Genomic DNA, 115,343 nt, shown 5'->3' on the forward strand with positions numbered 1-115,343 from the left:
GTTGGGCTTGTGGGCTGTTGTGAGGAGGAGCGCTTGTGCAGGCTGTGAGTGCTGATGCGTTGGCTGGTTGTTTTGTGAATGCGACGCGTCGTGAGGCGGCCGCGGCTGTCCCGCCGTTTCCTTTGGCTGAGTATCACTGGGAGACGATGGAGTTTTTGGGGTGGCGGGATCAGAAGGACCGCACGCGTGCTTATCTTGTTCTTGAGGTGGACGGGGTTTTGCGTGGTGCTGTGTTGCGTCCGACGCACACTCCTGGCGTGCATGGCGTGTGTGCTTTGTGTCGTGATGTGACTGAGTTGGCTGGGGTTCGGATGTTTTCGGCTCGTCGGGCTGGGGATGCTGGGCGTTCTGGTAATTCGGTTGCGACGTTGATCCATGAGGATTTCCGGTGTTCTGAGTATGCGCGGCGTCTACCGACCCCGATGGAGGGTGCGCTTGACCCTGAATTGTTTAGTTCTCAGCGGGTTGAGGCTTTGCGGAAGCGTTCCACCGGCTTCATGCGCCGGGTGATCGGTTAGCGCTGTGGGCGGGTTTGTCAGCGCGGTAGCTGGTTCGGTTAGCCGCGTTCTCCGTTGTCGTGGCGTTCCATCGCGGAGCGGGTTGCCGCCATGCAGACGCCGGGTGCGTAGCCTTTTCGCTGTAGGTGGCTCACGATGCGGCGCATGACTTTTTCGCGTTCTTTGCGGTCTGGTCCGTAGCGGTCTGGTGGTAGGTCGCTGTAACCGAGTCGTTTGAGCGCGAGGTTTTCTGCTTGGGCTCGGAGGTCGTCTCCGTCGAGTTGTTCGAGAGCCGCGGCGATGTGTTCTTCCGCGATGCCTTTGCGGCGTAGCTCTTGGGCTAGGCGTGCTGATGCGTAGCCTTTCGACCGGTTCCGGGATTCGACCCACGCTTGTGCGAAGGCTTCATCGTCGATGAGTCCCACTTCTTCGAAGCGGTCCATGACGTGGGTGATGGCTTCGGCGGGGAGTTCTTTTCCACGCAGGTTTTCTTCGATTTCGTGCCGCGATCGGGCGCGTGTTGAAAGCAACCTCAACGCTGTTTCGCGGCACAGGCGCTCGGCTTGTTCTGTAGTTAGTTCCGGCGTCGGTTCGGGAGTCTCAGATTCAGCATCTTCGTTGCCAGATGCCGCGTTGCGGGGTGCCGCATTCGTTTCATCATGGCGGCCGGCCGTTTCGCTAGATGTTTCCCGGCTTTGGCTTTCTTCGATGAGTTCGAGGATGTCTTCGGGCAACTCGCCGAGCATCCACTCTGGGACCTCGGCGTCCGTATTGAGCCATTCAGGTACTGGAGCGTCAGCAGCGGAAGCGTCGGATACTTGAGCATGCGTATTACCGCTCTCGTTTTCGTCGCTCTGTGTTCGACCGAATGCGGGCGCCGCGGCGCCTGTGAGCGGTTGGTGTTCGCGTTCGCGACGTTGTTCACGAAGCGCTTTGAGTTGGCGTTGCAGCTGCTGGATCGATGCCGGTTTGGTTTTGCGTTTCGAGCCTCGCCCTGGCTTCTTCGTGTCAGATGGCTTTGCAGGCGCGTTATCGCTTGAGGGTTGGTTGAGTGAGCTTGCCGGCACCAGTCCCAAGAGGTCTTGGAGGCGCTGGCGCTCGGCAAGCTTTTCGTCACTCAGTCCGGCAGGATTCTCTCCTGAGTTCCCGGACGTGTCCGGGATGGGGCTCATGCTTCAGGGACAGCCTGCAGGTTGGCGTCGTTCTCGTTACCCGCTTCCGGGTCCTCGTCGATGCCCAGCTTGATGCGGATCTGACGCTCAAGCTCATCGGCGAGGTCCGGGTTGTCCTTCAGGAAGCGACGCGCATTTTCCTTACCCTGACCGAGCTGATCGCCATCGTACGTATACCAAGCACCAGACTTCTTGACCAGGCCGTTCTCGACACCCATGTCGATCAGACCACCTTCACGTGAGATGCCTTCGCCGTAGAGGATGTCGAACTCTGCCTGCTTGAACGGAGGCGCCATCTTGTTCTTCACGATCTTGGCGCGGGTACGGTTACCCACCGGGTTAGCGCCGTCCTTGAGGGTCTCGATACGGCGTACATCAACGCGGACCGAAGCATAGAACTTCAGGGCCTTACCACCTGTGGTGGTTTCAGGGGACCCGAAGAAGACACCGATCTTTTCACGCAGCTGGTTAATGAAGATCGCGGTCGTCTTGGTCTGTGCGAGGCGACCGGTGATCTTACGCAAAGCCTGGGACATCAGACGCGCCTGCAGACCAACGTGAGAGTCACCCATTTCACCTTCGATTTCCGCACGCGGAACGAGTGCTGCAACCGAGTCGATCACGACGATGTCGATCGTGCCGGAAGACACAAGCATGTCCATGATCTCGAGCGCCTGCTCACCCGTGTCCGGCTGCGCAACCAAGAGCGCATCCGTGTCTACACCAATCTTGGCGGCGTACACCGGATCAAGCGCGTGCTCGGCGTCGATGAACGCCGCGATACCGCCGTTGCGCTGCGCGTTAGCGACAGCGTGAAGTGCAACGGTCGTCTTACCCGAGGATTCCGGGCCGTAAATCTCAACGACGCGGCCACGCGGCAAACCACCGATGCCCAACGCCGCATCGAGCGCAATCGAGCTAGTAGAGATCGTCTCAATAGGCGCCTTAGTTTCATCACCAAGGCGCATCACGGCACCCTTGCCGAACTGACGGTCAATCTGCGCGAGGGCCTGATTCAGTGCCTTCTCACGATCCTGTGCTGCCATCTTTAGTCCTCTCGGATCTATAACGTTGCCTGCCGAATCCATCCGCCAGCCAACTGTGTGCTTGGGAAGCTCAAAGCGTGTGCTTGGGAAGCTAGTTATACGTTGTGTAACTGTTTTTAGCGTAGGACGGGGGTCTGACAGTTTGCTCCGGAACAACCCAAACTGTGCATAACTTCCGCCCGCAGTACGACTGTGGATACCGTGAACCAGAATAACCGATTTCGAACACACATTCGAATAATGGCTCGCGTGTCCCAAAAACTTCGCCTGGCACACGGGCGCTTCAGGACCATCAACCCGCACTGTGACGAACACACCTGTCAACGGGCCATGAGAAAATCCGGATATGCGTTTGAGCGATTTCCAACGGATGATCACAGAAGAGTTCGGCGAAGCCGCCGGAGAACACCTCATGCTCACGATGGCACTGACCGAATGCGACGGCCTCACTGCAACTGAAGCTCTCGATGCCGGCTTCGAGCCAAAAACTGTGTGGCTCGCTTTGTGCCGCGCAAAGGACGTACCGGAATCACGATGGCTCGGCCGCGACCTCCCGCTACGCGACACCCCGTGGAATGGCTAGCGACGTGGAACGGCTAGCACTCCGGCGCGGCCGAAACCTTCGATATCTAGAAAACGACTGAGGGCGGATCCACACGAGATCCGCCCTCAGTCGTCAATATAAGTTTTATTAGACCGCAGCACCTTTACGCCGAGGCCTCTTTAGGCAGATGCAACGGTACCGAAGTCTTCCGGCAGAGAATCTGGAACAGACACGCCACCGTGTTCGTAGAACTCGGCAGGGATCGTATCTGGGACGGAGCTGCCGTCAATCAGGCCCTCCATGAGGGCGATACGCTGCGTCACTTCACGCAGAACAACAGCGAGCGGAACCTCAAGGGCCGCTGCGATCGATGCCAGAAGCTCGCTCGATGCTTCCTTCTGGCCGCGCTCTACCTCAGACAAGTAGCCGAGGGAAACTCGCGCCAAGTGCGACACCTCGCGAAGAGTACGGCCCTGTTGCTGACGGATCTGACGAAGAACCTCGCCAATCTCCTGTCGCAACACAACAGGACGGCGAATGGCTTCAGCCTTCTTCGCAGAATTGTCTTCCACGCCCGCCCAGCGGGTGATTCCGTTTACTTGGGTGGGCTGTCGGTTCATGGAAATCTCGCTTCTCCTTGCGAATTGCGTATCTTCAATCATGCAAACCGTTCACGCGATGGGCTGTGCCTTCAAAAGCATCTGCCTTCACAGCATGTGCCTTCACATGAACTGTTCGAAAGAAGATCGGACATTAAGCGTAACCAGGATCATCCCGCGTTTGTTCCCGAAGCGCTCAATCATCAGGAAGTTTTCAGGAATCCGCGAGGATCTGTTCACCAAGCGCCACCACCGCGTCCACCGTGGCTTGCCGCACTTCAGCCCGGCTGCCAGCCAGCTGCAACAGCTCATGTCCCCGCGCACGCACCTGAGTCCCGGCCTTGTCGAAAACAGCCCAACCGATATATGCCGTGCCCGCCGGATGCCCGCCGTGCGGTTCAGGCCCAGCCACGCCAGTCGTCGACACCCCGATCCGCGCCCCGCACGCCCGCGCGGCACCGATCGCCATCTGCTCCGCTACCTCCGGATGCACCGGCCCATGACGCTCCAAAAGACCCGCGTCCACGCCCAAAACGTCACGCTTGACGCTCATCTGATACGCCACGATCCCGCCCTGCAGAACAGCGGAAGCACCAGGGACATCGGCGATGTGGCTCGCAACCATCCCGGCAGTTAGCGACTCACCCGTGGCGATAGTCAGCCCCGCGCGCTCGAGCCCGCGCACCAGCGGCGTTGCGTCCCGCATCGTCGTCACCTTCCTCGCTGATCGGAGCTCACGCTCAGGCTCTACCGCTCCCTGTTCCTGTACAGCGTCACAGCCTGCCGCACGTAATCGATCGCGGACCACAACGTCAACGCAGCCGCAATCAGCATGACCACAAAACCGGCCCACCACACGCCGTGCACAAAATGAGCGGTCGGTAGCAGCAAGATAAACGTGCCGAGCATCTGCGCGACCGTCTTGATCTTGCCGCCCGGGCTCGCGGCGATCACGCCGTATTTGATGACCCAGAACCGCATCACGGTCACGCCGATTTCACGCACGAGGATGATCGCGGTGATCCACCACGTCAGGTCGCCCAGAACGCTCAGGCTAATCAGCGACACCGCCATGAGCAGCTTGTCCGCGATCGGATCGGCGATCTTCCCGAAGTCCGTCACGAGGTTCAGGCCACGGGCAAGCGCGCCATCGAGCCAGTCGGTGATCGTCGCAAGCACAAAGACCACGACCGCCCACCAACGCCACGCGCCGTACTCCGCGGCGTCCAGAACGATGAACACCACGAACACCGGGATCAGCAGGATCCGCATCCCAGTGAGGATGTTCGCGATGTTCCAGCTCGAAACCTGCTTTGGTTCCGCGCTCGCCCCGGTTACCGTCCTGTCAGCGACCATGCGTCTTCGGACTCCTCGTCGTCATCGTCGTGCCACGTGTCTTCAGCGTAACCGGAGCTGGGGCCGGCAACGGAACCGGAAACAGCGCCCGATGCGGTGCTCTCCCCCGCCTCGGATGCATCGGTTGGCTGGTGGTTATAGGTGGCTTCGTCGGCTAGCGCTTGCTGCTGGGCGTCCGGGGTTTCCGGTGCAGGGGTTCCGTTGATCGCGGCGATGACCTGCGGCAGGTCTTCCGGCTTGACCAGCACATCGCGGGCCTTCGAACCTTCGGATGGGCCGACCACGCCGCGGGATTCCATGAGGTCCATGAGGCGGCCCGCTTTCGCGAAGCCGATGCGCAGCTTGCGCTGCAACATCGAGGTTGAGCCGAACTGGGAGGTCACCACGAGCTCGACTGCGCGCAGCAGGTCTTCGAGGTCGTCGCCGATGTCGGCGTCGATTTCACGCTGCGGCGCATCCGGAACAACGTCGTCGCGGTAGTGCGCGGTGAGCTGTCCCTTGACGTGCTCAACGACGCGGTGGATCTCTGATTCGGTGACCCACGCACCCTGAACGCGGATCGGCTTGGACTTACCCATCGGCAAGAACAGAGCGTCACCCTGGCCGAGCAGCTTCTCTGCACCCGGCTGGTCCAGGACCACGCGGGAGTCGGTAACGGACGAGGTCGCGAAGGCCATGCGCGAAGGCACGTTGGCCTTGATGAGGCCCGTCACGACATCGACGGATGGGCGCTGGGTAGCCAGCACGAGGTGGATACCAGCGGCGCGCGCGAGCTGCGTAATGCGGACGATCGAATCTTCAACATCGCGCGGCGCAACCATCATGAGGTCCGCGAGCTCGTCGACAATCACCAGCAGGTATGGGTACGGCTTGATGACCCGCTTGGATCCCGGTGGCGGCGTCACCTTGCCGGCACGCACCGCCTTATTGAAGTCATCGACGTGCTTGAACCCGAAGTTCGCGAGGTCGTCGTAGCGGGTGTCCATTTCCTTCACAACCCACTGCAGTGCCTCGGCGGCCTTCTTAGGGTTCGTGATGATCGGGGTGATCAGGTGTGGAACGCCTTCGTACGCGGTCAGCTCAACGCGCTTAGGGTCAACCAACACAAGCCGCACATCGTCCGGGGTTGCCCGCATGAGCAGGGACACGATGAGCGAGTTGATGAACGAGGACTTACCCGCACCGGTCGCACCAGCAACCAGCATGTGCGGCATCTTCGCCATGTTCGCAACAACGAATCCGCCTTCAACGTCTTTACCGACGCCCATAACCATCGGGTGGTCGGTGCGGCGTGCAGCGTTGGAACGCAGAACGTCACCGAGGGAGACAACTTCCTTGTCGGTGTTCGGGATCTCGATGCCGATCGCGGACTTACCCGGGATCGGCGAAAGGATGCGCACATCGGAGGACGCAACCGCGTAAGAGATGTTCTTCGCAAGGTTCGTGACGCGCTCAACCTTGGTGCCGGGCGCGAGCTCGATCTCGTAGCGGGTCACCGTTGGGCCACGCGAGAAGCCGGTGACTTCCGCATCGACCTTGAATTCGCGCAGGGTCTCCTGCAACGCGGCAACGACCTTGTCGTTGGCTTCTGAGCGTTCCTTGGCCGGCGGGCCAGGTGGCAGGTATTCGCTCGGCGGGAGTGTGTAGGTGACGTCGCCTGAGAGCTCGAGCTGTTCGCTTCGCTGCGGGAGTGGCTCTGGCATGGGCCGCTCAGGTTTCGCGGTCGGCGCTACTCCAGAACCTGCTACTCCAGCGCCCGATGCTGCACCGGCTTCCGCTGCATCCTCACCGTTGGCGAGGGCGCTGGTCATGTCGATGGCCTGCGTATGCGCGTCAGGTTCGCCACGGTTGATGACCGTGGTTGCGTCAAAATCAGTGGTTGCGTCGAGGTCAGTGGTTGCGTTGGCGTCCTCATCATCCGATGGGGTTCCGGCGCCTCCGTGTTCGTCGACGTTGTAGACCCCGGCTTCGCGCATGAGTTTTTCGCGGCGTTTTTCTTCGCGGGTCGGGCGGCGAACGCCGGGCGGCGGGGTGGCTTCCTCTGGTGCCGCATCGCTTGCGTCAGCGGAGCTGTGGCCGTGGATGTCATCGTCGATGACAGGGCTCTCATAGGCCTCACTCGAACCAGCCGGTTCCAGCATCTCTTCGTCAGTTTCGGCGTCTTTGTTGCGCCCGAACAGCGACTTGCGAGCCTTCTTAGCCTTCGGCTTGTTGCTCTTCTCTTTTTCGCGGCGTTCGGAGTCGTAGAGGTACGACTGATCGTGACCATCGCGGTCGCCGCTGATGTCGCCTTCTTCAGGCTCTTCCTTCCCGACCATCAGCAGCCGGTAGAGGCTTACCAAACGTTCCGGAACCTTCGTGACCGGGGTGCCCGTGATGATGAGCAGCGACAAGATACCCACGAGGCACAGCACGATGATCGCGCCGCCTTCCGTGAGCAACGCGGCGAGTGGTTCGCCAGCAAACCAGCCGACCCATCCCCCGCTAGCCAACAGGTCTTTGAACGGGCCATCAAGCGGTGGGCGTCCCGTCGCAACGTGCGCGATGCCGGCTCCGGTGATCAGGGCGAGGACGAATCCGATGCTGATGCGGCCGTTGACGGCATGGTCAGTGGGTCGGCGGAACAGACGCACCGCCGAAATAAACAGAACGACCGGCAACGCTACCGCCATGACGCCGAAAAGACCGCCAACAGCGGAATGCGTGAACGTACCGAATACCGGAACCGAACGCAGGCCCCACCATTCAACGAGCGCAACGATCAGCGCGATGACGAGCCATGTGAGGGCCTTGCCGTCACGCCGTGTTCCTGGCTCCAACTTCACCGGTGTCCCGAGTTGTCGGACACCAGCGCCAATGATCCCGCCGAGGCTCGACCAGGCGCGTTGGATGGCACGGAGTGGTGCAGGAATCTCGCTGGATTCCTGGATCAGTTCCGTGGATTCTGTGTTGCCGGAGCGCTTGCTTCCACTTTTTGAAGACGCGGAAGAACGCTGCGATCCGGGGGAAGTACGGCTCGCCATAGGTTCCAGGATACGCCGCGAGCCCGTTGAGACCGGCAACCAACACTGTTACCGGCCCCAACGGGCTCGCAAACATTAATGCGTGTTCGGGCGCTTATGCCACCCTCTAGCCGCGGCTAGACCTCGACAACCACCGGAACGATCATCGGGCGGCGGCGCAGCTTGCGGCCAACCCACGAGCCGATCACGCGGCGCACAACCTGCTGAAGCTGGTGCTGGGTGTGGTCTGGCTTATCGCGCATCGCTTCTTCGAGTGCGGATGCGATCTTCGGCTTGATGACTTCGAACGTTTTCGCGGTTTCGGCGACACCACGCACCACGATGTCTGGGCCCTGGATGATGCGCTGAGTCTTGCGGTCAACCACGGTGATGACGGAGACGAAACCTTCTTTAGACAGGACCATGCGGTCTTTGAGGTCGTCTTCGGTGACCATACCCACGTGGCTTCCGTCCACGTAGACATAGTTGACGTCGAGCTGGCCCACGATGCTCGGGACACCCTCGGTGATGTCCACGACGGTTCCGTTGTTGGCAAGCAACAGGTTCTCTACAGGCACACCGGTCGCGTGAGCGAGCTTCGCGTTCGCAAGCTGGTGCTTCGGCTCGCCGTGGACAGGCATGACGTGGCGCGGCTGAACGACGTTGTAGACCGTGAGCAGCTCGCCTGCGTATGCGTGGCCGGAGACGTGAACGTTGGCGTTGCCCTTGTGGATCACGTTGATCCCGCGGTACTGCAGGGCGTTCATGAGCCGGAATCCCGAGGTCTCGTTACCTGGAATCAGAGACGACGCGAGGATCACCGTGTCGCCGGAGTCCAGCGAAATCTTGTGGTCGCCGCTGGCCATGCGGGACAGCGCGGCCATCGGCTCGCCCTGGGAACCTGTGCACATCAGCACGATCTGGTGGTCTGGGATCTTGTCGACGTTCTTGAAGTCGACGAGCATCCCCTCAGGGATGTCAAGGTAGCCCAGCTTGGAGGCGATCGTCATGTTACGCACCATCGAACGGCCCACGAGGCAGATCTTGCGGCCGGCTTTCGCGGCCGCGTTGACGACCTGCTGCACGCGGTGGACGTGCGATGCGAAGGACGCCACGATCACACGCTGTTCAGCCTTGGCGATGGCGTCGTCCAGAACAGGCTGGATGTTGCGTTCCGTTGGGGTGTGGCCCGGGACTTCGGCGTTTGTCGAGTCAGGGACCATCAGGTCCACGCCTTCTTCGCCCCAACGGCCGAAGGCACGCAGGTCGGTCACGCGGCCATCGAGCGGGAGCGGATCCATCTTGAAGTCGCCGGTCTGGAACACGTTGCCAGCCTTGGTGCGCACCAGAACTGCCATCGAGTCCGGGATCGAGTGGTTCACGGCCGCGAACTCGACCTCAAATGGCCCGAGCTGTTCAACATCGCCTTCGCGAACCTGCAACGTGAACGGCTTGATCCGGTGCTCCTGCAGTTTCGCCTCAACGAGCGCGAGCGTGAGCTGCGATGCAACGAGCGGGATGTCCTGCTTGAGGCGCAACAGGTATGGCACGGCACCGATGTGGTCTTCGTGGCCGTGCGTGATGACCACGGCGACAACGTCGTCGAGGCGGTCCTCGATGTGGGACATATCCGGAAGGATCAGGTCCACGCCTGGCTGTTCTTCTTCGGGGAAGAGCACGCCACAGTCAACGATGAGCAGCTTGCCGTCCATTTCGTAGACGGTCATGTTGCGGCCCACTTCGCCTACGCCGCCGAGCGGGTAGACGCGAAGTGTTCCGTTGGCTAGTTGTGGCGGTGCTGATACCCGCCGGTCGACGTCGAACGCGATGGTCGGTGTTTCAGTCATCCTTGTGGTGCGCCTTTCTATAGATGTAGGCCGCCCTCCGCGAGGTCTGCGAGTACGGGGGCGAGCTCAGCGTCCGTCGGCTCCACGAGTGGGAGGCGAACGTGAGCGGTCGGCAGGACACCCTGCCGCTGAAGAATTGTTTTCGACGCCACGGCTCCTTGGAGGTGGCTCATGACGGCACGCTGGAGCGGGTCGATGTCCGCGTGGGCTTTGCGGGCGGTTGCGAGGTCGCCGTTGGCTACCGCGTCGATCATGGTGCGGTATTGCGGCGCGGCGATGTGCGCGGTGACGGATACGAGGCCGATCGCGCCGATCGCGAGCAGCGGGAGGGTCAGGCCGTCTTCACCGGAGTAGATGTCGAGGTCGGTTTGCGCGATGACCTTGGTGGTTTCCATGAGGTCGCCCTTGGCGTCCTTAAGGGCCACGATGTTGGGGTGCTTGGACAGGGCAACGATCGTTTCGGTCTCGATCGGCTTCACGGAGCGACCTGGGATGTCGTAGAGCATCACGGGCAGGTCGACGGCGTCGGCGATCGCCTCGAAGTGGGCTTGGATGCCGGCTTGGGATGGCTTGTTGTAGTACGGGGTTACGAGCAGCAGGCCGTCGACGCCCGCTTCTTTCGCCATGCGGGAGAGGTTGATCGAGTGGCGGGTGTCGTTGGTTCCGCTACCTGCCACAACGGCTGCGCGGTCCCCTACTTCCTCGACGACCGCTTTGAACATTGCGACGTTTTCTTCGTCGGTCAGCGTTGAGGTCTCGCCGGTGGTTCCGGTCACGACCAGGCCGTCACAGCCGTCGTCAACGAGCTTTCGTGCCAGGGCGCGCGCAGCGTCGAGGTCAAGCTCACCGGCGGCGGTGAACGGGGTCACCATTGCGGTCAGCAGTGTTCCGAAGCGTGGACGATCAGTGTGTAGTGCCATGGTTCCCAGGTTACCTGCCTGTTCCGTTTCGAGCTTGTTTGCGAAGCGATATGGCGGTTCTCATGGAATCGCGGGCTCGCCGGCGGTCACCTGCCGCGTCGTACGCGAGGGCGAGCCGGTGCCAGGACTGCCATTTTTCCGGGTGTTCTTCGGCTTCTGCAGCGTATTTTTTGAAGTCTTCGTCGGCTGCTTCTTTGACGATGCGTCCCGACGGCATACGTGGGAGGTCATCGTGCGGTAGCAGACCTTGTTCTTCGAGTTCTTTAGCCATGGCTTCGGTGGTTGCGCCGAACGTGATTTCGCGGATCAGGATCCACACGCCGATGAGCGGAACCACAAGGATCGCGGCACCCAGCCCGATCGCGATGGGCTGGCCGGTCTGCCACAACCTCAGCACGGAACCGAAGAACGCGATGAGATAGATGACGTAGACGGCCAGGATGATGCCGGTGAAAATTTTTGCTTTCATGCTGAGCTAGCGCTTCCTTGTGTGCCGCGGACTATCTAGGCCCCGAACTATTTAGGCCCCGAGGTCGAGGTAGCCTTCGAGCCCGTGGGTCAGGCCGGGGCGTTGCGCGACGGTGCGCAGGCCGAGCAGGACTCCGGACATGAAGGAGACGCGGTCGAAGGAGTCGTGGCGGATGGTCAGCATTTCGCCAACCGAACCGAGCAGAACTTCTTGATGCGCGACGAGCCCGCGGAGGCGGACCGCATGCACGTTGACGCCGTCGATCACGGCGCCGCGTGAGCCGTCCGGGTCGGTTTCGGTTGCGTCAGGGCTCGGCGCTGTTCCGGCCTCAGCGCGCGCTTCGGCGATCATGCGCGCGGTGCGGTCGGCGGTTCCTGAAGGCGCATCGACCTTGTCCGGGTGATGCATCTCGATGACTTCGACCGATTCGAAGTACGGTGCCGCCTGTGCCGCGAACTGCGCGGCGAGCACGGCTCCGAGCGCGAAGTTCGGCGCGATCAGAACACCAACATCGGGCTTGGCTTCAAGCTGTTCACGCACCGAGGCGAGGCGCTCCTCGTCCCAGCCGGTCGCGCCTACTACAGCGTGGATGCCGTGCTCGATAGCGAACGCGACGTTGTCCGCCGTGGCCGACGGGACGGAGAGGTCCACCATGTGAGTAGCCCCCGCATCGACCATTGCTTCGAGCGAGTCACCTCGCCCGATCTGCGCGACCACCTCCATGTCTTCCGCATTGCCGACGGCAGAGACGGCTTGAGATCCCATGCGTCCGCGCGCGCCGATGATCGCGACGCGGATGGGCGGGGTGGTCTGCGGGTTAGTCACGGTGTGCTGCTCCAGTGTGTTGGTTTAGGCAGTGTGTTCTTTAAGCGGGGCGTGGTGGTCTAGACCGTTACGCTGCGGTCGAATGCGTCGATCGAGAAGTCGTCACGCAGGATGCGTTCAGCCCAAGCTTTAGCCGAGTGCAGCGAGTGGTCCTTGAAGTTACCGCACGAGATTTCCGTGGTGCCTGGCACGTCGTCCCATTCGACGGTGTCGCGGATCGCTTCAAGCGCTGACTTGAGCGCGCGAGCGACGTCTTCGTTGCTTGGGGTTCCCCACGTGATGAGGTGGAATCCGGTACGGCAACCGAACGGTGAGCAGTCGATGATGCCGTCGAGGCGGGTACGCAGAAGGCCCGCAAGAAGGTGCTCGATGGTGTGCAGGCCCGCGGTGTCGATGGCCTCTTCATTAGGTTGCAGCAGGCGCAGGTCAAAGTTGGAGATGGTTCCGTTGCCGTCCGGGCCATGTTCGACCGCGATCAAGCGAACGTAGGGGGCCTTGACTGCGGTGTGGTCGAGCTCGAAACTTTCGACGTTAGCCATGTTCTTTTCAGCCACGATTCCTCCTGAAACGGGTATACGCCCGCGGCGTTGAACCCCTAATGCGTTGATGTGCCCTTAACGTTACCGGTTGGCGTTGCCGCGAGGCCCGGCGCCGTAACCTTTATTCGCCGATGTAGGCCTTAGGCGCGAGGATCACCGCGGTGCGGGGCTGGGCGGCCAAGCGCGCGGCAAGCGCCTTGATGTCGTCGCGGGTTACGGCACGCAGTTTCTCGAGGGTTTCTTCGAGGGTCACATAGTGGCCGGTCATGAGCTCAGCGCCTGCGAGGCGAGACATGCGTGGACCGTGGTCTTCGCCTGTCAAGACGGACTGTCCGGCGAGCGACCCGACGGCCCAGTCGAGTTCGTCTTCGGTGATGCCTTGAGCCGCGATGAGGTCGAATTGCTCCCCCAGGACCTCGAGTGTGGTTTCGGCGTCCTCGGGCGCGCATCCGGCGTAGAGGGAGAAGAACCCGGTGTCCGAATAGCCGGCGGTCATCGCGAATGTCGAGTACGCGAGTCCGCGGCGTTCGCGTACTTCCTGGAAGAGTCGCGAGGACATTCCGCCGCCCAGAACAGTCGAGAGGATCGAGAGCGCAAAGCGGTTCTCCGAATCCGTTGGCAGGCCTGGAACACCCAGGAACACTTGGGCTTGCTCGATGTCTTTGTAGATGCGGAATACGCCGGCCTGGGAGCCCGGCATCGCGCGCAACTCCTCGACAGGCTCCGGAATACCGTCTGGGGTCCCGAGAGCCTGCGCATCCATCGTGACACCGTACGTCGCGGTCCGCCGAGGCATCGGGGTCCGTTCCGTATCCAAGTCCCAACCGCCGGCCTTAAGCGCCTCCGTGGCCATCCGGACCACATCGTCGTGGTCTACAGCGCCAGCGGCCGTGATGACCAGCGTTTCCGGGGCGTAGTACTTGTCGTAGTGGTCGCGGAACTCTTCGACCTTGAGTTCGCGGATCTCGGCGCGTGTGCCACCCACCGGGCGGGCCAGAGGATGCTCACCGAAGATGAGGCGAGAGAACTGTTCGTGAGCCATCGAGAGCGGATCGTCCGCGTCCATCGCGAGCTCATCGAGGATCACGCCGCGTTCCCGCTCGGCTTCCTCGTGATCGAGCAGCGGCTGGGTCACCATGTCAGAGATGACCTCGATCGCCATCGGCAAATCCTCACCCAAAACGCGGGCGTGATAGCACGTGGTTTCCTTGGTGGTCGCGGCGTTCGCTTCCCCACCCACGCGATCAAACGCGAGCGAGATGTCGAGAGCGGAACGCGTCGGGGTTCCCTTGAACAGCAAGTGCTCCAAGAAGTGCGTTGAACCGTACTGGCCCTCCGCCTCATCCCGGGAGCCGACTCCAACCCAGAAACCCACCGATGCCGAAAGCGCGGCCGGCATGTGTTCCGTCAAGATCCTCACACCCGACGGCAAAACAGTGCGGCGGACGATCGAACCGTCCTCATCCTGACGCAGCGTCTGCTCAAGACGCTCCGGGGACGGCACCAACGGCAAATCAATGGGCACAACGAATCCTTTCTCGATGGGTCGCGCGACGCAGTGAGTACGCGATGCAGCGGGCACGATGCAGTGGGTACGCGGCTCAGTGCGCTCGCGGTTGTCAGTGGCCCTTGAACGCTTCCGCGAGCCACCATGCACCCGAGTCCGATGCGATCTTCGCATCGATCACGAGCGGCGTGTCCGGATTGCTCGCAACCCATTCTCGCACTGCCTCGAGGTCCTCAACGGTACGCACCGTGACGCCTTCGGCTCCGAAGCCGCGCGCGATGGCCGCGATATCGGTTTCGGGGAACGTCACCGTGGACATGTCCGGCTCGGAACCGTCCGCATTGAAGTGGTGAATTTCGGCACCGTAGGCGGCGTCGTTATAGACGATGCACACGAGTGGCAAGCGGAGCCGCACCGCGGTTTCAAGCTCCGCGATCGCCATGTGGAATCCGCCGTCCCCGGTTCCGAGCACCGGCATCCGATCTGGCCGCGCGAGCGCCGCCCCGATCGCCGTGCCGAGCCCGAGCCCAATCGCTTGGAACGCCTGCGTGAAACAGAACCCGTCAGCATCCGGAACGTCCAGGAACTGGCTCGGATACCCCATGAAGTTACCCGAATCGATGCTCACGATGCGTTCCGCGGGCAGAATCGAATTGAGCTCGATGGTCAGCCTGCGCGGGTCGATGCGCGCTTCCGAACCGCTCGCAGCGGAAAGATCAGCGCCGGTAGACAGATCACTGTAAGGCTCGCTCGCCCACGCGCTGCGGGCGGCGATGAGCTCGCGATTGGCCTCGGTGCGGTAACCGATGCGCGGCTCCGGCTGGCTCGCGCGGATGTGCTCCAGGACGTCGGCGGCGGTTTCCGCGGTATCGCCCAGCACACCGAGGTCGATAGGTCGATTGCGCCCAAGCGCGGCGTCCTCAACATCAACCTGCACCACGCGCGCGTCCGGGCCGATCAGCGTTCCGTGCCGCATCGTCCACATGTTCATCGCGCACCCGAAGCCCACGATCAGGTCCGCATTGCTGATGAGCTCGGCCGTGACCGGGGACGAGAACCCTCCCGAGATCCCAAGGTTGAAGTCCTCGCCGTTGAAGAGGCCCTTAACAACCGCCGATGTGGCCACCAGCGCGCCTGTATGTTCAGCCAACCGCGCGATCGCATCGCCTGCGTGCTTCGCGCCGCGACCTGCAATAAACACGGGACGCTGCGCTCCAGAAATCAGGTCGGAGAGAGCCGCCACGCTCCTCCTCGAAGGCCGGATCGGCTCCGCGTCATTCACGGTCGCCACAGCACCCGCAACCGCAGGCTGAACCTGAACATCCAACGGAAGATTCAGCACCACCGTCCGGCGTTCGTTGACGGCCGTGCGGTAGGCGCGCGCCACATCGGCGGCCGCGGTCTTGGCGGAATGCACCCGCTCCGAGACAGCATACACCGATTCGGCCAAAGCATCCTGATCCATCGCGAAGTTCGACCCCACGGCGCTCGCCGTGGACTCGCCCGTGAGAACAATCATCGGGGTGCGGGACTTAGCGGCCTCGCCGATGCCGGTGGTCGCGTTCGTGAGCCCACAGCCCTGGTGCACGCTCAGCACCGAAACCTTGCCGGAGACCCGCGAATACGCATCCGCCATGTTCGCGGCCCCGCCTTCGTGCCGGCTAGCCGTGAACGGGACACCGTGTGCCTTCAAGGCGTTGGTCACCACGAAATTACCGCTACCGACCACACCGAATGCGTGCCCAACACCCAGCTCAGCCAGCAGTGCCCCGACCTGTGCCGCGACGTTCATAACCACTTCTCTATTATTCAGTGCTTCGAGATGTCAACCTTACTTCTCTACAAACGCGTAGACGCGGCACGGGGAACCCGTTCCGCCCACGATAGGCAGCGGGGCCACGGAAATCATGGCGCCCGTCGTCGGCAGCTTCGCTAGGTTCTTGAGGGACGTGATCCCGTACTTATCCGCGCCCAGAAGGTAGTAGTGCACCGGGAACGGAGGGTCCTGTTCCCCACCGCGGCCCGCATCGATGCCGACGGTCTCAACGCCCATACCCGAAATCGGCAGCTCATCTGCCATGTAGCGGGCGCACTTAACCGTGAACCCCGGGGTGTGGGAACCGGTTTCGTCCGCGTTGAGGAACGATTCCTCGCTGTGATCGTACTGATCCCAGCCGGTGCGGAACAGCAGCCACGAGCCTTCGGGGAAGGCGCCGTGGCGTTCCTGCCACGCCTTCAGGTGCTCGACGTCGACCAAGAAGTCAGGATCAGCCTCTACCTCAGCGGTGAAGTCCAAGACCACCGCAGGGCCCACGAGCCGCGGAAGTTCGATCTCCGAAACATCCTTGCCGTCGCGGCCGCTAATCCAGTGGACCGGGGCATCCAAGTGGGTTCCGATGTGTTCACCCGTGCGGATGTTGTGGTGCTTCCAGAACGGGCCCGGCTCGTCGTAGGCCGAAACCTGCTCGAGGCTGAAATCATCCAGGTTCGGGAACGGGTCAGGCAACGTCAACGTAGGCGTCTCAGACGACAGCGGCGCCGTGAGATCCACCATCTCAACCGAACCCGAAGACACCCCTGCCATAAAAGCTTCTACCGCAGACATGCGTCCTCCATAAGCGATCACACCATCATGTTTCACTAACAATGCTTACTATCGTGATCTACGCCTCACTCGCAACCCAAACGAATGACATCTCATGACGCGGGTGCACGATGTGCTCGCATCACGCACAGGGCCCCGGAACCTTTGTGAGGTTCCGGGGCCCTGACGCGAATGAGCGAATCAGCTCAAGCGATCACGCGAGATTATTCGGCGTCGCCTTCGCCTTCTTCCTCGTCAACGACTGGCGCGAGCGAGAGCTTGCCGCGGTCGTCGACCTTGGTGATCTCAACCTGGAGCTTCTGACCCACACCAACAACGTCCTCGACGTCGTTGACGCGCTGGCCGCCGTTGAGCTTACGCAGCTCAGAGATGTGCAGCAGGCCGTCCTTGCCCGGGGTCAGCGAGATGAACGCACCAAACGAGGTCAGCTTGACGACGGTACCGAGGTAACGCTCGCCAACCTCGGGGATCTGTGGGTTAGCCATCGCGTTGATCGTTGCGCGTGCCGCCTCAGCTGCAGCGCCGTCGGTAGCGCCGATCAGAACCGTGCCGTCGTCCTCGATCGAGATCTCAGCGCCGGTGTCTTCCTGGATCTGGTTGATCATCTTGCCCTTAGGGCCAATGACCTCACCGATCTTGTCCACTGGGATCTTCAGGGAGATGATGCGTGGAGCGTATGGCGACATCTCGTCTGGCGAGTCGATTGCGGAGTCCATGACATCCAGGATGTGGACGCGGGCTTCGTGAGCCTGCTTGAGCGCGGCGGCGAGCACGGATGCTGGGATGCCGTCGAGCTTGGTGTCCAGCTGGATCGCGGTAATGAAGTCGCGGGTACCGGCAACCTTGAAGTCCATGTCACCCATCGCGTCTTCAGCGCCGAGGATGTCGGTCAGGGCTGCGTAGCGGGTCTCGCCGTCAACCGTGTCGGTGACCAGACCCATCGCGATACCTGCAACAGGAGCCTTGAGCGGAACACCAGCGTTGTACATCGACAGGGTCGATGCGCAGACCGAACCCATCGAGGTCGAACCGTTGGATCCGAGCGCCTCGGAAACCTGGCGGATCGCGTAAGGGAACTCTTCACGCGAAGGCAGAACCGGAACGAGCGCACGCTCTGCGAGGGCACCGTGGCCGATCTCGCGGCGCTTCGGCGAGCCAACGCGGCCCGTCTCGCCCGTGGAGAACGGTGGGAAGTTGTAGTGGTGCATGTAGCGCTTCGCCTTCTCAGGGGCGAGCGAGTCGATCTGCTGCTCCATCTTGAGCATGTTGAGCGTCGTGACACCCATGATCTGGGTTTCGCCGCGCTCAAAGATCGCGGAACCGTGAACGCGAGGCAGAACCTCAACCTCGGCGAGCAGCTGACGGATGTCCGTCAGGCCGCGGCCGTCGATGCGGACCTGGTCCTTGAGGATGCGCTGGCGCACGATGTGCTTGGTGACTGCGCCGTACGCCTTGGAGATCTCGGAGGCGCGCTCCTCGAACGCCTTGCCTTCGCCCGCGAGCTCTTCAAGGACTTCTTCCTTGAGTGCGTCGTCGGCGTTCTGGCGTTCCTGCTTGTCAGCGATCTGGTAGATGTCAGCAAGCTTCGCGGATGCGAGCTTCTCAACTGCCTCGTATGCGTCGTCCTCGAAATCGAGGAAGATTGGGAACTCGCGAGCAGGCTTAGCGGCGCGGGATGCGAGGTCTGCCTGAGCCTCAACGAGGGCGCGGATGAACGGCTTAGCTGCCTCGAGGCCCTCAGCAACAACGGTCTCGGTCGGTGCGGTCACGCCGCGGCCGTGGATGAGGTCCCATGCGTGGTCGGTAGCGCCAGCTTCAACCATCATGATCGCGACGTCATCGCCAGCAACGCGGCCGGCAACAACCATGTTGAACACGGCGTCATCGAGCTGGCTCTTGGTTGGGAAAGCAACCCACTGTGCGCCTTCACCGTCGTCGATGAGGGCGATGCGGACGCCGCCGATCGGGCCAGAGAACGGCAGACCGGAGAGCTGGGTCGACATCGAGGACGCGTTGATAGCAACCACGTCGTAGTAGTCCTCTGGGTTGATCGAAGTCACCATGACCACGATCTGGACCTCGTTACGCAGGCCCTTCACGAAGGATGGGCGCAGCGGGCGGTCCATGAGGCGGCACGCGAGGATCGCCTCGGTCGATGGGCGGCCTTCGCGGCGGAAGAACGAGCCCGGGATCTTACCCGCGGCATACATGCGCTCTTCGACGTCAACCGTGAGCGGGAAGAAGTCGAAGCCTTCGCGCGGGTGCTTGCCGGCGGTGGTCGCCGAAAGCATCGAGGTGTCGTCATCGAGGAACACCATCGCCGAACCCGCAGCCTGCTTGGCTACGTGGCCGGTTTCGAAACGGATGGTGCGCTTACCGAAACGGCCGTTGTCAATCACGGCCTCTGAGTACTGAATATCAGTAGCTTCCACTAAGTTTTCTCCTAAGAATGCACGTCAACAACGAAACGCGTTTTCGCGGTTGGTGCTCGATCGAGGCCATCGGTACTGCTATCTGGTCGTCCTCTTGAGGACGAACATCTGTTTGTGCTGCACCGCGGGCCACTACCGAGGACCACACGCGAACGTCTTGGGCGTCAACGTTCTTGACTATGTATTGGATTAGATATTGATGTTTGAACTTCTGATGTGTTAACGCCCCGGAAGGGTTTCCGGGGCGTTAACACGTGAGACATTATCGGCGCAGACCGAGGCGCTCGATCAGCGAACGGTAACGCTCAATGTCTACAGACTTGAGGTAGCCAAGCATGCGGCGGCGGCGACCAACCAGAGCCATGAGGCCACGGCGGGTATGGTGGTCGTGCTTGTGATGCTTGAGGTGCTCAGTCAGGTCAGAGATACGGCGGGACATCACAGCGATCTGAACCTCAGGGGAACCGGTGTCGCCCTCGTGGATCGCGTATTCCTTGATGATCTCCTGCTTTACGGCCTGGTCAAGAGCCATGTGTTTACTCCTTGAGAGTGTGCCGCGTACAGTGAACCCGCGCGGGATCGCACTCAGCTCGTGTTGCTGGGCCATCGTCGCCGGGGATGGTAGCCACCGCGGACTGCAGCTAACACCATCTGTAAGTCTATCAAGACAATCAAGAGCCCGCGACGAGCACACAGCCTCGATGCACACAGCGCCGATGTGCTCAATGCACACAGCGCCGATGCGCTCAATACATACAGCGCCGATGCGCGTTCACCTCACACGCGCATGCTGCGTACCGCAAGGGTTCGGTATGGGATGTCGATGCGCTCGCCCGGCTTATGCCCCAGATGTTCGTGCAGGTACCAGCGCAAGTTACTTTCCACGCGCTCCCGGGTTTTCTGGTTGGAACGTAGCCAATATGCCCTCGTGCGGGTCAGTTCGAAAACCTGCTCGACGCTGAGTTCTTGGGTCCAGTGGTCTTCCCGGACCTCTTCGATGCGCCACAAAGGTCCAGCTTGGGCCGCGACCTCGGCGTCCCGATGCACGTCCCCCGCGTGCATGATGCGCGCCAAACGGTGTACCCACGGAACCTGCACGTCCAGCTGATTCCACACAAGACCCAACACAGGGCTTGCGGATCCAGTCGTCAAGCGGGCCGCTTCCGCCCCCGCCGCAATAGGATCAACCCAGTGCCATGCCTGCGCGGCAACCACCGCATCGGCTGCTGGGCTTGCATCGACGTCAGCACCGGCATCGGCGTTGGCTCCGGCATCCAGACCGATCGATTCCAGTCCGGTCAACTCCCCTGTGCCAACCAGGGCCTGCTCGACGCTCGGGACTTGCTCGCGTAGTACCTCGAGCATCGAGGCCGACGGATCAACAGCCACAACCCGGTGCCCTGCCGCAACCAAGTCGCGCGTGAACAAGCCCGTCCCCGCGCCGACCTCAACCACGCTACGACCAGGCTCAGAACCCAGCAGCCAGCTCACGCACCAGTCAGGATAGCTCGGCCTTACCGCATCGTAATCTGCGCCCGAGCCAGCCCACGCGGAACCGATCTGCGAACGCTGAGCAGCACCAAGATTCGGCCCGCTCTGCGGAAGATTCGGAACCCGAGTCATGCTGCCGTCAGGCATCGGCACACGATCCGTCAAACCACAACCGCCATCAGCCGGCGGCTACCTTGACGACGTCGGGACGAGCGTCAGCATCCCCACGCAGAATCTCGCGAGCCCGTTCAACGTCCACGTGCATCTGCTCGATCAACGCTTCCGGGCCGCGGTACGTCACAGTCGGGCGCAAGTGATCCACGAACTCGAGCACAACCTTCTGGTCGTACAGGTTGAACTCCTCGATCTGCTCACCCTCCGGCCGGTCCATCACAAAAGCCTCAGCCACGCGCACCACGCCGTCAAACGTCGGGTTCGTGCCAATCGATATCGCAGACGGCCACCACACGCCCGCCTCATCGATCAACCAGCCCGCATACACGCCGTCCGCCGGCATCAAACCGGTCGCGTCATCCGACAAGTTCGCGGTCGGGAAACCCAGCTCACGGCCGCGCGCAAAACCATGCACCACGGTCCCGTACATGCGGTGGTTACGCCCCAAAACCTCAGCCGCGGACTTCACGTCGCCAACCTGGAGAGCCTCACGCACCCACGTCGAGGACCAGCGCCGCTGCTCCCCCACGTCCGAAAGCGTGACGACCTCGAAGCCGAACTTTTCACCGAGCTCACGCAAGACGTTGATGTCGCCCGCGTTATCAAGCCCAAAACGCACATCCTCGCCCACGACCACAGCGCGAGCATGCAACACATCAACGACGTAATTCTTGATGAACTCTTCAGGGGTCTGCTGCGCGAATTCCCACGTGTAATTCAAGCGCAAAACCGCGTCAATCCCGGCCTCCGCGCAGTGAGTATCCTTGATCTCATCAGCCATGATCGGAACCGGCGCAAACGCAGGCCTATGCACCGTGGCCGGATGCGGGCTGAACGTCATGACAACACCCATGCACGGCTCATCCGCCGCCGAAGCGAGCTTCACAACGCGATCCAGCAAAGCCATGTGGCCGCGGTGAACACCATCGAAATTACCGATCGTCACCACCGAACACGTCAACGACTCCGGAACCTCGGCAGGATCCGTCCAAATATGCACAAAGACTCCTCGCGTGCTGAAGATCGATTACGCCCGGCGCTATTCTCTCACGAACAAGCTAGCCGCCGATGCGGGGCGCAGTTACGCGGCACTCTTGGCTGTGCTGCAGAGCTACCTACGCCGCTGCCTTGCTAGGGCGGTGGGCCCACAGCCACAAGAAACCGATGATCGGCAGAACAAACGGTACATAACCGTAGCCTTGGCCGAAGTGGCTCCACACGCTCGCTTTAGGGAACAGTTCTGGCGAGGCGTAGGACAGTATCGAAACCACAACCACACCCACGAACTCCGCGATGACCGCCGCGAACGCTACGCGCCAGGCCTTGATGCCCGGCATCGCTAGCGCGACCGTCGCCACAATATAGATCACGGCCGCGAGAGCCGAAAGCGTGAACGCAACCGGTGCAACCGAGAATTCAGTGGAGATCTGATACGCCGAACGCGCGAAAGCCGACAACGCAAACACGCCATACACCGCAACCAAAATGCGGCCCAGACCCTTGTTCTTCGTCTGCACTGGGTTGCTCTGTTGCGCTGTATCCGTCACGTGATTATCCATTCCACTCATCAATTCCTAGCCGGCGAAAAAGCCCTGCCCGTGCCATACCTGTTGCATCCGCACCAACATCACCAAAACGGTGAAACCGGCAGCGGCCATCACGGTGTTAGACCACCGGGACTTGTCGCCGATCGCCCACCACGCAGCCAGCGGGACCAGCAACAACGCGGTTGCGAGGTATCCCCAGAACTCCCATGCGGCGCCTATCAGCGGCTGCGAGCCCGCATGCCGAATCGCCGCCTGAACGCCATACACGACCAGGTACAGCTCAACCAGGACAAGGCTCAGAATCGACGAGTCCGCGGGAAACGTGCGCATGACCGTCATCGCTATACCAACGACCATAGAGATAACGCACACCACAACACCTGCGATCGCGAAGCCATCCATCAACACGGCTACTGATTTCTCCCCCGAAACAACTTTGAAACTAGAACAGCTATTGAGAACGGCTCGCGGCCTACCGTGGGGCGAACACCAAAGCCGGTTTCGCCATCGAATGCGTTCCTTGAACCTTGTTTTCAATCAACGCAATCAGCTCGCCAGCCGGGTCGATCGCCGCCGTCACGTCCGCAGACTCCGACGGCGTGATACGACGGCCGTGCCCCAGCTCGAAGGCTTCCTCGTCGCTCACCTCACGCACCGGGAACAGCCGGCGCGCGGCATCAGCCAACGACAGCACGCTGAACTGCTCCCCCAGCTGCTCCAATGTACGGGCATGACCCAAATTGAAACCGCCCACACGCGTGCGTCGCAACGCCGTCAAATGACCGCCCACACCGAGAGCCTCGCCCAAGTCCCGAGCCAAAGCGCGCACATACGTGCCCGAGGAACAATCGACCATGACGTCGACGTCCATCGTGGTGCCGTCATCGGCACGGCGAACATCCAAAACATCGAAACGGTTCACCGTGACCGAGCGGGCTTCCAACTGGACGTCCTCGCCGTCACGCACCCGCTGATACGCGCGCTTACCGTCCACCTTGATCGCAGACACCGCAGACGGAACCTGCTGAATCTCGCCCGTCAACCCGGCAACCGCATCGTCAAGCTGTGGGCGTGTCACCGCCGCAACATAACGACGCTCAAGGATCTCGCCCTCAGCGTCCTCGGTTGTTGTGGTTTGGCCCAAGCGGATCGTCGCCGCGTAGGTCTTCGATTCGCCCACAATGTAGGTCAAGAGCCGGGTAGCTCGTCCCACGCCAGCAACCAGGACGCCGGTCGCCATCGGATCCAGCGTCCCCGCATGCCCCACCTTGCGGGTGCCAGCAAGGCGCCGCAAACGGCCCACCACATCGTGGCTCGTCATACCCGCGGGCTTATCAACAACAACCAGACCAGGGGTCGGTTCAGACTGCGCTTTCGACATACAGCGCTTAAGCCTCTTCTTCCGCTTCCTTATACGGATCAGCGTCGCCCGCGTACTCGGCACCCGCAGCAAGCTCGGCGACCTCCGCGTCCTTCTGCCGCGCTGCACGCAACAAATCCTCGACGTGCGAGGCGTTCATCGGAACCTCATCCGGAACGAACTCAAGCGTTGGGGTCAACCGCGTCGTCAACTGCGAACCCAACTCCTTGCGCAAGCGCCCACGGTTCGTTTCGAACAGCTCAGCGACGTAAGCCTTCTGCTCATCGTCACCGAAAACCGTGTAGTAGGCGGTCGCGTTCTGAAGATCATTCGTCACGCGCGCATCCGTGACCGTGACGGACTCCATCGCATCGTCACGAACCACCTTCGTGAGAGCCTGCGCCATGACAACCTTGATGCGCTGAGCCAACTTAGCTGCACGAGGCGAACCAGTCATGATGTGCTCCTCTCCCGCGCACCACGATTCTGATGTGCGCTATCAACAATAATTTCGCTCCCTCTATCCTATCGGTGCTTGCGTAGTCTTCCTGCAACGCGAAAGCCCGCGGCGGGCAAGCGCACATATGCGCTCAACCCGCCGCGGGCTTTCGTTAGCGTTCACCGCCTGTGGAGCGGTTCATCACGCTAGGTTCATCTCACTCGATTCATCGCATTAGACGCGTGGCTTCTCCTGAAGCTCCCACGTCTCGATGATGTCGCCTTCCTTGATGTCGTTGAAGCTACCCAGGCCGATACCACATTCGTAGCCCTCACGGACCTCGGTGGCGTCGTCCTTGAAGCGACGCAGCGACTCGATCTTGAGGTTGTCGTTGACGACCTTGCCGTCACGCACCAAGCGAGCGTTCGCGTTACGGCGGATGAGGCCGTTACGAACGATCGAACCGGCGATGTTACCGAACTTCGAGGAGCGGAAGACCTCGCGGATCTCCGCGGATCCGAGCTCGACTTCCTCGTACTCAGGCTTGAGCATGCCCTTGAGTGCGTTCTCGATATCCTCGATCGCCTGGTAGATGACCGAGTAGAAGCGCATGTCGACGCCCTCTTCATCGGCGTACTCAGCAACGCGTTCCGCAGGGCGGACGTTGAAGCCGATGATGATCGCGTTGTCGACCGTTGCCAGGTTCACGTCGTTCTGGGTGATAGCGCCCACACCACGGTGGATAACACGCAGCTGAACCTCGTCGCCCACATCGATCTTGAGCAGCGAATCCTCGAGTGCTTCAACAGCACCCGAGACGTCACCCTTGAGGATGAGGTTGAGGGTATCGATCTTGCCTTCAGCGACAGCGTCGTCGAAGTTCTCGAGCGTAATGCGCTTGCGGCGCTTAGCGAGCATCGCGTTGCGGTCCGCGGCTTCGCGGCGCTCAGCGATCTGACGTGCCGTGCGCTCGTCCGGAGTCACGATGAACGTGTCACCTGCGCGTGGAACGTTCGAAAGACCCAGAACCTGGACCGCACGCGATGGCAATGCGACGTCGAGGCTTCGCCGTTCTCGTCGAACATCGCACGAACGCGACCATGCGCCTTGCCCGCAACGATCGTGTCACCGACCGCGAGCGTACCGGACTGAACCAGGACGGTCGTGACCGCACCGCGGCCCTTGTCGAGGTTCGCTTCGATCGCGATACCGCGAGCGTCCTTGTCCGGGTTAGCGCGCAGCTCAAGTGCTGCGTCCGCGGTCAGCAGGATCGCATCCAACAGGTCGTGGATACCCATGTCCTGCTTAGCGGAGATCGGCACGAACATCGTGTCGCCGCCGTAGTCCTCAGGAACCAGACCGTACTCGGCGAGCTGACCCTTGACCTTCTCAGGGTTAGCTTCCGGCTTATCGATCTTGTTGACTGCAACCACGATCGGCACATCTGCTGCCTGTGCGTGGTTGAGCGCTTCAACCGTCTGCGGCATGACGCCGTCGTCAGCTGCAACAACCAGGACCGCGATGTCGGTGACCTTGGCACCGCGGGCACGCATCGCCGTAAAGGCCTCGTGACCAGGGGTGTCAATGAAGGTCAAGAGGCGTTCCTCTTCACCGTTGTCACCTTCGTGCATCGTGGAGATCTGGTATGCACCGATGTGCTGGGTAATGCCGCCGGCTTCGCCTTCGATCACGTTGGAGCGACGGATCGCATCCAGCGTGCGGGTCTTACCGTGGTCGACGTGACCCATGATGGTCACCACTGGTGGGCGTGGCTCGAGCATGTCATCGGTCTCGGCCTCTTCTTCGGCCTCGAGGTCGATGTCGAAGGACTCGAACAGTTCACGCTCTTCGTCCTCAGGCGAGACGACCTGGACCTTGTAGCCCAGCTCTTCACCGAGGATCTCGAACGTCGATTCGTCGAGCGACTGGTTAGCCGTAGCCATCTCACCGAGGTGGAACAGCACGGTCACGAGTGCCGCTGGATCTGCCTTGATGCGCTCAGCGAAGTCCGCCAGAGTTGCACCGCGGCGCAGACGCACCACAGTTTCGCCATCGCCACGTGGAACAACCACGCCGCCAATGACTGGTGCGCCTTGCTGCTCCATCTCCTGGCGCTTTGCGCGCTTCGACTTACGGTTACGACCACGACGTGGACCACCGCGGCCGAATGCGCCCGCTGCGTTACCGCGACCGCCACCACGGCCACCGCGGAAGCCTCCGCCGCCGCCACCGGAGCGACCGCCACCTGGGCGTCCGCCACCGCCGCCGCGGCCGCCTGGGCCCGGTTGGTTGACGTTGAGGTCGAGCTTCTTAGGCATCATGTTCGGGTTAGGGCGTGGACCGCCTCCACCCGGAGTTGCGCCGCGTGGTGGGCGTGGTGCGCCCGGACGTGGGCCGCCTGCACCCGTTGCGCCCTGGCGCTGGCCACCGCGGCCACCGCCGCCTTCGCCGCGCATACCCTGCTGGCTTGCGAACGGGTTGTTGCCCGGGCGTGGAGCGCCACCGCGCTGGCCGCCTGGGCGTGGGCCTGGGCGTGCGCCACCGCGTGGTGGACGTGGGCCGGCGTCGTTGCCGCGGCCCTGAGACGGGGTGCTGAACGGGTTGTTGCCCGGACGTGGACCTGGCTTCGGGCCAGGCTTCGGTGCTGCCGCGCCTGGGGTCGGCTTAGGTGCTGCCGGTGCCTTCTTTGCGGCTGGCTTAGCGTCCGATGCTGGCTTAGCTGCAGGCTTCTCCGTTGCCTTTGCGGCAGGCTTAGGGCCTGGCTTCGGGCCAGGCTTGGCAGGCTTAGCTGCGGTGTCTGCCTTCTTAGCGGTTGCCGGCTTAGCGGCTGGCTTAGGCGTGGTTTCAGCTGGCTTAGCTGGAGCCGCTGGTGCCGGATCGGAGGTACGGGTGCCAGCACCCTGAACCTGTGCCGTCTTGACCTTAGGCTGTTCCGGCTGAGCGGAATCGGCGCCTGCTGCGCTTGGGAATGCTTCACGCAAGCGTTTGACGACCGGCGGCTCGATCGTGGAGGAAGCTGAGCGGACAAACTCGCCCATCTCCTCAAGTTTTGCCATGGCTTCCTTGGATGGAATGCCGAGCTCTTTAGCGAGCTCATGTACGCGGACCTTCTTGGCCACAATTCTCCTAGTCTGGTCCGCGTATCCTTCTGCGCTGACGCGCATCAGCTAGTGAAAGCGTTGCACGTTTCGCGTAAGACCACGGACCGTAGATTTCGTGGTGTGCGCTCCGCCAAGCGGAACGCACGCTGATTTCCGAGCCTGAGGTTTTTCATCTCTGGCCCATCACCGTTGCGTGTTCATCGGGTTGCCACTCTTCTTAACCCGCTTTCTGGTCGGTCATGGTTGAGCCCTGGACACGGGTTGTGCCCAGGTTGATGACGGCAAGCAGTTCCTCTTCGTCTACAACGACCTGAGCCCTGAAGGCTCGGTTCGCCGCGTTGCGAGAGACTGCCCGCCGTACACACTCGGGGTCGCGATGCACCCAAGCACCGCGTCCCGTTTTACGGCGTTGCGGATCCGGAACCACTCTCGTGCTTCCGGACTCTTGCGCTAGCCGTAAAAGAACGGCTTGGTCATCGGTTTGCCGGCAGCCGATGCAGGTGCGGATGGGGCCGCGTGAAGAACCGTTGTTCACCACGAGCTCCCATCGTGAGGCCTGTATTCGGGCGCGCCAGGCTAAACGTCTGACCCCTCTAGTCTACAGCGCTTTGACGAGCAGGCGAGACAACATCGATGCGCCAGCCCGTGAGTTTGGCCGCAAGACGGGCGTTTTGGCCCTCCTTGCCGATCGCCAAAGAGAGCTGATCGTCCGGGACGACCGCGCGGACGTGGTGGAGGTCTTCGTTGAGAACTTCAACCGAGAGGACCTTGGCGGGAGAGAGCGCGTGGGCCACGAACTGTGCAGGGTCTGGATCCCACGTGATGATGTCGATCTTCTCGTCGTTGAGCTCGCTCATCACTGCGCGTACGCGGGAACCCATTTCCCCGATGCATGCGCCCTTGGCGTTGAGACCCTCAACGCGAGCGCGTACCGCGAGCTTGGTGCGGTGGCCGGCTTCGCGAGCGATCGAGACGATCTCGACCGACTTCTCCTGGATCTCCGGGACCTCAAGTTCGAAGAGCTTGTGCACGAGCTGCGGGTGGGTACGCGAAACCGTGATCGATGGGCCTTTAGGGCCGCGGTGCACATCGGTTACGTACACACGCAGGCGACGGCCGTGGCTGTAGTCCTCGCCCGGAACCTGCTCTGGTGGCGGCAAAACAGCCTCGAGGGTTCCGAGGTCGACCTGGATCATGCGCGGATCGCGGCCCTGCTGGATCACGCCGGAGAGGATCTCGCCTTGTTTGTCGCGGAACGTGCCCAGAACGGCTTCGTCTTCGGCGTCGCGCAAGCGCTGGAAGATCACTTGGCGGGCCGTGGCAGCGGCGACGCGACCGAAGTCTGCCGGGGTGTCGTCGAACTCACCGATGCGCTGGTTGTTCTCGTCGACCTCTGGCGCCCAAATGGTGGCGACGCCGGTCTTGCGGTCAAGCTCAGCGCGAGCCCCGCGGATCGCTCCAGGTTCCTTGTCGTATGCGAGGACAAGCGCGTGTTCGATTGCGTTGATAAGCCTATCCAGTGGGATGTCGCGGTCTTTTTCAAGCTGACGCAACGCCGTCATATCGATATGCATTCTTAGGCCTCCTCGCCCGTTAGACCTGGCTCTGCAGCTTCTTCGGCAGCTTGTGCTGCCGCCAACCGTGCCGCCGCGGTGGCTTCGATGTCTACCTTTGCGCGACGAATGTCAGCATACTCGCGACGCACAGGGTCAAGCACCTTATCTTTCATGCCCTTCTTCGGGGCTGGCTTGATCGGCGCAATAACGATGCCGGCGTCATCGGCTTCCAGAACGGTTCCGGTGAAGTCTTCATTTTCGCCGACAACGCGGATGACGCGCCCCACGTTGCGCTGAAAGTGACGTGGCTGTGTGAGCGGTCGCGTAGCGCCCGGAGAGGAAACCTCAAGCTCGTAGGCACCAGAGGAAGCCAGCAAGCCCTCGTCCAGAACCTCGCCTACCTGCTGCGAAACCTCGGCCAGAACATCGAGCTCAACCGCATCCGTTCCGGTTGGGAGGTCAACGATGATCTGCAGGGTTGGCGTGTCCCCACCTTTGACGGTCACGTCTTCAACGATCAGGCCAGCCTGGCTCACCACAGGCTCGATGGCCTCTGTGATGGCTTGCGGTGACCATGGCGAACCCTCGTGGGTCGACACGTTGTGGGCTGACATGCTTTCCTCTCGTCGCGCTGTGCCTGTACGGTTTGTGCGTTGCCTGTACAGATCTACACTACCCGCATGGGACTATAGCGGTATGCGTTCAATTCAGAATTCTGCGGCTCGCGCCGCCAGCCGCCCTTATGGCAGGGCATCACACCCGGGTGTTCGGCTCGCTCGCGCCTTTGTGTCGGTTCTGATGGTGAGCGCATGCTGGCTGGGCGTCACGACCACGACTTCGGGCTATTCTGCGAATGCCCGCCCTGGTGATGCGGTCGCTTATAAGTCCGTTATGCGCACTGAGGAGAACCCCGTGTATTCCGCGCGGGTCTTGGTTGCGTATGTTGAGAAAGCTCACAGCGGCGAGGACGTCACGAAGGCCGCGCGGAGCGCATATGAACTGTTTAGCGGCGCGAAAGCGTGGGGCGGCCCGGTTTCTAACCGTGAGATGCGGCAGATCGAAGAACTCGTCGCGTCACGCAAAGCGAGCGGTCAGGCTAATGCGAAACGTGCGTCTGTGTTTTCGGGTGAGCTCATGCGGCTGGCGCTGCGCCCGCCCAAAGACACTCCACTGAACCGCGGCGATGTGGACCGGTTGATCGCGGCGTCGATTGCGTTATATGCGGCTTCCCAGAAGGCCGGCGCCCCGCCGGTGGATAACGATGCGGTAGCAGTGGTCAAGAAAGCTGCAGCTTCCGCTAAGGTCACTGACCCGGTTGCGGCTTTGGAGAAGGTCGTTGCGAAAGCACAGCCAACGGAAGCGGACCGTGCGGCCGAACTGTGGGATCGCGCTGGCGATACGTCGGCCAAGATCACCGAAGCCGCGCGCATCATCACCTACCGGACCCCAACGACCGCGAATCAACAGTGGTTCGAAGCGTCCCGCGATCTCACCTTAGGCCTCGGGAAAGCGTCCGGGCATCCGTATGCCGCCACGACCATCGGGCCCCGCGATAAGTACCTCGCTGCAGGACCAGAAAAGCTCGTTGCCGCGAAGGCATCACTAGCACAGCCGCTGCAGCGGCTCGCGCCGCACTACGAAGGTAAGGCGCGCATCGTGCTGGTCGCTTTGGCGTTCCAGCTTGCGGGGCATACGCGCTAAACGAACTGGCGCACCGTGTCGGCACCGACGCTCACGATGAGCGCGGTCACCACAACCAGGAACACGATCCGCACAAAACGCGAGCCGGCCGAAACCGCCATGCGCGAACCGATATAGCCCCCGAACATGTTCGCGATGCCCAGAGCAATCCCGAGCGGCCACACAACGTGGCCGGCAGGAATGAAGAAGCACAAAGCACCGAAGTTGGTGGCCCAGTTAGCGATCTTCGCGCGCGCCGAACCGTCGAGGAACGAATAACCCAAAATCCCGACCAACGCGATCACGAGGAAGGACCCCGTGCCCGGGCCGAGCACGCCATCGTAAAAACCGATCGCGGCGCCGATAGCCCACGCACGGCCGTGATGCTTCATGCTCGCGTGCTTCAAAACCGTGGCCGAGCCCATGTTCTTCTTGGCGAGCGTGAAAATGAAAACCACGATGAGCGCCAACAGGATGATCGGTTTGAACACTTCGGTAGGTAGCACCGAGGCGACCACTGCCCCACCGACCGAGGCTAACCCGGCGGTCACAGCCAGGCCGAGACTCGTCGCAAGATCCGGCCGCACCCGCCGGCCATACGTGATCGCCGAGGTCGTGGTCCCGAAAATCGAGCCGACCTTATTCGTCGCCAAAGCCTGGACCGGGCTCAAACCCGGAATCAGCAACACGACCGGCAACTGAATCAACCCGCCGCCACCGACCACCGAATCGACCCACCCCGCAAGGAAACCGGCTCCCAAAACCAACAGAATCAAGCCGATATTGAGCGCGCCAGTGTCCGTCAGGATGTAGTCCATCCCACAATGGTAAACCCGTGACACACGTGTGGCCCGCCGGCACTGTCTCGCTGACAATGCCTGCGGGCCACACGCGTCAAGTGAACTTAGCGGGCCGCTAGCTGCGCGACGTGTTCAACCACCGCATCGAGCGCAATGTTCTCAGCCTCGCCGGTGGCGCGGTCCTTGACCTCGACCACGCCATCGGCCACGCCTCGGCCGACAACAACCGTGGTCGGGATGCCGATCAGCTCAGCGTCACGGAACTTGACACCCGCGGAAACCTTCGCGCGGTCATCAAGCATGACGTCCAGGCCGGCCTCATCGAGCTTGCCTGCGATGTCCTCGGCCGTCTCCGTGAGCTCATCGCCCTTACCGGCGATGATCACCACGACATCGGCCGGAGCAACGGCGCGCGGCCACACAAGGCCCTTGTCATCATGGTGGGCCTCAGCGATAGCGGCTACAGCGCGGGTCACGCCAACGCCGTACGAGCCCATCGTGACAACCTGCGCCTTGCCGTTCGGGTCCAGAACCTTCAGGTCAAGCGCCTCAGCGTAACGGCGGCCCAGCTGGAAGATGTGGCCCATCTCGATACCGCGGGTCGTCTTCAGTGGACCAGAGCCATCAGGTGCCGGATCGCCGTCTTCGACCACAACAGCCTCAAGCACGCCGTCCCAGCCGAAGTCACGGCCAGCAACCAAGCCGAATACATGGTGGTCGCGGAGGTTCGCGCCGGTGATCCAGCTCGAGCCTTCAACAACGCGAGGGTCAACGAAGAACGGAACACCCGAACGCGCCTCGCGGCCCAAGACGGCCTCGTCCTTCGACAAACCAGGGCCGATGTAGCCCTTGACGAGCTCCGGGTGACGCTCAAGGTCTTCATCCGTGGCGACCTCAACCTGGGATTCACCGGCGATGCCCATGAGCTCGCCGATCGTCGCTTCGATGCGCTTGAGATCAGCCTGGCGGTTGCCTGGCACGCCCACCACGGCAAGCTCGCGGTCGCCGTTCGGCGTCACAACGACAAGCGCAACGCACTTGAGCGTGTCCGCGGAAGTCCACGGGGTGTCCTTCGGGTGGTTCTCGTTCGCTGCGTCAACGAGCGTTTCGATGGTCTCGCTGTTCGGGGTCAGCTCAACGTGGGCGGCTGGAGCGTTGGTGTAGTCGATCGGGTCCAGCGGCGGCGTCGTCACGGCCTCAACGTTGGCGGCGTAACCGCCCGGAGACACCACGAACGTGTCCTCGCCCACTTCGGTTGGGTGCAGGAACTCTTCCGACTTCGAGCCACCCATCGCACCCGCCATCGCGAACACAGGGCGGATTTCGAGGCTCAAACGCTCGAAAATCTTGAGATATGCCGCGCGGTGAGCCGCATATGCCTCGTCGAGGCCCTCCTCATCGAGGTTGAAGGAGTAGGAGTCCTTCATGATGAATTCGCGGCCGCGCAACAGGCCAGCGCGCGGGCGGGCTTCGTCGCGGTACTTGGTCTGGATCTGGTACAGGTACACCGGCAGATCCTTATACGAGGAGTACATGTCCTTCACCAGGAGGGTGAACATTTCCTCGTGCGTTGGCGCGAGCAGGTAGTCGGCCTTGCGGCGGTCCTGCAGGCGGAAGATGTTGTCGCCGTATTCTTCCCAACGGCCCGTCGCCTCGTACGGTTCCTTGGGCAGCAGTGCCGGGAAGTGGACTTCTTGCGCGCCGATCGCGTTCATCTCTTCGCGCACAATGTTCTCGACCTTGTTCAGGACCTTGAGGCCCAGCGGCAGCCACGAGTAGATGCCCGGCGCTGCGCGGCGGATGTAGCCCGCGCGGACCAGCAGCTTGTGGCTCGCGAGCTCAGCTTCAGCTGGGTCGTCGCGCAGCGTGCGGAGGAAGAACGTTGAAAGGCGTGTTACCACAGGGCCTCCCCTTTCAAGGGTGTATAGGCGTGTGCAGAGTGAATCGGCAATAAGGATGCGTTGACCGGTTGAATCCGGGCACGGCTCGTGTCCAGTGTAGTCTGCGCGAGCAAACCAGCGGGACAGGCAACGCACGGTGGCTCACGGCGCAGGTTGATCTAGCGGTGCAGGTAGCTAGCGGCGCACGATGGTCACAGCAGGATGGTCGCGAACGTCCCGGTGGTCTGGAAGCCGACTTTTTCGTAGAGGGCTCGGGCCGCGTGGTTGTAGTCGTTGACGTACAGGGTCGTGACCGGTGCCCACGGTTGGGCTAGCTCGACGACGGCGGCCATGCGGCTTGCCGAAAGCCCTAGCCCACGCTGGTCTGGATGCATCCATACACCCTGGATTTGCGTCGCTTCCCGCGTCACGATGCCGAGTTCTGCTTTGAACCTCACCGTTGTTCCTGCGGCTCCTGGCTCCAGCATCGTGTGCCCGCACGCGAGCAACTGTTTGACGCGGGCGCGGTACGAAGCCTCGCCAACATCGAGCGGTGAATAACCAAGTTCTTCGGTGAACATCGCTACGGATGCCGGCCAGAACGCGTCGAAATCACTCACGTAGCCTTGCCGAACAAGCCCCGAAGGTTCGATGGAGGGAGGGCCTTCGAGCGACATGAACGGCTGGGTCAGCCGCACGCTGCGCGGAGGAAACCCGGGGCTCGTCTTGATAACGCTCCAGATCCCTTCGACCCCGGCCTTCGGGCCGAAGATCGAGGCGTAGCGTTTCCGGCTGGTCAGGATCCGCCGCCCGAACGCTTCGCCGTGTTCCCGCGCCTCATCGCCTTGATCACTTGTGACAGGAACCACGTTCGCGCCTACCCAGCACGCCGCAACCAGCGTTCCCGCATCGTCGAAGCGGCCGAGGATGCGCGCGCCAGGCAACACATCGATCTTGCCGTCCACAACATCGAGCTGTTGCTGAACAAAAGCGTGCTGCAGCGGGTTCCGCGCGATCAACGCGAGTAGCGCCGGGGCGTCCGCGTTGGTCAACGTGCGGACGCTCGGGTCCGGTGAGCGCAGATCAGCCACACGGGCTCCCGCCCGGTTCACGATCTGCCGAATCACCATGGACTAATAGCTGCGCGCAGTGAACTGGGCTAGTGCACGGACACCGACGGCGATGCGCCCTCGGTTTCGTCAGCACCCATTTCTTCCGCGATGCGGTGGGCTTCCTCGAGCAGGGTCTCCACGATCTGGTCTTCAGGAACCGTGCGGATGACCTCGCCTTTGACGAAGATCTGGCCCTTACCGTTACCGGAAGCGACACCAAGGTCTGCTTCGCGAGCCTCACCTGGACCGTTGACGACGCAACCCATGACAGCGACGCGCAGCGGAACCTTGAAGTCTTTGAGGCCTTCCGTCACGTTGTTCGCAAGTTCGTACACGTCGACCTGGGCGCGGCCGCACGATGGGCAGGACACGATCTCAAGCTGGCGTGGGCGCAGGTTGAGCGACTGCAGGATCTGCTCGCCGACCTTGATCTCCTCAACAGGAGGTGCCGAAAGAGAAACGCGGATCGTGTCGCCGATGCCCTGGCTCAGCAAAGCACCGAATGCGGTCGCGGACTTGATGGTTCCCTGGAACGCAGGGCCGGCCTCGGTCACGCCCAAATGCAGTGGCCAGTCGCCCTTCTGGGCGAGCAACTCGTAGGCGCGAATCATCACGACCGGGTCGGAGTGCTTGACGGAGATACCGAAATCGTAGAAATCGTTCTCTTCGAAAAGCTCCGCTTCCATCAGCGCAGACTCCACGAGAGCCTCAGGGGTGGCCTTGCCGTACTTCTCAAGCAGGCGCTTATCCAGCGAACCGGCGTTGATACCGATGCGGATCGGCGTCCCGTACTGCTTCGCGGCAGCGGAAATCTCAGCGACCTGGTCATCGAACTTACGGATGTTGCCCGGGTTCACACGAACAGCGCCGCAGCCCGCTTCAATGGCGGCAAATACGTACTTTGGCTGGAAGTGAATATCAGCGATCACAGGGATCGTGGACTGCTGAGCGATAACCTTCAGCGCATCGGCGTCCTTGTCAGTTGGGCACGCGACACGCACAATGTCACAGCCAGCGGCCGTGAGCTCAGCGATCTGCTGCAGCGTCGCGCCGATATCGTGCGTCTTCGTCGTCGTCATCGACTGCACCGTGATCGGGTGATCCGACCCCATACCAACGTTTCCAACCATCATCTGACGGGTCTTTCGACGCGGCGCCAACGTCAATGGTGGCGGTGCAGGCATTCCCAAATTAACCGATGACACGAGGTGTCCTCCAAGAACTCATACGTGATGGACGGATCCACTACCGAACCCGTTCAAGCCCAGGGTATACCCGCGCTCGCACGGCCAGCAGCGCATCGTTCTGCCGTTGCCTTCTATCTTCCCATGCTTGGCGGTGGTTCTCCTGGATCGCTACAGCAACGAAACCGGTTTCACCAGATCCGCATAGATCAAAATCACAGCCATCACGAGCAACAAACCGGCAACAACATACGTGACCGGCAGCATCTTCGACAGATCCACCGGACCCGGGTCTGGCCGTTTGAACAGCTTGTTGAACGCCTTTCGAACCTTCTCCCACAGCGCGCCCACGACGTGGCCACCATCCAGCGGGAGCAGCGGGATCAAATTGAACACGAACAACGCGACGTTCAACGAACCCATCAAGCTCACATAGCTCGCGATCTTGTCCTTGAGGCTCACCTGATCCAAGGACGTGATCTCGCCCGCGATGCGCCCCACGCCCACCACAGACATCGGGCCATTCGGATCGCGTTCAGCCGGGCTAAATGCGGCCTGCGCCACACCAACAACCTTCTGCGGAAGCTGCGTCACGATACCCGAAACAGCTTTGACGTTCTCCCACACAAAACCCGGAACCTCAGTGACAGACTGCTGACGGATCTCGGCGGTGGAACCGATCCCCGCGAAGCCCACCGACTGGGTCTTAGCGGTGCCGTCTGGATTCTTCTCGACCATCCCCAGCGGCGAGACCACCGGGCGGGCCGTCTCAACCGGAACCAGCGTCGTCGTCTCTTCGACGCCATCGCGCACGTAACCGATGCGGATCTCTTGCCCCGGGCTGGCCTTAATACGGTCCGTGAGAACCGACCAATCGGTGTCCGAAAGCTTCACACCGTCAACCGATGTGATCACGTCCCCCGGCTTCAAACCCGCCGCATACGCCGGGCCCGCCGGAGCATCCTCCGGGCACTTCTGGGCATCGCCTGCGGGGCGTGCGTTCTCGTCGTCAACCGACTGAATGCACTGATACACCTCAGAAACTTTGGTGGTTGGCGTCGCGATCCCGAACCCCATGAGCACAATCCCGAAAAACACGAACGCCAAAATGAGGTTCATGAACGGGCCACCCAACATGATGATGATCCGCTTATACACGGGCAAGTTCAGGAACAGACGCTTCTCATCGCCGGGCTGCAGCGTCTCCGACTCGGCCTTCTTAGCCTCATCCGAAAGCTGCTGAAAAATACCGGTCCGCGTAGGCCTCTGTTTGCCGTCCTGATGCGGCGGATACATACCGATCATCGTGATGTAGCCACCCAACGGCAAAAGCTTGATGCCGTACTCCGTCTCCCCCTTGCGGAAAGAGAGCAACGTAGGCCCGAAACCCACCATGTAGCGCGGCACACGCAAACCGAACGCCTTAGCCGGCACCAAATGCCCAACCTCATGCAACGCAATCGAGATACCGATACCCACCAGCATCACTAGCGCGCCAATCACATACGCGAGAACCTGATCCATCACAATCCCAACCGGTACAACCTAAACCGCGTCACGCCCACAGCTTGCGGGCCGCATCTCGAGCCCATGCCTCAGCGGCCAAAACACCTTCAACGCTACGGCCATATTCCGCGGCATTCGCGTCCGCATCGTAAGCCTCAACCACCTGGGCGACGACCTCCACGATTCTACGGAAACCAATCACGCCATCGTGAAACGCGTCCACAGCTTCCTCATTCGCCGCGTTATACACAGCCATATGGGTAGGCGAGGTCTCCTGGGCCTTCTTCGCGAGCTCGACCGCCGGGAAAGCGTCGTTATCAAGCGGGAAAAACTCCCACGTATGCGCCTGCGTCCAATCCACCGGAGGGCACGCACCCGGCAAGCGGTCAGGCCAGTTCAGGCCCAACGCGATTGGCAAACCCATGTCCGGCGGCGAGGCCTGCGCGATCGTGGAACCATCCACGAACTCAACCATCGAATGCACCACCGACTGCGGATGCACAACCGGAACAATCCTGTCCAGGGCAACATCGAACAGCAGGTGCGCCTCAATCACCTCAAGCGCCTTATTCACCAACGTCGCCGAATTCGTGGTGACCACGCGCCCCATGTCCCACGTAGGGTGAGCCAACGCCTGCTCCGGCGTCACATCCTCCAGCTGCTCCGCGCTCCAGCCGCGGAACGGACCGCCCGATGCGGTGATAATGAGCCGCTCAACCTCACTCCGCGCTCCTGAACGCAACGCCTGTGCGATCGCCGAATGCTCCGAATCCACCGGAACAATCTGCCCCGGAGCCGCGGCCTCCATGACCAACCGGCCGCCAGCAACCAACGACTCCTTATTAGCTAGCGCCACCACAGAACCGACCTCAATAGCGGCCAACGTCGGCCGCAAGCCACGCGACCCCGTGACCCCATTGAGCACCACATCGACATCCGGCAAACCAGCGCACACACGCGCCGCATCCTCACCGACTATCAGCTCAGGCGTGTACTCATCGAGTCCCGCAGCATCGACCTCAACGAAACCTACGCCCGCGAGCTCAAGCCCGCCATCGCGCGCCGCCGTCTCCTTAGCCCCCGCGAGATGCAACAAGAAGCCACCACGCACATCGTCAGCGCTCATCCCCTCAGCGCCAACCAAACCCACCACATCCGGCCGGAACGCCACCGCCTGAGCAGCCAACTCACGCACCTGCTGCCCCGCAGAAAGAGCCCGGACCACAAACCGATCCGCCGCACGCACCATCTGCGCCAAAGCCTGAGTACCAATCGACCCCGTCGAACCCACAACCACAACAGACCGAGCCACAACAAGCCCCCTCAACAACACAACAAAAGCAAAGCGCAGCGGCGCCCCTGCTAGTCTCCCACGATTAAACGCTCCATCGAGCACCCCCACCCTCCCCCGGTAAACATTTACCCAAATCCCAGGTACACCACATCTGGCCTAAAATGGGTAACCTGTACACACCGACATAAAAGCTACCCGGAGGAAACATGCGCCTGCGCCCAGTTGAACCTGCGGACCTCGAGCACTTCTTCGCTCACCAGCAGGACCCGGATGCCAACATCATGGCAGCATTCAGCGCCCGCAACCCCAGCGACCGCAGCGTCTTCGACTACCACTGGGGCCGCATGCTCCGCGACCCGAGGATCGAGGTGCGCACCATCGAACACGACGGTGAAGTAGCGGGCTCGATCGTCATGGCTTTCCACGACGACTACGCGGAACTTTCCTTCTGGACCGCCAAAGAATTCTGGAACCAGGGCGTCACCACCGCCGCCGTCGAAGCGATGCTGGAGGAGTTCCCGCAACGTCCTGTGCGTGCATCCGTGGTCTCCGACAACGTTGGAACCCACAAAATCCTCGAAGGCCGCGGCTTCAAGCAGATCGGCCAAACACAAGACTTCTCCAACGCGCGCGAAGAAATCGTCTCCGAAGACCACTTCGAGCTCAGCTGACGCAGCAGCTGAGCTGCTTAAACGCTGAGGGCCCGGCACTCCACAGTGCCGGGCCCTCAGCGTTTATGTCGTATTAGCGGTTCAGCATTGCCGCGTTAGTCGATCGCGGCCATGAGTTCGATCGTGCGATCCAAAAACGCGTCGACTTGGTTCTCTTCGTAGCCTTCCGCGCCCTCTGCGCGGCCAAACACTGCTCGACGCACCTCGTCAACACTCAGCGGGACGTCTTCTTCGAAGTACTGGATCAGGCGGTCACACAGCGCATCGACGTCCGCGACGTTATAAGACGGAACGTTCTTCTTCGAAGGGCGGCGGAAACGCTCACCTGGCTCACGATGCAGACGCGCACGCAGAACCATCGCAACCTGAGAAATGTTCTCGAGCCACCGGTCATGCCCCTCGGCCTCAATCAGTGCGTTCCGCTCACGGGCAGCGAACACATCCTCGAGCCGATCCAGAGCGGCATCGACTTCGCGCGGCTCATAGCCGCCCCGCACCGGGTCGAACGTCGCACGGCGGACAACGGAGCTCGTAACGACGTCCTTGTTGAGGTTGCGCGACTCGTACGTCTTGCGGGCGCGCGCCAAGAAATCCTCAACCTGCCCCGTGTCGTAACCAAAGGCGTCGTCCGCCACCCGGGTAAACAACGTGCCAGCCATGTCGGCGTTATCCGTGTGAGGCACCGTCGCGCTCCTTCGCTAGAGGTGTGTGCATGTGAGAGTTTATCTGAGTTTCAGCCCAGCGGTATCAGCTAAACGGTTTCAGCCCAGCGCTTCAGCGAGCATGACCACTGCATACCCAAAAGGCATCGCAAACAACAAAGAATCCAGACGATCCATCATGCCGCCGTGGCCTGGCAACAAGTTAGACATGTCTTTGACCCCGAGCGCCCGCTTGACCATCGACTCCGCGAAATCACCCAACGTCGCACAAATGACGGTGGCGACAGCCAAAACCAGGCCGAGCCACCACGGGATCCGCAAGACCCAAAGGCACAGCGCAATCCCGACCAAGGACGCGCCCAGCACAGAGCCTGCGAACCCTTCCCAAGACTTCTTAGGGCTGATGCGGGCGGCCATCGGATGCTTGCCGAGCGTGGCCCCGACGATGTAGCCGAACGTGTCGTTAGAAACGACGAGCAGAACGACCGTGAGCAACGCGGACGCGCCGCGTTCACTTTGGAAGATCAGGAACGCGAACGACGCGAGAAGCGGAACCCACCCAACCACGAGGAGGCTCAGCCCAATCGACTGCGGCCCGTGGGACCTGCCCTCCAGCATGTTCCAGAGGACCACCAACAAGAGGCACGCTGTGAGACCAAGCGACAACGCAACAGGGCCGTAAAGTCCCGCAAGCAAAGGCAAAGCGAGGCTCGTAATGAGCAGAGGCGCGAGTGGGATCGGGATACCCGTTCGCGCCTTGAGCGCACGCGAGACTTCCCACGAACCGATACCCGCGACCAAGCACCCAAGCGCGATCAGCAGGTACGGAAAAACGAAAAGCCCCAGTCCAAGCGCGGCCAAGAGGCCCGCGCCAACACCGATTGCCGCAGGAAGGTTACGTCCCGCTTTCGATTGTTTCGGCTCTGGCGATGCAGCGGAACCCGCTGTAATGGTCTGTTCCGCGGCGACAGGCTCCGCCGTGACCGTCGATGCGGCTACGGGTTCCGCAGTGACAGTCGCCGCGGCGGCAGTCGATGCGGTGCCAGTCGATGAGGTGGAGTCAGGGTTCCCGGTAGTGGCCGCGCGAGCCGCTGCGCGTTCGGCTTCGCGACGGGCACGCCGGCTCCCGGGTGCCGCTGGACGTCCCGAGGCACGCGATGGCGCATCGACGTCAGTCGACGCCACGCGGCGTGCCTTCGTTTCATCAGCAGACACCGATGAGTCCAGCCCCTCGACAGGGCTGGACTCATTCCGGGAACCAGACGGATGTGGCATTAGACTTCGAGAAGCTCGGCTTCCTTGTTCTTGGTCATCTCGTCAATCTGGTCGCCGAACTGGCGAACCAACTGGTTGAGCTCGTTTTCGCCACGCTTGACGTCGTCCTCACCGACGCCGCCGTCTTCCTCGAGTTCCTTGAGCATGTCGTTGCCCTTACGGCGGTGGTTACGCAGAGCGACCTTGTGCTCTTCAGCCTTCGTACGTACGAGCTTGACGTATTCGTTGCGGCGTTCCTCAGTCAGCTCAGGCATGGTGATGCGGATCTGGCGGCCATCGTTGGATGGGTTAGCGCCGATCTCCGAGTCCGAGAGCGCCTTCTCGATCGCGCGGATCGAGGACGCATCGTACGGGTTGATGAGGATGGTGCGTGCATCTGGAACCTGGAAGGAAGCCAGCTGCTGAAGCGGGGTGAAGGAGCCGTAGTATTCGACCATCACTTTCGCGTACAAGCCCGGGTTTGCGCGGCCGGTACGAACAGTTGCGAAGTCTTCTTGCGCTGCTTCGATCGTACGTTCCATTGCGGAGCGAGTTTCGCTCAGCACTTCCTGGATCATCGGAACTCCTTCGGGGTTCTATCTACACCGTCTGTGTGCACCACAGGTTGTGTTCACCAAAGGTGCATCCTGTCTTATATCTTAGGCTACTCGCCGGCGGCACCGAGCCTCACGTCTACCCTGTTTGGCTTGTAGCGTGACGGCGGCCGATGCGGCACTTAGCCTACGGTGACGTGGGTGCCTTCCGCGGTGCCTCGGATCGCCGCGGCGACGTTACCTTCGCCTTCCATGCCGAAGACGAACATGTCGAGGCCGTTGTCCTTGCACATCGTCATCGCGGTCTGATCCATGACGCGGATGTTGCCGGCGAGGGCTTCGCTGTAGGTCAGTGTGTCGAACTTTTTGGCGTCAGGGTTGGTCTTAGGGTCGGCGGTGTAGACCCCGTCAACGCCCGACTTGGCCATGAGGACCTGGTCTGCGTGGACTTCGAGCGCACGCTGAGCGGCAACCGTGTCAGTCGAGAAGTATGGGAGGCCGGCGCCCGCACCGAAAATCACGACGCGGTCCTTCTGCATGTGGCGGATCGCGCGGCGTGGGATGTATTCCTCTGCGACCTGCGACATCGAGATCGCGGACTGGACGCGGGTTTCAACGCCGGTTTGCTCGAGGAAGTCCTGGAGCGCGAGGCAGTTCATCACAGTGCCGAGCATGCCCATGTAATCGGCGCGGGAGCGGTCCATGCCTGATTCAGCGAGTTCGGCGCCGCGGAAGAAGTTACCGCCACCCACGACGATCGCGGTTTCCACCTCGCCCACGGTTGAAGCGATCTGTTCGGCGATGCGTCGTACTGTTGCTGGATCCACACCCAGTTTGCCGCCACCGAAAACCTCTCCTGAGAGCTTCAACAGGACTCGACGGCGCTGCTTGATTGGGGTGTTCGACATCGGGGCTCCTCTGGGCTTTGAAGGTATGTAGGCAATCGAACTTTATTTTCGCATACGCGGAGCGAGGCTGTGCGAGGCGTGCCGGTTGCGTCAGTCACGCGTGGTTCATCGGCACGTTGGCGTCCGATGCGGTAGTTGCCTTAAACGTGCGTGCCCGCACTCTGTTTATTAAACGCGCGTGTTATTAAACGCGCGTGCCCGCACTCTGGTATGAGTGCGGGCACGCGTTGCGCTATTGGAGCGTAACGCTCCTCTGAGGCGTGTTAGGCGCCTACGCGGAAGCGTGCGAAGGCGACAGCCTTGACGCCAGCAGCGTCCAGAACCTGCTGGATGGACTGCTTGGTGTCCTTAGCGAATGGCTGGTCGACCAGGACCTTCTCCTTGAAGAAGCCGGTCATGCGGCCTTCGATGATCTTCGGCAGAGCCTGCTCTGGCTTGCCCTCGGCGCGTGCGGTCTCCTCAGCGATGCGGCGCTCTTCAGCAACCAGATCCTCTGGGACGTCCTCACGGGTGAGGTAGACAGGAGCCATAGCTGCTGCGTGAACAGCAACGTCGTGAGCTGCGGTCTCTGCGGCTTCGCCGGTGCCGTCTACTGCGAAGAGAACGCCGACCTGAGCTGGCAGGTCCTGCGAGGTCTTGTGCAGGTAGGCCTTGACGAGAGCGCCCTCAACCTTTTCGAGGCGGCGGAGCTGGATCTTCTCGCCCAGAACACCGGAGAGCTCTTCGATTTCCTCAGCAACGGTGTTGTCGCCGATCTTTGCTGCGAGCAGAGCGTCAACGTCAGCGACGTTGTTAGCTACTGCAGCTTCGAGAGCCTTGTTTGCGAGCTCAACGAACTTCTCGTTCTTAGCAACGAAGTCGGTCTCTGCGTTGAGTTCGAGCATGTAGCCTGCACCGTCAACAACCGTTGCGGCAACGAGGCCTTCAGCGGTTGCACGGCCTTCACGCTTCGAGGCCTTGTTGAGGCCCTTCACGCGAATGATCTCGAGGGCCTTGGCGGTGTCGCCGTCAGCCTCGTCGAGAGCCTTCTTGACATCCATCATGCCGGCGCCGGTGCGCTCACGCAGTTCCTTGATGTCTGCGGTGGTGTAGTTCGCCATTCGAGTTATCCCCGTTCGTAGGAAGTTGTGATGGACGGAAAATTACTTGGACTCGGTAGCCGCCTGGCCACCGTTTTCTTCAGCCTTCTCAGCTGGAGCTTCCTCTGCCTTCTCGGAGGCGTTCTCACCTTCGAGGAGTTCGCGCTCCCACTCAGCCATTGGCTCTTCAGCTTCGCCCTTGTTGCCGCCCTGACGAGCCATGAGGCCCTCAGCAACAGCGTCAGCAACAACGCGGGTCAGCAGGGAGACGGAGCGGATGGCGTCGTCGTTACCTGGGATTGGGTACTGAACCTCGTCTGGGTCGCAGTTGGTGTCGAGGATCGCGACAACTGGGATGCCCAGCTTGGTTGCCTCGTCAACGGCGAGGTGTTCCTTCTTGGTGTCAACAACCCACAGCATGGATGGGGTGCGGTTCATGTTGCGGATACCGCCGAGGTTTGCGCGAAGCTTGGTGAGTTCGCGCTCAAGGAGGAGGAGTTCCTTCTTGGTGTACTTCGAACCTGCTACGTCGTCGAAGTCGATCTCTTCGAGTTCCTTCATGCGGTTAACACGTTTGGAAACGGTAGCGAAGTTGGTGAGCATGCCGCCCAACCAGCGGTGGTTGACGTATGGCATGTTGACGCGCTGAGCCTGCTCAGCGATGGCTTCCTGGGCCTGCTTCTTGGTGCCGACGAACAGGATCGTGCCACCGTGGGCGACGGTCTGCTTGATGAAGTCGTATGCGCGGTCGATGTAGGACAGCGACTGCTGCAGGTCAATGATGTAGATGCCGTTGCGCTCTGTCATGATGAAGCGGCGCATCTTTGGGTTCCAGCGGCGGGTCTGGTGGCCGAAGTGGACACCGGAATCGAGCAACTGGCGCATGGTCACGACGGACATTGCGTTCTCCTTGTACGGGCACGGTGGCCCTGTTGTATTTGACGGTTATTGGCCAGGCATTGCGCCGGCCCCTAGTGAAAACGCACCGTTTGGTCGCTTCATCCGTTTCCAACATCGCACCAAGCCTGGACAGGTTTGGCTGTTGTTGGACCGTGGGATGGGCGTGCATGCCTGTGATGCGCATCGATGATGATGTATATCGGCGACATGCAGCGTCTTCACGCGAAGTCAGTTTCGGGCACACGAGATCGCACGCACAAAACTGCTATTCCAAGTCTACATCATGTTTTGGGGCTCTTCAGAGTTGAGTGTGGGGTGAGGCATCCAGCCCGCCAGTGATCATCAACATGCGGAGTCGGATATCGGTCGACGCATGGCATACTGAGCGAATGCTTTCGGTTGCTACGCTTTTCGCCTTTGGAGTTGCGGTGACTCCGCTTGTGATCACTCCGGGCGCAAGCTTTACGTTGGTGAGTTCACGAGGGCTGGTGGGGGACAGGCGTGGTGCTTGGGCTGTGATCGTGGGGACGGCTGCCGGAATCATCAGCCATGGTGTGCTTGCGGGGCTGGGACTCGCCGGGGTGGTGGTGCGCTCCGCGGAGTTGTATCAGGTTCTGCGGCTGGTTGGCGCGATGTATCTGATCGGCCTTGGTGCGTGGCTGGTGTGGCGCTCGCGGCTCAGCCGCGCCCCGGCGGAGAGAGAGCATGCCCGAAGCGACTCCAAATCCGTTGCGCAGGAGATAGGGCAGGCGTACTTGGCGAACGTGCTCAACGTGAAGGCGGCCACCGTGTACCTCACGCTGGCGCCACAGTTCGTGCCGATGGACCTGATCGGAGTGACTTCGATGCTGATGCTCGCTCTGGTCCATGTCTGCGTGATGGCCGTCTGGCTTGGGCTCTGGTCAACGGGGCTCGCGAAGCTGTCCAGCGCCTTCAGCGTAGCGTCCTGGAAGCGGTGGATTGACGTCGGAGGCGGGACGATTCTCATTGTTCTTGGCATCCGTACAGCTGCCGCGCGCGGGGAGGTGTAGTAGGCCAAGGCGTTGTCGACGATGGTGCGAAGGCATCAAGCCGAGGTTTCTCGCCGCAGGTGGTGTGGGGCAAACGGTAGTCGAAGTGGTGCCTCCAGACCCTGATCGATTCTCTGCGGTCGGTCTCGAAAGCGTACGGGCGGCGTCGTGAAGGCATTCATCGGCACGTAGCCGCCGGTGCGTTCGATCCTCCCGCTATGGAGGGGCATGTGGATCTTGGTGGGAGCACCCCTCGTTCACGCCCGGGAAGCGCGCGGTGGCCGCTGTCGCGGAACTGCTCCGCCTCGCTGTTGATGCTGTTCAGCCGGCGCGGGGTCCTACTATCAGTCTTCCGATGAGTGTTGCAGTCTCTCGGACGCAAGCCGCGCATAGACGAGGGTGTCGGTCCACTCGCCCTTACTGAACCAGTCCTGGATGTGATGCGCTTCGAGCCGGAGTCCGACGCGGCGAGCGAGTGCTGCGGAAGCGCTGTTGCGGGCATCCATCTGCGCAGTGATGCGGTGGAGCCTGTAGTGGTCGAACCCGAGGGCAAGCACTGCCCGGACGGCTTCGCTGGCGAAGCCGTGCCCGCCGTATGACGGGTCGAGAACCCACCCGATCTCGGCCTGGCGGTGCTCGGGGTCGGTGAGTCACAGTGCCACGTCGCCGATCGGGACGCCGTGATGCTCGATGACAGGCCCTCCGCAACCTCCTCTCGGATCATCCGCCGTACGGACTCGGGGATGTAGGTGGGCTCTGGCAGGTGGCCGAAGCGCCGCACGGCCTCATCCCTGGTGCCTGCTGCATACGCTTCCGCGTCCAGCTCGGAGAGCTGGCGCAGACGAGTGTTCTCACAGGTGATCGGGAGGAGGGAGACATCCAGCATGCACCTAAGCTAACAGGGATCGGATAACTGGCTCTTCAGAGTTGAGTGTGGGGTGAGGCATCCAGCCCGCCAGTGATCAACAGCATGCGGAGTCGGTAGTGCTCGAAGTTTCTGAAGCCGCGAGCGATGCGACGACCGAGCTCGATGAGCCCGTTGATGGCCTCGGTGCCGCCGTTGCTGGCACCGTCGGTGTCGAAGTACGCCAGGAACGCTGTCCTCCACCGGCGCAGCGTCTTTCCCAGCCTCGCGATCTCCGGGATCGGGCAGGACGGCAACGAGTTGATGAGCTTCTCGGCCAGACGCCGACCCTGGGCAGGGGTGGGCTGGTGGAACACGTCACGGACGTCTTGGGCGCACATGTAGGCGACCTCGACCGCGACGTGATCGGGGTGGGCTGCGAACGCTGTTTCCAGGCGGGTCTGCTGGCGGGCGGTGAGGCGTTCCTGCCCGGCCCGGAGGATGTGACGGATGCCGTGGAGCGGGTCGCCCGTACGGCCTCTGTGGCCGAGGGTCTCCTGCTGGACCCGACGGCGCGCGTCATCGACGGCGCTGGTGGCGAGCTTGACGATGTGGAACGCATCCAGCACGCAGGTGGCGTCCTCGAGCTGGTCATCGATCGCGTTCTTGTAGCCCTGGAACGGGTCGAGTGTGGCGATCTCGACCTGCTTGCGGAACCCTTCGCCGCATTCGTCGAGCCAGTCCCGGTAGGCGTTGCCGGATCGGCCGGGGACGAGGTCGAGCAGCCTGGCGGTGGGGTGGGGTCCGTGAGTCAGGTCCACCATCCCGGTGAGCTCCTTCGGACCGCGCCGTCTTGGGTTGCGGTGGTGCCAGACATGCTCGTCCACGCCCAGGATCTGCACGCCCTCGAAGCGGGATGGGTCGTTCGCGGCCGCGATCAGGACTGGTCGGATCTGGGACCAGAGGGTGTTCCAGGTCGTGCCGAGCTGGCGGGCCAGGCCCTGGATCGTCGCCCCCTCACGGCGGAGTTGTCCGATTGCCCAGCGGATCGCGCGCGTGCTCAGCAGCCCTCGCGCAGCGCAGACGTTGGGGTTCTGCTCGACGAAGGTGGCGACGTCGCAGAGGGGCTCGCGGCAGATCCAGCGGCGTTTGCGCCACCGGATCCTCACCGGCCTGCCTGCCCAGGGCGCGTCGATCATCGAGGTCACGATCCGGCCATGCCCTGTGGCGATGACTCCACAGCCGGGGCATCCGGCGACGGGATCGCAGGACTCCACCTCGAGTACCAGGCTCGTGGGGTCTTTCAGTACTGCGGTCAGATGGAGGTTGGGGAAGTCGAGGAGGAGATCGCATCGGCAGCAGCGGTTGAGCGTGTCGGAGCAGGCGCACGTAGAGTTGGGCATCGTCGAGGTCCTTGGTGTGAGCAGAGGTTAGAGTCCGCTCATCATCGGGGACCTCGACGTCTACCCCCTAGCACCCGTGCCCGATCGGCGTGCCCACACTCAACTCTGAAGAGCCTGTTTTGGCTTGCGTTTTCCACCGATCCACAGGCTCTTTTGCGTCGGCTGTCTATCCACAATTTCGCTCGCCGCCGCCCTTCCCCATCGATCCTGCAGTGGACTGTGAACCATGAAAACTCACACCCCCTCCCCTGCTCGCAACCGCTTTTCGACTATCGCGCCCCTCCCCGGCACCGGCCTACCTCGCACCGTTTTGCTATGCATGCTTGCACTGATTTGTACGGTAGCTCTCACGGCGGCGAAACCGGTTCCGCCGGTCGGCCGTGAACCCACGGGCTCTGAATCATGGGAAGACGTAGGGATGTTGCGTGGGTTCGAAGCCCCTGAGCATGTGTGGAGTGCTGGAAGCCGCGGGGTCCAGTTGAACGCCGCGGCGGGTGATGCGGTGGTTGCACCCGCCGACGGCGTGGTCAGCTTCGTAGGGAAAGTTGCTGGCCGGCCGGTGGTTGCGATCCAGTTGCCTTCAGGCTGGCGTACAACCGTTGAACCTGTTGACGCATCGGTTAGCAAGGGCGACCACGTTACTGCCGGCGAGCGCATCGGCACTGTTGCGACGGGTGGCCCGTGTGATCAGCGATGCGTTCACTGGGGCTTAAAAACAGGTAGCGGGGCCAACGTCTTATACAAGGACCCTCGAACGCTGTTGTCTGAACAGCCTTCGGTCTTATGGCCGGATGCTGACACCCCGCCAGGATCCGGGTCTTAATGGTCTAGACGTTAGCCCCGCTACTGTTGAGCGAGTTCACTTTGCCGCGAATTCACTCACTTAGCTTGCGATACGTGGGTGCGCTTTCTCCCAGGTCTTCTCGAAGATCAGCTCGTCGCCGTTATACGCGAGCACGTGCGAGTACGTGTAGATGTTCTCGGCATCGCAGCGCATGCGGGTTGTCGCGACGACCTTGGTATCCCAGTCCATGTCTGGTCGGCGCATCCCGACTGTCCACACCGATTCGGTGCGGGCAGACAACGGGTCATCCTTGTTGATCCAGTAGGTCTCGACGGTGTCTTCGTCGTAGTGCAGACCATCCGGATACACGCGGGTGCCACCGTAGGCGGGGTCGACTTGCAACACCGTCTCGTTGGCCACGACGTCCTGCGAAATCAGGCGTTCCGGGCGAGCCGTTCCAGCGGCACCAGCCTCACCGGCTTCTGGATACTTCACATCCAACGGAACCAGGCGAACCGGATCATCGAAACGCACCGAAGCGTCCAGCGCAGCACGCTCACCCGCATCGTCGCCATCAGTCGAATCACGCATAGGCAACACGAGCACACTCGCAGCAGGATCGAGGCTGAATCCCTCGCCGCCCGGCTGAGGCCAAACCCACGGCCAGTAAGCGCTCGAGATCGCAACACGCAACACGTGCCCGGCAGGGATGCGGTAGCCGACGCCCGTGATCGGGACTTCGACGTCAACCCACTCGCCCACCGGCATCGCGACAGCTTTGTCGCGGCCTTCGCGGGCGCTGAAGTTCAGGTTGCCGCGCGTCACCAGGGTCGAAGAACCGTCCTCGGCGACGTCGTTGATGCGCACATACACTTGCCCGCGCTCCGTCGGCGACTTGACCCGTAGCTTGACCGAAGCGTTGCCGAGAATGTCGATGTCCTCAACCACAGGGAAATCGAACACCACAGACTTACCGTCATCGCTTCGCTGGTCCACGGGGAGATCAGCCGCGTTGCCGTACGGGAAGTAACGGCCCGCATCGGCACCCACATCCTGAGGCGAGGCCACGCGGACTTCTACCGTGCCGTCGCTAGTGGTGGTCTGCGCCGCGACCGGCGCAACGTGCGCGCCGTCCAAGCTCAGCTCGGTTGGCTTGATGTGCGGGCTCGGCCACTGATTCTCAGCAACCCAACGGCCCGGCATCTTCTCGTATGCCGAGCGCGGCGGAACCGAATCCGTGATCCACCCGCGGAACAGTGGCGTATCCATCGCCCCGTTGTCCTCACCTTTGAGCCAGTGATCCCACCAGCGCAGGGTCTCACCCAAGAAGTCGATGTGCGGGCCAGGGCGCAGGTCACGATCCGGATACTGGTGGGCCCACGGACCTACGATGCCGCGAACATTCTTGCCGAGCGCAGAAAGGTGCTCGGTCAAACGCAGAACGGTGTCGCGGTACGGGTCATACCAGCCGCCCACCGCCATGACCGCAGCATCCAAAGAGCTGTAGTCCTCGCACACCGAGCCGTGCTTCCAGTAGTCATCGCGCACCTGGTGCGCAACCCACGTGTCGATGAACGGCTCGATGTTCTCTAGACGGTACTTCCACTGATCGAGCCACTTCTCGCCCCACACGCGCTTATCAACCGGGCGGGACTCGAACGCGAGCATCGTCCCAGCCCACGCGTGCATGTCGATCCCGAGCATCGAGCCACCGAAATAGTGGACGTCATTGTCGTAGCGGTCATCGGTCGAGCAGACCGTGACGATCGCCTTCAACGCCTCTGGCTTATAGCTCGCCAGCTGAAGCGAGTTGAACCCGCCCCAGCTGATGCCAAACATACCGACCTTGCCGGTGCACCAGTCCTGCTTGGCGATCCACTCGATCACCTCGAGCCCGTCATCGTGTTCTTGCTGATCGTATTCGTCCCCAGGAACGCCTTCACTGCTTCCGTGACCACGAATATCTACGCGGATGGATGCGTAACCGTGGCCTGCATAGAAAGGGTGGCGTTCGTGGTCGCGCGGCGCTGTCCAGTCACCGTGGCGGTATGGAAGGTACTCAAGGATCGCTGGAACCGGCTCATCTGTGACCGGCATCCAAGCCTTCATCCACAGCCGGGTGCCGTCGCTGAGCGGAATCCAGTCTTCAATAATCTTGACGTCGAACGGAAGGTCTTCAGGTTTTAGCATGTCCATTCCTTTCGTTACAGGTAAGTCTTCACGCGGCTGTCTAAGCAGCTTGCGCAACTGCCTAGGCAACAGCCTTAATGCGGCGAGTCATCCACGGGCTCACAAGAATCAAGAACACACCGTAGGCAACAATCAGGCCGCCCTGAATACCGAAGTACGCGACGGCATTAGAGAACTCGTCGAAGTCGAACAGTTTCACGATCTGCGCCTGCAGGCCCTGAACCAGGGCCATCGCAGCGAACCACACCGCCATCGTCTGGCTAGCGAACGCACGTGGAGCCAACTTGGTGGTTGCGCTCATACCGGAGGTCTGGAGGATCAGGTCACCCAGACCCAGGAAGATGTAGCAGCCGATGAGCCAAGCGCTAGCCAGCAACCCCATCGCCGGGGTCACTGCCGCACCCATCGCAACGGTCAGGAACGCGAGACCACCGAGGATCGTACCGATGCCGACCTTGGTGGCCACGGACGGCTGGCGGCGACCCATCTTGACCCACAGCCACGCCAGAACAGGGCCCATGATGATCTCAACGATCGCGGTCAGCGAGATGTACCACGTGGACGGGTATTCGAAACCGAACGCGTTGTTATTGGTCTTGTTGAGCGCCAGGAAGTTCAGCGTGTTACCGGTCTGGAAGTATGTGAGGTTATAGGCGATCAGTGCGATCAGCAGCAGCACGTATGGGCCTAGGTTGCCGCGTTCAGCCTTGGTAACTCGCTTGGAGAAGTACATCCACAGCAAGAAAGCGACCGGAACGATCATCGTCACGACCGTGACCGCGTTGACCACGTTGTCGAGGCCCGAGGTCGAGCGGGTTCCGAAGAAAATACCGACGGCAACCACAGCCACCGCAGCAACGACGATGATCCAGAAGTTCGCATCCGGCTTGAATGCGGCACGCACCAGAACCTCGCGACGCTTACCGCCGAGGTTGCGCCCCATCGCGATGTACAGGATGAGGCCGATGACCATGCCGACCGCCGCGGATGCGAAACCGAGGTGCCAATTGATGTTCTGGCCCAACCAGCCTGCAACGAGCGGGCCAAGGAACGCACCGATGTTGATACCGGCGTAGTAGATCGCGAAGCCGGAGTCGCGGCGTGCATCGCCCTTGCCGTACAGCTCGCCAACTTGGGTCGCGACGTTCGGCTTGAGCAGGCCTGTGCCGAGGATGATGAGTCCCAGGCCAGTCCATGTGGTCACTTCGGCCGGCAGACCCATGCAGATGTGGCCTGCGGCGATGATGATCGCGCCCCACAGTGTGGCTCGCCCTGTTCCTACGATGCGGTCCGCAACCCATGCGCCAGCGATACCCAGCAAATAGACCAGGGCACCGTAGGCCGCCACGATCGACGATGCGGTGGACTGTTCGTAGCCGAGACCTCCGTTGGCGATCGCATCAGCGAAGTACAGCGCGAGAATCGCTTGGAAGCCAAGATAAGAGAAGCGCTCCCAGATCTCGAGGTTGAAGAGCGCGAAGAGACCCATGGGGTGCCCCATGAAACGGCGGTCCTGGTGGACTTTCTGATCGTGTTCGCTAGCCTGGGCGAGTTTCTCGCGAGGGATCCGGTCCTCGGCAATCTGCACGCCGTCGACCAGGACCTCGCCGGGCGCGCCTTCTACCGGGATCGGGTCCAGACTGAACTCTGATTCTGCCTGACTCTGTTGTTCGTCTCTGTTCATTTCACACCTCTCATACACGACGCATTGCCAGTGTCATTCAAACCTTGCAGTCGCTATAGGTTGTGCTAGTTCGTTATCAACGCTAGCCCCCATCCCAATCGAGGTACAGAACGTTTCCGAGGCCTACTCGTTTCTTTCCAACACGCCATAAAACGTCAAAAAATCTTTAATAATCTCGCTGGAATAACAAAAACCGCTCGATCTCGCGGAACTCACCCTCACACATAGCCAATTCTCAGTCTCTTTTATCTTAGAACCTAGACACATGAGGGTTTTTAGATGAACAGAAGCGGAACAAAACGCATCCGAAAGATTTAGTACTTACTCGTGAGTAATTTGTGACCCCTCTCACGCATATGGTGTTTCCTGTTTCAATCTTTCGATCGTCTCGACGAGACACACAGTTCAAGGAGACACACCATGTCCCGCAAAACAACACTGCGCACCACCACCGCAGCCGCAATCGGAGCATCCGCTCTCCTGCTGAGCGGCTTGAGCCTTGCACCTGCAAACGCGGCCACCGACATTCACGAATACCCAGAAACCCCGGCTTTCAACGCGAACCTGCCGATCGTCAAGACCACGCACAAGTCGGACCACCTCAAGGCCAACGTCCTGAACCCTCGCCCAGTCTGCAACGCGAGCGAAGACCGCCGCACCACGGTCTACAAGGTCACCGACTCGTTCCTGCCAGTCGGCACGGTCTCCACGACCAACAACACCAAGAATCCAATCCCGCTGACCCAGAACACTTCGAAGTCGCAGTCGATCAGCCTCGAAGTCAACGGCTCCAAGTCGCAGTCCATGGACGTGAACCTGGGCGGCAGCCAGAGCCAAGACAAGACCACGACCAACGCAGGCATCGCGTTCTCCCTGGCTAAGACCATCGGCGGCTCGGCTTCCTACTCGCTGTCCTGGCAGGTCGGCCAGACCATCGGCCCATACGACGTTCCAGCCGGCTACACCGGCGACGCAACCTACGGCTTCCGCGCCATCACGATGACCGGCACCCAGCAGTTCTGCCTCGCAAACGGCACGTGGTCCACCCCAACCGCATGGACCGCATTCGCGCCAATCAAGAACGAGGTGCGCGTCAAGCTCTACAACAACGCTGCAGACTCCGACCAGAGCGGCAAGCCAGGCGCCGGCGACCGCCCAGTCAACAAGGAAATCGAGGCCGACCTCGAGCCGAAGCTGCCGATCAACCCTAAGCCAGCTGAGCCAGCAAAGCTGGACCTCGAGCCAAAGCTGACCGTTTCTGACGCTAAGGCTGTAGGCTTCGCAGGTTCGGTTGCCCTCAAGATCAAGAACGCTGGCACCGAGCGCTACTACTCGGAGTCCCCATCGGTCACCTACCGCGTAGATGTCAAGACCGAAGACGGCCCGAAGGGTGTTGACCGCCTCATCACCACGACCCAGTACAAGGGTGCTCACGTGCGTGATCTCGGCTTCAACACCAAGACCTCGACCCGCTCCTTCCTGGTAACCCTGTCCAACCCGATCAAGGCTGGCGAGCAGCAGCACGTCGCTACCTTCAGCTTCGGCGACGGCAAGACCTCGGAAGGCCGCCTCAAGAACAGCATCGAGGTGACCCAGATCAAGGGCGCTAAGGGCGACAAGTCCACCTGGAACGACCAGGGCGTCAGCTCCAAGAAGATCACCCTCAACGACGGCGGTAAGCCAGCTAAGTCGAAGGGCATCTTCTAAAGCGAAGATATAAAGCCTTGAAGAACTAAGGCATAGCGTTCGATGGCGTCGGATCTCACATGAGGTTCCGGCGCCATCGGCGTAGAATAAGGGGTATGTCGGTTCAGAAAATTGTGTTGTTCTACGTATTCGCTCCGCTCGCAGACCCTGAGGCTGTGCGTTTGTGGCAGTACACGCTGGCTGAAAGCTGCAATCTTAAAGGGCGCGTGATCATTTCGAAGGATGGGATCAACGCGACCCTCGGTGGCGACATCAAGGATGTCAAGCGCTATGTGAAGAACACGCGTTCCTATGAGCCGTTCCGCACTGCGGACATCAAGTGGTCGGATGGCCTGGGCGATGATTTCCCGCGCCTTTCGGTCAAGGTGCGACCTGAGCTGGTGACGTTCACGACCCCGAATGAGGTCCATGTCGATGCGAACGGCGTTGTGGGCGGTGGCGAACGCCTTAAGCCTGCGCAGCTTCATGAGCTCATGGATGCGCGCGGTGAGGATGTTGTTTTCTTTGACGGCCGTAACGCGATGGAGGCCGAGATCGGCCGTTTCCGTAACGCCGTGATCCCAAACACCGACACGACCCGCGATTTCATCGAAGAAATCGAGTCCGGCAAGTATGACGACCTCAAAGATAAGCCGGTCGTGACGTATTGCACGGGTGGTGTGCGGTGCGAGGTTCTCACGGTGCTCATGAAGAACCGTGGTTTCCAGGAGGTTTATCAGCTGGATGGCGGGATTGTCCGCTACGGCGAGGCCTACGGGAACGACGGCTATTGGGATGGCTCGCTGTATGTGTTCGATAAGCGCATGCACATGGAGTTCGGTGCGGGCGCCGAGAGCCTTGGTTCGTGCATCGAGTGCGGTGAGCGTACCCCGAAGTTTGTGAACTGCGTGCACCCTTCGTGCCGTTCGCAGTTCTTGCGTTGCGAGGATTGCACTGCGGCTGGCAAGCATCCTGAATGCCCGGAATGCATGGAGCAGTCTGCGCTAGCTAACAGCTAGAATGCGTAGTTTTTAGATAACGATGGCGGAGTCGCCTTGTGGTGACTCCGCCATCGTTGTCATTGGGCTTCTTGGCAAGCGGTTGAGGTCCGCGTGTTGGCCGGCTAGTTTCCCGATTCACCCTCTTGGTCTGGGACGTGTACGAAGAATTGTGAGGAGATCGCGAGTAGTTCGCGCATGAGTTCGTATTGGCCGCCGTGCATGTTCCAGATTTCGTCTTCACCTGCGGCTTCTGGCCGTTCGTAGATCGACGAGGTGGCGTTGACGTCGGCTAGCCATCCGTTGTCGTAGTAGTCCATGAGCGGTTTCATGGTTTCGCTGAACATCTTGATGGCTTCGAGCCCCTCCAGCGCTTTCTCATGGGCCGCGCGGGCTTCGTTGAGGTTGTCTTGGGCTACGTTGAGCCGTTCGAGGCTCGCCTGTTGCTCTGGCGTGTAATCAGTCATGTTTTCAGTGTGGCACAGGCTGAGCCCGACGGGTACGGCGTATCGATATGAAGATTCGTAGGGCGTGCGGGGCTTGAACCCGCGACCCAAGGATTATGAGTCCTTTGCTCTAACCAACTGAGCTAACGCCCCATAGTTGCTTCAGATGTCGGCAACTACGACTGTTAAGCCTAACCGACCCGTCCACAGTGCGTGAAAATACACCCCATGCCAGCGACACACTTATCTAACGCAACACTTTCAAGTGACTTTTGGGCTTGAGTCACTAAACAAACCGCACTCTATAGCGCCTATGGCATGACTTAGATGAAGTTAGCTCACAGTTCCATTCCGCGAGACGTTTTCAAGAAAGTGAAGCATTTACTTCAAATTTGTGGTGAACTAATAAAACCTACGTTTTGAGATTCCGCTCACACTCCAGGGAGGGGCCATCATGTCGAAAGTACCTGCCGCAGACGCAACGCTGCGTATCCTCTCGTATTTGGCGGCCCAGCCGCGACCTACCGCCGCGAGCCACATCGGCCGCGCGCTGGAGATTCCCCGCTCGAGTCTCTACGACATTCTGCAGGCGCTCATCGCCCGCGGCTACGTGATTCACCACGCTGAAGACCGCGCCTACGGACTCGGCCCTTCCGCTCACGAGCTATCCTCCGGCTACAACCGTCACGCACCAATGGCCCGCCTGGGCCGTCGCGTGGTAGAAGGGCTCGTTGACAAGGTCGGAGAATCCGGGCACCTTTCCATCTTGCGTGGGCACGAGATTGTTTATCTGGTTGAGGCTCGCGCACAGAACCGAACAAGCCTCATCACCGATGTTGGCGTCCGCCTCGATGCGTTGCGCACCGCAAGCGGCCGAGCAATCCTCGCTCACATGCCGAGCCAGCAGATCAACGCCCTCTACCGTTTAGGCCCTGAGCGCACGCGCGCAGCAGTCGCGATCAGGAAGACGCGAGAGCTCGGGTACGGCTGGGAAGACGGCCAAGTCACCCCTGAATTCTGTTCAGTTGCAGTCCCGGTGCTTGACTCCTCGAACTGGCCTATCGCCGCCATGGCGTTGACCTGGAAACGCGGTAAGGCCCCAGTAGACCAGCTCGCGCTCAACCGTCGCCTCGAGCTCTTGCGTGAAGCGGCCTCGACGTTGCAGCGCCGACTAGGCATCCTTGCCCCATCCATCGCGCACCAGCCGAACGACGTCATTGAAAACGAACTTGTGACCCCCGAGGCCACCCCTACCGCCGCCAAGTCAGCTGACCATTCGGTCAGCGCGAACGTTCGCGCCCGCATCTAAGCCACCGGTCATTCACCCCTCCCGAACACAGCCACATCCGCACTTTGTCCGAGATCTCGGATTCGCTTCGCGTGATCACGCGGTTTTTGATGCAGTGTGACGTGTTTCATGATGAGCTATCTCCAGGTCACTAAAACAACTGCACACTAGCCCTCAAGCCGCGCAGTCAGTAGCGAAGGAGATCATCATGAGCTTTGCCCACATCACCTCCCCCGGCCACGAACCACGTGAAGTTCGTGCGCCTCGCGGAACCGAGCTCAACGCCCGTTCGTGGCAGACCGAAGCACCCCTGCGAATGCTCATGAACAACCTCGACCCCGAGGTTGCAGAGCGCCCCGACGACCTCGTCGTATACGGAGGCACCGGCCGCGCGGCACGCTCGTGGGAAGCATTCGACGCCATCGTCGATTCCCTCAAGGACCTCGCCGAAGACGAGACGCTGCTGGTTCAGTCCGGCAAGCCTGTCGGCATCATCCGCACCAACGTGTGGGCCCCGCGCGTGTTGATCGCTAACTCGAACCTGGTGGGCGACTGGGCTAACTGGCCTGAATTCCGCAAGCTCGAAGACGAAGGCCTCATGATGTACGGCCAGATGACCGCGGGTTCGTGGATCTACATCGCAACCCAGGGCATCTTGCAGGGCACGTTCGAGACGTTCGCCGCGGTTGCCAAGAAGCGTTTCAACGGAACTCTCAAAGGCACCATCACGCTGACCGCCGGTTGCGGCGGGATGGGCGGTGCGCAGCCGCTCGCCGTGACGCTCAACGGTGGCGTCGCTCTCGTGGTCGATGTAGACCGCACCCGCTTGGAGCGTCGCCGTTCCAAGCGCTACCTGGATGAGATCGCAGACGACCTGGAGGCGGCAGTCGCACGCGCGCAGCAGGCAGCTGAGGCTGGCGAGGCGGTGTCGATTGGTATTGAAGGCAACGCCGCGGCTTTATTCCCTGAGCTGTTGCGCCGCCACAAGGCTGGCGAGCTCACAATCGACGTCGTTACCGACCAGACCTCGGCGCACGATCCGCTCTCGTACCTCCCTGCAGAGATCGCGCTCGAGGATTGGGACCGCGAGGCAGAGGCTGATCCGGTTGGCTTCACTAAGAAGTCCCGCGAATCCATGGCCGCCCACGTCGAGGCGATGGTGGGTTTCCAAGACGCCGGCGCTGAGGTTTTCGATTACGGCAACAGCATCCGCGATGAGGCACGCCACGCGGGCTTCGAGCGCGCGTTCGACTTCCCTGGCTTCGTCCCCGCCTACATTCGCCCGCTGTTCTGCGAAGGCTTGGGTCCGTTCCGCTGGGTTGCTCTTTCGGGCGACCCTGAGGACATCCGCGTAACCGATGAGGCACTCAAGGAACTGTTCCCTGAAAACGAGCACCTGCATCGTTGGCTGGACGCCGCCGCTGAGCACGTCGAGTTCGAAGGTCTTCCTGCCCGCATCTGCTGGCTCGGCTACGGCGAGCGCCACCAGGCTGGCCTCTTGTTCAACCGCCTCGTTGCCGAGGGCAAGGTCAAGGCCCCGATTGTGATTGGCCGCGACCACCTCGACTCGGGTTCCGTGGCCTCGCCATACCGTGAGACCGAGTCGATGCTGGACGGTTCGGATGCGATCGCTGACTGGCCTCTGCTCAACGCGCTCACGGCGACCAGCTCGGGCGCGACGTGGGTTTCGTTGCACCACGGTGGCGGCGTGGGCATGGGTCGTTCGATCCACGCGGGCCAGGTGGGTGTCGCTGACGGCACCGACCTCGCCGCCGCTAAGCTGACCGCTCTGTTGACCAATGACCCTGCGATGGGCGTGTTCCGCCACGTCGACGCCGGCTATTCGCGCGCTGTTGAGGTTGCGGATGAGCGCGGCGTGCGCGTTCCAATGAAGCCGCGCGTTCGCGACTAGTCTGAATAACTGGCCGAAACATCACTGGCCAATACATCGCTGCCATTCCATCCAGGAGTGTTTGGCACGAGTTTTGGAGAGGAGCGCTCATGACCTCGACCCTGTACACCTCGATCGGTGAGCTGTGGTCCTTTGATCCTGAGCACGGCGCCGTGGATTCTGCGAAGCTCGCTACCGCGGCTGAGGCCGGCGTCGTGACTGATGCCGCGTTGGTTGTTGAGGATGGCGTGGTCGCTTGGTCCGGCCCCGCGTCTGCCGCCCCAGACGCCGATGCGCGGGTTGATCTCGCAGGTTCCGTCGTGGTTCCAGGGTGGGTTGATTCCCACTCCCACATGGTTTTCGACGGCGACCGTTCGGCTGAGTTTGAGGCGCGGATGGCCGGCCAGTCCTATGCGGCCGGCGGTATCGCGGTCACGACTGAGGCGACGCGCGCGGCGTCGGAAGCGAAGCTGGACGCGTTGGTTGCCGAGCGTGTTGCACAGGCCGCGGCGTTGGGTACGACAACGCTGGAGACCAAGACGGGCTACGGGCTGGACGTGGAGTCTGAGGCGCTCGCGGCGCGGGTTGCCGCCCGGCACGTCGAGGAAGTCACGTTCCTAGGTGCCCACCTGGTTCCGCCCGAGTACGAGCATGACCGCGAAGCCTATGTTGACCTCGTATGCGGCCCGATGTTGGATGCGGTTGCCGAGCATGTCGCGTGGATCGATGTGTTCTGTGAACAGGGTGCGTTCACGGTCGAGGAATCGATGCGGGTCTTGAAGGCCGGGCAGGAACGCGGGCTCGGTTTGCGTGTTCACGGCAACCAGATTGGGCACACGGGCGGAGCCGCGATGGCGGTCGAGCTCGGGGCCGCGAGTGTTGATCACGTGAACTTCATGAGCGCAGAAGACATCGAGATGCTCGCCGCCTCCGACACCGTCGCGACGATCCTCCCGGCGTGTGATCTTTCGACGCGCGCCCCGCTCGCTCCAGCGCGCGAGCTCCTGGATGCGGGCGCGACGGTTGCGATCGCATCCAATCTCAACCCTGGCACGTCCTACACGTCATCGGTTCCGTTCTGCATCACCACTGCGGTGTTGCAGCAACACATGACCTTGGCCGAGGCCATCCGAGCCGCAACGCTAGGTGGGGCGGCAGCGTTACGTCGCACCGACGTCGGGCATTTGCGCCGCGGGGCACCTGCCAACTTCGCTGTCGTGGACGCCCCCGCCGCGATCCACCTCGCGTACCGCCCAGGCATGGTGGGGATCCGCGCAACCGTCAAGAACGGCGAGCTGATCGCCGGTTCGTTCGAGTAATTATTCTTCCGGTCACCTCGTGGCCCACGTATTGATTTTTCATGAAGGAGCACTCAGTGTCCCTAGACCAGAAAAAACTAGAACAGAAACTAGACCAGAAACTAGCGCAGAATCCAGGAAACTCCGCTGCACGTTCGACCGTGGTGTTGAACCCGAAGGGTGTCAGCGCCGAGGACGTTGTGGCGGTCGCCCGCTACGGAGCCACGGTTGAGCTGGGCCCGGAAGTTTTCGAGACCGTCAACGCAGTGCGCCAGCACGTTGAGGACCTCGCGGCATCCACGACCCCTGTGTACGGCGTGTCCACGGGTTTCGGCGCGCTCGCTGACACCTCGATCCCCCAGGAACGCCGCACCCTGCTGCAGTCGAGCCTGATCCGCTCCCACGCCGCCGGAACCGGGCCTGAGGTTGAGAGGGAAGTAATCCGCGCGCTGATGTTCTTGCGGGCGCGCACGCTCGCTACTGGCCGCACGGGTGTGCGTTTCGTGGTGCTTGAGAACCTCGTGAAGCTGCTCAACGCTGGCATCACGCCGGTTGTTCACGAATACGGTTCGCTGGGCTGCTCCGGCGACCTCGCGCCGCTCGCCCACTGCGCAATCGTTCTGCTCGGCGAAGGCCGCGCCCGCGATGCTGAAGGCGTTGAGCGTCCTGTTCCTGAGCTACTTGCCGAGGCCGGCATTGAGCCGCTTGATCTTGCGGAGAAGGAGGGCCTGGCCCTCATCAACGGAACCGACGGCATGCTCGGCATGTTGCTCATGGCTCTGGATGACCTGCGTGACCTCGTCGATGTTGCCGACCTGACCACCGCGCTGTCGATCCAGGGCTTGCGTGGTCGTGACACCGTGTTCGCGCCTCAGCTCCACGAGCCGCTCCGCCCGCACCCGGGCCAGGCGCGTTCGGCGGCCAACGTGTACCGCTGGCTCAAGGACTCCCCGATCGTCGCCGATGTCATGAACGAAGGTTCCCGCGTTCAGGACGCATACTCGTTGCGTTGCCACCCGCAGGTTGCCGGTGCAGTGCGCGACACGATCTCGCACGCCGAGGTGGTTGCTGAGCGCGAGCTCGCTTCCGCGATCGACAACCCTGTTGTTCTGGAAGATGGCACGGTTACTTCGAACGGTAACTTCCACGGTGCGCCGGTTGCTTACGTTCTGGACTTCCTCGCGATCGCTGCCGCCGACCTCGCTTCGATCTCGGAGCGCCGTAGCGACCGCATGCTCGATAAGTCCCGTAGCTTCGGTCTCCCGCCGTTCCTCGCGGATGATCCGGGCGTGGATTCCGGTTTCATGATCGCCCAGTACACCCAGGCTGGCCTGGTTGCGGAGATGAAGCGCCTCGCTTCCCCGGCCTCGGTCGACTCGATTCCGTCCTCCGCGATGCAGGAAGACCACGTATCACTCGGCTGGCACGCGGCCCGCAAGCTCCGCACCTCGATTGATGCTCTGCGTCGTGTGCTCGCTATCGAGCTCATGACCGCGGCCCGCGCGATCGACCTGCGCGCTCCGCTCAAGGCATCCCCAGCCACGGCGGAGGTCCTCGAAGCGTTCCGCGAGACCGTCCCAGGCCCAGGACCGGACCGTTTCCTCGCCCCAGATATCGAGGCCGCAGTCCAGTTCGTTGCCGCACACCCGTGGAGCAATCACCGCGAGCAGGACTAACGCTGCACACCGCTCAGCAGGCACAATAGCGCTGGCTAGATGACGATGCCGGGGTCACCTCAGAAGGTGACCCCGGCATCGTTGTGTGAAGTGTGAGGCGCGAGCTGCAACTGAACTAGCCCCGCTCAGCTGGCAGTAGTGAGCTTTAGAGGTAATCGTGGACGTCGGCGCCGCGATAGAGCGCCTCGAACGTCTTGATGGTTTTCTCTTCGCCGTGCTTGAGCGCCATCTGGTGGCCAGCCTCCCCCATCGCCTTGCGTTCAGCCGGCGAAAGATCGAGGATGCTTGCGAGCTTCTCCGCGAGGTCCTGGTCATCGCCCGGGGTAAACAGGTGGCCGTTGACGCCCTCGTCCACGAGGTGCGGCAGTGCGAGCGCGTTCGCGAGCACCACCGGGCGGGAAGCCGAAAGCGCTTCAAGCGTCACGAGCGACTGGAGCTCCGCTGTGCCCGGTTGGCAGAAGACGTCGGCGCACAGGTATTCCTGGCGCAAGGTTTCGTCGTCCACAAAGCCGAGGAAGTGCACGCGGTCCTCAATGCCCAGCTCAGCGGCGAGCGCCTCGAGCTTAGGCCGTTGCTCGCCTTCGCCCACAATCCGCACGTGCGGGCGTGGATGCTGATTCAAACGAGCGATCGCACGCAGCAGGACGTCGATGTTCTTCTCTACCGCGAGGCGGCCAACGAATAACACCGTCTGGTAGTCGCGCTGCGGCAGCGTTTCGTTCTCGCGCATCTCATAGTGTGCGGAGTTGATCCCGTTCGAGAGAGGCAAGACGTCTGTGAGGCCAGCGTTCTCGCGCATCGCGCGTGCTGCAAGCGGGGTCGGTGTGGTGACCACGGCGGCCTTACCCATGATCTTGCCCATGTCGCGCCACGAGTTGCGAGAAACGATGTTGAGGAACCACTGCGGGAACGGGAGGAACGGTTCAAGGTTCTCCGGAATGAAGTGGTTGGTTGCGATCAAACGGATGCCACGCTTGGTCGCTTGCTTCTGAGCGGCGTGTCCGATCATGTAGTGGCACTGGATGTGCACGACGTCTGGCTTGATTTCGTCCATGACGCGCCCCGCAACCTTGTTCGCGGAGTACGGGGTTACAAGCCGGTATGTTTCGTGCGTCGGCGCCTTGTGGGATGTGACGCGGTGAACGGTAGCCTCTGGCCGATGCTCAACGAAGGATGGGCCACGGTCGTTACGTACCGCGAGGATGTGGACTTCGTGGCCGCGCTTGGTCAGGTTGGTTGCCAAGCGGTAGCAGAACACGGCCGCGCCGTTGACGTCGGGCGGGTAGGTATCGCAAGCGATAAGGATTCGCAGTGGCGTTTCCTGTGTCACCAACGCATACTCCAGTTATCTCGACGTCATAGTTACAGTTTCAAGAGTCTACCGAACCTCGGTGCGTTCGGGTGCCACTGAATCGGGGTGGTGCCGTGAAAGTTGCAACACGCCGATGATCGCGATCACTCCCGCGGCGATCATCCCGCAGGCCGTGTACCACGGAAGCCCTGGCGCTAGCTCGCCAAGGATGATGACACCGATCAGCACGCCGACCATCGGGTCGATCACCGTAAGCCCCGCAACCACAAGCTCTGGCGGCCCGGAAGCGTACGCGTGCTGGTTGAAGTATTGACCCATGATGCCCACGATCACGATCGCGACCATCGCGCCCCAAGGGACCTGCTCCCACCAGATAGCTTCCGGGTCCCAATTCAGGAACGTCACCGCGATGGTGCGCACCAGGACAGCGGTGAAACCGAAAAGGATACCCGCGCCGACGATATAGAAGATCGCACCGCCTTTGCGGCGGCGATGCACGAGCGCGAGGACGCCGAGGATGATGCCGCTGATGCCGAGCAGGATGATGATCATAACCCGCTGATTACCGGTCACGAAGGTTTCGTGGGTCGCCTTGATCGCGAGGAGCACGAAGCCGATCGCGCCGATGGTGCACACCGCGATGGCCCTCCACGTTGCGCCGTTGATGCGTATCTTGCGGTCCCACGAGTGATGATGGTCGTCAAAACGAGCGCGACAGCCCCGAGCGGCTGGACGACCGTGAGCGGTGCCAAGGACAGCGCAACGATGTTGAGGATCACGCCGGTGATCATCAGGACGAGACCAAAAAGCCACGTCCGGTTCTTGAGCATCTGGACGATCTGCTTGCCGCTCACCTCACGGCCGTGTGCGTTACGCACGGCAGCGGCCTGACGCTGAGTACCCAGCGCCAGGAACGCGGCCGACACAAAGGCCGCTGTGACAGCTATCCAGACCATGTTATGCACCGTAGACGCGCGCTGGCAGGCCGGTGTTCCCGACCTGCCAGCGCGTCAATGTATTGTTCAAAACTCGAATACCAGCTGAACTCGATTACACGCTAGATGTGCGTCAGCTTCGTCTAGTTCTGCTTCGCTGCCTTGGTAGCCTTCTTGGCTTTCTTCTTCTTGTGCTTCTTGGAGATGCCCAAGATCACGAGCAACGCGGTAGCGATACCGGCAGCGGCACCAAGGATTGGCATGACCTTCTCGCCAGCTGCGCGGTTAGCCTCATAGGAGTCGCTACCCGTGCTGACCAGACCGGTGCGCTGAGCAACCGAACCCACGCGAGCCTTGACATCCGACTGACGGCCCAAGGTGTCACGCAAGTGTGCCAAGTGCTCACGGCGGCGGGACAAGCGACGCTTCAGCTCGCCCTCAGAAGGCTTCTCCTGGTACGTCTGCGAGTGGTCTTCGCGCGAGTTCGGGTTGGTCTGCTTCTTGGAAGCATCCTTCTTGCGCTTCTTCTCTTCAGCCTTTTCCTTCTGCTTCTGTTCGTATTCAGCGATGCTGAAGGCAGTACCTTGCGAAAGCGCACCCATGTCATAACGCAAGCGAGTCACGGCGTTCTTCGGGATTTCAATCGCTTCAGGAACGACGTTCTTAGCGCGTGTGGCGCCCACGGCCACGAAAATCAGGGCCAGAATCAGGAACAACGCAGCGACGAGCAACGCGGACAACCACAGCGGCATCACGGTTGCCAAACCAGCGATCGCGGCAACAACCAGAGCGATCACCAGCAAGCCCAGAAGGCCCAGGCCAGCAGCGAGCAACGCAACAGCCACACCCAAGGAAACACCCTTGGACTGAAGCTGACGCAACGTCAGCTGAACTTCGTCATTAATCTGCTTAGGGGCCAAACGCATCATCACAGATGCGGTCTGACGCAGGTTCTGCGGTTGAGGCAACTGCTCCTGCTGTGTCATGAAATCCGGTCTCCTAGCACACTCGGAACAAACCGGGTGCGAATCGCTTGTGGTTTCTAGAACAAAACTATCACCGTTTACTCAGAAACATGAGTTTCAGATCCCAGCTTCCACACAGCTGAGCATCAACTCACACCGCACGGGGCTACCGCCCGTTCGCGTGGTACAGCTCGTACGCTTCCTCGCACGCCTTCCACAAAGCTTGAGCGGAACGCTCCCACGAGTATTCAGCGGCACGTTCCCTGCTCACGGAACTGCGCGCCGCGAACTCATCCGCATCCTCAAGCGAGCGAACAGCGGACGCGAAGCCCGCGTCGTCTTCCGCGTCGACAAACAGCGCGGCATCCCCGCCGATCTCACGGAAAATCGGGGTGTCCGCACACACCACTGGAGTGCCCAGGCCCATCGCCTCGACCAACGGAATGCCGAAGCCTTCAGCCTTCGATAGCGTGACAGAAGCGCGCGCACGCCGCAGCAGCCGCGCGTACTCCTCCTCGCTCACACCATCGTGGAAAACAACCGAGGCACCATCCGGGATCAGAGCCTCAAGCTCACGACGGCGGTCCGGCCGGATCTTGGACAGCAGGCGCAGCGTGTACCCCGGCAGATGCGCCATGCTCCGGATCAGAGTCTCGACGTTCTTATACTCCATGAACGAACCCATGTACACGAGCTCATTCGCGGCCCCCTCGGCCGCATCCCGCGGCTCACCCAACGGGGCCGAGGCATTAGAAACGATGCGGATAGGTCTCTTTGTAAGGCGGTGTTCACGCATGAGCGAGCGGGTCGTCCCCGAAACCGTAGCCACAACATCGGCGCGGTTCAGCAGAAACCGCTGCGGCCAATACGCCTTATGGAACAGCCGCCACAACAACCGCACCGGAGCCGGCAAGAAACCCGGCGGAGTAGGGTGCTGATAATAAATCAAGTCATGCAACGTCAGCACGAGCGGGAACCGACGCCCCAGCGAACCCATCGTCTGCATCGGGCTGAACACAACATCCGGGCGCAAGCGGTTGACCCGCAACGCCGTCAACGGCTCCAGCGGGGAGGTCGGCGAATTGATCTTGACGTACGGAACCGCCGGCAACATCGGCAACTGAGCCTCATCAGAAATCAGCATCCGCACATCATGGTGCGGCGCCAACGCCTCGATCAGGGACGCCGTGAAACGTGAAATACCGTCGTGATGATCGGTGCGCGTATACCGCGCATCAACAACCAAGTGCACGAACCCACTCCTCCGCAAGCCAACGCCGGAAAGCGATCCCGAAAAAGCAACTCAAAAAGAAAAAGCTCCGGAACCATTTTAGTTCCGGAGCTTTTGCATCAGCTCCCCCGACTGGATTCGAACCAGTAACCGCTCGATTAACAGTCGAGTGCTCTGCCGTTGAGCTACGAGGGATCGACAACAGAAGAAGACTCTACCAGGCGTTTACCTGGATGGCAAAACGGATGCTTTCTGTTGTGGCGAAGGTCATCTTTCGCGGTGAATTCGCCTGGTACTGCACGGTCACAGCGCCCTTTTGAAACTTCACAACGCTTCTGATTGATAGCGGCGCCGCTGCATCTCAAGCTCCATAAGCTTCCGATGCAACTGCTCAACCCGCTCAGGGTCATCCGAGCCCACACGTTGCAGCTCGGCCGCGTAATCAGCTTTCTGCCGGTTGATCTGCATCGCGAGCAAACGGTTCACGATCCCCTTGCAATAACGGCGCAGTTCATCCTCGTTCGAGGCTGGCAAAGGAGCAACAGCCATCTGCGAAACCAACGCAGCCAAAGGTTCCGGGACCTGCTCACGAATCGTCTCAACCCACACCGCAGTCGAAACCTGCATGGTCGCGGCAACAACAATCGCGTCCTTGATCGCGGCGTGCGCCGGCGTCAGGAACTGCGTCTCAAAGAACTGCGCCCACGCATCGGCATCAATCAGATGCGGATTCTGAATCACAACCTCGAGCGCATCCCACTCGATCTTGGTTGCAGGATCCGTCAGGTTTACGCCGGCAGGAATCACCGGCCCCGCGGCTTCACCCGAAAAACCATGCACCGGAGCGTTCGCCGACGAGCGGCCAGCACCCTGGCCTTGGCCATACTGGCCCTGACCATACTGACCAGCGCGTCCGGGCTGACCTCCCCGGCCGGACTGAGCGACGGCGCGCCGGACTTCCCCGACCTCCATACCGAGCCAGCCAGCTACCTCGCGGATATACGCCGGGCGCATCGCGGAATCCCGCATCGACGCGATGATCGGCGCCGCAGCACGCATCGCCGCAACCCGACCCTCGACCGTTTCCAGATTGTGTTGCTTCAATTCGGCCTTGAGCGCGAACTCAAACAACGGCGTCTTGTGATTCAACACGTCACGCAACGCTTCATCCCCGCGCTTCTGACGCACATCGCACGGATCCATGCCGTCCGGACCCACCGCAATAAATGTCTGCGCGACAAAGCGCTGATCCTCACGAAACGCACGCAACGCGGCCTTCTGACCAGCTTCGTCGCCATCGAACGTGAAGATGACCTCGCCCCCGGATCCGAAGTCCGAAAGCAAGCGCCGCGCAACCTTGATGTGGTCGGCACCGAACGCGGTACCGCATGTTGCGACCGCGGTAGTGATCCCCGCCAGGTGGCACGCCATGACGTCTGTGTAGCCCTCAACCACCACGAGCTGCTTCTTCTTAGCGATCTCGCGGCGCGCCAGATCCACGCCGTACAGAACCTGCGACTTCTTATAGATCGCGGTCTCCGGAGTGTTCAGGTACTTAGGCCCCTGATCGTCCCCATACAGCTTGCGGGCACCGAATCCGATCGTTGCACCAGTGAGATCGCGGATAGGCCAGATCAAACGCCCACGGAAGCGGTCATAAATACCGCGCTGGCCCTCCGAGAACATCCCGGTTTCTTTGAGCTCGTCCTCCGTGAACCCGTTGTTGCGCAAGAAGCGCAACAAGTTGTCCCAGCCCTGCGGCGCATAACCGACACCGAACTGCTCGGCATGTTCAGCGGTGAACCCGCGGCTCGTCAGTTCTTCGCGCGCCGTCTGCGCCTCAGGGGTCTGTAGCTGCTTACGGAAAAACTCCTCAGCAACCTTGTGAGCATCCAAAAGCCGTTGACGACGGCCCACCTGCTCCTTGGTCGGGCCAGAACCGCCGTCCTCATAATGCAGGGTGACACCCACACGTCCCGCAAGGTATTCGACGGTCTCCGCGAACGACGTCGAATTCATCTGCATCAAGAACGCGATGACGTCGCCAGATTCACCACAACCAAAGCAGTGGTACGAACCCATCTGCGGGCGCACATGAAACGACGGGGTCCGCTCATCATGGAACGGACACAAGCCTTTATACGAGCCAATACCAGCGGACTTGAGAGAAACGTACTCCTCGACGATCTCCTTGATATCCGTGCGTTCCCGGACCTCATCGATGTCCGCACGCCTAATCAACCCAGCCATGCCACCACTCTAGGCCTGCCCATTAGGTGACTCCCCATCAAGTGCCTGCCCATTAGGTGACCCTCCAATAGGTGGCTCCGCATTAGGTGCGGTGCCACGCGAGCTCCCAAAAGGCGACTTCTTGCCAGGTGCTTTCTTGTCAGGCGTCGAAACCGGGACAAAGAAATCATGCGACCCCACCGCAGGCGGGAACTGGCCGCCACGCACCAATGTGAAATACCACTCGAGTGCCGAGGAATCCGTGAGCGATGCAACCTGATCGATCACAGCGCGCACCCGCGCCGCGTCGTCGACCGCCATGACATAGTCCTCACGGAAAATCGGCTCGAGGTATTCCCCCTCCGTCTTCAGCAACAACTCAACGAGCTCGCTCAAGACCTCGCCCTGGCGGTCATAGATCGGCTGGCGCTCATCGACCGTCATGACGTATGCCGTTGCCATACCCTTCATGACCGCGATCTCAACCTCAGTCTCACGCGGAACCACAAGATTCGCGGCGTACCGCGTCAACGGATCCGTACCGTAGCGCTCCTGCGTCGCCCTGAGCGCAGCGGAACAGAACCGGCCGATGAACTGGCTCGTCATATCCTTCAACGCAGCCAGCGAACGGCGGCCACCATCGACCACCGGAACCCATTCCTCGGCACGCTCGAGCCGCTTCAGCGCCGCGTCGATCTCATCCTCAGGCGTGTCCGGCAGGTACCAGCGCTGCGTGTAATCGATAACCCGGGCACGACGTGCCTTCTCCTGAACCCAGCGCAACTGGAAACGATGCGCGTTCACCGCATCTTCCACATCGTGCACCGAATACGCGACGTCATCCGCCAAATCCATGACCTGAGTCTCCAACGGAGTCGCAGAATCCTCACGACCATCGCGAACCCAGCGGTACACCGGCTCATCGTCCGCATACACGCCGAACTTGCGGGTCGGGCGGCCCTCACGCGTCAGCGGAGCCTCCTCCCGCGTCCACGGATATTTGATCGTCGCATCCAACGTCGCACGCGTCAGATTCAAACCGGCAGAAGCCCCGTTCGCACGGAACGTCTTCGTCTCGAGCCGAGTCAGCAAACGCAGCGTCTGCGCATTGCCTTCAAAGCCGCCGCACTCATCGGCGAGCTGATCCAAAACCTTCTCACCGTTATGTCCAAACGGCGGATGCCCCAAGTCATGCGAAAGGCACGCGGTATCCACGACGTTGGGGTCGCAACCCAGCGCCGCGCCGAGTTCGCGGCCCACCTGCGCGACCTCAAGCGAATGCGTCAGCCTGGTGCGCACAAAGTCATCCGAAAACGGCGCGACCACCTGGGTTTTAGCGCCCAACCGGCGCAGCGCTGAGGAGTGCAGAACGCGGGCGCGGTCACGCTCAAACGCGGAACGATACGCCTTCTTAGGCGGTTCAGGAACCCAGCGCTCCATGTCGTGGGTCTCGTAGCCGGCGATGGACGCCAGGGCTTCACCGGCAACGCCCACGTGATACCGCGGATGCTTCAAATTCACATCACCCACCGGAGATATCCAATTCGGCGTGGGAAATCATGGCCTGATGCTCGTCATTCAAGTAGCGCGACTCCAGCCAGTTCTGCGGCAGATGCGGTCGCTTAGGGCTACCGGCACGGCCACGCGAACCCTCCGCCGCCTTGCCCGGGTACGGGGCATCCCAGTCGAGCTTCGAGAGCAACTCATCCAGCTCATCGAGCGCCGAAACCTTCGCGAGCCCCGAACGGACCTCGCCTCCGACCTCATAGCCCTTGAAGTACCAGGCCACATGCTTGCGCAGATCCTGCAAGCCGCGGAACTCGTCCTCGAAATGCTCGATGAGCAGCTCAGCATGGCGGCGGAACACGCCAGCAACATCGCCCAAAGTTGGCCGGTAACGCACAGGCGAACCGTTCAACGCGGCCTCAAGATCTCCGAAAAGCCACGGCTTACCCTGAACGCCTCGACCGATCTGGACGCCGTCAACACCGGTCTGTTCAACCATGTCCACCGCATCTTCGGCGCTGAAAATATCGCCGTTGCCGATCACCGGAATGTCTGGAAGCGCCTCGCGGAAACGAGCGAGCGCCTCCCAATCCGCGCGGCCAGAATAATGCTGATTCATCGTCCGGGCATGCAACGCGATCGCGTCAACACCCAGGTCGCGAGCCATCTTGCCGGTCTCGATATACGTCAAGTGATCGTCATCGATGCCCTTGCGGACCTTGACCGTCAACGGCACGTTACCCGCATGCGCCTCCTCAACAGCGCCGGCCAGCAGACGTTCAAAAAGGTCGATCTTCCACGGCAACGCGGAACCGCCGCCCTTGCGCGTGACCTTAGGAGCCGGGCAACCGAAGTTGAGGTCGATGTGGTCCGCGCGCCCCTCTTCGACGAGCATTCGCACCGCCGCACGTACCGTATTCGGTTCCACGCCGTAGAGCTGAACCGAGCGGATCCGCTCATCCGGGTGATGCTTGATGATCCGCATCGACTCCCGCGTACGCTCAACCAGAGCGCGCGAAGTCACCATCTCGCATACAAACAACCCATCGCCGTATTCGGCGCACAAACGTCGGAACGCCGAGTTCGTGATTCCCGCCATCGGCGAAAGCACCACAGGCGAAGCGAACCTGAGGTCACGCAGACGTAATTCAGGCAGCGTGAGCTTGACCGGATGATCAGTCTCACCGGTGCTCAACGGGGCGATAGGGCTTGCAATAGTCACGATTCCATGGTGCCATGCTCCGCGGCCGGCGTGCCATGCGAACCGGCGCCCTGCATCGAGGCCTTGACCACGATCACACCGATCAGCGTCGTCACCGGAATCGCGATGACCAAACCAATCGAGGCAACCAACGTGCGCACGACCTCTTCAGCGAGCTCACCCGTCGTGAGGAACTTCAGCATCGAATAGTCGTACATGCTCATCAAAAGCAACGTCGCGATCGCCCCACCCGCGTACGCGAACACAATCGTGTACACCGTCGAGGCGATGTGGTCGCGCCCGATGCGCATCGCAGACCTGAACAGTTCGCGCGCCGACGCGTCCGGCTTAGCATCAGCGAGCTCCCACACCGCGGAAGCCTGCGTGATCGTCACGTCGTTGAGCACACCAAGACCCGCGATGAACAGGCCACACAACACGATGCCCGAAAGCGAAACATTCGGCGCGACCTGGTTGAGCGTGTACGTCGAATCCTCGCCCAGTCCCAGCAGCGATGCGCTGTCGGTGGCCCACACCGCGATGCCCGCGGTCACAAAAAGCCCGACGATGGTGCCCAGCAACGCTGTCGTGGTGCGTGCCGTAAGTCCATGGGCAAAGTACAAGACAACGAACATGATCGCGATCGCGCCGACCAACCCAACCCACAGCGCAGGCTTACCTGCCAGCAACGCAGGGAACATGAACCAGCCGAAAATCACAAACGAAAACGCGAGCCCAATCAGAGCGCGGAAGCCACGCCAGCCAGCGACCACAATCACGAGCAGTGCGTACACGATCGAGAGCAACGCGACCGGAAAATCGCGGTTGTAATCGATGAACGTAGCGGTCGGCGCCGCATCCGGGCCGATGTCTTCCCCACCCACGGAAGCACTGATCAGCATGACGCGGATCTTGTCCCCAACCTCTGGAGGATTGTGGTTCTCCACTTCAGGCGGGATCTGCATCGGAACCAACTGTTCCGTCTCCGGATCCGTGACGTACGGGACGCTACAGGTCTCGTCCGACTCGATTTCCACGTCCCCGGCATGCGAATCCGAAGCGGCACAACTGCCGTCCGAATCCACTTTGTCCACCGGCAACGTCAGAATGCTGACGCCCGGCGCAGCCGAATACGGTTGCCCCAACGAATGAGGGCGATCCGAGTCGCTCGGCCACAACCACACAAGCCCCGCGATCGTGAGCAGGGCAAGCGGGATGAGGATGGCCGTCAGAACGATCGTGGCACGACGACGCAACCGCGGGTTAGCGATCGGAGCATCATGGCTGTGCCCATGAGGTTCATGAACACCGTGCTCATGGGCACCGTGTGCACCGTGCCCTGCAGAGCAGCGGTCATCAGCGCTGCGGCGGAAAAGATCCTTACGCATCCGTCGCAACAATGTTGGTCGTCGTGACGATAGTGGCCAAACCCTTCGGGCCCAGCTCGTCAATCACACGGCCCAGCGGAACCATCGCGGTATCAACCTCGAGCTGAACAGGGAACTGATGCACCAACATCGCCAGCAAATCCCGGCAAGCCTGCGCTGCGCGATCCTCATCCAGCTCAGGGTTCCACCCCAGCAAAACCTCGGTCGGAGCGTCCGGGCGTGCTGGCTCATACGAAACCGCGAACGCGAGGATCGGAGCGTCCTCGCCCATCGCGCGGTCACGAACCACAACGGCACCCTTGGCACCCGTGTGCGGACCCAACAGCATCGTCTGAGTAAGTCCCACCGTCATCGTCGACGGATCCCATGCATGCGTCGCGTTATAGAACTCGGCGACCAACGTGGACAACTCAACAGAGCCCGTCGCCGCTTCCTCAAGCACCAGCCCGTCCTCAGCGAACTCAGGCAAAGGCAACGCAGACGGCTCAACGACCACAAGCATCGACTTGTTGATCAGGCCAAAGCCCTCGGCCGCGAGGAAGCCAGCCGCACCATCGGCATCTGGGTTCTCACCCGCGGCAGCCGCCGTATAACGCGCCTTCAGCTGCGCGCCCTCCGGCAGCTCAGCCTTCAAAAGCGCGAGCAACTGGTGCCCGATCCCCTGCCGACGCTCGCCCGAAGCGACCTCAACATAGAACCAGTACCGTTGCGGATGCAGGCTCGAGGAGTACACAACGCCCGCCGCGATAGGAACATCATCCAACTCGGCGACAATGCAACGAGCGAACGGCTCATCACTCGAGGGCCGCAACATGGCTCGGTCTTCATGCGCCTGCGGTGTGCGGGGGCCACCCCACACTTCCAACAGACGCAGGTCGTCGCCTTCCGCCCACGGGCGGAACGTCAGGCCCTCAAGTTCAGCCACACTCATACAGCTCCCATCAGCTGGGTTGCAAGGTACGCAGGAAGCTCATCGATCGCGACGCGCTCCTGTTGCATCGTGTCACGCTCACGCACCGTGACGGCGTTGTCTTCAAGCGAATCGAAGTCAACCGTGATGCAGAACGGCGTACCGATCTCATCCTGGCGGCGGTAACGACGACCGATCGCGCCCGCGTCGTCGAAGTCAACGTTCCACTGTGCGCCGAGCTTCTGGGCCAACTCGCGAGCCAGCGGGGACAGCTTCTCGTTGCGGGACAGCGGCAAAACAGCGGCCTTGACCGGAGCCAGGCGACGGTCAAGCTTGAGCACGGTGCGGACGTCGGTACCGCCCTTCGTGTTCGGTGCCTCGTCCTCGTGGTACGCGTCCACAAGGAACGCCATCATCGAACGAGTCAGGCCGAACGAAGGCTCAACAACGTACGGAACGTAGCGCTCGCCCTTCGCCTGATCGAAGTACGACAAGTCAGTCTTGGAGTGTTCGATGTGCTGTTTGAGGTCGTAATCGGTGCGGTTAGCGATACCCATGAGCTCGCCCCACTCCGAACCCTGGAAACCGAAACGGTATTCGAGGTCGATCGTGCGATCCGAGTAGTGGGCGCGTTCGTCCTCAGGGACATCGAGCTTGCGCAGGTTATCCGGGTCAACACCGAGGTCAACGAACCAGTTCCAGCAGTCCTCAACCCACTCATCGAACAGTTCAGACGCCTGCTCAGGCGGGGTGAAGTACTCGATCTCCATCTGCTCGAACTCGCGCGTGCGGAAGATGAAGTTACCTGGGGTAATCTCGTTGCGGAACGCCTTACCGATCTGGCCGATGCCGAACGGCGGCTTGCGGCGCGCCGAGTTCACGACGTTGAGGAAGTTCACGAAGATACCCTGCGCGGTCTCCGGGCGCAGGTAGTGCAGGCCGGACTCATCGTCGACGGCGCCGAGGTAGGTCTTCATGAGGCCCGAGAACTGCTGTGGCTCAGTCCACTGGCCGCGGTTGCCACAGTCAGGGCACACGATCCCAGCCATGCCCTCTTCCGGCATGCGGCCCTTCTTAGCCTCGTACGCCTCAAGGAGGTGGTCTTCACGGTGGCGGCGATGGCACGAAAGGCACTCGACGAGCGGGTCCGTGAACGTCTCAACGTGGCCGGACGCCTGCCAGATCGGGGTAGGGATGATGATCGAGGAGTCCAGGCCCACCATGTCCGAACGGGAACGCACGAACGTGTTCCACCACTGGCGCTTGATGTTTTCCTTGAGCTCAACACCCAGCGGACCGTAGTCCCATGCAGAACGCGAACCGCCGTAAATTTCACCTGCCTGGAAAACGAACCCACGCCGCTTAGCGAGTGAAATGACCTTGTCCAGCTTGGACGCTGCTGCCATGTTGATAGAACTCCATCGGTTGTCACGGGCCGCCGGCTGCGGTCCGTTCTAGTCTGACGTCAATCCTAACGGTTACGTAGATTTTTGGCGCGTTATTGAAGGCGTGCGTAGTTCGCTGTGCTCGCGAGACCCTGCATCGTGAGACCCTTGAGACATGAGCTCAGCAGACATCATTGACGTACCCGTTCGCACCGCAGGTATTCGTTTGGGCCAGTTTTTGAAGCTGGCGAACGTGGTTGAGGACGGCGTGCAGGCCCGCGAAGAGATCGCCGACGGCGCCGCAACCGTCAACGGCGAAGTCGAGACCCGCCGTGGCCGGCAACTAGATTTCGACGACGTGGTCGGCTTCCACGACATGACGTTGCGTGTCGCCCGCGAAGACGAAGACTTCTAGCGCCGCTGGGACAGCGACCTACACCTGGGCACCCAGCACTTTGGCGGTCAAGAACTCGCCGATGTGCCGGATCTCGGTCTGGCCGACGCCGTGACCGACCCCTTGGTAGTTGAGCTTCGTGAGGTCCGTGTTCGCGCGCGCCCACGTGTTGGTCGGCTCAATGAACCGGTCCGGGATCACCGGATCTTCCGGATCGCGTCCCCAGAACATCGGCAACTTTTCTTCACGCGAGGCCAACTCTTCATCCTTGAAGAAGTCCTCACCCGCATCGTCGGCGAACTGCTCCAGCGTGAAGCCAGACAAGCCCACCAACGCATCGACAGCGGACGGATCGCGGCGCGCAACCGAGGTCGCCATCGCCATGCCCTGTGAGAAGCCCACCAACGTGACCGATTCGTGCTGTTTCTTGCGTTCAGCAACCCACTCGGTCAGGTCCTCAACGACCTGGCTGTAATCAGCCGAGTTGAACTCCAAATCCTGGCTAGAGAGCGGGAACCACGCGTAACCACCGAAGCCCAGTTCAAGCGGCGCGCGCACCGACATCACAATGAACTGCTCCGGAAGCATGCTCGCAATCGGCAACAGGTCGCGTTCATCCGCGCCGAAACCATGCAAGAAAACCAAGAGCGGCGCAGACTCATTTACGCCCTCAGGCACATGCTCAACAACAAACGGTTCCCACTTTTCGCTCATAACACCATCCTGCCACGCGACGGGCGGCACTCACGCAAGAAATTCGCGGAACGGCGCGTCCAGCTGATGCCCGTCCGTCAAGAAACCGTCGTGCCCTACCGGCGTTGAGACCACATGAACCTCAACATCGCCCGGGAGCGCGTCCGCGATCCGTTGCGACTCCTGCGGGTAGTACAGGCGGTCCGTGTCGACTGCGGCGATGAAGAATTCGATGCCGCCTAGGGCACCGAGAGCCGACTCGACTCCCCCGCGGCCGCGCCCCACATCGTGGCTCATGAGAGCCTCCGTGAGCGTGAGGTATGCGTTCGCATCGAAGCGCTTGACGAGCTTGTGCGCCTGGTGATCAAGATAGGACTCGACGGCGTACCGGCCGCGCTCATCGCGGCCAGCAGAGCCCAGCGGCAGCTCCTCGCCTTGCGGCGAGCGCCCAAAGCGATGGTCGAGCTCGGCAGCGGAACGGTAGGAAACGTGCGCAAGACGGCGCGCGATACCCAGACCGCGCTGTGGGCCGGTTCCGTTGCCGTGACCGTAATAGTCACCGTCGTGGAATTCAGGATCAAGGCGGATCGCTTGAGTCTGGATCTGGGCGAAAGCGATCTGCTCAGCCGAGGACTCCGCGGTCGCCGCGATCACGGCGCATCGCTTGACGTGCTCCGGATAGCTCGCGGCCCACTCGAGCGCGCGGGCACCACCCATCGAGCCGCCCACAACGGCATGCCACGCATCGATGTTGAGCGCCTGCATGAGCCGGAACTCCAGTGCGGCCATGTCGCGGATCGTCACGAACGGGAAGCGCGAGCCATACGGCTGGCCGTCCTCGGCCAGCGATGCGGGGCCGATCGTCCCGGAGCATCCGCCGAGTGCCGCAGGAACCACCGCGCAATACGTGTTGGTGTCCACGGGCTTACCCGGGCCCACGACATCGCGCCACCAACCCTGCTCCGGCGCAGCCGCGGTGCTGGATGCCGCACCGTCGGCTTGCGTGCCGGCAACCGCATCGTTGGCTGGCCCGCCGTCCGCGGCGTGAGTGTCCCCGGTCAGGGCGTGCAAAACCAGGACGGCGTTGCTGCGGTCCGCGTTGAGCTCGCCGAAAACCTCATACGCGATATGGGTCTGCGGCAAGTGCCCGCCCGTCTCCAGATCCAGCGGCCCCAGGGAAAGGATCTTCACGCCGTTCTCCGGGGCGTTGTGCTGCAAGTGCTCTCGTACATCCAACGTCATGACGCTGCCTTCGCTTAGTACTTTTGCTTGATGGGTTCCTGACGATTCCGTTGCTGAGCGCCAGCAAGTGGCGCTTCCCGTGCGTTATGCGCGGGCGGCGTGGAATGCGTCGAAACCCTTCTGCAGGTCAGCGATGATGTCGTCGACGTGTTCGAGGCCCACGGAGAGTCGGACCGTGCCCGGCCCAACGCCTGCGGCCTTCTTCTCTTCAGGGGTCAACTGCGAATGCGTCGTGGAGGACGGGTGCGCGACGAGCGAGCGAACGTCACCCAGGTTGGCCACGAGCGAGTGCAGTTCGAGCGCGTCCACGAAAGCGCGGGCGGCTTCTTCGTCTTCCTCTGCGTCCTTGATTTCAAACGAGACGATCGCACCCACTCCGTTCGGTGCGTAGTGGCGGCCGCGCTCGTACCACGGGCAGGACTTCAGGCCCGCGTAGATGGTCGCGGAGACGTCGTCGCGGGCTTCGAGCCATTCAGCGACCTTCTGCGCGTTTTCGATGTGGCGCTCAACGCGTAGCGACAGCGTCTCGAGGCCCTGAGCGATCAGGAACGAGTTCATCGGGGAGATCGCCGCTCCCGTGTCACGCAGCAGCTGCACGCGGATCTTGAGGATGTAGGAGAGGTTCGCGCCCAGAGGCGAACCGACACCCATGTCGCGGCCGTAGACGATGCCGTGGTAGGACTCATCCGGCTGGTTGAAGCCCGGGAAGCGTTCCGGATGCTTGGTGTAGTCGAAGTTGCCGGAGTCGACGATCACGCCGCCCATCACGGTTCCGTGGCCGCCGAGGTACTTGGTTGCGGAGTGGACGACGACGTCGGCACCCCATTCGATAGGCCGCAGCGAGTACGGGGTTGCCAGCGTGTTGTCGATGATGAGCGGAACGCCGGCTTCATCGTGGGCGATCGCGGCGATGTTTTCGATGTCGAACACATCTTGACGCGGGTTGCCGATGGTTTCGCCGAAGAACGCTTTGGTATTCGGCTTGATCGCGCGGCGCCATGCGTCGAGATCGTCTGGGTCCTCTACGAAGGTGACCTCAACGCCGAGCTTAGGCAGCGTGTGCTTGAAGAGGTTCTGCGTTCCGCCATAGAGGGACGGGGAGGCGACGATGTGGTCGCCTGCTTCCGCGACGTTGAGGATCGCGTAGCTCGTTGCTGCCATGCCGGATGCGACGAACAGCGCGCCGACGCCGCCTTCAAGGCTTGCGAGGCGGTTTTCGATGACCTCGGTGGTTGGGTTGTTGAGGCGCGTGTAGATCGGACCGAGCTCACTCAACGCGAAACGGTTCGCCGCCGCTTCGGTGTCCGGGAAGACGTACGCGTTGGTCAAGTGGATCGGCAGAGCCTGCGAACCTGTGACCGGGTCTGGCGTCTGGCCGGCGTGAATCTGACGAGTTTCAAACTTCTGCTGCGACATTAAAAGAGCACCCCTTGCTCACTGTGAGGGGCTTGCCCGCGAGTGCCGGACGGCGAAAGCGCTCGAAGAGGAGAAGTTACGTCCACCCGATGACGGGCGGGCATAGCCCGCGCTTGCCACAGCGGCATTCCCGTGTGGCCAGGTCCTCACCCGGGGCACCCCGCCGCGGACGGAGGGTTGCCGGCCAGCAAACCGGGGTTTTGCACTGGCACTCATGACCTTGTCATTTAGCGTACAGCACGCCTGAACCACGAAGCCAGGTGGTGTTCACAATATGAACTGAGCCGCGCATCGGCGTTTGTTTCACGACCTTTCACGAAGGTCTGCAGACCCTTCTAAGTCACATAAACCAGCGCACAGATAATCGCAACTTAGGTAAGCCTAAGTAGAGATGTAGCTCACACAGTGCCAGATTTAACGCATGAAGCTCGATCACGTTTCTTACGCATGCGGGCCAGAAGGCCTGACGACTACTGCTGACCGTATCGCCGAGCAGCTCGGGCTCCGATACGTCAAAGGAGGCGTGCACCCACGCTTCGGAACACGCAACGTGTTCTTCCCACTCCGCAACCACCAGTACCTCGAAGTTGTAGAAGTACTCGACCACCCGGCCACGCTACAGCAGCCGTTCGGCAAAGCTGTGCGTGAGCGCTCCGAGATGGGCGGCGGCTGGATGGGATGGGTCGTTTCCGTCGACGACATGACTCCGATCGAAGAACGGCTCCAGCGCGGCGCCGTCCCAGGCTCCCGCAAGTTCCCGGACGGCCGCGAACTCACCTGGCGGCAAATCGGCATCAACGGGCTCATCGCAGACCCACAGTTACCTTACTTCCTGCGCTGGGATGAAGGCTTCGAGGACCTGCATCCGTCCATGGCTGAAGAACCACACGGCGAAATCGTAGAACTTACGATCTCCGGCAACCGCGAGCGCATCGACGAATGGCTCGGCCACCCGGGCGAAGACTTCAAGGGCAACGTCGTGTTCAACTACACGGCCCCCTCCGGGATGCCGGGCCTGCAGTCGGTCACGCTGAAAACCCCTAAGGGCCTCGTCACGATCTAGCGCGAGCCACTGGGTTCGGCGGCGCCTAGCCGCCGCGCTCTAGCTACCGTAACCGAACCAGGCGGCCAACAGCGGGTAGCCCACGAAAGCTACCGCATCGAGCAAAAAGTGCGCCCATATCAGCGGCATAATGCGGCGCTTCCGTAGGTAATAAATCCCAAAGATCACGCCCATCGCTACGTTGCCGATGAACGGCCCGATGCCCTGATACAGGTGATACGAGCCGCGCACCACAGCGCAGAAAACGATGATGGCTGCAGGGCCCCACTTGAGTGTCGCGAGCCGCTCATGCAGGTACGCGAGCACCACGATCTCTTCGAGCAAACCGTTCTTGAGCGCCGCCAGCAGCAGCACTGGAATGCTCCACCACGCATCTGGTAGGCCCGATGTGGTGATCGCGGTCGTGATGCCCAACGCGCGGCCCGCCGCGTACACGCCGAGCGTTCCCACACCGATCAGCACGAAAAAGCCGACGCCTACAGCGGCGTCCGTACCCCATCGTCGGGCGTCAATGCCCCACCTACGCAACGGCTTGTTGCCCGGCCAGCGCGACACCAGATAGATCACGAGGGCGACCGGCGCGAGCGCAAAGAAAATCCCCGCAAGCTGATACAGCAGATCGATCCACGGGCGGGTCCCCGTTGACGTGTTGAGCGCCGCGGTACCGGATGAAATAGGGCCTCGCGTGATCGTGTCGAGCAGGTCGATGAGGGCGTAGACGCCGGACTTGCCGAGCGACAGCGCCAAAACAATAGCGATCTCCCACCCCAAAACCGCGCGCGACGGAACTGCCGTCGAAGGAGCAGTGTGCGACGGAACAGCCTGCGCCGGCGCGACTTGGTCATGCCCGGTGTTCGAGTGTGAGGGTCGGGAACTCATGCATCCGATTATGCTCGGTAGGCTGGAGGCATGGCCAGGGAACCACTCCGTGAGGAAATCGAACGCGCCGCTGCTTTGTACCCTGATGCCGATTGGGTTTCCGGCCAGGTTGAGGAATCGGGTAAGTCGAACGTAGTTCTGATCCCAGGTGATCCGGTTCCTGAGGTTGTGTTTCGGATGGCGCGAACGCGTGAGGAAGCCCTCGCGCAGCCACACCAGGCCGCTTTGGTAGACGCGCTTGCCCCGCATGTTCCCTGGCTCGTTCCTGAGTCCCGCTCCCCCGTCGATGCGGCTGGAGGGATCATCCAAAGTTTCATCCCAGGAGCCGCGCACCCGCTGCGTGAAGGTGACCCGGCTGTGTTGGGCCGAATCGTTGCCGACCTGATGGCGATCACTCACGACGCGTATGAGGCCTTGGTGGGTGCCCCGTGGGATGCCGAGCCGGAGTGGACGCAGGCCCGCTCGGATGCCGCGATCGATGCGTTGGAACCCGATGTGCGTGAAAGTGCGGCCTCCGTGTTGGCTGCCGTGCACGAGATTGAGGATGCAGCGGGTTCCGCTGTGCCACAGGGTTTGGTGCATGGGGATCTAGCCGGCAGGAACATGCATTGGCGTGACGGAGAACTGGTGGGGGTTCTGGATTGGGATAAGGCTTCGCGTTGGGACCCTGCGATCAACCTCGCGCATTTATCGCTGTGGCACGGCCAGGATGTCATCGATGAGGCGGCGCCGGATGAGTTTTTCGCGGCGCGGGCTCACGTGTGGAATGGGGCGTTCGCGTTGACGCGTGTTGCCGACGCCGCGTTACGCGGCGGGGTCAAGACGTGGGGGCGGCTCTTGAGGAAGACGCAGCCGCGCATCGTGTGGGCCGGGCAGGCTGCGGGCACGTGCTTCGAACTGCTGTGCTAAAGCCGCGCAGGCGCCAACGCAGCTCGGTTACTGCGAGCGGTAGGTTCGTACGCCCGGCTTCTTAGGCGGCTCGATGGGCCAGAACGCTACGACGGCCCACCAAGCCGCGATCATCAGTACGATCGTGATGCCGATGATGAGGTTGGGGTTCGGGACGAAGAACAGCAGCTAAGCCACGATGACCGCGCGGAACAGTGTTGCCCGGGTTATGTTGCTCGGGTTGTTTAGCCCCGGTTGTTGAGCGAGGGTTGTTTGGATGCGCGAGGCGCCCGGGGTTTGTGACCCCGGGCGCCAGCACGTGTGTGGTTTAGAGGACGTTGAGGATCTCGTCGTAGGCTGGTTCCTCACCCACGCTTGGGGTCAGGGAGGAGTACAGCACGCTGCCGTCGGTGTCGATGACGATGACGCCGCGAGCCATGAGGCCCTTCATTGGGCCGTCTGCGAACTTGATTCCGTAGTCTTCGCCGAAGCTCGAGCGGAACGCGGAGGTTGCGACGACGTTGTCGATGCCTTCAGCTCCGCAGAACCGGCCGAGTGCGAACGGGAGGTCCATCGACACGGTGACAACGACGGTGTTGTCGAGGCCTGCTGCACGCTTGTTGAATTCGCGCACGGACTGGGCGCACACGCCGGTGTCGATGGATGGGAAGACGTTCAGGACAACGCGCTTGCCGGCGTAGTCCTTGAGAGTTACGTCTTCGAGGTCGGTGTTGACGGTGGTGAACTCTGGAGCGGCCTGGCCCACTGCAGGGAGGTCGCCAACGGTGTTGAGGGTCTTACCTTGGAACTCGATAGTAGCCATGCGTCTATCCTTTCAGATCTGACCTGGTTCGCGTCAGGGGTTTGGCCTCAGGCTTAACCGCTACCTGACAGTTTTAGCGTACGGGCAGAACACCGTAGGAGGCTTGCGCTCCTGCGCGGGTCACGGTGTCGGCGGCGTAGCGGGTTGCGTACGCGGCGGCGTCGGCGAGGCTGTCCCCTGCCGCAAGCCGCGCGGCGAGCGCGCCCACGTAGGCGTCACCGGCGCCGGTCGTGTCGACGGGAGTTACGGTGTGGGCCGGGATCTTGTGTTCGCCCTGATTGTCGATGACGTGGGAGCCGTTGGCTCCGAGCGTCATGACAACCGAGCGCACCCCTGCAGCTTTGAGCGCGTGCACGATCTCTTCGTCGCTCAGGCCGTCTGGGTTTCCGCCGAGCATCGTGAGGGCGCCTGCGCCTTCGTGTTCGTTGACGACGAGCGGGTCTGCTCGCAGGATCAGGTCCGCTGGCACCTCGATGACGGGCGCGAGGTTGAATACGACCCGGTCTTTTGCTGCCGCGAAGGCCGCTTGGATTCCGGTGACGGGGATTTCGCCCTGAAGCACGACGACGCCTTCGATCGCGGTGGCACGCGCTTGGACTGCGCCGGCGTCGAGGTGTTGGTTGGCGCCGGCGATCACGATGATCGTGTTCTCTGCGCCGTGGTCGACGGTGATGATCGCGGTCCCGGTTGGTTCGTCTTCGCGTACGAGGACGTGTTCGAGGTCAACGCCGTCCGCGGCGAGTAGCTCGTGAGCTTCGCGTGCGGCTTCGTCGCTTCCGACTGCCGTGATGAACCGGACGTTGGCGCCTGCGCGGGATGCTGCGAGCGCCTGGTTTCCGCCTTTACCGCCTGGTGAGTGCACGAGCGTGCGTCCGAGGAGGGTTTCGCCTGGCCCAGGGAGGCGGTGCACGGTTGCGGTGATGTCCAGGTTGGTGGACCCCACGACGGTGACGGTTGGCTTGCTCATGCACGTTCTCCTTGGGTGATGGGCCTGATTGGGTGCTGCGCCTGCTGCACTGGTGCGCCTGCTGGGGTGGATCTCGACGACAGCGGCGGCGTCGGGTGGGTTAACCGCTGGTCCCCGTCACGTGTTGGGTTGTGACGGGGACCAGGTGAGGTTAGTTGATCTTCTCGAGGATGATCTCGCGGACTCGACCTGGGTCAGCCTGGCCGCGGGTCGCCTTCATGATCGGTCCCATGAGGGCGCCAATGACCTTCTGGTTGCCGGCCTTGATCTTTTCGACCACGTCCGGGTTATCGGCCATCGCCTGCTCCACGGCTTCGGTCAGCGCGCCGTCGTCGGACACAACTGCAAGGCCGCGTTTCTCGACGATCTCGCCCGGTGTGCCTTCGCCGTCTGCGACGTGGGTCAGCACCTGGCGGGCGATCTTGTTGTTGATCTTCTTCTCGCCGATGAGCTTCTCGATCTCGACGACGTGCGCCGGGGTGATCCCGACCTCGGTGACGTCTTTGTCTGCTTCGTTCGCGATGCGAGAGATCTCGCCCATCCACCACTTGCGTGCAGCGGATGCGTCCGCGCCAGCCTTCTCGGTCTCTTCGATCGTGTCGATGAGGCCGGCGTTGACGATGTCGCGGAACTCTTCGTCAGAGAAGCCCCACGCAGCCTTGAGACGGGAACGCTTCGCGGCTGGCAGCTCTGGAAGGCGTTCACGCAGTTCGGCAACCTGGTCGGCGGTGGTGACGATCGGCACGAGGTCTGGCTCTGGGAAGTAGCGGTAGTCGTCGGCGTCGGACTTCGGACGACCCGACGACGTAGTACGGGTGTCTTCGTGCCAGTGGCGGGTTTCCTGAACCACGGTCTCGCCGGCGTCGAGGATGCCCGCGTGGCGGGAAATCTCGTAACGAACGGCACGTTCGACGGAGCGCAGCGAGTTGACGTTCTTAGTTTCGGAGCGGATACCGAACTTTTCGGAACCGATCGGCATGAGCGATACGTTCGCGTCGCAGCGGACGTTACCGCGTTCCATGCGGGCATCCGAGATGTCGAGCGCCTTGACGATGTCGCGGATCGCTTCAACGTACTTGCGCGCAAGCTCTGGGGCGTCCGCACCGGCACCCGTGATAGGGCGGGTCACGATCTCGACGAGCGGGACACCTGCACGGTTGTAGTCGACGAGCGAGCTCGATGCGCCCTGGATTCGGCCCGAGGAGCCGCCGACGTGGGTCAGCTTGCCGGCGTCTTCTTCCATGTGTGCGCGTTCGATTTCGACGCGGTAGACCTTCCCGGAGTCCAGCTCGATGTCGAGGTAGCCGTCGTATGCGATCGGCTCGTCGTACTGCGAGGTCTGGAAGTTCTTCGGGGTGTCCGGGTAGAAGTAGTTTTTGCGGGCAAAGCGGCAGTATTCTGCGATGTTGCAGTTGAGCGCCAAGCCGAGCAGGATCGCGTATTCGACGCCTGCTTTGTTCACGACGGGAAGCACACCTGGCAGGCCGAGGTCGACTTCGTTGACGTTGGTGTTCGGGTCGTCACCGAATTCGTTGGGTGCCGAGGAGAACATCTTGGTCTTGGTGTTCAGCTCGACGTGTACCTCGAAGCCTAGGACTGGCTCGTAGCGCGTCAGGGCTTCGTCGAAATCAACAATCTCTGTCATGTTTAGTTAGCCTCCTGAACGCGGGCTGCGACTGCTTCGTCCAGGTTTGGTGCCTGGGTCAGAAGCGGGCCGCCGTAGCTTTCTTCGAGTGCGGCCTCAGCGGCTGCAGCGATGCGGTACATGCGGGCGTCCTCGTGCGCTGGCACGAGGAATTGAACGCCTACTGGGAGGCCTTCGGAGAGCCCGGATGGGATCGAGATACCTGGGATCCCTGCGAGGTTCGCTGGGATGGTTGCGATGTCGTTGAGGTACATTGCAACCGGGTTGTCGATCTTTTCGCCGATCTTGAACGCGACGGTCGGAGCCGTTGGGGTCACGAGCACGTCAACCTTCTCGAATGCGGCCGCGAAGTCACGCTGGATGAGCGTGCGGATCTTCTGTGCCGAACCGTAGTAGGCGTCGTAGTAGCCTGCGGACAGCGCGTAGGTTCCGAGCATGATGCGGCGCTTAACTTCGTCGCCGAAGCCGGCCGCGCGGGATGCACCCATGACGCGTTCGATCGTGACTGGGCCGTCCTCTGGGAGTACGCGCAGACCGAAGCGAACACCGTCGTACTTAGCGAGGTTAGAGGAAACCTCGGACGGCATGATGAGGTAGTACGCGCCGACCGCGTAGGTGAAGTTCGGGCAGTCAACTTCGACGATCTCAGCGCCGCGCGCTTCGAGGGTCTTGAGGGTTTCTTCGAAGGATGCGGTCACGCCGTCTTCAAAGCCTTCGCCGCCGCGCAGCTGCGAGATCACGCCGACCTTGACGCCGGTGAGGTCGCCGGCCGCGCCTTCTTCAGCTGCCTTGATGAGGCCTTCGGAGCTGCCTTCGAGCGAGGTTGAGTCCTTCGGGTCGTGGCCGCCGATGAGCTCTTGCAGTGCGGCTGCATCCCACACTGTGCGTGCTACGGGGCCGATCTGGTCGAGCGAGGATGCCATCGCGATCGCGCCGTAGCGGGAGACCGCGCCGTAGGTTGCTTGACGCCGACGGTGCCGGTTACAGCGGATGGCTGACGGATCGATCCGCCGGTATCGGTTCCGAGTGCGAGTGGCGCGAGGTGGCCGGCGACTGCTGCCGCGGAACCGCCGCCGGAACCACCTGGGATGCGGTCGAGGTCCCACGGGTTACGGGTGACACCGAACGCGGAGTATTCGGTTGAGGAACCCATCGCGAATTCGTCGAGGTTGGTCTTGCCGAGCATCGGCAACTTGGCTTCGCGGATCTTGGCGATCACGGTCGCGTCGTAGGGGCTCATCCAGCCTTCAAGCATGCGGGATGCTGCGGTGGTCGGCTGACCCTTGGTGACGATGAGGTCCTTGATCGCGATGGGCACGCCGGCGAGCGGGTGGAGGGCTTCTGCTTCTGCCCCGCCTGCTGCGCGGATCTGGTCGACTTCGCGCGCTACTTCGAGCGCTTCGTCAGCGTTGACGTGCAGGTATGCGTTGACGACGCCGTCGAGCTTTTCGATGCGGTCGAGGTGGGCTTTGACGGCTTCTTCGCTGGTGATCTCGCGTGCACGCAGTTTTGCGGCGAGTTCGGATGCGGAAAGTTCGTAGATCTCTGCCATGGGTTATCAGTCCTCGTCCAGGATCGCTGGGACACGGAAGCGGCCGTCTTCGGCGTCAGGAGCGTTGGCGAGTGCCTGCGCTTGGGTGAGCGTTTCGCCGACGACGTCTTCGCGCATCACGTTGGTCAACGGGATGGGGTGGCTGGTTGCCGGGATGTCGTCAGTTGCGGCTTCGCTGACTGAGGCGACGGCGTCCACGATCGCGTCGAGCTCTGTGGACATCCTGTCGAGTTCTTCTTCTGTCATGGCAATGTGTGCCAGGGTCGCTAGGTGCGCCACTTGGTCACGTGAGATTCCAGACATTTCCCTCCCAATCTTTCAAAGTCCCGATGGGTTTAAGTGCTTGCACCAGTTTAGGCGCAGTTGCCGTAGTTGGCATTTTGGGGTCTATATGTGAGTTCTGTTCAGGACCCCGACGTGTGGTGCTGGCTGATTTCTTTGCTGAATGCCGCGAGCCATAGCCCAGGTACTTCTGGGATCTCGACGTCCCGGTGGGTGTCGCGTGAGAATCCGTAACGCGCATAGAAACGCATCGCTGGTTCCCAATCGGGTGTGGTGGTCAGAACAAGACTGTGGATACCGGGCAACGTCTCGGCGAACTCGAGGAACTTTTCGACAAGTCTCCCGCCGAGACCCGTGCGTTGGAACCGCGGGTCCACAACGAAGAGGCGCATCTCGAGCTCGCCGTCCTCTGCGAGGTCGGCCCACAGGCTGCCTGCCAGCGAGAACGTCACGGAGGCCACGATGTTCTGGTCCGCGTCTTCCGCGACGAACATGAGTGCGTGCCGGCGGCGTTCCGCTACCTGCGCAACCCGCTGCATGTACCGGTGGTCTGCGGACTCGAAGTATCCCGCGTGTAGGTACGCACGCTCGGTGAGCTCACGAATAGCTTCATCATCGTGGTAGGTCGCATAACGGAGCGTGATGGCGCCCGCGTTGACCTCACCGTCACGGTTGGCTGCATCGCTAACGCTGACTGCATTGCCCGTGTTGATCGTGGCGATTGGTCCGAGCCATTGTCCGTGGACATCGCCTACAAGACACCATCCGTAGCTGTGGGAGCCGTTCCAGAGGGGGCGTTGTACCGGGAAGCCTGCGGTTTCTGCGATGAATGCGCCGGCCGCCCAGTCCCATTCGTTGATGTTGGTTTCCGCGTAGGCGTCGAGTGTCCCGTCCGCTACAAGGCACATGTCGATGGCCGCTGAACCGAGGCGGCGGACGTTGTCGAAGTGCGGGATGAGGCGCGTGAGCGCCTGGGCTTGGTTTTGACGCTGCCCAGCGCCGTAGCCGAACCCATAAGCGAGAATCCGAGCCTGGCTGGAAGCGCCTGCGGATGCCTCCGCTGTGAGGGCTCGGCTGGGTTCCTCCCCGTACCGGGAAGGGGCCCTCTCGGCATCCCACGCAGCTGTGTACGCATGCCCTGCTTCTGCAGGCGCTGGATCTGCGGATGCGGTGGCCGCCCACATCTGCTTGAGTTCGGGTGCGATCACTACCCCGGCGACCCACTGCTCAACGAATGAGGTGTCTTCGGTTGGGTTGCCGTCTTCATCGAGATTCTCGCGGAGGTATTCGCGCCGCGCCACGGCGACGGATACCCCGTAGTGCGGCAATCCGCGCACGAAGTTCGCGGTCCCATCCAGCGGGTCGATGCACCAGCGGTATTCGGCATGAGTGTCGCCGGTTGCGTCGTATTCTTCGCCCGTGAGCGCATCGTCGGGCCGGCGAGCGTGAATGTATTCGCGAATCGCTTGCTCGGATGCGCGGTCGGCCTGGGTGACCCAGTCCCCTGCCCCGGATTTCGTGTCTGCGGCAGCGGTGATGTCCGCCTGGCCCCGCATCGACGCGAGAACCGTGGCGCCCGCATGCGCAGCGCCCAGCCCAACATCGAACACCTCAGCCAACACAGAGTCTGGTGCAGTTTGAGCGTGGCTCACTGGTCGCCACCTTCCTCCGGTGCAGCACCATCTTCCGGCGCAGCACCATCTTCGAGAACGGATGTGCCGTGTTCGAGGAGTTCTTTGAATCCGTCTTCGTCCAGTACTGGAATGCCGAGCTCTTGGGCTTTCGTGAGCTTGGAGCCTGCGGCTTCACCTGCAACCACAACGCTCGTCTTCTTGGAGACTGAACCTGTTGCTTTGCCGCCGCGGGCGAGGATCGCTTCTTTCGCCTCGTCGCGGGAGAAGTCCGCAAGGGAGCCTGTCACGACGATCGTGAGGCCTTCGAGGATCGCAGCAATCTCTTCGTCTCGTTCGTCGGCCATCTCGTAGCCGTTGGCCCGCCAGGCTTGCTGCCACGCGTCCACGATCTCGACGTGCCAGTCTTCTTGGAACCAGTCCACGAGCGCTTCAGCGATGATGGTGCCCACGCCGTCGATATCGGAAAGGATCTCGACAGCGTTCTCGCTCGCTACGGCCTCACGCAGCGCGTCCATCGAGCCGAAGCGCTGAGCTAGAGCCCGCGATGCGGTCGGGCCGACGTGGCGGATCGACAACGCGACGAGCACACGCCACAGGTCCTTGCCCATAGCGCCAGCGACCTCGCGGAACAGCTTCTGCGTATTCGCGTTGGGCCCGGCGGGTTTAGCCGAGGTTCCACGCGTATAGAAGTATGGGCGCAGCTCCCACACGCCGGTCCCCTGGCCTTTCGAACGCTTCTCGCGCCACACGCGGACATCCGCGAGCGACTTCGACAGCTCAGACTCCGGGTCAGCAAGGTCGAACAAATCGCGTTCGGTCGTCAAAGGTCCAGGGCCCGAAGGAGCTGGAACCCCGTTGTTCTCGGCCGGGTCAGGTCCCGGACCGATCGTGAGCGCGATAGCCGCTTCGGCGCCGAGAGCCTCGATGTCGAGCCCGCCACGTGATGCCGCGTATTCAACACGCTGAGCCAGCTGCTCTGGGCAGTGTTGGCTGTTAGGGCAACGGAGATCTACGTCGCTTTCCTTCGCGGGACGCAACGGCGTTCCACACGACGGGCATTCGCTCGGCATGACCCACTCAGAAAGTTCGTCTTCGCGACCTTCACGCAGCGGGAGCACCGGGCCTACGATCTCAGGGATGACGTCGCCTGCCTTACGCAGCACCACGACGTCACCGATCAGCAGGTTCTTGGCCTTGACCACATCGCGGTTGTGCAAGGTTGCACGCTCAACCGTCGAACCGGCAACCGTGACAGGGCGCATCACGCCATATGGCGTGACTCGGCCGGTGCGCCCGACCTGCACGCGGATTTCCAGAAGGTCCGTGTGCACTTCCTCCGGCGGGTATTTATAGGCGACAGCCCAACGAGGAGTGCGGGAGGTATAGCCGAGTGCGCGTTGCGCTTGGAAGTCATCGATCTTGATGACCATGCCGTCGATCTCATGGACCAGGCTGTGGCGGTCCTGTCCGATCTGATCGATGTATGCGAACACCTCGTCGGTGGTGTCGAACAGCTTGTTATAAGGGGATACCGGGAGCCCCCATGCCTCAAGCTGCGCGTAAATCTCGTGCTGAGACTCAACATCCATGCCTTCACGTGCGCCCACGCCGTGAACGAACATCCGCAACGGTCGCTTAGCCGTCTGCGCTGGGTCTTTCTGACGCAACGAGCCCGCCGCGGCGTTACGGGGGTTCGCAAGAGGCGCTTTGCCCTCGGCAATGAGCGACTCGTTGAACGCCTCAAACTCCTTCGACGGGATGAAAACCTCACCCCGGACCTCGAGCTCTGCCGGCCAGCCTTCGCCCTTCAACTCGTGCGGGATATCCGCGATCGTCTTGACGTTATCCGTGACGTCCTCGCCCGTCGTGCCGTCCCCGCGGGTTGCCGCTACGTCCAGGACACCATCGCGGTAAATCAGGTTGACCGCGAGACCATCGATCTTGACCTCGGTCAGCCACTTAACCTCAACCCCTGGCGCAAGCGAGGCGCTGTTGGTGCGGGCACGCTCAAACCACGTTTCCAGCTCTTCGTAGCTGAAAACATCTTCGAGCGAATACATCTGGCTCGGGTGCTTAACCGGCGAGAACGCCGCCGAAACTTCGCCACCCACCTCTTGGGTCGGCGAATCGTTCGTCACCAGCTCAGGATGCAGAGCCTCAAGCTCTTCAAGCCGAGCAAACAACTCATCAAACTCGGCATCGGAAACCAGCTGCGTGTTCTCGTTGTAATACGCGTGCCGGTACTTACGGACCTTATCGACGAGGTCCGCGTACTCTTCCCGCAACTCGTGTGCGGGAACAGCTGCAGACTCTACAGCCACGGACTCGCCAGCCGCAGAGCCCTCAGCCGTTACGGATGCAGCCGGTATGGATGATGCTTTCGATGCCTTGTCAGTTGCCACGAATCCATCATGCCCCAGGGGTCTGACAGTTTGAACCACAGGCACGGGCTATGTCGTAAACAGAGCTATGTCGTCAACACGGGCTATGTCGTATACCGCGACCGTTAAGTCACGAACCTCAGTCGACCGGCAAGATTGCGTCAGGCCCCGGCGACATCTCAGACGGGGTCACCGAACCGAAGCCCTGCAGTTCAACTGGAGGCAGCTGCTCAATCACGAACCGCTCGTCGCCGGCCAACACCTGGCTTGTTAGCGGATCGATCAAAACCTGGCCGGGCTCGGCCATCGACGTCAACCGTGCGGCCATGTTCACCGTCGCACCATAAATGTCGCCCAAACGCGACAAGATGCGGCCCCACACCAAGCCCACACGCACCTCAGGCATGTCCTCTTCCGGGCTGAAAGCCCGCGCCAACGTCAGCGCGATCCGAGCGCCAGCCTGCGGCGTCTCCGCAACGTAAAGAACTTCATCGCCAATGGTCTTGACCAACCGGCCACCACCAGTCGAAATGATCGCCGCGCACCGCGACTCAAAATTCTGAACCAACCGCGCCAAACGCCGCGCATCCATGCCCCGAGAAAGCGACGTGAAGGACACCATGTCAGCAAAGCCGACCGCCCGCGCCAACGGAAGCGCCGCATCGTCCTCCGTGCCCGTCCGGTACTCATTCGAGGAACGCAAACCCGACTCAGCGCGCAAAACCTGCCGGTGAATCGCTGCCGCGAGGTTGCGCTGATACGAATAGTTGACCATCTTCAGCAACGGGTCCAACATCTCGTCCAACAGCAAAACAACCTGCCGGCGCGCTTCAAGGTCACTCATCCCGTGAGTCGAAACGAGGTCCTCAACAAGCGCCTCGATCTGCCAAATCGCCATGCGGTCCGTGAGCTGACCGATCGAACGCGCGATCGAGAGCATCGCGTCCTCAGACAAACGCTTCTGGCGAACCTGATCGACCATCGTCTCGAGCGCGCGCTGATCCCGCATCGTAAACGCGACCTGATCGTCAGAAACCCGCGGAAGCCCCAACGCGCGCCACAGTTTGCGCGCCGAGTGCAGCGAAACCCCGACGTGCGCGGCGATCTCACGGCGGCGCATCGTGCGAGCTGAACCCCGCAACCGCATTTCGAGGCGCTGGGCCGCGGCCCGCACCTCGTCCTCGGTCTCGGTTTTGGTCTCAAGAACGGGCATCGACGTCGTGATCGGGCCGAGCTCAGGGACGGCCCCAATAGCGTGGGTGTCGAGCGCTTCCCATGCAGTTGGGTTCGATGCGCTCACCGGCATCGCCGGTTCGCTCGGCTTGGTTTGCGCCACAGGAATGTGCCCCGAAACAACGGGCATTTCTACGGCTGGCATCTGAGCCGTCACGATGCGTTCGCCGCCGCCTTCGGCATGTTCTCCGGCATCTGATTCTTCCGGAGCGACGCTACTCATTTCCGCTGTAACAGGCCTGAGCGACGGCGGCGGGACCGGGCTCAGCGCCGTATATTCGTCGGGGTTTTCGGTGCGTTCAGGTGGGTTCTCGTGACTCACTGTCTGCACCGTCCTTCCCGTCAAAGTAGTTCGTTGTTGTGTATGCAGCGGCTGAGGTCAAAACATTCCCAGTCCATTCTTACACCTTGCATCGAAAAATGTGTCAAAGGTCACGTCATGTCCACGATGCGGTCAACCGTTCACATACCGAACGGCACCATGATTCACATGCCGTACGGCACCATAACCATATGCCTCTGCGCGGCCGCAGCTTCGCGCCGGAGGCATCCCGCAACGTGGGCCACGTCGGGAACGTTGCGAAACGTCGCTTCACGACCGTTAGCCGCCAAGACCAGGACCCCCGGCGAGCGCTGTTCGCGATCAACCGGCTTGAACCATACCCCGGTGACCTGGTGCACGGGGATGTGCTGAACCGTCCGGCCACGCTGAATGAAGAAACGCTGGTTAGTGAGAGTGATGTGAGTCGTTGCCCACAGCCAGAGAGGCCGGAGGGCCCACCGAAGCAAGGCAAAGCCCCACGCAACAACCACGAGCACCACCGCTACTCGGGAGATCCACGTCCACGGGTCACCGAGCTCCGCGATCCGCCACGCGAATCCGCCCAGCATCGCGGCGATGATCGTCACGGTCACCAGAACCCATCCCACGGAGCGCAGCGCACGCGGGTGTCGACGAGTTCGGATCACAACCTCTTCGCCGGGGTGCAGCAGTTTCCGCGGGACCATTCTTACTCTTCCACTCAGGTGAGCCGTTATCGGCTGTTAAGCGTAGTGACCATCGCTGCGGCGGACGTGGATGACGTCGCCTGCAGAGATCTGGTGCCGCTTGCCCGTGCTGTCTTCGACGATGAGGTGGCCGTATTCGTCGACGTCGCGCGCAACGCCTGTGATTTCGACGTCTTGCGGCAGGTGGACGCGCGCGTCCACTCCGATGGTTGCGCAGTGTTTGCGGGTTGCGTCGATGAGGCTTGTGCAGCCGAGGGAACCCAGCGGCTGATCGAGCGGGCCACCGGCCGGCAGCCATTCGGAGAGCACCGCGATGACGCGGGTCCAGAACGCCGAGATGAGGTGATGGACGTCGGTCGTGCAGTTGTGGAGCGCGAGCGAGGTAGCGGTTGGCACCGGCAGTTCGTCTTTGGTCTGGGTCAGGTTGGTTCCAATGCCGACGACGAGGTTGAGGCCGCCAGCGCGCGTCGCCTTGGCAGGTTCCCCGGTTGTGATGCCGTTCTTGACACCGGTCTTGTCAGCGACGCCCGTCTTATCAGCCAGTCCTGTTTTGTCGGCGACACCAGTGTTATCGATTCCAGTCTTGTTGCCGTCCGTGCTAGCCGCGGCGCCGCGCGGCCCAGGCGACGAAGGAGCGACCTGCGCGAGGATTCCTGCGACTTTCTCGCCGCCCATCAAAACATCGTTAGGCCATTTGAGGCTCACGTCGGAGGCCGTGGACGCCGCGAGAACGTCCCGCCACACGAGCCCCACGAGCGTCGACGCCATCGCGAGCGATTCCGTCGGAACGCTCGGCGGCGCCTGAATCACCAGAGTCATCGCAAGCGCGGCGCCGGCCGGCGCTTCCCACACGCGGCCAAGCCGGCCTTTACCCGAGCGCTGATCAAGCGTGACGATCAACGTTCCCGTCGCATCGGGCATGTCCGGTCCGCCCAGCTCACCGCTGGACAGCAGAGCGATCGCGTCATCGTTCGTGGACTCGGTGTGGTCCTTGACGATGAGCCGCGGCCATACAGATGTGCGTTCAGAACCGTGCAGGGCCGCCCATTCGGCGTGCGCGTTGGCGGTGATGATGTCGGCTTCAAGTCGCTCTGGGGTGTGCATGTCAACCTTTGCTCGCGTTGAACTTACGATGGTGGTTCGCCTTATGAACCTACCCTGATCAACATATCGCGCCGCGGCGCCTCACTCCCCGCCGCGGCGACTCACTGCCCTGAGATGAGCGATGTCACTCCCCTGGGATCGGCGAGATCGATCCTTTCGGCATGCGGTCTTTAGTCAGGAAGATGTCGGCGGTGAGCGGGCGGTGGGGGTTGATCGCGTAGCCGCTGAGGTCGGTGACGCCGGCCTCAGCGAGCGCTTCTTCGTCGGTCAGGAATTGGCCGGTGAAGGTGCGCGATGGCTGGGTCAGCATGTGGTGTGCGGCGTCGGCGACGATGTCTGGGGTGCGTGCGCCGGAGAGCATCGCTTCGCCGCCGGGAAGGTTTTCGATCGCGGCGGTGTGGATGAGCGATGCGGGCCACAGCGAGTTGGCGGCGATCCCGTCGCTCGCGAACTCTGCCGCGAACCCGAGCGTGGTCATGCTCATCCCGTATTTAGCCATCGTGTAGCCGAGGTGTGCGCCAGCCCATTTCGGGTCGAGGTTCAGCGGCGGGGACAGCGTGAGGATGTGCGGGTTCTCTGCCTTCTTGAGGTGCGGGTACGCGGTTTTCGGCAGTGCGAAGGCTCCGCGCATGTTGATTTGGTGCATGAGGTCGAAGCGCTTCATGTCGAGCGCCGGGGTGGGGCTCAGGTTGATCGCGGAGGCGTTGTTAATCACGATGTCGATGCCACCGAACGCTTCCACTGTTGCGTCGACGGCGCGCTGGATGTCGTCGTCGTTGCGTACGTCGCCGACGATTGCGAGGCCGCGGCCTCCGGCGTCGTTGATCTCTTCGACTGCGGTGTGCACGGTACCTTCGAGGTGAGCGTGTGGCTCGGCGGTTTTGGCGAGGATTGCGATGTTGGCGCCGTCGCGGGCTGCTCGGAGGGCGATCGCGAGGCCGATGCCTCGGGATCCTCCGGACATGAGGATGGTTTTGCCTTTGAGAGTCGCAGTTGGGTTGCTCACGTGTGCCTCCTGATGCAGTCGCGAACGGTGCAAGATCAAAACAGAACAGTTGTGATCCAGGTTACATTGCCCAAGTGACTAGAGAGTAACTAGAAGCGCGCCTGGTCACACTGCCGGCGCCCCACCGACGGTTCCGTCGACACAGACTGGGCTTTCTACCCTGTTTTTGTAGGACTCCCACAAATGCTTTGGCGCAAATACCCCGTAGAATGGGCGAGATGCCTTTCTTTTTGAGAGGTTTCCACCAAAACGAAGGAGAGTTCGCAAGCGATGACCGCACAGCCGTCAGATCCGCAGGATCAGCTGGATCTAACAACGACCGCCGGTAAGCTCGAGGACTTCCATCGCCGCATGGCTGAGACCATCAACCCTGGTGGCGAAGCCGCGATTGAGCGGCAGCATAGCCGCGGCAAGAACACCGCCCGCGAACGCATCGACATGTTCCTTGACCCAGGCTCCTTCGTTGAGTTCGATGCGCTGGCTAAGCACCGCACCACGGCCTTCGGGATGGAGAAGAAGCACCCGCTTGGCGACGGCCTCGTGTCTGGCTACGGAACCGTAGACGGCCGCCCGGTCGCGATCTATTCGCAGGACTTCACGGTCTTCGGCGGCTCGCTCTCCAACGTCAACGGCGAGAAGATCGTCAAGGTTCAGGAATTCGCTCTGCGTAACGGCATGCCGGTTATCGGCCTGCTCGACGGCGGTGGCGCCCGCATCCAGGAGGGTGTCGCCTCCCTTGCGATGTTCGCTGACATCTTTCGCAATAACGTGCACGCATCGGGCGTCATCCCTCAGATCTCTGTGATCATGGGCCCATCGGCTGGCGGCGCCGCATACTCCCCTGCCCTGACGGACTACGTCATCATGGTGGACAAGACGTCCCACATGTTCATTACCGGCCCGGACGTCATCAAGGCTGTCACGGGCGAAGACGTGGACATGGAAACCCTCGGTGGCGCTGGCCACCACAACGCTGAAACAGGTACGTCCACGTACCTTGCGGAGGATGAAGACGACGCACTCGACTTCGTGCGCGAACTGCTCTCCTATTTGCCAAGCAACAACCTCGCCTCCCCGCCGACGCTCTACGCCGACGAACCTGAGCTCGAGGTTACTGAGGACGACGAAGCCCTCGACACGCTGATCCCGGACTCGGCCTCGCAGCCTTACGACATGCGTCAGGTCATCGAGGGTGTGCTCGATGACGGCGAGTTCTTCGAGATGCAGGCGCTCTACGCTCCGAACGTCATGATCGGTTATGGCCGCGTTGAAGGCTCCACCGTGGGCATCGTTGCGAACCAGCCGATGCAGTTCGCGGGAACCCTCGACATCGCAGCTTCCGAGAAGGCAGCGCGTTTCGTGCGCCACTGCGACGCGTTCAACATTCCGGTCCTCACGTTCGTCGACGTGCCTGGCTTCCTGCCAGGTAAGGATCAGGAAGACCAAGGCATCATCCGCCGCGGCGCAAAGCTGCTGTACGCGTATGCCGAGGCGACCGTCCCTAAGATCACGGTCATCACCCGTAAGGCTTTCGGCGGCGCGTACATCGTGATGGGCTCCAAGAAGCTCGGCGCTGACATCAACCTGGCCTGGCCTACCGCGCAGATCGGCGTGATGGGTGCGCAGGGTGCTGTCAACATCCTGTATCGCCGTGACCTAGCAGTCGTTGAGCAGGAAGGCGGCGACGTCGAGGCTCGCCGCACCGAGCTCATCGATGCGTACGAAGCCGAGCTGCTCAACCCGTACCAGGCCGCTGAGCTCGGTTATGTCGATGCGGTGATCGCCCCGAGCGAGACCCGCGTTCAGATTGTCAAGGGCTTGCGTGCAACCCGCGATAAGCATGCAACCAACCCTGACCGTAAGCATGGGAACATTCCACTGTGAGCACCAAGCAAGATTTTTCCTGGGCACCACAAACCACGTCGGCTCCACAGCCGGCGGACCTTCGGGTCGTGCGTGGCGAAGCCACCGATGAGGAGATCGCGGCACTGTTCGCCGTCATCCTTGCAGAGGCTCAGTCACGCCAGGCCGCTGAGCAAGCGCCACCGTCAACCCGCAGCGAAATCCTGCGCCGCGCCGCAACCATCCGCGGACGGTTGACGACGCTACCGGGGCTTTTCCGGCGCAAATAAACTCAATCGGTGGCCCGCAACCCACCGCCTTACGGCAGGCCGATGCGTACGAACACCGTACGCATCGGCCTGCCGCATCGTTCTCAGCGCGCTATTGACAGCGCGGCGTACATGATGCGTCCCAAGGAGGATGTCGATGAGTCAGTTTTCACCGCGGATGGTTCTGCACCGCACCATGGCAGGACAGCGAACCAAAGACCACGGGAAGATCTCCAAGGGGACGCTCAAGCGCATCTGGGGATTCGCATCCAAACGCAAAACGATGCTGTTCCTGTTCCTTGGTCTCTCTGTTGTGATTTCGGTGATCGGGGTCATCACTCCGGTCCTCGCGGGTGATGTTGTCAACGCGATTACCTCCGGCGGGCCAGTTGAAGTGATTGTGTGGCTCGCGATCGCGATCGCTGCACTCGCGCTCGCCGACGCCGGCTTCAGCCTTTTGAACCGTTACTTTTCCTCGAAGCTCGGCGAAGGCTTGATTTACGACCTTCGCACCACGGTGTTCGATCACGTACAGACGATGCCAATCGCGTTTTTCAACCGCACCCGTACGGGCGCTCTGGTTTCACGCTTGAATAACGACGTCATCGGCGCTCAGCGAGCGTTTTCGAACACGCTTTCCGGGGTCGTTGCGAACATCGTTTCGCTCGCTCTCACCGTGGGTGTCATGGTCACGATTTCGTGGCAGGTCACGCTATTTTCGATCTTGCTGTTGCCGGTTTTCTTGATCCCTGCCCGCTTGCTGGGTGGCCGTTTGGCCTCGCTTCAGCGCGAAGCGGCGGACTACAACGCGGCGATGTCCACGCGCATGACGGAGCGGTTCTCCGCGGGTGGCGCTACCTTGGTCAAGTTGTTCGGTGCGCCAAACGCGGAGTCCCAGGCATTTTCCGAGCGCGCCGGCCGGGTGCGGGACATCGGCGTCAAGACTGCGATGTTGCAGACCACCTTTGTTCAGGCGCTCACGCTGGTTTCGGCGTTGGCTTTGGCGCTCGTGTATGGCGTGGGTGGTGTCCAGGCGGTTCTGGGGCACCTCAATGCGGGTGAAGTGGTGACGCTCGCAATGCTGTTGACGCGCTTGTACGCCCCGCTGACGATGCTCGCGAACGCTCGCATGGACATCATGAGCGCGATCGTCTCATTCGAGCGGGTTTTCGAGGTCTTGGATCTGGATCCGCTGATCAAGGAGAAGCCGAATGCGGTCGCTTTGGGTTCCGGCCCGGTCAAGGTTGCGTTCAACGATGTGCGGTTCGCCTACCCGACGGCCGACCAGGTTTCGCTGGCTTCCCTTGAGGACGTCGCGGTGCTTGATCAGCGCGACAGTTCCGAGGTCTTGCACGGGATCGACTTCACGATTGAGGCGGGCCAGACGGTTGCGCTCGTGGGGTCGAGTGGCGCGGGTAAGTCCACGATCGCGTCGCTTCTTCCACGGCTGTATGACGCGACGGAAGGTAGCATCACGCTCAACGATGTCGATGTGTGTGACGTGAGTTTCGATTCGCTCAAGCACACGATCGGCGTCGTGACCCAAGACGGTCACCTGTTCCATGAGTCGATCCGCGATAACCTCGCGATCGCTTCGCCGAACGCTACGGATGAGCAACTGTGGTCTGCGCTCGAGCGTGCGCGGCTCAAGCCTGTGATTGAGGCACTGCCCGATGGCCTGGATACGGTGATCGGTGAGCGCGGCTACCGCTTGTCTGGTGGCGAGCGGCAGCGGCTCACGATTGCACGTTTGCTTCTCGCGGCTCCGGCTGTGGTCGTCTTGGATGAGGCGACCTCGGCTTTGGATTCGACGAACGAAGCCGCGGTTCAGAACGCGCTTTCGGAAGCTATGGCTGGCCGGACAGCACTCGTGATTGCCCACCGGCTCTCAACGATCCGTGCGGCGGACGCGATCCTTGTGGTCGAGGGCGGCCGCATCATCGAGCAAGGTAACCACGAGGAGCTATTAGCTCAGGGCGGACGCTACGCCGAGCTGTACCGGACCCAGTTCGCCTCTCAGGAATGATCACCTCAGGGTGATCCCTGCCACGAATCGCTCGGTTCTGGCCAGATTCCTGACATGTTCTGTAACACAACACGCATTTGTTTTATTGGTCATGCACATACTGTGTCAGTGTTTGTGTTCCCGGGTTAACGCGCGCGTGAGCCGTCGTTGCACGGTAATAGGCGTACGCTAGACACCCTGGAATTACTTATTCCCGGCCGCCAAGGCCGGTGCCACTGTGAAGGGAGGGTCCGATGATTACGTTGAAAGGCTTGCGTAAAGAGTTCGCAGGCACAACTGCTTTAGAAGGCATCGATCTGCACGTTGAGTCCGGCCTCATCCACGGAATCGTCGGACGCTCGGGCGCAGGTAAATCGACTCTGATTCGTTGCCTCACCGGACTCGAAACCCCGACGTCGGGAACCGTGGAAATCAACGGCGAAGACGTCACCGCCTACACCGGCGCTCGTTTGCGTAAAGCCCGCCGATCCATCGGGATGGTCTTCCAGCACGCCGAGCTGTTGGATTCCAAGACCGCGCTCGAGAACATCGCTCACCCTCTGCTGATCGCCGGGGTCAAGAAGAAGCAGGCGATGGAGCGGGCACGTGAACTCGTAACCCTCGTTGGTCTGGATGGTCGCGAAAACAACCACCCGGCTCAGCTTTCAGGTGGGCAACGTCAGCGCGTCGGTATCGCACGCGCGCTCGCGACCGAACCGAAGATTTTGTTGTGTGACGAGCCGACGTCGGCGCTCGACTCAACCACGACCGCCCAGATCCTCGCCCTCATCAAGCGCCTCCGCGACGACCTCGGCATCACCGTCTTGATCATCACCCACGAAATGTCGGTGGTCCGTGAGATCTGCGATTCCGTGACCCTGCTCGCCGAAGGCCGGAATCAGCACACCGCATCGTTGCGTGATGTGCTCTCCGACCCGTCGTCTACGTTGGCGCGCGAGCTAATCCCGTTGCCATCCGCACCGATCCGCGACGCCGAAGACGACACCGCGATGCTGGAGATCAGCATCGCCGGCATGTCCGCGTCAGAGGTATTCGAAGCAGCACAGCAGGCGGGAACCCCGATCGTCGAAGTTGAGGCCGCTATGTTGGAGCGTATCGCAGGCCTCGATGTTGGCCGCATGCGGATCCGTAGCACTGACACTCAAGCCACCCGCGCGTTGGCTCGCACCCTGTCCGAACGTGGAATCTACGTCGAGGAGGCAGCATGATTACACAACTGAACACGCTCGCTACACACCTCCACACTGTCCCTGGGCAGGTGCTCGCCGCAGACGGGGAAACCTGGTTCAACAACCCGGTGATCCGGGATTCGCTGTGGCCAGCAACCCAAGAGACGCTGCTGATGACCGTTTTCTCGTCGGTCTTTGCGGTAGTCCTAGGCCTTCCACTGGGTATCTGGGTGTGGATGACGTCAAAGGGCGGACTCGCTCCGAACCCTGTGGTGCACCGCATCATCAGCTCGATCGTTGACCTCGGCCGTTCGATCCCGTTCATCATTCTCATCATCGCGTTGATCCCGTTCACACGGTTCATGGTCGGTAAAGCGATCGGGTGGGAAGCGACCGTGGTCCCGCTCGCTGTGGGCGCGATCCCGTTCTTCGCGCGGCTCGCTGAAAGCGCGATGCGTGAAGTGGCTACAGGCAAGATCGAAGCCGTGCAGATGATGGGCGCAACGAACGGGCAGATCGTGCGCCAAGTCATGATCCCTGAGGCGATGCCCGCGCTGGTTTCCTCGGCGACCGTCACCGCGGTCACGCTGGTTTCCTACACCGCGATGGCCGGCGCAGTCGGCGGCGGAGGCCTCGGTGCGCTCGCGATGAACTATGGCTACAGCCAATACCAAACGGACACGATGATCGCCTGCATCATCGTCGTCGTCGCAATCGTTATCGCTATTCAAATGTTCGGTGACTGGCTCGCGCGCCGCGTCAACCACCGCTAATCCAAACCGTCCTCAGATACGCATATCTGGGAACACTCACCCCTAAGGAGAACAATGCGCTTCTTGCGTAAGTTCGCGGCAGGCTCTGCCGCACTAGCAGTCACCGTCAGCCTCGCTGGATGCGGCCTCATGGGCGGCAACGATAAGAGCAGCGTCGGTAAAGAAGACGGCGACATCACGACCCTGACGATCGGCGCTACCCCGGTCCCGCAGGCCAAGATCCTCAAGTTCGTGGACGATAACCTCGCCAAGGACGCCGGCCTTGACCTCGAAATCAAGGAATTCACCGACTACGCGCTCCCTAACCAGGCGCTCAACGACGGCGACATCGACGCCAACTACTTCCAGCACGAGCCATACCTCAAGGAAGAGATCTCCAAGAAGGGCTACGAGCTCGCCCACTTCGAGGGCATCCACATCGAGCCGCTCGCGCTGTACTCCTCGAAGGCTAAGAGCGTTGATGAGATCAAGGACGGCGGCAAGATCGCTATCCCGAACGATCCATCCAACATGGGCCGTGCGCTCAAGCTGCTTGAAGACGCTGGCCTGATCAAAATCAAGGACGGCGTTGACGCCGTTTCCGCGACGATCCACGACATCGATGAGAACTCGAAGAACCTCCAGTTCGTAGAAGCCGATGCCGCTACCCTGCCGCGCGTCATGGAAGACCTCGACGGCGCGGTCATCAACGGCAACTTCGCTCTTGAAGGCGGCCTGACCCCGTCCGAGGACGGCCTGTTCCTCGAGAAGGCTGAAGACAACCCGTACGCGAACCTGCTGGCTGTCCGCGAGTCCACCAAGGATGACGAGAACATCAAGAAGCTCGACGAGCTGCTGCACTCCGATGAGGTCAAGCAGTTCATCGAAGAAAACTGGAAAGACGGAACCGTCATCCCAGCGTTCTAATTCGGTTGCGGTTTAGCGCGGTTACTCTTTAACGCCCCGGGGCTCCAGAGACACGTTCTCTGGAGCCCCGGCGTTTAACGCGAATTAGGCGCCTACTGTTAGTTGCCCTCTACAGGCGCGAAGAAGTCGGCCTTCGTTGCATTCGGGTGCGTAGCCAGCGGGGTCACCTTGACGTCCATGTACTTGAACATCGGGAAGCCCTGGAAGATCGAGTGGAGCTCATCGTGGCCGTCGACGTCATACATCGAGTAGTTCGAGTACTCCCCGACCACGCGCCAGATGCCCTTCATGATGCCGCGGTTCTGAAGATCAGAAGAGTAGGCCTTCTCTCGCTTCTGGAAGTCAGCCATCGTGTCCGGGTCCATGTCCTCCGGGAAGTGAACGTCCATGCGGGCCAGAAACAGCATCGTGATCTCCTTCGCGTGAATGTGCAGTCTGGTGTGTGCTCAGTCTGTATGCCTAGGCTTCAGCCTATTCACCCTTTACCGTAGTCTGAAGTATCTAAACCACAGGCATTGATACCTGGGGCGTATGGGTAGGGCTCATAAAAGTCTTTCACATTTCGCCCCCGCTGAACCTAGGGTGAGATACGTCACCGGACTCGAGATTCGAGTGCGATGCGCCCAACGCGACCGAGTATCAGACCGAGTATCACTGCCTGCACGAAACGGAGAGGACCCATGGAACTACGCCATTTGCGGTACTTCGTGGCAGTTGCAGAAGAAAAGCACTTCGGACGCGCCGCCCAGCGACTACACATCGCACAGCCGCCGCTTTCAGCGCAGATCAAACAGCTCGAACAAGAACTCGGAACTCAGCTGTTTGAACGCACGACCCGCCGCGTTGATCTCACCCCCGCCGGTGAGCTGCTCCTCGAGCGAGCGACCGGGATCCTTTCCGCCGTCGAATCCGCGCAAAGTGACGTGGCCGATGTCGGTGCCGGCTCCGCGGGTGTGCTGCGGGTTGGCTTCACGGGCAGCGCGACCCACGAACTCATGCCGGCCGCGATCCGCCTCTCCCACCATCGATACCCATCGGTACGGCTCAAAGTCTTCGGTGAGCTGCTGACCCCTCACATGGAGCAAGCTCTACTCGATAACCGCATGGATCTGGCTGTACTGCGGCCGCCTATTTCATCCGATGAACTGAACTACAAGCCCATCATGGACACCCGGCTCGCGTTGGCGATCAGCCGGAACCATCCCCTCGCGGAAGACTCCGGTCCAGTGAGCCCCGAAGACGTCATGAACATCGACGTCGTGAGCTATCCCCGTGAATCCGCCGTAGCATCGCTCGCCTACCAAGCCTGCCGCGAACACGGCTTCCGGCCGCGCGTGGTGCAAACCGCAACCGAAACCAGCACGCTCAACGCGCTCGTGGCTGCGAACATCGGGGTCGCGTTCGTTCCGTATTCCGCGCAGTACCCCTTCCAGGAGTCCATCGTCCTGCGCCCACTGCAGACCGACATCACGGTCAGCCTCGGCATCGCGTGGAAGGGCGACGCGCTGACCCCTATCGCAGAAAACTTCATCACCACGACCATCGACGCGGCGGCCAAGCTGCCGCAGCCGGACGTGGCATACCCAGACATAACGGGCCGGGATAAGACGGACCGGAACCGCACACGCAAGAGCTAAAACCTACAGACCGTGGGAGGACACCGTGAAAATCACTGGCATCGAGGCGATCCCGTACAACATTCCGTACGTGAAGCCGCTCAAGTTCGCCTCTGGCGAGGTGCACAACGCCGAGCACGTGCTGGTGCGCATCCACACTAATGCCGGCGTCACAGGCGTTGCTGATGCCCCTCCACGGCCTTATACCTACGGTGAAACCCAGCATTCGATCAAGTCGATCATCGACGAGGTTTTCGCGCCGGAAATCATCGGTTTGAACCCGCTGGATCGCGAGAAGGTTCGCGCGATCATGCACCGCACGATCCACAACCAGGTAGCCAAGGGCGCGGTCGATATCGCGCTGTGGGACATCGCGGGCAAGATCACCGAGCAGCCGGTGCATAAGCTTTTGGGTGGCTATACGGATTCGATGCGGGTCTCCCACATGCTCGGGTTCAAGCCAGCCGCTGAGCTGGTTGAGGAAGCTCAGATGTTCGGTGAGAAGTACGGCATCACAACGTTCAAGCTCAAGGTCGGCCGACTGCCCGTGAGCGAGGATGTTGAGGCGTGCCATGCGCTCGTTGAGCACCTCGGCGACGATGTGGAGATCTACCTGGACGCTAACCGCGGCTGGACCGCTAACCAGGCGATGGATGTTCTGCGGCAGATCGAGGACCTCCCAATCACGCTGTTCGAAGAACCGAACGATGCGAAAGAGGCGATGGGCCGCCGTCGATTGGTGCAGCACTCGCGCATCCCGATTGTGGGCGACGAGTCGGTTCCGACCGCCGGGGACGCATCGCGTGAGCTGTTGTCCGGCGGCTGCAACGCGATCTGCATCAAGACCGCGCGCTCCGGTTTCACTGAGGCGACCGAGATTCTCGGGCTGTGCACAGGCCTCGGCGTTGACGTGACGATAGGCAATCAGATTGACACCCAGGTCGGCTCGCTGGCAACCGTAACGTTCGGCGCCGCACACAAAGCGACCTCAGCACGCGCGGGCGAGCTGTCCAACTTCCTCGACATGGCCGATGACCTGCTCGCTGACCCTATCGAGATTATTGACGGGCGCATCGCGGTCCGCGACATCCCGGGAGTCGGCGCTGAGATCGACGAAGACAAACTCAACCGCTACCGCGTGGACCTGTAAATGCTGAAATCTGTAGCTACGGAGATCTGAAGCTACAGAATCAATCAAACGACAGTGGCCCCGACCGTTACGGTCGGGGCCACGCGCCTACCTCATCCGCAGGGCTTCATTCAACGCCCTAACGAATCAGCGCTGTATACGGATCAGCGTTCTGGGTCGAGAACGAAGTCATACTGGACCTCTTCGCCTTCGCCGTCGCTTGCCGGCTTAGGGTCGAGCATGAGTTCAGGCTTGACTGCCGATGCGATGTCGTCGTCATTGTGCTCGTCGCCTGGGAAGTAGAGCTGGGCGGTGAGCAGCTCGTAGCCTGGCGCGGAGACCTTGACGTGGATGTGCGCTGGACGCCATGCGTGCCAGCCAGCGGCCTCGATCAGCTGACCGCATGCGCCTTCGGTTGGGATCTGGTACGGCGCAGGGCGGATCGTCTTGATATCGAATTCGCCGTCCTCGTTAGCGAGGAAGCTTGCGCGCAGGTTCCACTCCGGGATGCCTGGAGCGAACTGCGAATACAGGCCGTATTCGTCGGCGTGCCACATCTCGATCTTCGCGTTGGACAGCGGCGTGCCGTCAACAGCGGTGACCTTGGACTTGAAACGGAACGGAGTGCCCGGCTCGTCTTCGCGCATCGGGATCTTGGCGTCCCACTCGTACTCTGGGGAGTCTTCGACGTAGTAAGGGCCTTCGATGGTGCCCTTGGAGCCTTCGCGGTGCTCGGTTGCTACGTCCTCAACTGCGTGCTCGATCCACACGTCGAGGAACAGCGGCCACTCGCCGTCTTCGCCGACCTTGATGAGCCAAGACTTCAGAGCGTTGTACTCATCGTAGGAAACCTTCTCTTCGTAGACGATGTCGGTCAGGGCCTTGATGGCCTTGCCGGCAAGCAGGCTGACGCGTTCGTGGTCAACTGGCTGATCGCTGCGGTGTGCAGCAGCGCGGTCCTTGAAGCGGGCCGATGCCTGTGCGCCGGAGTCTGCGGCGCGGGCTTCAGATGCCTGGGTGTGCTGGGTAGCCATGATTGCTCCTTATGGGTTGAGTAGTTGTGGTCGTTCTGGGTTGGGTTGAGGTTATATCCCGATGCGGCGTCTGGTCTGGTGCCGCTACGGAAGGCTTATGCAGGATGGATGCCCCGGTATTTCGCCGCGGTGATGAATGCTTCGAGGTTCACCTCATCCTTGCGGAATGCCGCGATGCGCAGTGCGAGGCGGAGGATCATCTTGATGTCGCGCGGAGTGACTTCAGGGAACGTTTCTACGAGGGTGTCCAGCAACTCGTCCCCGAGGTCAGCGCCGTGGCCGTCTGCGAGCATTCCCCAGATGGTGCGGGCGTCTTCGCGGCTCGGCAGGTCGTAGTCGATCACGACTGCGCAACGAGCCAGGATGGCCTCGTCGACCCCGTCCACGCGGTTGGTCGTGAGGAACAGGAGCCCGTCGTAGTACTCGAGGGTGCGCAGGAATTCCGCAACAATCGCGTTCTGCTCAAGCTCAAGCCCGCGCTGCAGCACGAAGACGTCGGCTTCGTCGAGCAACAGCACCGCGTCCCAGCGCTTGGCACGCTCGAATGCGGTCTCGAGGTTTTTCCGGATCGATTCGGGGTTAATCCCAAGCGTTCCGGTATGGATCGAGTACAGCGGACGGTGTGAAACTTCGGCGTATACCTCCGCGGTCAGTGTTTTACCGACGCCTGGCCGGCCGCGAGCGAGGATCACGTTGCCTGCAGACTTGCCTTCGATGATGTCTCCGGTGAACACGGAGATGTCGGAGGTCAGGATGTCGAGCAGCTCGACTTGCTCCTCTGGCAGAACCAGCTTGTCTCGCAGGTTTTCGTCGTATTCGTACGGGGTGAGGTCGCCGACGTTGACGTCGATGTAGTCTTGCGCGGCAAGGTCGAAGACCGCGACGGCGGTCACGACGGGAACCTCACCGAGGCCTTGACCGTCAGTGCTGTCAGCAAGAACCGATGGTGAACCGGTACGCAACGGGGCGATCGAGCCTGGCTTGACGTCCTGAACCACTTTTCGGTTGGTGCGGCTCTTGGGGGATTTGTGGTCTTCGGTGCGGATCGCGGTTCCGGTGAACATGAACTGCTGCGCGAAGCCGTTATCGATGACATCTTGGTACACGTCGCGGCGCTTCTGGTAAGCGGCCTTGAGCTCTTCGGTCTCGTGGAATGCTCCCTGAGCCGTCAGTGCCTGCTCCGGGGTTTTACCCACGATCGCGGAGTCTTCCAGCAACAAAAGCCGTGGCGTCTTGGAAGGCCGCTGCACCGTGGGGCTGTCAGCCTCCATCGTGATCTTGACGCGTGCATCGCGAGAGATGTCGGCGTGTTCAAATTTGATGTCGGCTACTAGATACGGGTGCAGATAGCCGTCCTCTTCTTGCACGTAGACCCAGCCGTCGATCTTGTCGTCGGCGAGGAACTGCTTGAAGAGCGCTTCAGCCGATTCGATGCTCGGGATGGTCCCGTAGTCGCCCTTGCGTGCTGCTTGAACTGCGGCGACGGTACGAACAAAGGTCTCGTTACCTAGAGATTCTGCGGTTGCAGCGAGGTCTTCAAGTGCGTGGTCAGTGAGGAAACGGTCTGGGATTCCCATGCCCTCGGATCGCCAGGTCTTGGCTTGCTCGCGAGATACAGCCATGTCTTCCGATGTTGTGGCTCGAACCACTGCGGCTGGCGCAATGAACATCAGGCCCACTCCTCACACAACACATTCGCATTAGTGACCTAGACCCTCCTCTAGTGATCCAGGTCACCCGTTCTGCACCTCACCTTAGCGGAGATTTTGAGACTCGAGAATTACCTAGTCCGTATGAACCTAGACGTTCCAGATATAGGTCTGATAACGCTGATCTAACTATGGTTAGCCTCTCTTCGCTAGAAACTGTCAGGGGTTTACCAGATCATGGATGCATGGGCGGTTTTAAAGGTTTTGCGAAGAAGTATTTTCTGGCGATCACAGCGCTCGTAGCGCTCGCGGTCGTCGTCACGTTGTGGGCGCTTGGCAGCCCGGCGGCGCGTTGGCTCGCTACCGTGTACGTTTCGCTCATCATCCTCATCACGGCCGTCGACATGGTCAAGAGCGTGTTGCGCGGCAACTTCGGCCTCGACATCCTCGCGGTTGTCGCGATGGTCGCCTCACTCTTGGTGGGTGAATACATCGCCGCGACGATCATCGCGCTCATGCTCACCGGTGGCGAAGCCCTCGAAGACTATGCGGCTTCACGGGCTCAACGTGAGCTCACCGCGCTCGTCGACCGGGCACCCGATACCGCCCATCACATCACCTCAAGTGACTCGTATGCTCTCGCGGCCGCCGATGCGGTGGCTGGCTCCGCAGATCACGAGCTGGAAGTGGGGCTCGGCCTCGTCGATGTTCCGGTCACTGAGGTCGAGGTTGGCGATGTTCTGCTGGTCCGCCCGTCCGAGGTCGTTCCAGTGGATGCCGAACTGCTCGACGATCACGCTTCGGTCGACGAAGCGAGCCTCACAGGTGAACCGCTCCCCGTCAGCAAAACGCGCGGCGAGAAGCTCATGTCGGGTTCCGTCAACGGTCACACCGCTATCCGTGTTCGCGCGATCGCGACCGCGGACGATTCGCAGTATCAGCGCATCGTGCAGCTCGTGCGCGAGGCCGAGCAACAACAAGCACCGACCGTGCGCGTCGCGGACCGTTTCGCTGTGCCTTTCACGATCGTTTCGCTCCTCGTTGCCGGTGCCGCGTGGTGGTTGTCTGGCGATCCGGTACGTTTCGCCGAAGTCCTGGTTTTGGCGACGCCATGCCCTCTGTTGATCGGTGCCCCGGTCGCGTTCATGGGCGGGATGTCCCGCGCATCCCGTTTGGGTGTCATCGTCAAGGGTGGCGCAACACTCGAGGCGCTGTCCCGCGCGAACTCGGCTGCCTTCGACAAAACCGGAACCGTCACGTTCGGCCACCCGAGCATCGAACGCATCCTCCCCACCGAAGGTTTCGAAGAAAACCGACTGTTGCAGATCACCGCGACTGCCGAACAGTTCTCATCCCACGTTCTGGCTGAAGGCATCATCCAGGAAGCGCAAGAACGAGGACTCGAGATGCTCGAAGCCCACGATGCGAGTGAGATCGCAACCAACGGCGTGAGCGCGGTCGTCGACGGCCACAACGTCCGTGTCGGCAAGAAGACCTTCATCGAAGAAGTCGTAGGCGATATCGCCCAGCCTGAACTGCAGGCCTCCCAAACCGCTGTATACATCAGCGCTGGGGACACATTGGGTGGCGTCATCGTGATGGCAGACGAGGTTCGCGAAGAAGCCGCCGGAACCATCGAGGCGCTCCGCGAACTCGGCGTGAGCAACATCGCGCTGCTGACCGGCGATAACCAGGCGACCGCAGATTCGGTCGGTACGCACATCGGTATCACCGACATCGCAGGCAACCTGTTGCCCGAAGACAAAGTCCGCCGCATTACCGAGATGAAACAGCCGACCCTCATGGTCGGCGACGGCATTAACGACGCCCCAGTGCTGGCCGCGGCCGGCGTGGGCGTCGCAATGGGTGCGCGCGGCGCATCGGCCGCAAGTGAATCCGCCGACGCCGTCATCACCCGCGAAGACATCTCGCTGGTCGCCCGCGCCGTCGACGTCGGTAAATGGACGTACCAGGTTGCGATCACCGCGATCCTCATCGGTATCGCCCTCTCGCTGGGCCTCATGGGCTTCGCCGCGTTCGGTTTCATCCCGGCAACCATCGGCGCGCTACTGCAGGAGGTCGTGGATCTTGCGTGCATCCTCTACGCGCTCCGCGCTCTCGGCGGACCGGACCGTGTGAGCCGATTCCTCCCTCAGCAGAACGCGTCTACACGTGACCGAGCTCTCATTTAGAGGGATAACGTTTTAGGCTAGTTTCATGACTACACCTACATCACCACGTACCCCTTCGGCGATCGATGCAGTTGCCGAGGAATTTATGACCGCGTTCGGCAAGCTCGTACCTGAACACCTCGTGAGCATCGGGAGCCCGGACGCTCCCGACCACTACGCGGACTACTCCCCTGCAGGCACGGCGCAGGAGCGCGAACTGTACGTATCGACGCTCGAGAAGCTCAAGACGCTCGAGCCAACCGATGACGCCGACGCCGTCACGCTCGACATCATGAACGAGCGCCTCACGGTCAAGCTCGAACTGTTGGATACCGGCGTTCCGTCGTTCAACAACATCGCTTCCCCGGCCCAAGGCATCCGATCGATCCTCGACCTCATGCCGCAAAAGACCGCTGAAGACTGGGCCACGATCACGCGCCGCATCAAGCACATCCCTGCCGCGCTGGAGGGCTACCGTGCAACCCTCGAGGAGGCACGCACCAACGGCAAGGTCCCAGCAGTACGCCAGGTGGACATCGTCGCTGAGCAGTGCGCGGCCTACGCGGCCGAGGACGGCTACTTCGCGAAGATCGCCGAGATCGCAGCCCCTGCCGGACTCGACGATGCGGCACGCGATGAGCTCGTTGCCGCCGCGTCCCAGGCCGGCGAAGCCTACGCAGATTTCGCTGAGTACGTCACCAACGTTCTGCGCCCATCGGCCCGCCAAGAAGACGCGTGCGGCCGCGAATACTACGCACTCGCATCGCGTGACTTCCTCGGCGCCGAAGTAGACCTCGAAGAGGCCTACCAGTGGGGTGTTGAAGAGCTCGACCGCATCATCGCAGAACAAGAAGAGGTCGCCGAGCAGATCAAGCCGGGCGCAACCATCGAAGAAGCGATGGACGTACTCAACGCAGACCCTAAACGCCAGCTTCACGGCACGGATGCACTGCGCGAATGGATGCAGGAGCTCTCCGACAAGGCCGTGCGCGAGCTCGCAGGAACCCACTTCGAGATCGACCCTCCGATGGACCGCCTCGAATGCATGATCGCCCCAACCAACGAAGGCGGCATCTACTACACGGGCCCATCCGATGACTTCTCCCGCCCGGGCCGCATGTGGTGGTCCGTGCCAGAGGGCGAAGACACGTTCACGACGTGGTCGGAAACCTCGACCGTCTACCACGAGGGCGTGCCAGGCCACCACCTGCAGATCGCTACCTCGACCATCAACTCGGACGAACTCAACAGCTTCCGCCGCGAATTCTCCTGGACCTCGGGCCACGGCGAAGGCTGGGCTCTCTACGCTGAGCGCCTCATGGAAGAACTCGGCTACCTCGAAGACCCAGGCGACCGCCTCGGAATGCTCATGGCACAGCGCCTTCGCGCGGCCCGCGTCGTGTTCGACATCGGTTTGCACTGCGGTTTCGACATCCCAGAGCGTTGGGGCTCCGGCGTCTGGACTGCTGAGAAGGGCCTCGAGTTCCTCAAGAAGAACGTCTTCGAGTCCGAAGGCCGCATCGAATTCGAGTGGCTGCGCTACATGGGCTGGCCAGGCCAGGCACCGTCCTACAAGATCGGCGAGCAGATCTGGATGCAGATCCGCGCAGAAGCCGAAGAGCGTGAAGGCTCCGAGTTCAGTGCTAAAGACTTCCACACCCGCGCGCTCAAGCTCGGCGGTATGGGTCTCGACTCACTGCGCCGCGCGCTCCGCTAATGAAGACGCTCCGCTAAGCAGGGCGCACAGCTACGCAGCGCTCGGCTAAGCAGCGTTCACCTAAGCAGCGCTCAGCATAAATAACCTGACATCCACGTGGGGGAAGTACCGGCCGGTACTTCCCCCACGTGCGAAGATAGAACCTATGGTTTCCCAGCAACTACCCGAACCACCCGCATCCACCCCACGCTCGCAAGCCGGCTTATCGGCGCTTGACCGTGCGCGTTTGTCTTTGGCTACCTTCGCGGGGCGGGCTGCATCGCTCGCTTCACGCGTCGTAGGCCGTGGTTCGGGGCAGTCGATCCAAGGCGCGATCCTGACCCGCCTGGCCCCGCGAGCTTTCGAACACTTGCTCGCTGGCCGCACCATCGTCGCGGTCACCGGAACCAACGGCAAGACCACGACCACTCACTTTGTCGCCGCAGCCGTACGCGAAGCCTTGGGTAAGGATGCCTCACGCCTGGTGACGAACGCTGACGGTGCGAACCTCCACCGCGGCATCGCATCCGCGCTTTCTGAGGCCCCGAAAGCCGACATTGCGGTGCTCGAGGTCGACGAGCGCGTCGTCGCGGACCTCGTGAAGCTCGGGAAACCGAAGATCCTCGCGATGCTGAACTTCTCCCGAGATCAGCTGGACCGCAACCACGAAATCAAGGCTCTGGCTCGCGCGTGGCGGAACGCTCTCGAGGAAGCCGGCGAAGACGGCCCGCTCGTGATCGCGAACGCGGAAGAGCCTCTGGTTGCCTGGGCTGCGGAAACTGCGCGCGAGACCGTGTGGGTCAACTCGGGTTCGGTGTGGAACGACGACGCCGTGCTGTGCCCGGGGTGCGACACGGTTTTGGAACGTGAAAACCCTGAGGTCGATGACGATGGCAACGTGACGTTCGCCGGTACGTGGCGTTGCCCTGGCTGCGACCGGAGCCAGCACAAGGCCACGATCGTGGTTCGCGGTGAAACGGTGCACGATGCGGACGGCAACGAGCTGGATCTGCAGCTGAATGTGCCCGGCCGGTTCAACGTCGGCAACGCCGCTGTTGCGTTGGCTACCGTGCGTGAATTCGGTGTGGACACTGACACTGCTCTGGCGGGTATGCGGAAGGTTCAGGCGCCTGCTGGGCGCTTTGGGATCAACGAGATTCGCAACGTGAAGTGCCGGTTGATGCTTTCGAAGAACCCGGCCGGCTGGGCGGAATCGCTTCCGCTGGGTACGAGCGATCCGCTTGTTTTGGCGATCGACTCGGTTCTCGCTGACGGCCGCGATGTGTCCTGGCTGTGGGATGTCGACTTTGAGTCGTTGCGGGGCCGGCAGGTCATCGCGACCGGCCGGAACACCTTCGACCTCGCGGTCCGGCTCGACTACGCGGGCGTTGAATGCCAGACCATCAAGGACCTCGGCACCGCGATCGAGACCGCAGGCTCGATGCGCGCGGATCAGTCCGCGCCGCTCGACGTCATCGCTACCTACACTCCGTTCCAGGTTTTGCGTCGTATGGGAGGCGCCAAGTGAGCACAGCAAACAACGCGAGCACGAACAACAGCGCAACCCCGAACAACGGCACCGTAACCGCATCGAAGGAACTCGCGGGCCGCACGCTCAGCATCGTGAATGTATACCAGTCGCTACTGGGTATTTACGGCGACCGCGGTAACGCGATGGTTTTGGCTGAGCGTGCCCGCCGTCGCGGGGCTGAGGTCATCGAGCATGTTGCGGAGCCTGGTTCCCCGGTCCCGGACGATGCCGACATCTATGTTTTGGGCGGCGGCGAGGACGGCGCCCAGACCGCAGCCGTTCGTGCGCTTGCGGCCGATGGCGTGCTGGCTCGCGCTGTTGAGCGCGGTGCGGTCGTGTTCGGCGTGTGCGCGGGCTACCAGATTCTTGGGGAGACGTTCACGGTCGGCCACGATAACGCCGAGCGTGAGGGCCTGGGCTTGTTGAACGCCCAGACGGTGCGTTGCGATCCACGCGCGGTGGGCGAGATTGTGACGCGTCGCCGCGGCGTGACCGGCAACGATGCTTTGATCACTGGCTTTGAGAACCACGGCGGCCAGACGCGGTTGTTGGCTGGCACTGAGCCGCTCGCTGATGTGATCGAAGGCGTGGGCAACGGCGACGGCACGGAGGGCGCTGTCAAGGGCACCGTGTACGGAACGTATCCGCATGGGCCGGTTTTGGCCCGCAACCCGGCATTGGCTGACGAGCTCATCACGGTTGCGACCGGGGTGCAGTTCGCTCCCCTCCCGATCCAGGCGATCGCCGCTCTGCGTGCCGAACGTTTGGAGGGCCACCTTGGCAGCTAACTCCCCTGTCGCTGACTGCGCTATGGCTACACCTCCGGCGCTCGTGCTGGGCTCGACTTCTCCTGGCCGTGCGGCCGTGTTGACGGCCGCTGGAATCGCGTTCGCTCAGCAGGCCTCGCACGTGGATGAGGACGCCGTGGTCGCCTCGGCCACGGCGTCGGGAGAAACACAGTTGAGCCCTGCGGATGAGGCGCAGCTGTTGGCTGAAGCGAAAGCCGCCGATGTGGCACAGGCTTTACGCGCGAACCCTACGGGTTCGCGGCTCGTTTTGGGATGCGATTCGGTTTTCGAATTCGAAGGTGTCGCGTACGGGAAGCCCCACACCCCCGAGGTGGCGCGGGAACGCTGGCTTGCTCAGCGAGGCCGTGAAGGCGTGCTTCATTCGGGGCATTGCCTGATCGATCATGAAACGGGCCGGCAGGCAACCGAGTGCGTATCTTCCACGGTTCGTTTCGCGGACATCAGCGATGCCGAGCTCGACGCGTACATCGCCACCGGGGAGCCTCTCCCGTGCGCTGGTGCCTTCACGGTCGATGGCCGCGCAGCCGCTCTCATCGACGGAATCGACGGCGACTTCCACGCGGTCGTAGGGCTCTCCCCCGCCGCGCTTCGGCGCATGCTCGCCGAGCTCGGGCACCCACTCACACTCGTGTGGCCTGCCTAGCCAACCAGCCGCCTGCGTAAGCCAGCCAACCGCGAACTTGAGCGGAAATGACCAAAGCGCGCAGGGCGTCGTAGGCTTAAGGCAGTGCAACGGTCTGTAGGGTTCCCACAAAAAACAGGCCAATTCGGGCGGGAAATCCTGGATAATTCAGGAGGTTCCCCACATATCGGATAGGCTCACAGAGTCTATGCAACGTAAGGAGCAGCCAGGCTCATGCCAGAACTGACCAAGGTTTTGATCGCCAACCGTGGCGAAATCGCTGTCCGCATTATTCGCGCGGCGGCCGATGAGGGCATTAAGTCCGTCGCCGTGTACGCCGACTCCGACCGCAACGCCATGCACGCGCGCATGGCTGATGAGTCGTTCGCGCTGGGTGGGGCTTCCGCTACCGAATCTTATTTGAATATCGAGAAGATCATCTCGGTCGCTAAGCGCTCCAAGGCCGATGCGATCCACCCGGGATACGGCTTCCTCGCGGAGAACGCTGACTTCGCTCAGGCCGTGATCGATGCTGGCCTGATTTGGATTGGCCCGTCCCCTGAAGCGATCCGTGCGTTGGGCGACAAGGTTCAGGCCCGCCACATCGCGCAGAAGGTTGGCGCTCCGTTGGTTCCTGGCACGAAGGACCCCGTGTCCTCGACCCAGGAGGTTCTGGACTTCGCTGACGAGCACGGCCTCCCTATCGCTATCAAGGCTGCCCACGGTGGTGGCGGCCGCGGCATCAAGGTCGTTCGCGACCGCTCGGACATCCCTGAGCTCTACGATTCCGCTGTTCGTGAGGCAACCGCGGCGTTCGGCCGCGGCGAGTGCTTCATCGAGCGCTTCCTGGACGCTCCTCGCCACGTCGAAACCCAGTGCCTCGCTGATAAGGAAGGCAACGTCGTCGTGGTTTCGACCCGCGACTGCTCGCTTCAGCGCCGCAACCAGAAGCTTGTCGAGGAAGCCCCTGCACCGTTCTTGACGGACGAGCAGAACGAGCGCCTCTACGAGTCCTCGAAGGCGATCCTGCGCGAAGCCGGCTACGTCGGCGCAGGTACGTGTGAGTTCCTTGTAGGCCAGGACGGTGTGATCTCGTTCCTCGAGGTCAACACTCGCCTT

99 protein-coding genes, 2 tRNA genes, 2 pseudogenes and 1 riboswitch (1 of these 104 running past the window's edge) are annotated in these 115,343 nt (G+C 61.6%); of the genes and pseudogenes, 29 read left to right on the forward strand and 74 right to left on the reverse strand.

The annotated features are described in order from the left end of the window. Positions 1–35 precede the first annotated feature (35 nt). Positions 36–518, forward strand: coding sequence for an FBP domain-containing protein (locus CAY35_RS06155; protein WP_109303792.1), 483 nt, complete (start codon positions 36–38; stop codon positions 516–518). 38 nt (positions 519–556) lie between these two features. On the opposite strand, the gene CAY35_RS06160 is transcribed toward CAY35_RS06155, so the two are convergent. After that, on the reverse strand, positions 557–1,669 hold the full coding sequence (locus CAY35_RS06160) for a regulatory protein RecX (RefSeq protein ID WP_109303793.1): 1,113 nt from the start codon (positions 1,667–1,669) through the stop codon (positions 557–559). Continuing rightward, a complete protein-coding gene (gene recA / locus CAY35_RS06165) occupies positions 1,666–2,715 on the reverse strand; it encodes a recombinase RecA (protein ID WP_101630726.1) in 1,050 nt (349 codons plus the stop codon). Before recA ends, CAY35_RS06160 begins: the two co-directional genes overlap by 4 nt. A gap of 346 nt (positions 2,716–3,061) precedes the next feature. On the opposite strand from recA, the gene CAY35_RS06170 reads away from it, so the two are divergent. After that, positions 3,062–3,298, forward strand: coding sequence for a DUF3046 domain-containing protein (locus CAY35_RS06170; RefSeq protein ID WP_109303794.1), 237 nt, complete (start codon positions 3,062–3,064; stop codon positions 3,296–3,298). Between the two features lie 140 nt (positions 3,299–3,438). On the opposite strand, the gene CAY35_RS06175 is transcribed toward CAY35_RS06170, so the two are convergent. The 24 genes and pseudogenes from CAY35_RS06175 to rimP form a co-directional block, all read right to left on the reverse strand. After that, positions 3,439–3,879 carry a helix-turn-helix domain-containing protein gene (locus CAY35_RS06175; protein ID WP_109303795.1) on the reverse strand — a complete coding sequence of 147 codons (441 nt, stop codon included), beginning with the start codon at positions 3,877–3,879 and terminating at the stop codon, positions 3,439–3,441. 193 nt (positions 3,880–4,072) lie between these two features. Beyond that, positions 4,073–4,564 (reverse strand): CinA family protein, encoded by a 492-nt coding sequence (locus tag CAY35_RS06180; protein WP_109303796.1) that lies wholly within the window; start codon positions 4,562–4,564, stop codon positions 4,073–4,075. Between the two features lie 41 nt (positions 4,565–4,605). Then, positions 4,606–5,214 (reverse strand): CDP-diacylglycerol--glycerol-3-phosphate 3-phosphatidyltransferase, encoded by a 609-nt coding sequence (gene pgsA, locus CAY35_RS06185; RefSeq protein ID WP_109303797.1) that lies wholly within the window; start codon positions 5,212–5,214, stop codon positions 4,606–4,608. Beyond that, positions 5,193–8,237, reverse strand: a complete 3,045-nt coding sequence (locus CAY35_RS06190; RefSeq protein WP_109303798.1) for a DNA translocase FtsK — start codon at positions 8,235–8,237, stop codon at positions 5,193–5,195. Before CAY35_RS06190 ends, pgsA begins: the two co-directional genes overlap by 22 nt. Positions 8,238–8,353: 116 nt before the next feature. Beyond that, positions 8,354–10,063 (reverse strand): ribonuclease J, encoded by a 1,710-nt coding sequence (locus CAY35_RS06195; protein ID WP_109303799.1) that lies wholly within the window; start codon positions 10,061–10,063, stop codon positions 8,354–8,356. Positions 10,064–10,080: 17 nt separating this feature from the next. Beyond that, positions 10,081–10,983 carry a 4-hydroxy-tetrahydrodipicolinate synthase gene (gene dapA, locus CAY35_RS06200; RefSeq protein ID WP_109303800.1) on the reverse strand — a complete coding sequence of 301 codons (903 nt, stop codon included), beginning with the start codon at positions 10,981–10,983 and terminating at the stop codon, positions 10,081–10,083. 10 nt (positions 10,984–10,993) lie between these two features. Next, positions 10,994–11,452, reverse strand: coding sequence for a hypothetical protein (locus tag CAY35_RS06205; protein WP_109303801.1), 459 nt, complete (start codon positions 11,450–11,452; stop codon positions 10,994–10,996). A gap of 51 nt (positions 11,453–11,503) precedes the next feature. Then, entirely contained in the window at positions 11,504–12,277 is a 774-nt protein-coding gene (dapB, locus tag CAY35_RS06210; RefSeq protein WP_258265667.1) for a 4-hydroxy-tetrahydrodipicolinate reductase, read from the reverse strand. A 59-nt stretch (positions 12,278–12,336) separates the two neighbouring features. Next, positions 12,337–12,831 (reverse strand): S-ribosylhomocysteine lyase, encoded by a 495-nt coding sequence (locus CAY35_RS06215; protein WP_350223350.1) that lies wholly within the window; start codon positions 12,829–12,831, stop codon positions 12,337–12,339. Positions 12,832–12,937: 106 nt separating this feature from the next. Next, complete coding sequence (locus tag CAY35_RS06220) at positions 12,938–14,329, reverse strand: M16 family metallopeptidase (RefSeq protein WP_109303868.1); 1,392 nt, start codon at positions 14,327–14,329, stop codon at positions 12,938–12,940. Positions 14,330–14,435: 106 nt separating this feature from the next. Further along, positions 14,436–16,115 (reverse strand): thiamine pyrophosphate-binding protein, encoded by a 1,680-nt coding sequence (locus CAY35_RS06225; RefSeq protein WP_109303802.1) that lies wholly within the window; start codon positions 16,113–16,115, stop codon positions 14,436–14,438. A gap of 39 nt (positions 16,116–16,154) precedes the next feature. After that, complete coding sequence (locus CAY35_RS06230) at positions 16,155–16,928, reverse strand: cyclase family protein (protein WP_109303803.1); 774 nt, start codon at positions 16,926–16,928, stop codon at positions 16,155–16,157. Positions 16,929–17,131: 203 nt separating this feature from the next. Continuing rightward, complete coding sequence (locus CAY35_RS06235; RefSeq protein WP_109303804.1) at positions 17,132–19,360, reverse strand: polyribonucleotide nucleotidyltransferase; 2,229 nt, start codon at positions 19,358–19,360, stop codon at positions 17,132–17,134. A gap of 262 nt (positions 19,361–19,622) precedes the next feature. After that, positions 19,623–19,892, reverse strand: coding sequence for a 30S ribosomal protein S15 (gene rpsO / locus CAY35_RS06240; RefSeq protein WP_035756943.1), 270 nt, complete (start codon positions 19,890–19,892; stop codon positions 19,623–19,625). Positions 19,893–20,137: 245 nt separating this feature from the next. Then, a complete protein-coding gene (locus tag CAY35_RS06245; RefSeq protein ID WP_258265668.1) occupies positions 20,138–20,998 on the reverse strand; it encodes a class I SAM-dependent methyltransferase in 861 nt (286 codons plus the stop codon). A gap of 31 nt (positions 20,999–21,029) precedes the next feature. Continuing rightward, entirely contained in the window at positions 21,030–22,025 is a 996-nt protein-coding gene (locus CAY35_RS06250; protein ID WP_109303805.1) for a bifunctional riboflavin kinase/FAD synthetase, read from the reverse strand. 115 nt (positions 22,026–22,140) lie between these two features. Further along, a complete protein-coding gene (locus CAY35_RS06255) occupies positions 22,141–22,584 on the reverse strand; it encodes a hypothetical protein (protein ID WP_109303806.1) in 444 nt (147 codons plus the stop codon). Between the two features lie 15 nt (positions 22,585–22,599). After that, a complete protein-coding gene (locus tag CAY35_RS06260; RefSeq protein WP_309136530.1) occupies positions 22,600–22,974 on the reverse strand; it encodes a hypothetical protein in 375 nt (124 codons plus the stop codon). Between the two features lie 70 nt (positions 22,975–23,044). Further along, complete coding sequence (gene truB, locus CAY35_RS06265) at positions 23,045–23,953, reverse strand: tRNA pseudouridine(55) synthase TruB (protein WP_109303807.1); 909 nt, start codon at positions 23,951–23,953, stop codon at positions 23,045–23,047. 7 nt (positions 23,954–23,960) lie between these two features. Then, the gene (gene rbfA, locus CAY35_RS06270; RefSeq protein ID WP_109303808.1) at positions 23,961–24,389 is read right to left on the reverse strand and encodes a 30S ribosome-binding factor RbfA; all 429 of its coding nucleotides are present in this window, start codon (positions 24,387–24,389) and stop codon (positions 23,961–23,963) included. Between the two features lie 216 nt (positions 24,390–24,605). Next, positions 24,606–27,535 (reverse strand): annotated as a pseudogene (gene infB / locus CAY35_RS06275) (translation initiation factor IF-2). 154 nt (positions 27,536–27,689) lie between these two features. After that, the gene (locus CAY35_RS10035; protein ID WP_375231760.1) at positions 27,690–28,010 is read right to left on the reverse strand and encodes a YlxR family protein; all 321 of its coding nucleotides are present in this window, start codon (positions 28,008–28,010) and stop codon (positions 27,690–27,692) included. A gap of 55 nt (positions 28,011–28,065) precedes the next feature. Continuing rightward, positions 28,066–29,046 (reverse strand): transcription termination factor NusA, encoded by a 981-nt coding sequence (gene nusA, locus CAY35_RS06285; RefSeq protein ID WP_101630710.1) that lies wholly within the window; start codon positions 29,044–29,046, stop codon positions 28,066–28,068. 2 nt (positions 29,047–29,048) lie between these two features. Next, on the reverse strand, positions 29,049–29,642 hold the full coding sequence (gene rimP, locus CAY35_RS06290) for a ribosome maturation factor RimP (RefSeq protein WP_109303809.1): 594 nt from the start codon (positions 29,640–29,642) through the stop codon (positions 29,049–29,051). A gap of 82 nt (positions 29,643–29,724) precedes the next feature. Here rimP and CAY35_RS06295 point away from each other — a divergent pair, with 82 nt between their 5' ends. Then, positions 29,725–30,729, forward strand: a complete 1,005-nt coding sequence (locus CAY35_RS06295) for a hypothetical protein (RefSeq protein ID WP_146191931.1) — start codon at positions 29,725–29,727, stop codon at positions 30,727–30,729. Here the strand turns inward: CAY35_RS06295 and CAY35_RS06300 are convergent. From CAY35_RS06300 to CAY35_RS06325, 6 genes are all read right to left on the reverse strand, one after another. Then, the gene (locus tag CAY35_RS06300) at positions 30,726–31,517 is read right to left on the reverse strand and encodes a sulfite exporter TauE/SafE family protein (RefSeq protein ID WP_101630765.1); all 792 of its coding nucleotides are present in this window, start codon (positions 31,515–31,517) and stop codon (positions 30,726–30,728) included. The two genes, CAY35_RS06295 and CAY35_RS06300, sit on opposite strands and share 4 nt — an antisense overlap. 95 nt (positions 31,518–31,612) lie before the next feature. Further along, positions 31,613–33,409, reverse strand: coding sequence for a proline--tRNA ligase (locus CAY35_RS06305; RefSeq protein WP_109303811.1), 1,797 nt, complete (start codon positions 33,407–33,409; stop codon positions 31,613–31,615). A gap of 191 nt (positions 33,410–33,600) precedes the next feature. After that, positions 33,601–34,479, reverse strand: a complete 879-nt coding sequence (locus tag CAY35_RS06310; RefSeq protein WP_181377513.1) for a GNAT family N-acetyltransferase — start codon at positions 34,477–34,479, stop codon at positions 33,601–33,603. A gap of 68 nt (positions 34,480–34,547) precedes the next feature. Continuing rightward, on the reverse strand, positions 34,548–35,684 hold the full coding sequence (gene ispG, locus CAY35_RS06315) for a flavodoxin-dependent (E)-4-hydroxy-3-methylbut-2-enyl-diphosphate synthase (RefSeq protein ID WP_101630705.1): 1,137 nt from the start codon (positions 35,682–35,684) through the stop codon (positions 34,548–34,550). 171 nt (positions 35,685–35,855) lie between these two features. After that, positions 35,856–37,208: a M50 family metallopeptidase gene (locus tag CAY35_RS06320; protein ID WP_109303813.1), complete on the reverse strand. Its 1,353-nt coding sequence runs from the start codon at positions 37,206–37,208 to the stop codon at positions 35,856–35,858. 31 nt (positions 37,209–37,239) lie between these two features. Continuing rightward, positions 37,240–38,502: a 1-deoxy-D-xylulose-5-phosphate reductoisomerase gene (locus CAY35_RS06325; RefSeq protein ID WP_258265670.1), complete on the reverse strand. Its 1,263-nt coding sequence runs from the start codon at positions 38,500–38,502 to the stop codon at positions 37,240–37,242. Positions 38,503–38,690: 188 nt separating this feature from the next. On the opposite strand from CAY35_RS06325, the gene CAY35_RS06330 reads away from it, so the two are divergent. Further along, the gene (locus CAY35_RS06330; RefSeq protein WP_101630703.1) at positions 38,691–39,155 is read left to right on the forward strand and encodes a GNAT family N-acetyltransferase; all 465 of its coding nucleotides are present in this window, start codon (positions 38,691–38,693) and stop codon (positions 39,153–39,155) included. Between the two features lie 95 nt (positions 39,156–39,250). Here CAY35_RS06330 and CAY35_RS06335 read toward each other — a convergent pair whose 3' ends face one another. From CAY35_RS06335 to rpsB, 6 genes are all read right to left on the reverse strand, one after another. Beyond that, the gene (locus CAY35_RS06335) at positions 39,251–39,814 is read right to left on the reverse strand and encodes a DivIVA domain-containing protein (protein WP_109303871.1); all 564 of its coding nucleotides are present in this window, start codon (positions 39,812–39,814) and stop codon (positions 39,251–39,253) included. Positions 39,815–39,916: 102 nt separating this feature from the next. Continuing rightward, entirely contained in the window at positions 39,917–41,032 is a 1,116-nt protein-coding gene (locus CAY35_RS06340) for a phosphatidate cytidylyltransferase (protein WP_258265671.1), read from the reverse strand. A gap of 59 nt (positions 41,033–41,091) precedes the next feature. Beyond that, positions 41,092–41,649, reverse strand: coding sequence for a ribosome recycling factor (gene frr / locus CAY35_RS06345; protein ID WP_109303815.1), 558 nt, complete (start codon positions 41,647–41,649; stop codon positions 41,092–41,094). 158 nt (positions 41,650–41,807) lie between these two features. Continuing rightward, a complete protein-coding gene (gene pyrH, locus CAY35_RS06350) occupies positions 41,808–42,533 on the reverse strand; it encodes a UMP kinase (RefSeq protein WP_109303816.1) in 726 nt (241 codons plus the stop codon). Between the two features lie 263 nt (positions 42,534–42,796). Continuing rightward, the gene (gene tsf, locus CAY35_RS06355) at positions 42,797–43,633 is read right to left on the reverse strand and encodes a translation elongation factor Ts (RefSeq protein ID WP_101630699.1); all 837 of its coding nucleotides are present in this window, start codon (positions 43,631–43,633) and stop codon (positions 42,797–42,799) included. Between the two features lie 42 nt (positions 43,634–43,675). Further along, positions 43,676–44,512, reverse strand: a complete 837-nt coding sequence (gene rpsB / locus CAY35_RS06360) for a 30S ribosomal protein S2 (RefSeq protein ID WP_109303817.1) — start codon at positions 44,510–44,512, stop codon at positions 43,676–43,678. 389 nt (positions 44,513–44,901) lie between these two features. Here rpsB and CAY35_RS06365 point away from each other — a divergent pair, with 389 nt between their 5' ends. After that, positions 44,902–45,543: a LysE family translocator gene (locus CAY35_RS06365; protein WP_035756893.1), complete on the forward strand. Its 642-nt coding sequence runs from the start codon at positions 44,902–44,904 to the stop codon at positions 45,541–45,543. A gap of 323 nt (positions 45,544–45,866) precedes the next feature. On the opposite strand, the gene CAY35_RS09875 is transcribed toward CAY35_RS06365, so the two are convergent. After that, complete coding sequence (locus CAY35_RS09875; protein WP_232219312.1) at positions 45,867–46,142, reverse strand: GNAT family N-acetyltransferase; 276 nt, start codon at positions 46,140–46,142, stop codon at positions 45,867–45,869. 301 nt (positions 46,143–46,443) lie between these two features. Further along, the gene (locus tag CAY35_RS06375) at positions 46,444–47,769 is read right to left on the reverse strand and encodes an ISL3 family transposase (protein WP_109303818.1); all 1,326 of its coding nucleotides are present in this window, start codon (positions 47,767–47,769) and stop codon (positions 46,444–46,446) included. Between the two features lie 226 nt (positions 47,770–47,995). Here CAY35_RS06375 and CAY35_RS06380 point away from each other — a divergent pair, with 226 nt between their 5' ends. Continuing rightward, positions 47,996–48,592 carry a M23 family metallopeptidase gene (locus CAY35_RS06380; protein ID WP_109303819.1) on the forward strand — a complete coding sequence of 199 codons (597 nt, stop codon included), beginning with the start codon at positions 47,996–47,998 and terminating at the stop codon, positions 48,590–48,592. A 60-nt stretch (positions 48,593–48,652) separates the two neighbouring features. Here the strand turns inward: CAY35_RS06380 and CAY35_RS06385 are convergent, their stop codons facing one another. Together CAY35_RS06385 and CAY35_RS06390 are read right to left on the reverse strand one after the other, a co-directional pair. Continuing rightward, complete coding sequence (locus tag CAY35_RS06385) at positions 48,653–50,743, reverse strand: CocE/NonD family hydrolase (protein WP_109303820.1); 2,091 nt, start codon at positions 50,741–50,743, stop codon at positions 48,653–48,655. Positions 50,744–50,804: 61 nt separating this feature from the next. Next, complete coding sequence (locus CAY35_RS06390; RefSeq protein ID WP_109303821.1) at positions 50,805–52,427, reverse strand: peptide MFS transporter; 1,623 nt, start codon at positions 52,425–52,427, stop codon at positions 50,805–50,807. A 420-nt stretch (positions 52,428–52,847) separates the two neighbouring features. On the opposite strand from CAY35_RS06390, the gene CAY35_RS06395 reads away from it, so the two are divergent. Continuing rightward, positions 52,848–54,134: a hypothetical protein gene (locus CAY35_RS06395; protein WP_109303822.1), complete on the forward strand. Its 1,287-nt coding sequence runs from the start codon at positions 52,848–52,850 to the stop codon at positions 54,132–54,134. A gap of 95 nt (positions 54,135–54,229) precedes the next feature. Then, positions 54,230–55,132, forward strand: a complete 903-nt coding sequence (gene trhO / locus CAY35_RS06400; RefSeq protein WP_109303823.1) for an oxygen-dependent tRNA uridine(34) hydroxylase TrhO — start codon at positions 54,230–54,232, stop codon at positions 55,130–55,132. 104 nt (positions 55,133–55,236) lie between these two features. On the opposite strand, the gene CAY35_RS06405 is transcribed toward trhO, so the two are convergent. Together CAY35_RS06405 and CAY35_RS06410 are read right to left on the reverse strand one after the other, a co-directional pair. Further along, positions 55,237–55,578, reverse strand: coding sequence for a DUF4298 domain-containing protein (locus tag CAY35_RS06405; RefSeq protein ID WP_101630284.1), 342 nt, complete (start codon positions 55,576–55,578; stop codon positions 55,237–55,239). A 58-nt stretch (positions 55,579–55,636) separates the two neighbouring features. Continuing rightward, a tRNA-Ile gene (locus CAY35_RS06410) sits at positions 55,637–55,710 on the reverse strand. 301 nt (positions 55,711–56,011) lie between these two features. On the opposite strand from CAY35_RS06410, the gene CAY35_RS06415 reads away from it, so the two are divergent. The 4 genes from CAY35_RS06415 to hutH all read left to right on the forward strand — a co-directional run bounded on the left by CAY35_RS06415 (position 56,012) and on the right by hutH (position 61,710). Then, a complete protein-coding gene (locus tag CAY35_RS06415) occupies positions 56,012–56,866 on the forward strand; it encodes an IclR family transcriptional regulator (RefSeq protein ID WP_109303824.1) in 855 nt (284 codons plus the stop codon). A 187-nt stretch (positions 56,867–57,053) separates the two neighbouring features. Continuing rightward, positions 57,054–58,757: a urocanate hydratase gene (gene hutU, locus CAY35_RS06420; RefSeq protein WP_109303825.1), complete on the forward strand. Its 1,704-nt coding sequence runs from the start codon at positions 57,054–57,056 to the stop codon at positions 58,755–58,757. 89 nt (positions 58,758–58,846) lie between these two features. Next, positions 58,847–60,055 (forward strand): imidazolonepropionase, encoded by a 1,209-nt coding sequence (gene hutI / locus CAY35_RS06425; RefSeq protein WP_109303826.1) that lies wholly within the window; start codon positions 58,847–58,849, stop codon positions 60,053–60,055. A 140-nt stretch (positions 60,056–60,195) separates the two neighbouring features. Continuing rightward, positions 60,196–61,710, forward strand: coding sequence for a histidine ammonia-lyase (gene hutH / locus CAY35_RS06430; RefSeq protein ID WP_258265675.1), 1,515 nt, complete (start codon positions 60,196–60,198; stop codon positions 61,708–61,710). 145 nt (positions 61,711–61,855) lie between these two features. Here the strand turns inward: hutH and CAY35_RS06435 are convergent, their stop codons facing one another. From CAY35_RS06435 to CAY35_RS06490, 12 genes are all read right to left on the reverse strand, one after another. Beyond that, positions 61,856–63,040: a glycosyltransferase gene (locus CAY35_RS06435; RefSeq protein ID WP_109303828.1), complete on the reverse strand. Its 1,185-nt coding sequence runs from the start codon at positions 63,038–63,040 to the stop codon at positions 61,856–61,858. A 48-nt stretch (positions 63,041–63,088) separates the two neighbouring features. Beyond that, positions 63,089–63,658 carry a hypothetical protein gene (locus tag CAY35_RS06440; protein ID WP_109303829.1) on the reverse strand — a complete coding sequence of 190 codons (570 nt, stop codon included), beginning with the start codon at positions 63,656–63,658 and terminating at the stop codon, positions 63,089–63,091. Next, positions 63,592–63,978 carry a DMT family transporter gene (locus CAY35_RS06445; protein WP_109303830.1) on the reverse strand — a complete coding sequence of 129 codons (387 nt, stop codon included), beginning with the start codon at positions 63,976–63,978 and terminating at the stop codon, positions 63,592–63,594. The genes CAY35_RS06440 and CAY35_RS06445 overlap by 67 nt, the downstream gene beginning before the upstream one ends. A 122-nt stretch (positions 63,979–64,100) precedes the next feature. Then, positions 64,101–64,943: a phage holin family protein gene (locus CAY35_RS06450; RefSeq protein WP_109303831.1), complete on the reverse strand. Its 843-nt coding sequence runs from the start codon at positions 64,941–64,943 to the stop codon at positions 64,101–64,103. A gap of 145 nt (positions 64,944–65,088) precedes the next feature. Next, positions 65,089–66,174, reverse strand: a complete 1,086-nt coding sequence (locus CAY35_RS06455) for a glycosyltransferase family 4 protein (RefSeq protein WP_109303832.1) — start codon at positions 66,172–66,174, stop codon at positions 65,089–65,091. Between the two features lie 102 nt (positions 66,175–66,276). Then, positions 66,277–66,348: transfer RNA gene (locus tag CAY35_RS06460), tRNA-Asn, on the reverse strand. Positions 66,349–66,477: 129 nt separating this feature from the next. After that, positions 66,478–68,403, reverse strand: coding sequence for a DNA primase (gene dnaG, locus CAY35_RS06465; protein WP_109303833.1), 1,926 nt, complete (start codon positions 68,401–68,403; stop codon positions 66,478–66,480). A gap of 9 nt (positions 68,404–68,412) precedes the next feature. After that, the gene (locus CAY35_RS06470; protein WP_375231763.1) at positions 68,413–69,903 is read right to left on the reverse strand and encodes a deoxyguanosinetriphosphate triphosphohydrolase; all 1,491 of its coding nucleotides are present in this window, start codon (positions 69,901–69,903) and stop codon (positions 68,413–68,415) included. A gap of 1 nt (position 69,904) precedes the next feature. Continuing rightward, complete coding sequence (gene dusB / locus CAY35_RS06475; protein WP_375231761.1) at positions 69,905–71,110, reverse strand: tRNA dihydrouridine synthase DusB; 1,206 nt, start codon at positions 71,108–71,110, stop codon at positions 69,905–69,907. Then, positions 71,107–72,477, reverse strand: coding sequence for a YibE/F family protein (locus CAY35_RS06480; RefSeq protein ID WP_109303835.1), 1,371 nt, complete (start codon positions 72,475–72,477; stop codon positions 71,107–71,109). Before CAY35_RS06480 ends, dusB begins: the two co-directional genes overlap by 4 nt. After that, positions 72,470–73,408, reverse strand: coding sequence for a GNAT family N-acetyltransferase (locus CAY35_RS06485; protein ID WP_109303836.1), 939 nt, complete (start codon positions 73,406–73,408; stop codon positions 72,470–72,472). The genes CAY35_RS06480 and CAY35_RS06485 overlap by 8 nt, the downstream gene beginning before the upstream one ends. Beyond that, on the reverse strand, positions 73,405–74,793 hold the full coding sequence (locus CAY35_RS06490) for a glycine--tRNA ligase (protein ID WP_109303837.1): 1,389 nt from the start codon (positions 74,791–74,793) through the stop codon (positions 73,405–73,407). Before CAY35_RS06490 ends, CAY35_RS06485 begins: the two co-directional genes overlap by 4 nt. A gap of 154 nt (positions 74,794–74,947) precedes the next feature. Here CAY35_RS06490 and CAY35_RS06495 point away from each other — a divergent pair, with 154 nt between their 5' ends. Beyond that, entirely contained in the window at positions 74,948–75,187 is a 240-nt protein-coding gene (locus tag CAY35_RS06495; RefSeq protein ID WP_109303838.1) for an RNA-binding S4 domain-containing protein, read from the forward strand. Between the two features lie 18 nt (positions 75,188–75,205). Here the strand turns inward: CAY35_RS06495 and CAY35_RS06500 are convergent, their stop codons facing one another. The 3 genes from CAY35_RS06500 to CAY35_RS06510 all read right to left on the reverse strand — a co-directional run bounded on the left by CAY35_RS06500 (position 75,206) and on the right by CAY35_RS06510 (position 78,517). Beyond that, positions 75,206–75,880: an alpha/beta hydrolase gene (locus tag CAY35_RS06500; protein WP_109303839.1), complete on the reverse strand. Its 675-nt coding sequence runs from the start codon at positions 75,878–75,880 to the stop codon at positions 75,206–75,208. A gap of 30 nt (positions 75,881–75,910) precedes the next feature. Continuing rightward, complete coding sequence (gene metX / locus CAY35_RS06505; protein WP_109303840.1) at positions 75,911–77,101, reverse strand: homoserine O-acetyltransferase MetX; 1,191 nt, start codon at positions 77,099–77,101, stop codon at positions 75,911–75,913. 84 nt (positions 77,102–77,185) lie between these two features. After that, on the reverse strand, positions 77,186–78,517 hold the full coding sequence (locus CAY35_RS06510) for an O-acetylhomoserine aminocarboxypropyltransferase/cysteine synthase family protein (protein WP_109303841.1): 1,332 nt from the start codon (positions 78,515–78,517) through the stop codon (positions 77,186–77,188). 104 nt (positions 78,518–78,621) lie between these two features. Further along, a riboswitch (SAM riboswitch) is annotated at positions 78,622–78,737 on the reverse strand. Between the two features lie 201 nt (positions 78,738–78,938). On the opposite strand from CAY35_RS06510, the gene CAY35_RS06515 reads away from it, so the two are divergent. Next, positions 78,939–79,580: a VOC family protein gene (locus tag CAY35_RS06515; protein ID WP_109303842.1), complete on the forward strand. Its 642-nt coding sequence runs from the start codon at positions 78,939–78,941 to the stop codon at positions 79,578–79,580. 39 nt (positions 79,581–79,619) lie between these two features. Here CAY35_RS06515 and CAY35_RS06520 read toward each other — a convergent pair whose 3' ends face one another. Continuing rightward, positions 79,620–80,459 carry a CPBP family intramembrane glutamic endopeptidase gene (locus CAY35_RS06520; RefSeq protein WP_109303843.1) on the reverse strand — a complete coding sequence of 280 codons (840 nt, stop codon included), beginning with the start codon at positions 80,457–80,459 and terminating at the stop codon, positions 79,620–79,622. Between the two features lie 30 nt (positions 80,460–80,489). Here CAY35_RS06520 and CAY35_RS06525 point away from each other — a divergent pair, with 30 nt between their 5' ends. After that, positions 80,490–81,368: a phosphotransferase family protein gene (locus CAY35_RS06525; protein WP_109303844.1), complete on the forward strand. Its 879-nt coding sequence runs from the start codon at positions 80,490–80,492 to the stop codon at positions 81,366–81,368. A 307-nt stretch (positions 81,369–81,675) separates the two neighbouring features. Here CAY35_RS06525 and tpx read toward each other — a convergent pair whose 3' ends face one another. The 11 genes and pseudogenes from tpx to CAY35_RS06580 form a co-directional block, all read right to left on the reverse strand. Beyond that, positions 81,676–82,170 (reverse strand): thiol peroxidase, encoded by a 495-nt coding sequence (gene tpx, locus CAY35_RS06530; RefSeq protein ID WP_109303845.1) that lies wholly within the window; start codon positions 82,168–82,170, stop codon positions 81,676–81,678. Between the two features lie 73 nt (positions 82,171–82,243). Continuing rightward, the gene (locus CAY35_RS06535; protein WP_109303846.1) at positions 82,244–83,137 is read right to left on the reverse strand and encodes a ribokinase; all 894 of its coding nucleotides are present in this window, start codon (positions 83,135–83,137) and stop codon (positions 82,244–82,246) included. A gap of 151 nt (positions 83,138–83,288) precedes the next feature. Then, positions 83,289–84,782: an Asp-tRNA(Asn)/Glu-tRNA(Gln) amidotransferase subunit GatB gene (gene gatB, locus CAY35_RS06540; protein ID WP_109303847.1), complete on the reverse strand. Its 1,494-nt coding sequence runs from the start codon at positions 84,780–84,782 to the stop codon at positions 83,289–83,291. A gap of 2 nt (positions 84,783–84,784) precedes the next feature. Further along, positions 84,785–86,334: pseudogene (gatA, locus tag CAY35_RS06545) on the reverse strand (Asp-tRNA(Asn)/Glu-tRNA(Gln) amidotransferase subunit GatA). 6 nt (positions 86,335–86,340) lie between these two features. Further along, positions 86,341–86,637 (reverse strand): Asp-tRNA(Asn)/Glu-tRNA(Gln) amidotransferase subunit GatC, encoded by a 297-nt coding sequence (gene gatC, locus CAY35_RS06550; protein WP_101630259.1) that lies wholly within the window; start codon positions 86,635–86,637, stop codon positions 86,341–86,343. A gap of 101 nt (positions 86,638–86,738) precedes the next feature. Next, complete coding sequence (locus CAY35_RS06555; protein ID WP_109303848.1) at positions 86,739–88,268, reverse strand: inositol monophosphatase family protein; 1,530 nt, start codon at positions 88,266–88,268, stop codon at positions 86,739–86,741. Then, positions 88,265–90,619, reverse strand: a complete 2,355-nt coding sequence (gene ligA / locus CAY35_RS06560) for an NAD-dependent DNA ligase LigA (RefSeq protein WP_109303873.1) — start codon at positions 90,617–90,619, stop codon at positions 88,265–88,267. Before ligA ends, CAY35_RS06555 begins: the two co-directional genes overlap by 4 nt. Positions 90,620–90,770: 151 nt before the next feature. Then, positions 90,771–92,186, reverse strand: coding sequence for an adenylate/guanylate cyclase domain-containing protein (locus CAY35_RS06565; protein ID WP_258265672.1), 1,416 nt, complete (start codon positions 92,184–92,186; stop codon positions 90,771–90,773). A 164-nt stretch (positions 92,187–92,350) separates the two neighbouring features. Then, positions 92,351–92,872 (reverse strand): hypothetical protein, encoded by a 522-nt coding sequence (locus CAY35_RS06570; protein WP_109303849.1) that lies wholly within the window; start codon positions 92,870–92,872, stop codon positions 92,351–92,353. A gap of 36 nt (positions 92,873–92,908) precedes the next feature. Further along, the gene (locus CAY35_RS06575) at positions 92,909–93,976 is read right to left on the reverse strand and encodes a biotin--[acetyl-CoA-carboxylase] ligase (RefSeq protein WP_109303850.1); all 1,068 of its coding nucleotides are present in this window, start codon (positions 93,974–93,976) and stop codon (positions 92,909–92,911) included. A 124-nt stretch (positions 93,977–94,100) separates the two neighbouring features. Next, a complete protein-coding gene (locus tag CAY35_RS06580) occupies positions 94,101–94,982 on the reverse strand; it encodes an SDR family oxidoreductase (RefSeq protein WP_309136529.1) in 882 nt (293 codons plus the stop codon). A gap of 270 nt (positions 94,983–95,252) precedes the next feature. Here CAY35_RS06580 and CAY35_RS06585 point away from each other — a divergent pair, with 270 nt between their 5' ends. The 6 genes from CAY35_RS06585 to CAY35_RS06610 all read left to right on the forward strand — a co-directional run bounded on the left by CAY35_RS06585 (position 95,253) and on the right by CAY35_RS06610 (position 101,967). Further along, on the forward strand, positions 95,253–96,866 hold the full coding sequence (locus tag CAY35_RS06585; RefSeq protein ID WP_109303851.1) for an acyl-CoA carboxylase subunit beta: 1,614 nt from the start codon (positions 95,253–95,255) through the stop codon (positions 96,864–96,866). Beyond that, positions 96,863–97,114: an acyl-CoA carboxylase subunit epsilon gene (locus tag CAY35_RS06590; RefSeq protein ID WP_109303852.1), complete on the forward strand. Its 252-nt coding sequence runs from the start codon at positions 96,863–96,865 to the stop codon at positions 97,112–97,114. Before CAY35_RS06585 ends, CAY35_RS06590 begins: the two co-directional genes overlap by 4 nt. A 136-nt stretch (positions 97,115–97,250) precedes the next feature. Next, positions 97,251–99,119, forward strand: coding sequence for an ABC transporter ATP-binding protein (locus tag CAY35_RS06595; protein WP_109303853.1), 1,869 nt, complete (start codon positions 97,251–97,253; stop codon positions 99,117–99,119). 233 nt (positions 99,120–99,352) lie between these two features. Next, complete coding sequence (locus CAY35_RS06600) at positions 99,353–100,327, forward strand: methionine ABC transporter ATP-binding protein (protein ID WP_109303854.1); 975 nt, start codon at positions 99,353–99,355, stop codon at positions 100,325–100,327. Then, the gene (locus CAY35_RS06605; protein ID WP_109303855.1) at positions 100,324–101,061 is read left to right on the forward strand and encodes a methionine ABC transporter permease; all 738 of its coding nucleotides are present in this window, start codon (positions 100,324–100,326) and stop codon (positions 101,059–101,061) included. Before CAY35_RS06600 ends, CAY35_RS06605 begins: the two co-directional genes overlap by 4 nt. 54 nt (positions 101,062–101,115) lie before the next feature. Continuing rightward, positions 101,116–101,967, forward strand: a complete 852-nt coding sequence (locus CAY35_RS06610; RefSeq protein ID WP_101630251.1) for a MetQ/NlpA family ABC transporter substrate-binding protein — start codon at positions 101,116–101,118, stop codon at positions 101,965–101,967. A gap of 98 nt (positions 101,968–102,065) precedes the next feature. Here the strand turns inward: CAY35_RS06610 and catC are convergent, their stop codons facing one another. Then, a complete protein-coding gene (catC, locus tag CAY35_RS06615) occupies positions 102,066–102,374 on the reverse strand; it encodes a muconolactone Delta-isomerase (protein ID WP_109303856.1) in 309 nt (102 codons plus the stop codon). A 273-nt stretch (positions 102,375–102,647) separates the two neighbouring features. On the opposite strand from catC, the gene CAY35_RS06620 reads away from it, so the two are divergent. Beyond that, on the forward strand, positions 102,648–103,604 hold the full coding sequence (locus tag CAY35_RS06620) for a LysR family transcriptional regulator (protein ID WP_258265673.1): 957 nt from the start codon (positions 102,648–102,650) through the stop codon (positions 103,602–103,604). Between the two features lie 25 nt (positions 103,605–103,629). Next, complete coding sequence (locus tag CAY35_RS06625) at positions 103,630–104,733, forward strand: mandelate racemase/muconate lactonizing enzyme family protein (protein ID WP_109303857.1); 1,104 nt, start codon at positions 103,630–103,632, stop codon at positions 104,731–104,733. A gap of 143 nt (positions 104,734–104,876) precedes the next feature. On the opposite strand, the gene catA is transcribed toward CAY35_RS06625, so the two are convergent. Together catA and CAY35_RS06635 are read right to left on the reverse strand one after the other, a co-directional pair. Further along, positions 104,877–105,746 carry a catechol 1,2-dioxygenase gene (gene catA / locus CAY35_RS06630; RefSeq protein ID WP_109303858.1) on the reverse strand — a complete coding sequence of 290 codons (870 nt, stop codon included), beginning with the start codon at positions 105,744–105,746 and terminating at the stop codon, positions 104,877–104,879. A gap of 95 nt (positions 105,747–105,841) precedes the next feature. Beyond that, entirely contained in the window at positions 105,842–107,416 is a 1,575-nt protein-coding gene (locus CAY35_RS06635; protein ID WP_109303859.1) for an AAA family ATPase, read from the reverse strand. Positions 107,417–107,640: 224 nt separating this feature from the next. On the opposite strand from CAY35_RS06635, the gene CAY35_RS06640 reads away from it, so the two are divergent. The 6 genes from CAY35_RS06640 to CAY35_RS06665 all read left to right on the forward strand — a co-directional run. After that, positions 107,641–109,587 (forward strand): heavy metal translocating P-type ATPase, encoded by a 1,947-nt coding sequence (locus tag CAY35_RS06640; RefSeq protein ID WP_109303860.1) that lies wholly within the window; start codon positions 107,641–107,643, stop codon positions 109,585–109,587. A 25-nt stretch (positions 109,588–109,612) separates the two neighbouring features. After that, positions 109,613–111,283 (forward strand): DUF885 domain-containing protein, encoded by a 1,671-nt coding sequence (locus CAY35_RS06645; RefSeq protein ID WP_109303861.1) that lies wholly within the window; start codon positions 109,613–109,615, stop codon positions 111,281–111,283. A gap of 145 nt (positions 111,284–111,428) precedes the next feature. Next, positions 111,429–112,790: a Mur ligase family protein gene (locus CAY35_RS06650; protein ID WP_181377514.1), complete on the forward strand. Its 1,362-nt coding sequence runs from the start codon at positions 111,429–111,431 to the stop codon at positions 112,788–112,790. Beyond that, positions 112,787–113,581 carry a type 1 glutamine amidotransferase gene (locus CAY35_RS06655; protein ID WP_219930459.1) on the forward strand — a complete coding sequence of 265 codons (795 nt, stop codon included), beginning with the start codon at positions 112,787–112,789 and terminating at the stop codon, positions 113,579–113,581. The genes CAY35_RS06650 and CAY35_RS06655 overlap by 4 nt, the downstream gene beginning before the upstream one ends. Then, positions 113,571–114,245 (forward strand): Maf family protein, encoded by a 675-nt coding sequence (locus CAY35_RS06660; RefSeq protein WP_375231762.1) that lies wholly within the window; start codon positions 113,571–113,573, stop codon positions 114,243–114,245. Before CAY35_RS06655 ends, CAY35_RS06660 begins: the two co-directional genes overlap by 11 nt. A gap of 213 nt (positions 114,246–114,458) precedes the next feature. Then, on the forward strand, positions 114,459–115,343 hold the 5' end (the start) of the coding sequence (locus CAY35_RS06665; RefSeq protein WP_109303862.1) for an acetyl/propionyl/methylcrotonyl-CoA carboxylase subunit alpha. The gene runs 891 nt beyond the window's last position; 885 of the gene's 1,776 nt are visible here — the first part of the coding sequence; it begins with the start codon at positions 114,459–114,461; its stop codon lies off the right edge, out of view.

The sequence above is a fragment of the Pseudoglutamicibacter cumminsii genome (assembly GCF_003143995.1).
Classification (GTDB): Bacteria; Actinomycetota; Actinomycetes; order Actinomycetales; family Micrococcaceae; genus Pseudoglutamicibacter; species Pseudoglutamicibacter cumminsii_B.

What these genes read in the sequence shown, in the direction of transcription:
- CAY35_RS06160 (WP_109303793.1), bottom strand. Translation starts at nt 1,669, where the DNA reads ATGAGCCCCATCCCGGACACGTCCGGGAACTCAGGAGAGAATCCTGCC.
- recA (WP_101630726.1), bottom strand. Translation starts at nt 2,715, where the DNA reads ATGGCAGCACAGGATCGTGAGAAGGCACTGAATCAGGCCCTCGCGCAG.
- CAY35_RS06170 (WP_109303794.1), top strand. Translation starts at nt 3,062, where the DNA reads ATGCGTTTGAGCGATTTCCAACGGATGATCACAGAAGAGTTCGGCGAA.
- CAY35_RS06175 (WP_109303795.1), bottom strand. Translation starts at nt 3,879, where the DNA reads ATGAACCGACAGCCCACCCAAGTAAACGGAATCACCCGCTGGGCGGGC.
- CAY35_RS06180 (WP_109303796.1), bottom strand. Translation starts at nt 4,564, where the DNA reads ATGCGGGACGCAACGCCGCTGGTGCGCGGGCTCGAGCGCGCGGGGCTG.
- pgsA (WP_109303797.1), bottom strand. Translation starts at nt 5,214, where the DNA reads ATGGTCGCTGACAGGACGGTAACCGGGGCGAGCGCGGAACCAAAGCAG.
- CAY35_RS06190 (WP_109303798.1), bottom strand. Translation starts at nt 8,237, where the DNA reads ATGGCGAGCCGTACTTCCCCCGGATCGCAGCGTTCTTCCGCGTCTTCA.
- CAY35_RS06195 (WP_109303799.1), bottom strand. Translation starts at nt 10,063, where the DNA reads ATGACTGAAACACCGACCATCGCGTTCGACGTCGACCGGCGGGTATCA.
- dapA (WP_109303800.1), bottom strand. Translation starts at nt 10,983, where the DNA reads ATGGCACTACACACTGATCGTCCACGCTTCGGAACACTGCTGACCGCA.
- CAY35_RS06205 (WP_109303801.1), bottom strand. Translation starts at nt 11,452, where the DNA reads ATGAAAGCAAAAATTTTCACCGGCATCATCCTGGCCGTCTACGTCATC.
- CAY35_RS06225 (WP_109303802.1), bottom strand. Translation starts at nt 16,115, where the DNA reads ATGAACGTCGCGGCACAGGTCGGGGCACTGCTGGCTGAGCTGGGTGTT.
- CAY35_RS06230 (WP_109303803.1), bottom strand. Translation starts at nt 16,928, where the DNA reads ATGTCTGCGGTAGAAGCTTTTATGGCAGGGGTGTCTTCGGGTTCGGTT.
- rpsO (WP_035756943.1), bottom strand. Translation starts at nt 19,892, where the DNA reads ATGGCTCTTGACCAGGCCGTAAAGCAGGAGATCATCAAGGAATACGCG.
- CAY35_RS06245 (WP_258265668.1), bottom strand. Translation starts at nt 20,998, where the DNA reads ATGCCTGACGGCAGCATGACTCGGGTTCCGAATCTTCCGCAGAGCGGG.
- CAY35_RS06255 (WP_109303806.1), bottom strand. Translation starts at nt 22,584, where the DNA reads ATGGATAATCACGTGACGGATACAGCGCAACAGAGCAACCCAGTGCAG.
- CAY35_RS06260 (WP_309136530.1), bottom strand. Translation starts at nt 22,974, where the DNA reads ATGGATGGCTTCGCGATCGCAGGTGTTGTGGTGTGCGTTATCTCTATG.
- truB (WP_109303807.1), bottom strand. Translation starts at nt 23,953, where the DNA reads ATGTCGAAAGCGCAGTCTGAACCGACCCCTGGTCTGGTTGTTGTTGAT.
- rbfA (WP_109303808.1), bottom strand. Translation starts at nt 24,389, where the DNA reads ATGACTGGTTCGCCTCGTGCAGCTAAGTTGGCTCAGCGCATCAAGGTT.
- nusA (WP_101630710.1), bottom strand. Translation starts at nt 29,046, where the DNA reads ATGCATATCGATATGACGGCGTTGCGTCAGCTTGAAAAAGACCGCGAC.
- rimP (WP_109303809.1), bottom strand. Translation starts at nt 29,642, where the DNA reads ATGTCAGCCCACAACGTGTCGACCCACGAGGGTTCGCCATGGTCACCG.
- CAY35_RS06295 (WP_146191931.1), top strand. Translation starts at nt 29,725, where the DNA reads ATGCGTTCAATTCAGAATTCTGCGGCTCGCGCCGCCAGCCGCCCTTAT.
- ispG (WP_101630705.1), bottom strand. Translation starts at nt 35,684, where the DNA reads ATGCCTGCACCGCCACCATTGACGTTGGCGCCGCGTCGAAAGACCCGT.
- CAY35_RS06320 (WP_109303813.1), bottom strand. Translation starts at nt 37,208, where the DNA reads ATGGATCAGGTTCTCGCGTATGTGATTGGCGCGCTAGTGATGCTGGTG.
- CAY35_RS06330 (WP_101630703.1), top strand. Translation starts at nt 38,691, where the DNA reads ATGCGCCTGCGCCCAGTTGAACCTGCGGACCTCGAGCACTTCTTCGCT.
- CAY35_RS06335 (WP_109303871.1), bottom strand. Translation starts at nt 39,814, where the DNA reads ATGGCTGGCACGTTGTTTACCCGGGTGGCGGACGACGCCTTTGGTTAC.
- frr (WP_109303815.1), bottom strand. Translation starts at nt 41,649, where the DNA reads ATGATCCAGGAAGTGCTGAGCGAAACTCGCTCCGCAATGGAACGTACG.
- pyrH (WP_109303816.1), bottom strand. Translation starts at nt 42,533, where the DNA reads ATGTCGAACACCCCAATCAAGCAGCGCCGTCGAGTCCTGTTGAAGCTC.
- tsf (WP_101630699.1), bottom strand. Translation starts at nt 43,633, where the DNA reads ATGGCGAACTACACCACCGCAGACATCAAGGAACTGCGTGAGCGCACC.
- rpsB (WP_109303817.1), bottom strand. Translation starts at nt 44,512, where the DNA reads ATGTCCGTCGTGACCATGCGCCAGTTGCTCGATTCCGGTGTCCACTTC.
- CAY35_RS06365 (WP_035756893.1), top strand. Translation starts at nt 44,902, where the DNA reads ATGCTTTCGGTTGCTACGCTTTTCGCCTTTGGAGTTGCGGTGACTCCG.
- CAY35_RS06375 (WP_109303818.1), bottom strand. Translation starts at nt 47,769, where the DNA reads ATGCCCAACTCTACGTGCGCCTGCTCCGACACGCTCAACCGCTGCTGC.
- CAY35_RS06380 (WP_109303819.1), top strand. Translation starts at nt 47,996, where the DNA reads ATGAAAACTCACACCCCCTCCCCTGCTCGCAACCGCTTTTCGACTATC.
- CAY35_RS06385 (WP_109303820.1), bottom strand. Translation starts at nt 50,743, where the DNA reads ATGCTAAAACCTGAAGACCTTCCGTTCGACGTCAAGATTATTGAAGAC.
- CAY35_RS06390 (WP_109303821.1), bottom strand. Translation starts at nt 52,427, where the DNA reads ATGAACAGAGACGAACAACAGAGTCAGGCAGAATCAGAGTTCAGTCTG.
- CAY35_RS06395 (WP_109303822.1), top strand. Translation starts at nt 52,848, where the DNA reads ATGTCCCGCAAAACAACACTGCGCACCACCACCGCAGCCGCAATCGGA.
- trhO (WP_109303823.1), top strand. Translation starts at nt 54,230, where the DNA reads ATGTCGGTTCAGAAAATTGTGTTGTTCTACGTATTCGCTCCGCTCGCA.
- CAY35_RS06405 (WP_101630284.1), bottom strand. Translation starts at nt 55,578, where the DNA reads ATGACTGATTACACGCCAGAGCAACAGGCGAGCCTCGAACGGCTCAAC.
- CAY35_RS06415 (WP_109303824.1), top strand. Translation starts at nt 56,012, where the DNA reads ATGTCGAAAGTACCTGCCGCAGACGCAACGCTGCGTATCCTCTCGTAT.
- hutU (WP_109303825.1), top strand. Translation starts at nt 57,054, where the DNA reads ATGAGCTTTGCCCACATCACCTCCCCCGGCCACGAACCACGTGAAGTT.
- hutI (WP_109303826.1), top strand. Translation starts at nt 58,847, where the DNA reads ATGACCTCGACCCTGTACACCTCGATCGGTGAGCTGTGGTCCTTTGAT.
- CAY35_RS06445 (WP_109303830.1), bottom strand. Translation starts at nt 63,978, where the DNA reads ATGGTCTGGATAGCTGTCACAGCGGCCTTTGTGTCGGCCGCGTTCCTG.
- CAY35_RS06450 (WP_109303831.1), bottom strand. Translation starts at nt 64,943, where the DNA reads ATGACACAGCAGGAGCAGTTGCCTCAACCGCAGAACCTGCGTCAGACC.
- dnaG (WP_109303833.1), bottom strand. Translation starts at nt 68,403, where the DNA reads ATGGCTGGGTTGATTAGGCGTGCGGACATCGATGAGGTCCGGGAACGC.
- CAY35_RS06480 (WP_109303835.1), bottom strand. Translation starts at nt 72,477, where the DNA reads ATGCGTAAGGATCTTTTCCGCCGCAGCGCTGATGACCGCTGCTCTGCA.
- CAY35_RS06485 (WP_109303836.1), bottom strand. Translation starts at nt 73,408, where the DNA reads ATGAGTGTGGCTGAACTTGAGGGCCTGACGTTCCGCCCGTGGGCGGAA.
- CAY35_RS06490 (WP_109303837.1), bottom strand. Translation starts at nt 74,793, where the DNA reads ATGGCAGCAGCGTCCAAGCTGGACAAGGTCATTTCACTCGCTAAGCGG.
- CAY35_RS06495 (WP_109303838.1), top strand. Translation starts at nt 74,948, where the DNA reads ATGAGCTCAGCAGACATCATTGACGTACCCGTTCGCACCGCAGGTATT.
- CAY35_RS06500 (WP_109303839.1), bottom strand. Translation starts at nt 75,880, where the DNA reads ATGAGCGAAAAGTGGGAACCGTTTGTTGTTGAGCATGTGCCTGAGGGC.
- metX (WP_109303840.1), bottom strand. Translation starts at nt 77,101, where the DNA reads ATGACGTTGGATGTACGAGAGCACTTGCAGCACAACGCCCCGGAGAAC.
- CAY35_RS06510 (WP_109303841.1), bottom strand. Translation starts at nt 78,517, where the DNA reads ATGTCGCAGCAGAAGTTTGAAACTCGTCAGATTCACGCCGGCCAGACG.
- CAY35_RS06515 (WP_109303842.1), top strand. Translation starts at nt 78,939, where the DNA reads ATGAAGCTCGATCACGTTTCTTACGCATGCGGGCCAGAAGGCCTGACG.
- CAY35_RS06520 (WP_109303843.1), bottom strand. Translation starts at nt 80,459, where the DNA reads ATGAGTTCCCGACCCTCACACTCGAACACCGGGCATGACCAAGTCGCG.
- CAY35_RS06525 (WP_109303844.1), top strand. Translation starts at nt 80,490, where the DNA reads ATGGCCAGGGAACCACTCCGTGAGGAAATCGAACGCGCCGCTGCTTTG.
- tpx (WP_109303845.1), bottom strand. Translation starts at nt 82,170, where the DNA reads ATGGCTACTATCGAGTTCCAAGGTAAGACCCTCAACACCGTTGGCGAC.
- CAY35_RS06535 (WP_109303846.1), bottom strand. Translation starts at nt 83,137, where the DNA reads ATGAGCAAGCCAACCGTCACCGTCGTGGGGTCCACCAACCTGGACATC.
- gatB (WP_109303847.1), bottom strand. Translation starts at nt 84,782, where the DNA reads ATGACAGAGATTGTTGATTTCGACGAAGCCCTGACGCGCTACGAGCCA.
- gatC (WP_101630259.1), bottom strand. Translation starts at nt 86,637, where the DNA reads ATGTCTGGAATCTCACGTGACCAAGTGGCGCACCTAGCGACCCTGGCA.
- CAY35_RS06570 (WP_109303849.1), bottom strand. Translation starts at nt 92,872, where the DNA reads ATGGTCCCGCGGAAACTGCTGCACCCCGGCGAAGAGGTTGTGATCCGA.
- CAY35_RS06575 (WP_109303850.1), bottom strand. Translation starts at nt 93,976, where the DNA reads ATGCACACCCCAGAGCGACTTGAAGCCGACATCATCACCGCCAACGCG.
- CAY35_RS06585 (WP_109303851.1), top strand. Translation starts at nt 95,253, where the DNA reads ATGACCGCACAGCCGTCAGATCCGCAGGATCAGCTGGATCTAACAACG.
- CAY35_RS06595 (WP_109303853.1), top strand. Translation starts at nt 97,251, where the DNA reads ATGAGTCAGTTTTCACCGCGGATGGTTCTGCACCGCACCATGGCAGGA.
- CAY35_RS06600 (WP_109303854.1), top strand. Translation starts at nt 99,353, where the DNA reads ATGATTACGTTGAAAGGCTTGCGTAAAGAGTTCGCAGGCACAACTGCT.
- CAY35_RS06605 (WP_109303855.1), top strand. Translation starts at nt 100,324, where the DNA reads ATGATTACACAACTGAACACGCTCGCTACACACCTCCACACTGTCCCT.
- CAY35_RS06610 (WP_101630251.1), top strand. Translation starts at nt 101,116, where the DNA reads ATGCGCTTCTTGCGTAAGTTCGCGGCAGGCTCTGCCGCACTAGCAGTC.
- catC (WP_109303856.1), bottom strand. Translation starts at nt 102,374, where the DNA reads ATGCTGTTTCTGGCCCGCATGGACGTTCACTTCCCGGAGGACATGGAC.
- CAY35_RS06620 (WP_258265673.1), top strand. Translation starts at nt 102,648, where the DNA reads ATGGAACTACGCCATTTGCGGTACTTCGTGGCAGTTGCAGAAGAAAAG.
- catA (WP_109303858.1), bottom strand. Translation starts at nt 105,746, where the DNA reads ATGGCTACCCAGCACACCCAGGCATCTGAAGCCCGCGCCGCAGACTCC.
- CAY35_RS06635 (WP_109303859.1), bottom strand. Translation starts at nt 107,416, where the DNA reads ATGTTCATTGCGCCAGCCGCAGTGGTTCGAGCCACAACATCGGAAGAC.
- CAY35_RS06640 (WP_109303860.1), top strand. Translation starts at nt 107,641, where the DNA reads ATGGGCGGTTTTAAAGGTTTTGCGAAGAAGTATTTTCTGGCGATCACA.
- CAY35_RS06645 (WP_109303861.1), top strand. Translation starts at nt 109,613, where the DNA reads ATGACTACACCTACATCACCACGTACCCCTTCGGCGATCGATGCAGTT.
- CAY35_RS06650 (WP_181377514.1), top strand. Translation starts at nt 111,429, where the DNA reads ATGGTTTCCCAGCAACTACCCGAACCACCCGCATCCACCCCACGCTCG.